Consider the following 115,343-nt stretch of genomic DNA (forward strand, 5'->3'; position numbering starts at 1 on the left):
TTTGCAATGGTATAAAGTTAATTTTATGCGTTTAAACAAACAAGGTTCTTTAAAACCTTATCAACTGGATATGACTAAAGTTATAAAATATTTTAGCAAATTATTAAATTTTTAATTTTAATTTATAGAGTTTAACTTATGTTAGTTAAACTCTATTTTTTTTAGAAAATAAATTTTTTTTAATAAAAATTTGATTTTTAAAATTACTTTTTAAAACTTAAAATTAAGTTGGCGATTTAATATTTTTTTAAACTAAGACAATATTTAATATTTTTTGAAGAATTCATAAATTATTCAATTTTTTTTGTTTTTTTTTATTGTAAAATTAATATGTAGAAGTAATTTTGTAGAAATTATTCTCACAATTTTAAAAATATATTTAAAACATATTGAATTAGATAGGAAAACAAAATGATAGAAAAACAAATGAATAGAAAAATTCATATTCAAAGTTTTATATCTTTAATTTTTGTTTTTATGTTTTTATTTTTAAATGTTTTTTATTTAATAAAAATTGAAGCTGTTAATACGCCATTAAGTAATGATTTATCCCAAAAAAATTTAGGTGAAATTATATCTCAAGGCTCAACAGTTACTCAAGAAGAAATTATAAGTAAAATTAAAGAAAAAAATCAATCTTTAGTAAGTAAAGATTTAAAAGTCTCTGAGATAACTACGACTAAAGCTAAAGTTAAATCTGATGATTTTACAGGCGAAGTAGATGTTATTTTTACTGTTAAACAAAAGGAATCACCAAAAGTTGAATTATCTACTGTTGTAAGAACAAAAAATTTAGGTGAAATTATATCTCAAGGCTCAACAGTTACTCAAGAAGAAATTATAAGTAAAATTAAAGAAAAAAATCAATCTTTAGTAAGTAAAGATTTAAAAGTCTCTGAGATAACTACGACTAAAGCTAAAGTTAAATCTGATGATTTTACAGGCGAAGTAGATGTTATTTTTACTGTTAAACAAAAGGAATCACCAAAAGTTGAATTATCTACTGTTGTAAGAATAAAAAATTTAGGCGAAATTATATCTCAAGGGTCAACGGTTACTAATGATGAAATTATAAAACAAGTTAAAGACAAAAATACTGATTTAAAAGAAAAAGATGTTCAAGTAGCATCAATAACAGAAAATAAAAAAGCTAAAGTTAAATCTAATGATTATAAAAGCGAAGTAGATGTTATTTTTACTGTTAAACAAAAGGAATCACCAAAAGTTGAATTATCTACTGTTGTAAAAACAACAAATTTAGATACAATTGAAACTAAAGATACAAAAGTTACTAATGATGAAATTATAAAACAAGTTAAAGACAAAAATATTGATTTAAAAGAAAAAGATGTTCAAGTAGTATCAATAACAGAAAATAAAACAGCTAAAATAAAATCTACTGATTTTACAGGCGAAGTAGAAGTTGAGTTTGCTGTTAAGAAGAAAAGTTTTTTTAGCTTATTTATGATAGCCATTATTTTAAGTATAGGTGTAGCAGCTTTTGCTTTATTAGGTTATTATTTTTATGAAAAAAACAATAAAAAAATAGATTAAAATTTATTTTGAGTATATTTTAGATCGAATAATTAATTTTTTAATTATTCGATTTTTTTATATAAATAATTTTGAGTTTTTTATTGATTTATTTGTTAAATTGAAATATAATATTAATTGTGTTTTTGAGAATTAAATAAAATTGTCGAAATTTAATTTTTTAATTATTCGATTTTTTTATATAAATAATTTTGAGTTTTTTATTGATTTATTTTTTAAATTGAAATATAATATTAATTGTGTTTTTAAGAATTAAATAAAATTATCGAAATTTAATTTTTTATATTCAAATTAAAGTTTTGGGTTAAGAATTTTTAATATATTAATCATTTTTTGTATATGTAAAGTTCGAAAATAATTTATTTTTAGTTATAATAAAAAAAATTTAATTAAAAATATTTTTTTACAATAAAATAAAATATTTTTTGTATAATAATAAAGTTAAATTAATTTTATAAAAAAAATAAATTCTATAATTTATTCTTAATAAATATTTAATTGTTATTAAATTTATAAGTTAAAGATATATAAGAAAGTCATATATTTTTAATTATAAATTTTTGATTTTTTTAAAAAAAGTAAAACATTTTTAATTATAATTTAGTATAATTATAAATGTTGTTAAAAATTTATTTTAATTTATTTATTTGTTATACATTGTATTAAAATTGTTTGAGTTTTTTTGAGATAAAAAAATTATTTTTTGGATTTATTTTATAAATCGGAGGGGTAGCGAAGTGGCTAAACGCATCAGTCTGTAAAACTGCTCCGTAAGGTACGATGGTTCGAATCCATCCCCCTTCACCATTTGAATATTTTTTTATCTTATTTATTTAAAAACTTTTGTTTTTGAAAACTGAAGATGATATTTTAATATTAATTTTTAATTAATAAAACAAGATTTTTGTTATTAAAATATCAAAAATTTTATAAACCAAGAGTTTGATCCTGGCTCAGGATGAACGCTGGCGGCGCGCCTAATACATGCAAGTCGAACGGAGACCCCTCAAAAGGTCTTAGTGGCGAACGGGTGAGTAACACGTAAGTAACCTACCTTTAAGACGAGGATAACAATCGGAAACGGTTGCTAAGACTGGATAGGAAATAAAAAGGCATCTTTTTGTTTTTAAAAGACCTTCTTCGGAGGGTATGCTTAAAGAGGGGCTTGCGCCACATTAGTTAGTTGGTGAGGTAAAGGCTTACCAAGATTATGATGTGTAGCTGGACTGAGAGGTTGAACAGCCACATTGGGACTGAGACACGGCCCAAACTCCTACGGGAGGCAGCAGTAGGGAATTTTCGGCAATGGAGGAAACTCTGACCGAGCGACGCCGCGTGAACGATGAAGTATTTCGGTATGTAAAGTTCTTTTATTGAAGAAGAAAAAATAGTGGAAAAACTATCTTGACGTTATTCAATGAATAAGCCCCGGCTAACTATGTGCCAGCAGCCGCGGTAAGACATAGGGGGCGAGCGTTATCCGGAATTATTGGGCGTAAAGGGTGCGTAGGCGGTTAGATAAGTCTATAATTTAATTTCAGTGCTTAACGCTGTCTTGTTATAGAAACTGTCTTGACTAGAGTGAGATAGAGGCAAGCGGAATTCCATGTGTAGCGGTAAAATGTGTAAATATATGGAGGAACACCAGAAGCGTAGGCGGCTTGCTGGGTCTTTACTGACGCTGAGGCACGAAAGCGTGGGGAGCAAACAGGATTAGATACCCTGGTAGTCCACGCTGTAAACGATGAGTACTAAGTGTCGGGGCAACTCGGTACTGAAGTTAACACATTAAGTACTCCGCCTGAGTAGTACGTACGCAAGTATGAAACTTAAAGGAATTGACGGGACTCCGCACAAGCGGTGGATCATGTTGTTTAATTCGAAGATACACGAAAAACCTTACCAGGTCTTGACATACTCTGCGAAGCTATAGAAATATAGTGGAGGTTATCAGGGATACAGGTGGTGCATGGTTGTCGTCAGTTCGTGTCGTGAGATGTTAGGTTAAGTCCTAAAACGAACGCAACCCCTGTCGTTAGTTACCAGCACGTAATGGTGGGGACTTTAGCGAGACTGCCAATTAAACATTGGAGGAAGGTGGGGATAACGTCAAATCATCATGCCCCTTATGATCTGGGCTACAAACGTGATACAATGGCTGTTACAAAGAGTAGCTGAAACGCGAGTTTTTAGCCAATCTCAAAAAGACAGTCTTAGTCCGGATTGAAGTCTGCAACTCGACTTCATGAAGCTGGAATCGCTAGTAATCGCGAATCAGCATGTCGCGGTGAATACGTTCTCGGGGTTTGTACACACCGCCCGTCAAACCACGAAAGTTAGCAATACCCGAAAGCAGTGGCTTAACTTCGCAAGAAGAGGGAGCTGTCTAAGGTAGGGTTGATGATTGGGGTTAAGTCGTAACAAGGTATCCTTACCGGAAGGTGAGGATGGATCACCTCCTTTCTAAGGACATACATATAAAAATCATCATCTTCAGTTTTGAAAGACTTAGGTTAAAATATAAGTTTTTCTTTTTACAAAAAAAAGTGTTTCTCTTATATAAAAGACCAAAGGGCCTATAGCTCAGTTGGTTAGAGCACACGCCTGATAAGCGTGAGGTCGGTGGTTCGAGTCCACTTAGGCCCACCAATTTTATATCAGGAAATTATTTACTTCGAAGAAAGTTCTTTGAAAAGTAGATAAACATGATTTGCTTAATTCAATTAAAGTTGAAGAAAGTAAGGGCGTACAGTGAATGCCTTGGCACTAAGAGCCGATGAAGGACGCAATTAACGGCGATACATCATGGGGAGTTGTAAATAAATGAAGATCCATGAATTTCCGAATGGGGCAACCTACTACAGTAAAATTGTAGTTTTTTGATTGTAAAATCAAAAAGGGAACGCAGTGAACTGAAATATCTAAGTAACTGCAGGAAAAGAAAGTAATAACGATTCCGCTAGTAGTGACGAACGAACGCGGAAGAGCCTTGGATACTATTAACTAGTTACAAAATAAAAAGCAACTTGAAGTTTCTGGAAAGAAACACCAAAGAAGGTGACAGTCCTGTAAGGGAAAACTTTTTATCTAGAGTATCCTACAAGTACGGCGAGACACGAGAAATCTTGTTGGAAGACAGGAGGACCATCTCCTAAGGCTAAATACTTCTTAGTGACCGATAGTGAACTAGTACCGTGAGGGAAAGGTGAAAAGAACCCCGAGAGGGGAGTGAAATAGATCCTGAAACTGTATGCCTACAATTAGTCAGAGCTCGTTAATGAGTGATGGCTTGCCTTTTGCAGAATGAACCGGCGAGTTATGATATAGAGCAAGGTTAAGTTTTAAGGAACGGAGCCGTAGCGAAAGCGAGTTTTAAAAGGGCGTTTAGTTGTATGTCATAGACCCGAAACTGAAGTGAGCTAGCCATGAGCAGGTTGAAGTTTAGTTAATCCTAAATGGAGGACCGAACCAGGACACGTTGAAAAGTGTTTGGATGACTTGTGGCTAGGGGTGAAATTCCAATCGAACTCAGAGATAGCTGGTTCTCCCCAAAATAGCTTTAGGGCTAGCGTTGATTAACAGTTTTTATGAAGGTAGAGCACTAAATAAGTGATGGCTTCACCTCGAAGTACTGATCTTAATTAAACTCCGAATTTCATAAAAACAATCAGCAGTCAGACTGTGGGTGATAAGGTCCATAGTCAAAAGGGAAAGAGCCCAGACCGTCAGCTAAGGTCCCAAAATTAATGTTAAGTGGAAAAGGAAGTGAAGACGTTAAAACAGCTAGGAAGTTGGCTTAGAAGCAGCCATCTTTTAAAGAGTGCGTAATAGCTCACTAGTCTAATGACTTCGCACCGAAAATTTATCGGGGCTCAAACATTATACCGAAGCTACGGATATTAACGTAATGTTAAATATGGTAGGGGAAGCGTTCTGATATCAGTGAAGCCATAGCGGAAGCAGTGGTGGAGAGATCAGAAGTGAGAATGCCGGTGTAAGTAACGAAAAGATAGGCGAGAATCCTATCCGTCGAAAACCCAAGGTTTCCAGGGGAAGGTTCGTCCGCCCTGGGTTAGTCAGGTCCTAAGGCGAGGTAGAAATACGTAGTCGATGGCAAGCAGGCGAATATTCCTGCACTAAAAAAACAACTGATGGAGGGACAAAGAAGGCTAGGCATGCCCTTTATATGGATTAGGGTTGAAGGATCAAGTTTGAGAGAACAGGTAAATCCGTTTTCTTATTCCAAAAAATGAGATTCGAAGGTAAGATGACCGATGTCATACTTTCAAGAAAAGCTTCTAGGGTTAATTGTTTTTTTACCTGTACCGCAAACCGACACAGGTGGGTAGGTAGAGTATACTAAGACGCGCGAGAAAACTCTTGTTAAGGAACTCGGCAAAATTGCTCCGTAACTTCGGGATAAGGAGAGCTTTTGTGTAAAAAGCAAAAGCCACAGAAAAGAAGCCCAAGCGACTGTTTATCAAAAACATAGGTCTCTGCTAAACCGTGAGGTGATGTATAGGGGCTGATGCCTGCCCGGTGCTGGAAGATTAAAAGGAGATGTCAGGGTTAAACCGAAGCATTGAATTGAAGTCCCAGTGAACGGCGGCCGTAACTATAACGGTCCTAAGGTAGCGAAATTCCTTGTCGGGTAAATTCCGACCCGCACGAAAGGCATAACGATTTGGGCGCTGTCTCAACAAGAGTCTCGGTGAAATCAAATTATCGGTGAAAATGCCGATTACCCGCGACAGGACGAAAAGACCCCATGGAGCTTTACTGTAGCTTAATATTGAGTTTGAGAAATTAATGTACAGAATAGGTGGGAGACGGAGAACTTTAGACGCCAGTTTAAAGGGAGTCACCTTTGGGATACCACCCTTTAATTTTTTATGTTCTAACCTGCGTAAGTGTATTACGAGGGACAGTGTTTGGTGGGCAGTTTGACTGGGGCGGTCGCCTCCTAAAGAGTAACGGAGGCGTTCATAAGGTTCCTTCAGAATGGTCAGAAATCATTTAGAGAGCGTAAAGGCATAAGGGAGCTTGACTGCGAGACCTACAAGTCGAGCAGAGACGAAAGTCGGACTTAGTGATCTTACGATACCGCATGGAAGGGTCGTAACTCAACGGATAAAAGCTACCCTGGGGATAACAGGCTTATCGCTTCCGAGCGTTCACAGCGACGAAGCGGTTTGGCACCTCGATGTCGGCTCATCGCATCCTGGAGCTGGAGAAGGTTCCAAGGGTTGGGCTGTTCGCCCATTAAAGCGGAACGCGAGCTGGGTTCAGAACGTCGTGAGACAGTTCGGTCTCTATCCGTCGTGGGCGTTGGAAATTTGAAAAGAGCTGTCCCTAGTATGAGAAGACCGGGATGGATATACCGCTGGTGTTTCAGTTGGTTCGCCAGAGCCATAGCTGAGTAGCTATGTATAGAAAGGATAAACACTGAAAGCATCTAAGTGTGAAGCCTCCTTTGAGATGAGATTTCCCTATGAGATCCCTGAAAGACTATCAGGTAGATAGGCTAGAGGTGTAAGAAGAGTGATCTTTTAAGCTGACTAGTACTAATAGATCCATTGACTTTGATTTTATGAAGAATTAAAAAGGTTATGTTTATCTAGTTTTGAAAGATCCTTGGTAATTAATGAAAGGGGAAACACCTGTTCCCATTCCGAATACAGCAGTTAAGTCCTTTCAACCTGAAGATAGTTTTTGATTACAAAAGCGAAAATAAGATTCGCCAAGGTTTACTTTAAGAGGATTAGCTCAGTTGGGAGAGCGTCTGCCTTACAAGCAGAAAGTCGGGGGTTCAAGTCCCTCATCCTCTACCATTTTATTTATAAAAGGCCAAAATAGCTCAATAGGTAGAGCAACTGACTTGTAATCAGTAGGTTACGGGTTCGATTCCTGTTTTTGGCACCACTAATGTCCCGTTAGCTCAGTTGGTAGAGCACTTGACTTTTAATCAAGGTGTCAAAGGTTCGAGTCCTTTACGGGACACCATTTTGTTATTATTTTAATAATAAAAAAAATATGTTTAAAAGCCTGGATGGTGGAATTGGTAGACACGTGGGACTTAAAATCCCATGGTTAAAAGCCGTGCCGGTTCAAGTCCGGCTCTAGGTACCATTTTATATAGGGGTTTTAGCTCAGTTGGTAGAGCACCTGTCTTGCACACAGGATGTCAGCGGTTCGAATCCGCTAAACTCCACCATTTAAAATAGTAATAAAATGTTATAATATAAATAAAATAATAAATACAAAAAATAAAATTAAATCAATAAATTATGGCGGTGTAGCTCAGCCGGTTAGAGCGTTCGGTTCATACCCGTGAGGTCGAGGGTTCGAATCCCTCTGTCGCCACCAAATGGACCTGTAGCTCAGCTGGTCTAGAGCTACCGGCTCATAACCGGTTGGTCGTAGGTTCGAATCCTACCAGGTCCACCATTATTTTAAAAAAATTTCGGAGAAATACCCAAGTGGTTTAAGGGGCCAGTCTTGAAAACTGGAAGATCTGAAAGGATGCGGGGGTTCGAATCCCTCTTTCTCCGCCAAAATTTGTTAAAATTATTTTTATTTTTTTTGTATTAATTTATTATGATCGCGGGATAGAGCAGTTTGGTAGCTCGTCGGGCTCATAATCCGAAGGTCGAAGGTTCAAATCCTTCTCCCGCAACCAATTAAAATTAAAAAAAGGTTTGATGGTGTAGTGGTTAACATGCTTGCCTGTCACGCAGGAGATCGCGGGTTCGAATCCCGTTCAGACCGCCATTTATAAGGCTCTGTAGCTCAGTCGGTAGAGCAGTGGCTTGAAGAGCCTCGTGTCGGCAGTTCGATTCTGCCCGGAGCCACCATTTAGATATAAATTTTTAATTACGCAAAGTTAATTTTTTTTAAAAAAAATTTTTAATATTTTATTATTTTAATTTTTTAATTAATTTATTATTATTTTATTTTTAAAAAATAATATTTATTTAGAAAGAAATAAGCAATTGAAAAGAATTAAATTTTTTTTAAAAAAAATTAATTTTATTTTTTTATTTATATTTTTGTTTTTATTAAGAGTTAGTTTAATCAATCTTAAAGCTATTAATAATGATGAAGAATCGAAAAAATATTATAACGAATTTGTAGAATCCACAAAAATCAGTGATGTCGTTGAGATTCAAGACAAAAAATACAATTTATCTACTAAACCAAAACTTAAAGTAGATAGTTTATTTTTTAAAGTAATAGAGCAAAATAAAAAAATATCTTTTGATTCTTTAAGACAATCAAATATATCTTTTGATGTTGAAAATGAAAAAATAGAAATTAATGATTTATTACAAAATAAATATAAAAAAGATTTACAGAAAAAACATGTTATTTTAGGATGGAAATATGATTTAGGGTCTTTTTTGTCTAAAAAAATAAGATTATTTTATGGAATTGATAATGTTCGTACTGTTTCGTGTTCTTCATTTCAAGAATGTTTAAATTTTAAACAGTTTATTTTTGGTTTATTGTATCATAATATTCCTAAAATAGATTTTTTATTTAATTTTTTAGATATTTCAGGTTTTAAAGAAGAATTTATTGATAATAAATATGATAAAATAGGTTTAGAAACTGTTTGTTTTTATTCTTTATTAACGAAAGATCCTTCGTTAGGATATTTTTATTTTAAAGATAAAGATATAAAAGATATTCATTCTGTTGATATTTCTTTTTGTAATTGCAAAATTTCCGGTTATTCTTTGATAGATTTGATTTTTGAAATAATTAATCTAAAAAATGAAGATTTGATTATTTTTAAACAACATTTGAATTCTTATATTGAACATTTAAGTAAAATGGATGAAGAAACAATATCAAAAAAAGAGATTGATGTTTTGCATGAAGAATTTTTAGAAAATATAATTGATATTGATGATATGGATATATTAGATAAAAAATTTCTTTTACATTTAATAAAAAAAATAAGTTCTATTTTTGTTCCTAAAATTTTTTCTCTTCATTGTTCTGTAGATCATAAAAATACAAAACCTTTAAAAGAAATGAATTTTGAATTATCTTTATTAAAAGAACATCAAACGATAGGTTTTTTGTTGAAGATAGAACAAAATGAAAATAATATATTTTATCTTTGTTTTTATGAAATTTTTAAAGACGAAAAGCAAAATGAAGAAAATTTACGATTGATAGATAAAATTTTCGTTTTAGATTCAAATACTAAAGAAAATTTATTTTTTAATCATTTAACTATTAATATTAAACAAAATAAAAAAATTTTTTTAAAAAAAATTAATTTGTTTGGATTCGATTCTGTTCATTTATTTTCCTAAAAATATATAATGTGTTATTTTACATAAAATATATATAATATACAAAGAGTTGTTTTTATTTTAAAAAATAAAAAATAAAGGTATAATTTAATATATGAATTTTTTACAAAATGTTAGTTCCGATAGAGTTACCGAAAATGATTTTCTTGTTTTGATTGAAATTTCTAAAGGTAGTAAAAAAAAATATGAGATAGATAAAGAAACAGGTTTTTTAAAATTAGATCGTATTTTAAATACTTCTTTTGTTTATCCTGCTAATTATGGTTTTATTCCTTTAACTCATTGTGAAGATAATGATCCTTTAGATGTTTTTGTTTTATCACAAGAAACATTGGAGTCTATGGTTATTGTTCAATGTAGGCCTATTGGAGTTATTAAAATGATTGATAATGGCGAATTAGATAATAAAATAATCGCTGTTCCTATTCATGATCGTTCTATGGAAGTATATCAAAATATTAAAGATGTTCCGGTTCCTCTTTTGTCAGAAATAAAACATTTTTTATCTCATTATAAAGATTTAGAAAAGAAAACAGTTGTTATAGAAGATATAGAAGATAAATTTAAAGCATTTACTGTTATCACAAATGCTTTAGATAAATATAGAAAATTAAAAAAATAATTTAAATTTTTTTGTTAATTTGTTTACGAATATTAAAAAGATTCGAAATCATTTATGTATTTTTAATAAATGATTTCGGAAAATAAAAAAACAAAGTGATCGAAAATAATGATAAAAATAATTTTGAATAATAAAAAAGCTTTTTATGATTATTTTTTAGACAAAAAATATATTGCCGGAATTCAATTATTAGGCAACGAAGTAAAATCTATAAGATTAAAGAAAGTTAATTTACAAAATGCTTATATAAAAATTGAAAATAACGAAATTTTTGTTTTCAATATGTTTGTGGAAAAATATGAATTTTGTAATAAATTCGATTACGACGATAAAAGAAAAAAAAAAACTTTTGCTGAACAAAAGAGAAATTTTGCAAATCAAAAACAAAACACAAGCTAAAGGATTAAGCATCATTCCTACTAAAATTATTTCTGATAGAAATTTATTAAAATTAGAGATTTATTTAGCTCGTGGAAAGAAAAAATATGACAAGAGATTAATCTTGAAAAAGAAAGACGATGATTCAAAAATTAAAAAAACTTTATCTTATATATAATAATGTATAATTTTTTTATATGTATTTTATTAAATGTTATGCTTTCGATTTAATAAGAAAATATTATTTTTTAGACTTTAACCATTCATTTATCTTTTCTGTTATTTTGTTTATGCAATCGAACCATTTCTTAAAAATTTGATATTTTAAAGTGTCTTTGTTAGCTAAATAAAATTTTTCTTTCAATATTTCTTCTGATGCGAAATTGTATAAAATAGCTCCCAAAAAAGCTCCTAAAATAACGCCTATCAAAAAAATTAATAATTTATTTATGAACATATTTTTTTATTATATAAACCTCTTAGATATTTTTATTTTATTTATTTAAAAAAATTATTGATATAAAGATATCTAAAAAATATTTTTTTGTCAATAATTTTTATATTTTTAAATCATAATAATTTTAACATATTTATTGTTTGACAAAAATATTTTAATGAAATTTAAACCAAAAAAATAATATTTTAGGATAATTTAAAATCCTAATAATTAATATAAATTAATTATTTTTTTATATATTATATGTTTCGAGATAAATATGGATAGGTTTATAAAACATATTTTTATATAAAAAAATATTATAATAATTATGTATTATTTTATTAATGATGACATTTTTTGTTGTGGTGATTTATATTCTATATTAAATAAAAAAAAGGAGTTTTAAAATGCCATATATTGATAAAATTTTAGCTCGTGAAGTTTTAGATTCTAGAGGGAATCCTACATTAGAAGTTGAAGTATATACTTTAGCAGGTTTTTTTGGAAGAGCTATCGTTCCTTCAGGAGCTTCTACTGGGGCATATGAAGCAGTAGAATTAAGAGATAATGATTCTAAAAGATTTTTAGGCAAAGGCGTTTTGAAAGCAGTTGACAATGTTTCAAAGATTATCGAACCAAAATTAAAGAATGTTTCTGTTTTGGAACAAAATTTGATTGATAAAATGTTAATTGAACTCGATGGAACGCCTAATAAATCTAATTTAGGAGCTAATGCGATTTTAGGAGTTTCTTTAGCTTGCGCTAAAGCGGCAGCTAATTATTTAAATTTAGAATTTTATGAATATGTAGGTGGCGTTCAACCTAAACAATTACCTGTGCCTATGATGAATGTTATTAATGGTGGCGCACATGCATCTAATAATGTGGATTTTCAAGAATTTCTTATTTTGCCCACTAATTTTTCAACTTTTAAAGATGCTTTACGTTGTGGCGCTGAAATTTTCCATCATTTACACAAAATTTTGAAACAAAAAAATTTACCGACTACTGTAGGCGATGAAGGCGGATATGCTCCTGATTTGAATTCTAACGAAGAAGCTTTACAATTTATTATTGAAGCTATTAAAAATGCTGGTTATAAACCGGGAGAAGATGTTTTTTTAGGAATGGACGTTGCTGCTTCAGAATTTTATGATAAAGAACAAAAAAAATATGTTTTAGCTTCTGAGAATAACAAAACTTTCAGTAGCGAAGAATTAATTTCTTATTATGAAAAAATAGTAAATAAATATCCTATAATTTCTATTGAAGATGGATTAGATGAAAACGATTGGGACGGATGGAAAATTTTAACAAAAAGATTAGGTGACAAAATTCAATTGTTAGGAGACGATTTGTTTGTTACTAATGTTGAAAGATTATCTAAAGGTATCGAAAATAAAATAGGAAATGCTATTTTAATTAAATTAAATCAAATAGGTACTTTAACAGAAACTTTAGAAGCAATTGAGATGGCTAAAAAAGCTTCTTATACAGCTGTTATTTCGCATCGTAGTGGAGAGAGCGAAGATACTACTATAGCTGATTTAGCTGTCGCTACTAACGCAGGACAGATCAAAACAGGTTCTATTTCTAGAACTGATCGAATTGCTAAATATAATCAATTATTAAGAATCGAAGAAAAATTAAAAAATAGCCCTTATTTAGGATTAAAAAGTTTTTATAACTTAAAAAAATAATACTAAAAAGTAAATAAAATTAATGGGAGATTTTTTTGAATAAATTTGTAAGTTTAATTATTTTAGATGGTTTAGGGTTATCTTCTAAAAAAGAAAATAATGCTTTTTATTTAGCTAAAACTCCTTATTTAGATCATCTTTTCGCTAATTTTCCTAATACTACTTTAAAAGCTTCTGGTCAAGAAGTAGGATTACCCGAAGGTCAAATGGGTAATAGTGAAGTGGGCCATTTAAATTTAGGAGCTGGTAGAGTTATTGATCAATATTTGAATAAAATAAATAAATCTATTCGTAATAAATCTTTTTTTACTAACGAAGCGTTTTTAAAAGCGATAAAGCATGCTAAAACAAACAATAGCAAAATACATTTATTAGGATTAGTTTCTGATGGTGGAGTTCATTCACATTTAAGTCATTTTGAATCTTTATTAGATTTGATGATAGAGCATAAAATAGAAGATAGAACTTATTTGCATGTTTTTACAGACGGAAGAGACACTGATCCTTATTCAGGTTCGCAATATATTGAAAAAATTTTGAATTATGGTTGTCAAGTGGCTTCTGTAAGCGGTAGATATTTCGCTTTAGATCGTGATAATAATTGGGAACGTATTAATTTAGTTTATAATATGTTAGTCTCTGGAGAAGGTCCATTGATAAATTCTCCTTTAGAAGGTATCAAAAATTTTTATAAAAAAGAAATTACTGATGAGTTTATTCCGCCTTTTATTGTAGATAAAAAAGGTTTAATTGATGATAATGATAGTATTATTTTTGTAAATTTCCGTTCTGATCGCGTTATGCGTTTGGCGGTCGCTTTATCAAATCCTTTAATGACTTCGCATTTTAAGTCTGAAGGCAAAAGATGTTTTGAAGGAAAAAAACTACTTAAAAATCTTTGTGTAGTTTCTATGACTTATTATTCTCAACATGTCTCGGGAATAATCGCTTTTAAATCGGAAAGTTTAAAAAATGTTTATGGAGAAGTTATTTCTAATAATAAACTTCGTCAATTAAGAATTGCTGAAACCGAAAAATATCCTCATGTTACTTTCTTTTTTGACGGTGGTAAAGAACAAAAGTTTGAAAACGTTGATAATATTTTAGTCCCTTCTCCTAAAGTTCCAACTTATGATTTGAAACCAGAGATGAGCGCTTTCGAAGTTGCTGAAAAAGCCGAAAAAGCTATTTTATCTCGAAAATACCAAACTATGATTTTAAATTTTGCTAATCCAGACATGGTGGGGCATACTGGATCGCTTGAAGCAACCATTAAAGCAGTAGAAGCTGTTGATAAATGTTTAGAAAAGGTAGTTAAAGTTATTTTGGAAATTGGCGGAATTGCTTGTATTGTTGCCGATCATGGAAACGCAGAACAAATGAAAGATGAAAGAAATGAACCTCATACTGCTCATACAACTAATTTAGTTCCTTTTATTTTAGTTAATAGTAAATTTAATTTGAAATCAGGTTCTTTGTGCGATGTATCCCCTACTTTATTAGAATTGCTCGAAATCTCTCAACCAATAGAAATGACAGGAAAAAGTTTAATTTTATATTAATAAAATTTTTTCTTTATTAATTTATATTTTTAAAAATAATATATTAGTATATCAAAATAAGAGAATTAATACTTTTGATTTAAGAAAAAAATATAAAAAAATACAGAAAAAATTATTATTAAAATATTAATAACAAAATTTAATAAAAAAGGAATTATTATAAATGACACATAAAGAAGAAATAAATAAAATAGCAGTTTTAACTTCTGGCGGAGATTCTCCAGGAATGAATAGTGCTATTAGAGCTATTGTTTTAGCAGGAACTAAAAAAAATTGCACTATTTATGGCATTAAAGATGGTTATTTTGGTTTATATAATAATGAGATTGAAATTTTAACTCCTGATAATTTATCACGTATTATTAATGTTTCAGGAACTTTTTTAGGAACTTCACGTTTTCTTTCATTTAAAGATGATTTAAGTGTACGTCAAAAATGTGTACAAAATTTAAAAAAAATAGGGATTGATAAATTAATTATTATTGGCGGAGACGGTTCTTATAATGGGGCTACGAAATTAGAAGAATTAGGGATCAAATGTATAGGTCTTCCGGCTACTATCGATAATGATATTACTGATACAGATTTTACAATTGGTTTTAGTACTGCTGTTAATAATGTTATGGATGCTATTGAAAAATTACGAGATACTTCTTTATCACATAATAGATGTACTATTCTTCAGGTTATGGGAAGAAATAAAGGCGATTTAGCTTTATATGGCGGGATCGCCGCTGGTGTAGATTTGATTGTCACAAAAGAAAATTTTATACCTAAAAAAACGATTTTAGATAAAATCAAAAGTTTAAAAGAACAAAAAAGAAGACACGCTATTATTGTTATTACCGAAAATATTTTAAATGTTTTTGATTTAGCTAAAGACATCGAAAGTTATAGTGGTTTTGAGACGAGAGCTCAAGTTTTAGGTCATATACAAAGAGGCGGTACTCCTACTGTAGAAGATTGTGTTTTAGCTACAAGAATGGGTGTTTTTGCTGTTGAATTGTTGAATAAAAATATTCATAATTGTGCAATAGGTATAAAAAAACAAGAAATAATTCATACTAGTTTTGACAATGTGTTGAATAATAAAAGCACACCTGATAAACTTTTTAATATTATTGAATATTTATAATTAGTTTATAATGTTTTTAATTTTATAACAAAAAGAATGATACAAAATTAAATTATTTTATATTTCAAAAGATTTATAAAAAAATAATTTATAAATTATTAAAAAAATTATATTTTAAGGAAAATATGCAATGCAAAAAACACTTAATAAATTAGATATTTCGAATATCGCAAATAAGAAAATTTTATTAAGAGCAGATTTAAATGTTCCTTTAGAAAAAGGAGTCATTACTGATGATAGTAGAATTAAAGCCATTTTGCCCACCGTAGAATATCTTAAAAAAAATCAAGGTAAAATAGTTATCCTTTCTCATTTAGGAAGAGTCAAAACACAGGAAGATTTACACAAATTAAGTTTAAGAGTAGTAGCCGACAGATTATCTTTTTATTTAAATCAAAAAGTTGTTTTTGTCCCTAGAACAAAAGGAGAGTTATTAGAAAGAGAAATTAATAATTTAGAATGTGGTTCTGTTTTATTAATGGAAAATACTCGTTTTGAAGATCTTGATAGCAAAAAAGAAAGTAAAAATGATGCTCAATTAGGTAAATATTGGGCTTCATTAGGTGATGTTTTTGTTAATGATGCTTTTGGAACTTGCCATCGTTCTCATGCTTCTAATGTTGGTATTTCTACTTATATTTCAGAGAAATGTTTTGGTTTTTTAGTTGAAAAAGAAATTAATTTTTTACATAAAATTGTTAATAAACCTCAAAGACCTTTAGTTGCTGTTTTAGGCGGCTCTAAAGTTTCTGATAAAATCAAAATTATTGAAAATCTTTTGAAAAAAGTAGATTTTCTTTTGATTGGCGGCGGAATGTCTTTCACTTGTTTGAAGTCTCAAAATTTGGAAATCGGAAAAAGTTTGTTAGAAGAAAATGAAATTCCTTTAGTTAAAAGATTATTAGCTTCAAAAGAAGGCAAAAAAATTATTTTGCCACAAGATTTTGTGTGTGGTTATAAATTTGATCCAGACACTCAAACTCTTATTTCTGATTTTAACAAAATCCCTTGTAATATGATGGGGTTAGATATCGGACCTAAAACTATTTCTTTGTTTCAACATTATATTATGTCTGCGAAAACAGTTGTATGGAATGGTCCTGTAGGAGTTTTTGAATTTGAAAAATTTTCACAAGGAACAAGATCGATAGCACAAATGATTAGCAAAATTAAAGATCAAGCTACTACAATTATTGGTGGCGGAGATAGCGCAGCTGCAATATCTAAATTTAAATTAGATAATAATTTTAGTCATATTTCTACTGGCGGAGGAGCTTTTTTGGAATATTTAGAAGAAAAAGAAATGCCAGGTTTAAAATGTATTGAGAAAGTTTGTTAATAATAAGAAGGTAAAAAAATTATGAAAAAAAGAATAGCGATTAATGGCTTAGGACGTATTGGAAAATTATCTTTTCGTTCTTTATTTGGAAATAGTAATATTGATATTGTAGCAATTAATGATTTGTCAACGCCAGAAACTTTAGCTTATTTATTAAAATATGATAGCGCACAAGGTAGTTATAAACAAGATGCTATTACTTTTGATGAAAATTCATTAATAGTAGAAGGTAAAAAAATTCATATTTTCCAAGAAAGAAATCCACAAGATTTGCCTTGGGGAAAATTAGGAATAGATATTGTTTTAGAATGTACCGGTTTTTTCACAAGCGAAGAAAAAGCTAAATTACATTTAAAAGCAGGAGCTAAAAAAGTTTTAATTAGTGCACCAGCTACTGGCAATGTTAAAACGATTGTTTTTAATGTTAATGATGATATTTTAACAAAAGAAGATGATATTATCAGTGGAGCTTCTTGTACAACTAATTGTTTAGCCCCAATTGTAAAAGTTTTAAATGATAATTTTGGTATTGATCAATCTTTTATGACTACTATTCACAGTTATACTAATGATCAATCTCTTATTGATCAAACACATTCGAAAGGCATTTGGACTAGAAGAGGAAGAGCTGCTTCTGTTAATATAGTTCCAAGTTCCACTGGAGCTGCAAAAGCGATTTCATTAGTTATTCCTGAATTAAAAGGTAAAATAGATGGAACAGCGATTAGAGTGCCGAGTGTAACAGGCTCTTTAGTGGATTTAACAGTTGAATTGAAAAAAGAAGTTACTGTAGAAATGATTAATGATGTTTTTAAAAAAAATGCCAATGAAACTTTAGCTTTTATTGAAGATCCGATTGTTTCATCTGATATTATCGGAACAAGTTTTGGTTCTTTATTTGATTCTAATACAGTTCAAATTTTAAAAGAAAGACCACGTTTTGTAAAATTAATTTCTTGGTATGATAATGAAATGAGTTATGTAAGTCAATTAACTCGTTTACTTTTGAAAATGGTTGAACTTGTTTAAATTAAATAGTATTGAAAATTTTGAAATTTTTTATTTTTTAAAAATAAATTTATAATTTTTGCTTGGTTCCCAAGAAAGGAAAAAAAATGTTAACTTCAGATAGAAACATTATTCAAAAGGCACATGAAAATAAATATGCAATAATACAGGTTAATATTAATAATTTAGAATGGATTAAAGCCGCTTTAGAAACTGTTGAAGAATTAAAATCTCCTGTTATTTTAGGAGTTTCAGAAGGAGCTGCTAAATATATGGGTGGTTTCGAAACAGTGGTCGCTTTAGTAAAAAATTTAGATTTTTTTTATAATATTTCTGTTCCTGTTATTTTACATTTAGATCACGGATCTTATGAAGGCGCACAAAAAGCTTTAGAAGCAGGTTTCACTTCAGTTATGTTTGACGGAAGCCATTATCCTTTTGAAGAGAATTTAAAGAAAACTAAAGAAATTGTTTCGCTTTGTCATAAAAAAGGTATTTTAGTTGAAGCTGAAGTAGGTGGTATCGGTGGAGAAGAAGACGGTATTATAGGCCAAGGTGAAATCGCTGATCCTTATGAATGTCAAAAAATCGCTGAATTAGGTGTTGATATGTTGGCCGCCGGAATCGGTAATGTGCATGGAAAATATCCTATGGATTGGAAAGGATTAGATTTTGGAGTTTTTGAACAAATTCGAAAATTAACTAATAATAAAACTCCTTTAGTGCTTCATGGAGGCACTGGTGTTCCTGAAGAAATGATTCGAAAAGCAATTTCTTTAGGAGTAGTTAAAATAAACGTTAATACTGAATTTCAATTGTCTTTTGCAGAAGCCACTAGAAAATATATCGAAGACAAAAAAGATTTAGTAAATAAAGGTTTTGACCCAAGACAATTATTAAAGCCAGGTTATTTAGCTATAAAAGCAGAACTTAGAAAGAAATTAGAACTTTTCGGAAGCATTAATAAAGCTTAATTTTATCCAAAATATAAAGGAGTTTACAGGGATTTTAATGAATTCTAATAAAAGAATGTTTTTTTTTGATATTGACAACACTATTTTAAGTTCTCGATCACAAACTATTTTGCCACAAACTTTAAAAACTATTAAAACTTTATCCGGACAATCTAATACTTTGTTAGGAATAGCTACAGGACGTAATATTAAAAGATTAAATGTTTTAAGCGAAATACAACATTGTTTTAAACATTTAGTTTTATTTAATGGTGGTTTGACACAAATTAATGATAAAGTCATTGATGATCGACCTTTTGATAAAAAAGAGGTTCAAAATTTAATTGATAAAGCTCATGCAGTAGGTATGAAAATCGGAATGACAGGACTTTACCAAGAAATTGTACCTAGTGAACAAGATTTAATTTCGCCTACTTTAGGTTACAAATATTGTACTAATAAAAATTCTGTTGTAGAACCTACATTTCATTTAAACAATAATGTTTATCAAATTTGGCTTTTTGAACCTAATAATGAAAAACTTGAAAAATTTATCAAAGATTTAGGACAATTTGAAATTTATTATTGGAGAACTCATTGTGGGGTAGATTTAGTCCGTAAAGGAGTTAATAAAATACATGGAATTAGAAAAATTAAAGCTTTATATCCGGAATATAAATTGATTTGTATGGGAGATGGCGAGAATGATGTTGATATGATTAAATATTCTGATATTGGCATTGGTATTGGATTATCGCATTCTCATAATGAAGGAGTTAAGAAACATGCTAAATTAATAGCTCCTGATATTGAAGAAGATAAACTTTATGATTTTTTTATAAAAAATAATTTATTTTAATTTAAATTAAAGATAATTATTTATATAAGTCAAATTTTTTATTTAAAAAATAAATAATTTGACTTATTTTTTTACTTAAATCAAAATAAAGTTTTTAACTATTATTATATTTTTATATAATATAAATATATTAGATATTTTGTATTATATAAAAATATAATAATTTAAAGATATTGGTTAGTAATATTTTATATTTTTTAACAAAGATTATTTTATGTTTGATTATGATATTTAAATAAATATATTTTTTATACAAACAAATAATTTTTACAAAATATTTTTATTAAAAATTTAGTTAGAATTTAATTTTTATATTTTAATTTATTGATTTATATTTAGCTTTAATTAAAAAATAAAGTAAAGGTAGCATCATAAATTATGATAAAAAATAAAAATTATAAACTAATCAATTTAAAATATTTTTTTTATTTTATTATTTTCATATTTTTTGTTTGTATCCAAAGTGTAGCTTACGCCGAAAAGACTTATAATTTTGATTTATTATCAAGAAATGATTTTTCAAGCCCTAAAATAAACGATTTAAAACAATTTTTGATAAATCAAATAAATCAAAAAAGAATTTTAGTAGATGATAAAGATAAAACACTTTTTTTAAAAAATATGTCATTAGCTAAGATTATTGATAAAAGTAGTAATTTTCCTTCTGATGCTTCTTTTTTTATGCCAGGTAATAAATATTATTTTGTATTAGGAATTCCGCCATTAGTTAGATCAAATGATAATTTATTGCAAAAGTATAAGTTTTCTTTTATTTATGAAAATAGATTTTCAAAAATATTAAAAATAACTAATTTAGGAACTTTTAATGATTTTAATATCCAAACAATTATAAATCAAATCAAAAATTTAAATCCTATTTTAAATAAAAACGAACTTCGATTTGATGGAATTCCAAATTTACAAGAAGCTATAATTACTTCTAAAGATTTCGAAGGAAAAGTTTTAGTTACTTATAATATTAAAAAAAATACACCCCAACATTCTAAGTTGAAAGATTTTTTGAAAAAAACAGAATTAGGTATTTTAGATGAAATTAGTATTCAAACAATTATAAATAAAATCAAAAATTTAAATCCTATGTTAAATAAAAATAATCTTCAAGTTGAAAAAATACTAAGTAATAGAGAGGCCATTATTTTTTCTCAAGAATTTGAAGGCAAAGTGTCTGTAACTTATAATATTAAAAAAAATACGCCCCAAAATTCTAAGTTGAAAGATTTTTTAACAAAAACAGAACTAGGAAATTTAGATGAAATTAGTATTCAAACAATTATAAATAAAATTAAAAATTTAAATCCTATGTTAAATCAAAATAATCTTCAAGTTGAAAAAATACTAAGTAATAGAGAAGCTATTATCTTTTCGCAAGAATTCGAAGGGAAAGTGTCTGTTACTTATAATTTGAAACAAAATACACCCAAAATTACTAAATTGAAAGATTTTTTAACAAAAACAGAACTAGGAACTTTAGATGAAATTAGTATTCAAACAATTATAAATAAAATTAAAAATTTAAATCCTATGTTAAATAAAAATAATCTTCAAGTTGAAACAATACTAAGTAATAGAGAAGCTATTATCTTTTCGCAAGAATTCGAAGGGAAAGTGTCTGTTACTTATAATTTGAAACAAAATACACCCCAAATTCCTAAATTGAAAGATTTTTTAACAAAAACAGAACTAGGAACTTTAGATGAAATTAGTATTCAAACAATTATAAATAAAATTAAAAATTTAAATCCTATGTTAAATAAAAATAATCTTCAAGTTGAAACAATACTAAGTAATAGAGAAGCTATTATCTTTTCGCAAGAATTCGAAGGGAAAGTGTCTGTTACTTATAATTTGAAACAAAATACACCCCAAATTCCTAAATTGAAAGATTTTTTAACAAAAACAGAACTAGGGACTTTGGATGATTTCGCAAATCAAACAATTATAGATAAAATTCAAAAATTAAATCCTAATTTAAATTCAAAAAAATTGCGATTTGATGGAATTCCAAATTTACAAGAAGCTATAATTACTTCTAAAGATTTCGAAGGAAAAGTTTTAGTTACTTATAATATTAAAAAAAATACACCCCAACATTCTAAGTTGAAAGATTTTTTGAAAAAAACAGAATTAGGTATTTTAGATGAAATTAGTATTCAAACAATTATAAATAAAATCAAAAATTTAAATCCTATGTTAAATAAAAATAATCTTCAAGTTGAAAAAATACTAAGTAATAGAGAGGCCATTATTTTTTCTCAAGAATTTGAAGGCAAAGTGTCTGTAACTTATAATATTAAAAAAAATACGCCCCAAAATTCTAAGTTGAAAGATTTTTTAACAAAAACAGAACTAGGAACTTTAGATGAAATTAGTATTCAAACAATTATAAATAAAATTAAAAATTTAAATCCTATGTTAAATCAAAATAATCTTCAAGTTGAAAAAATACTAAGTAATAGAGAAGCTATTATCTTTTCGCAAGAATTCGAAGGGAAAGTGTCTGTTACTTATAATTTGAAACAAAATACACCCAAAATTACTAAATTGAAAGATTTTTTAACAAAAACAGAACTAGGAACTTTAGATGAAATTAGTATTCAAACAATTATAAATAAAATTAAAAATTTAAATCCTAATTTAAATTCAAAAAATTTGCGATTTGATGGAATTCCGAATTTAGAAGAAGCTATAATCACTTCTAAAGATTTTGAAGGCAAAGTGTCTGTAACTTATAATATTAAAAAAAATACACCCAAAACTCTTCATTTGATTGATTTTTTGAAAAAAACAGAACTAGGAACTTTTAATGATTTTAATATCCAAACAATTATAAATCAAATCAAAAATTTAAATCCTATTTTAAATAAAAACGAACTTCGATTTGATGGAATTCCAAATTTACAAGAAGCTATAATTACTTCTAAAGATTTCGAAGGAAAAGTTTTAGTTACTTATAATATTAAAAAAAATACACCCCAACATTCTAAGTTGAAAGATTTTTTGAAAAAAACAGAATTAGGTATTTTAGATGAAATTAGTATTCAAACAATTATAAATAAAATCAAAAATTTAAATCCTATGTTAAATAAAAATAATCTTCAAGTTGAAAAAATACTAAGTAATAGAGAGGCCATTATTTTTTCTCAAGAATTTGAAGGCAAAGTGTCTGTTACTTATCATTTGAAACAAAATACACCCAAAATTCCTAAATTGAAAGATTTTTTAACAAAAACAGAGCTAGGAACTTTGGATGAAATTAGTATTCAAACAATTATAAATAAAATTAAAAATTTAAATCCTATTTTAAATAAAAACGAACTTCGATTTGATGAAATTCCTAATTTACAAGAAGCTATAATTACTTCTAAAGATTTCGAAGGAAAAGTTTTAGTTACTTATAATATTAAAACAACGCCTTCACAAATTATGCAACAAACTTTTCGATTAAGAGATGTTTTGAAAACAACAAAACTAGGAATTTTGGATGAAATTAATAATCAAATAATTATAGCGAAAATTAAAAATTTAAATCCTATTTTAGATCAAAACAATCTTCAAGTGGATGGGATATTAAATCCTGAAGGCACTATTATAGTTTCTAAAGATTTCGAAGGAAAAGTTTCAGTTACTTTTGATATATTAGAACAACAAAATAAGAATAATTTGGCAAATTATATAATATTTATTATTATTTTTTTATTTGTATTTATTTTATTATTTTTAATTTATCTTTTATAAAAAATCAAAAATTTATTCTTAATTTTATTGATATGATAATTTTTAATTATTTTTTAATATTTTTTTGAAGCACTATATTAATTCCTAGTTAGTTTTCTTTTTTTATTTTTTTTAAAATATTTTTTTAAAAGAATAAAAATCTATTTTAGACAGTTTTTGAAGCTGTTTTGAAAAAAAATTATTTTTTGTGATTTTTATGTTGACAAATTGAAAAAAATAATTTAAACTATTAATAATCATTTTTTTGAGAATCGCTTTTAGTGGTAATTTTGAAAAAAACTTTTATAACAGTCTCTTCCCATGCATAATAAAAAAAGACTTTTTTAAAGTATTTTTTTATTATATGGATAATATTTTTAAATTTTTAATTAAATTTAATGTAGTAATTTTTTGAAATTTTTATTATTGACGATTTTTATTAGGTTTTTTTCTATAATTTATTATTAAAAATCATCATAATATAATGAACATATTTAAAAATAGTTTTTATTAATATTAATTAAGTATTATTATTTATTAAAAAAATATTTAGAATAAAAATAAATAACGTAAAAACGCTAATTTTTATATAAATTAGCGTTTTTTATGTTATAATGTTCTATAAATGTTTTATATTGTTTTCAATTATGTTTTTTAATAAAAAAACATTTTATGATATAAAAAAATATTTAAATTTTTTTTAATCTAAAATTAAAATAGGAGATTTCGAATTTATAAATGACTAAAATTAAGAAATATAACGCTGACAGTATTCAAGTTTTAGAAGGATTAGAAGCTGTTAGGATAAGACCTGGTATGTATATCGGTTCTACTTCTGAAAAAGGTTTATACCATTTAGTTTGGGAGATTATAGATAATTCTATAGATGAATCATTAGCAGGTTTTGCTGACGAAATTAATTTAGAAATTTTAGATAATAATATTATTCGTATTTCCGATAACGGAAGAGGTATACCAGTCGATATCCATCCAAAAACTAATAAACCAGCTGTAGAAACTATTTTGACTACTTTGCATGCTGGCGGAAAATTCGATAATTCTTCTTATCAAATTTCTGGAGGATTACATGGAGTTGGAGCTTCTGTTGTAAATGCTCTTTCTTCTTGGTTTATTGTCGAAATTCATTTGAATAATGAAATATATTATCAAAAATATGAAAAAGGCACTCCAATCATTCCTTTAACTAAAAAAGGGTTCACAAATCAAAAAGGAACAATAATTACATTTACTCCTGATCCGACAATTTTTGAAATTATGGAAAATTTTAATTATAAATTAGATGTTTTAAAAGATAGAATGCAACAGATAGCTTTTTTGAACAAAAATATTAAATTAAACATTATTGATAGTAGAGTTCAACCAGTTCAAAAATTTAATTTTTATTATAAAGAAGGTGTTAAGGAATATATTTTATACTTAAATCAGAATAAAAACACTTTAACTCAAATTTTTTATAAAGAATATTTTTCTAACAACATATTTTATGAAATTACTTTCCAATATACAAATAAATATAACCAAAATATTTATTCTTTTGTTAATAATATTCCTACAAAGGAAGGCGGGACACACGAAGAAGGTTTTAAAATAGCTTTAAATAGGATATTAAATAAATATGCTAAAGATAAAAAAATATTAAAAAAAGAAACCAATTTAATTAGCGAAGATACTTTAGAAGGTATTACAGCTGTTATTTCTTTAAAACATCCTAATCCATTATTTGAAGGTCAAACTAAAAATAAATTAGGCAGTCATGAAGTTAGGCAATTTATTTCTAAATCTTTTGGTGAATTTTTGGAAAGTCATTTATTAGAAAATCCTCAAGAAGCTAAGCAAATAATAGATAAATGTTTATTATCTATGAAAGCTAGAATAGCTGCTAAAAAAGCACGTGAAATTACTAGAAAAAAAATGTCTTTAGACTTATTAAATTTTAATTCTAAATTAACTGATTGCTATACAAAAGATCCTATTTTATCTGAATTATATATTGTAGAGGGAGATTCGGCGGGAGGTTCTGCTAAACAAGGAAGAGATTCTCAATTTCAAGCTATTTTACCATTAAGAGGTAAAATTATTAATGTAGAAAAATCTCATGCAGAAAAAGTTTTAAGTAATAATGAAATTGTCTCTTTAATACAAGCAATAGGAACAGGTATTGATAAAGAATTTAATTTAAGTAAAGCGCGTTATCATCGTATTATTATAATGACAGATGCTGATGTCGACGGAGCTCATATTAGAACTTTAATTCTTACTTTCTTTTTTAGAAATTTAAAACCTTTAATTGAAAATGGTTATATTTATTTTGCGCAACCGCCTCTATACAAAGTAGAAAAAAATAAACAAATTAAATATTTTTATAATGAAAAAGATTATAAAGAATATAAAAACATCATTGAAATTCAAAATAAAAAAATTTCTTCACAAAGATACAAAGGTTTAGGGGAAATGAATCCAGAACAACTTTGGGACACTACTATGGATCCGAAACACAGAACTTTATTGAAAGTATGTTTGAAAGACGCTGTAGAAGCTGATAAAATTTTTGATAAATTAATGGGGAAACTTGTTTCTCAAAGAAAAAAATTTATTGAACAAAACGCTTACAAAGCAAATATAGATATTTAATTTATTAATATTAAAAAGGCGATTAAATTATGTCAAATAAAATTAAAAAAAATGATTCTTTAAATAATTCGAATTCTGATATTTCAGAAATAAATAATATAGGATCTGTTAAAGAAGTAAATATTAGTCGCGAAATGGAAAAATCTTTTTTAGATTATGCCATGAGTGTTATTGTTTCGAGAGCTTTACCAGAAATTCAAGATGGTTTGAAACCCGTTCAAAGAAGAATTATATATAGTATGAAAGAATTAGGTGTTTCCGCGCAATCTAGTTACAAAAAAGCTGCTAGAATTGTCGGTGATGTTATGGGTAAATATCACCCTCATGGTGATAGTAGTATTTATGAAGCAATGGTAAGAATGGCACAAAATTTTAATTATCGTTATCCTTTAATTGATGGTCATGGTAACTTTGGTTCTATTGATGGAGATTCTGCTGCGGCAATGCGTTATACAGAAGTACGTATGTCTAAAATAGCAATGGAATTAATTAAAGAAATAGATCAAAATACTATTGATTTTGTAGATAATTATGATGGAAGTGAAAAAGAACCAGTAATTCTTCCGACAAGTTTCCCTAATCTTTTAGTAAATGGAGCAACGGGTATAGCTGTAGGAATGGCTACTAATATTCCTTCTCATAATTTAGGCGAAGTCATTGATGCTTTGACCGCTTATATAAATAATAAAGAGATTTCTATTTCTGAATTAGCAAAATATATTAAAGGTCCTGATTTTCCTACTGGTGGAGAAATTTTAGAAGTTGATAAATTGCAAGAAACTTATGAAAAAGGAAGAGGAAAAATTATTATTCGTGCTAAAACGGATATTGTGACTTCTGAAAAAAATAAAAGTTCGATAATTATTACGGAAATTCCTTATCAAATTAAAAAAAGTAATTTAATCAAAAATATTGTTTCTTTACATAAAAACAAAATTTTAGATGGAATTACAGATTTGAGAGATGAGTCTTCTAATCGCCAAGGTATTAAAATTGTTATTGATTTAAGAAAAGATATTAATCCTAAAATATTTTTAAATAATTTGTATAAACGTTCTCAAGTACAAGTATCTTTTCATTTTAATATGATTGTTTTAATTAATAAAAAACCTCAACTTGTTAATTTGAAACAAATTTTAGAAGCTTTTTTTTCTTTTAGAATAAATATAATTAATCGCCAAAAACAATTTGAATTAAAAAATGCTTTAGCTAAAAAACATTTAATTCAATCAGCGGTAATTGTTTTAAATGATATTGATGACGCAATCGAATTAATAAAAAATTCTAGTAATGTAAAAGAAGCACGTGAAAAATTAATGCTAAAATATAATTTTGATGAAATTCAAAGTAAATATATTTTAGAGATGAGTTTACAAAAAATAACAAATTTAGAAATAGAAAAAATAAAAATAGAAGAACAAAATTTAATTAAACAAATTTCAGAATGCGAAATTATTATTAATTCTCAAACTAAAAAAGAACAAATTCTTAAAAAAGAATTGTCACAATTAAAAAAAGTTTTCCAAGACGAAAGAAAAACTTTAATAAGAAAAGATATAGAAATTAATATATCTGAAGAAACTTTAATTCAAGAAAAAGCTATTCTTATTACTATTACTAATAAAGGTTACATCAAACGTTTAGATTTAGATACTTATAAAAAACAAAATAAAGGCGGAATTGGCGTTAGCGGAATTGTTATGAATGAAAATGATTTCGCGAAACATATAGTTATTACTTCTACTCATGATTATCAATTATTTTTTACAAACAAAGGAAAAGTTTACCGCATGAAGGGTTATGAAATACCTGATTATTCGCGCCAAGCCAAAGGCATACCACTTATAAATTTAGTTCCTTTAAGCGAAGGAGAATTCTTGACTTCTGTTACAAGTATTAACCTTAATTCGAAACAAGAACATAATTATTTGGTTTTAATAACTAAAAAAGGTTTAATAAAAAGAAATAATATCGCAGATTATCAAAATATTCAAAGTAAAGGGAAAATAGCTTTCACTTTAAAAAATGATGATGAAGTTTTGACAGTTTTAAAAAGTTCAGGCGAACAAGATATTATTATGGCGAGTTCTGATGGTAAAGCTATTCGTTTTAACGAAAAAACTATTAAAAAAACTAGTAGAATGGGCAGCGGAGTTATTGGAATGAAATTAAATTCTGATGAAACTTTGATAGGAGCTACCATCGTTGAATCAGATAAACAAGATATTTTAGTTGTGACTGAATTAGGATATGGTAAGAAAAATAAAATTAATGAATATAAAAATCAAAAAAGAGGTGGAAAAGGAATAAAAACTTTAAAAATTACTTCTAAAAATGGTAAAATTATTGCATTAAAAGCTGTCTTGAATGGTGAAGAATTAATTTTAATTTCTGATCGTGGTAAAATAATTCGATTAGTTAACAATAACAAAATTCCAACCCCTAAATCCAAAGTAACTCAAGGAAATAAATTAGTTAAATTAAAAGATACTGATAAATTATTTAATTTTGTTGTTATCAATAATAAAGATACAGAAAAAATAGATATTTTGTAAATTAGTATTTTTTAATTTGTAAATAAAAAAATCATCTAAATAAATTTTTTAGAAAAATTAGTTGATTTTTTATTTTTTTATATTAAAATAATTTATTAAGGTTTGGATAAATATGTATTTTTCGAAAACAAAAAATTATTACAACATCATAACTTTTTCAAAAACTCAAACTAAGAATTTAGGGTTTTATTTGTGCCAAACAATTATTCAAAATTCTTTAAATAAAGAAAAAAAAAGATGTATTATTATCATTGAAGGAATAATAGGTTCCGGGAAAACAATTTTTACTAAAGGAATAGCGAAAAAATTAGGTATTAAAACTGAAGTTAAGAGCCCTACTTTTCTTTTATTAAAAACTCATCAAAATAAAAAACAAAAATTGCATCATTTAGATTTATACCGTCTTTTAGATGATAAATATGATGGCGAAAAGCAAATGAAATGTTTTGCAATAGAAATAGAAGAATTATTGGAAAATACAGATGAAGGCGATATTGTAGTAATCGAGGCAAACCAAAATATAATTTCTTTTTTTAATTATTGGGATTTTAGAATTCAAATTAAAGTTTTGAATAGTAAAAAAAGAGATATTTTAATAGAAAAAAATATTGATACATTGTAATATTGAATATCGAATATAAGAAAGTGATATTTTTCATATATGGTTTCTGATAAAATGAAAAAATATATTATTTTAGATGTTTCTACTAATGTTCAAATAGTTATTTTGAGTACTTCTACAAACATTATTAGTATAGAAACTAATTTATTAAAACAAAATTTTGTTTCTGACATAATTCCTTTGATCTCTAGAATATTAGAAAAAAATAATTTAAATTTAAAAGATTTATATGGTATTATTGTTGGAGTCGGTCCAGGTTCTTATATAGGGAGCAGATTAGCAGTTTTGACATCAAAAATTTTATCTTTAGAACTTAATATATCTTTATATGAAATAAGTAGTTTGTTGCTACTATCTAGCGGATATACACAAAAAATCAAAACTCCTAAGATTTATGCGAAACGAAATTTTTTTTATAGTTTAAGTTTAAAAAATGAAGAAATTATTTTAGCCGAAAATATCTATGAAAAAGATTTTTTAGATAGTTTCGAAAATCATTTTTTATTAGATAAAGATAATTTTAAAATATCTCCTTTAAAAATTTTGTTTTATATGAAAAAAGTAGAAAAACCTTCTTATTTAGTTCCTAATTATTATATTCAATCTTGAAATATAATTTGAATTTCGTTTTTAAAAAAAGAAAGAAGTTAGGTAATTGGCTATAATATGATTATTTTATCAATCGAAACTAGTTGTGATGAAACAAGTATTGCAGTTGTAAAAGATGGGAAAGATATTTTATCTAATGTGATTTTTTCTCAAATAAAATATCATCAAAAATTTGGTGGTGTAGTTCCAGAATTAGCTTCTCGTAAACATGTAGAAATTATTACTTTGGTTTTAGAAGAAGCTTTAAGAAAAGCTCAAATAAATCCTCGAGAAGTTGATTTGGTAGCTGTAACTCAAGGTCCCGGTTTAATCGGTTCTTTATTTGCTGGTGTTAATGCCGCAAACACTTTTGCTTATATTTATGACAAACCTTTAATAGGTGTTAATCATTTGATAGGTCATATTTATGCTGCCCAAATAGAGAATGAAATAAAATTCCCTTCCTTAGTTCTTTTGATTTCAGGAGGACATACGGAATTATTTTATTTTAAGAATCACTTTCAAATTAAACAAATAGGTACCACTTTAGATGACGCAGTAGGTGAAATTTATGATAAAATCGCTAGAACTTTAAATTTAGGTTATCCTGGCGGCCCTATAATTGAAAAATTAGCATCAAAAGGAGAAGATTTATTTTCATTTTCGCGCCCTTATTTAAAAAATAAAAATTTAAATTTTAGCTTTTCAGGTTTAAAAAGCCAAATTATAAATTTTATTAATAAAAGAAAAGATATTGATTTGGATATTAATAGCGTTTGCGCTTCTTTTCAATCTAGTGTCGCAGATGTTTTAATAACAAAAACTAAAAGAGCTTTAAATTTATATCCTTCTAAAGATTTAATAATTGTAGGAGGAGTGGCTTCTAATCAATTTTTAAAAAATCAATTTAAAAATTATTTTCCAGAATTAAGATTGATTATACCTTCTCCTACATATTGTACTGATCAAGCAGCTATGATCGGAGTTGCTGCTTATTATCAAAATATATTTGGCTCCTCTAAAGGGCAGAAGAAATATAATTTAACAGGGAATCCTGATTTATCTATAGGATAATCACAAAATATAAAATATATTTTATTTAAAAATTTACTGATAAAATAAGTGAGGTTATTTAATAAATGTTTCAAGAATCTAATTTTATCAAGAGTATTATCGCAAAAGATTTGAAAAATAAAAAATATACAAAAATAATTACTCGTTTTCCGCCAGAACCGAATGGGTTTCTCCATTTAGGACATGCGCGTTCTATTATTATTAATTTCGAATTAGCAAAATTTTTTAACGGGGAAACTTATTTAAGATATGATGATACAAATCCTATTGTTGAAAAACAAGAATATGTGGATTTTATTCTCAAAGATGTTAAATGGTTAGGTTATACACCAGATAAAATTTTATTTGCTTCTGATTATTTTGAAGAAATGTATGAAAGAGCAGTTACATTAATTAAAAAAAATTTAGCATTTGTAGATGATTTGAGTTCGGAAGAATTAAAAAAATATAGAGGAGATTTATTTACGCCAGGAATAAATTCTCCTTATCGTAATCGTAGTATAGAAGAAAATTTAGAATTATTTGAACAAATGAAAAATGGTGTTTTTAAAGAAGAAACCAAAGTTTTAAGAGCTAAAATTAATATGGCAAGTCCTAATATGAATTTAAGAGATCCTGTTTTATATAAAATTCTTGATGCTTATACTTTGAAAAACAAACATTATTTTATTTTTCCTTCATATGATTACGCACATCCTTTAGAAGACGCGATCGAAGGCGTTTCGCATTCTTTATGTTCTTTTGAATTTGAAGATCATCGACCTTTATATGATTGGGTCATAAAAGAAACCGAAATGGAACATGTTCCGACTCAAATAGAATTCGGTCGTCTTAATATTACACAAACCATTTTAAGCAAAAGAAGTTTAAAATTTTTAGTTAATTCCGGTTTAGTTCAAGGATGGGATGATCCTAGAATGCCAACTTTAAGAGGTATGAGAAATAAAGGATATACTCCAGGATCTATTAAAAAATTTATTCTTGAAATTGGTTTGTCTAAAAATAATACCCATGTCAACCAAGATATGTTACATTCGTTTTTAAGAGAAGATTTACAACAAAAAGCTAAAAAAATAATGGTTGTAGATGAACCTTTGAAAGTGACTATTATTAATTATCCTGAAGATAAAATAGAATCTTCTGATGTTCCTTATCATAATCATAAAGATCTTGATTTAGGAACGCGAAAAGTTTTTTTTTCTAAACATATTTATATTGAAAAATCAGATTTCCAAATGGAAAAATTAGATCCTAAATCTAAAAAATTATTTTTAAATGAGGAAGTTAGATTATTTTATTTTTATTTTATTAAAGCGGTGGATGTTGTAAAAAATCAAAAAGGCGAAATTATCGAAATTTTAGCTACTTATGATCCGAAAACAAAAAGTGGAACTTCTTTCAATGAAAGAAAACCTAACGGAACTATTCATTTTGTAGAAATAAATACAGCTAAAAAAGTTTTTTTAAATTTTTATCAACCTCTTTTTGAAAATAATAATCCTCAAGATTTAAAAGCAGAATTTAATCATTCTTCTTGGATACGAAAAACAGCTTTCGCTGAAGGTAGTTTAGATATAAATGCAAATTATAACAAATTCCAATTTATTAGGAAAGGTTATTTTTGTTTAACCAATACCGAAGAAAAAGTAATTAATTTTAACGAAATTATTTCTTTAAAAAAAATTAAATAAAAATAAAAAAATAAAATATGAAAAAAATAAAAGTTTTAATTAAAAATTCATATGAATTAGAATTACAAGAAAATGCTCAAAAAGGCGATATTATTAATTTAAAAGAATGTTTAGAATTAGATTTGAATTTATTACAACAACGTATACATAACGAAGAAATGCAAGAAAAAATAACAAAAATTCAACAAGAATATGAACAAAAAATAAAAACATATGATAACGAAAAAGAGATTTTATTGATTAAAAAAACAATGGAATTAGAAAATATAAAAAACAATGAAATTAATCAGTTAAAGAACGAAATTACTAAATTAACCTTAACAAGATCTAATTTTAATATTAAGTTAATAGGCGAAAATTTAGAAAAATGGTGTGATAATGAAATGCAAAATCAAATATTAATTACTGATGATATTTCTTGGTATAAAGATAACGAAATTATCAACGGAACTAAAGGTGATTTTATTTATAAATTACATTTTGACCAAAATAAAAAAGAAAATGAAATTTTAACTTCGGCTCTTTTAGAAATGAAATCAGAAACGAAATTATTAGAAAAAACTAAAAAACAAAAAAATGAACAATTTTTTAAAAAATTAGATAAAGACCGTAATAATAAAAATTTAGAATTTGCGTTATTAGTAAGCGAATTAGAATATGATAAAGAAAATGATAGTCCTGTTAAAAAAGTAAATGAATATAAAAACATGTTTATCGTTAGACCTTCTTATTTACTTATTTTTTTGAATATCATTACCGCTTTAGGAAGAAAAAATAAAGAATTAATTTTGGCTCTGTCAGAAAAAAAACAAAAATTTTGTGATGAAGAAGAAATAAATAAAAGTTTTCGGCAAATGAAAGAGCATATTTTAAATAATTCTTTAACTAAAATACAAAACAATTTATTAAAAATGTTAGAAGAAAACGAAAAAATTAAACAAATGTCAGAATCTTTAAATAGTTCTTATTTTAAAATTCAAAAACAAATACAAACTATTTCTCAAGATCATTTAAAAACAATTTTTAATCAAATTCAAAATTTTAAAATAAGTAAAATTATTAAACAAATTAATCGTTTAAAAAATAAATAATTTTCATCAAAAACATGAAAAAATTATTTTTAATTTAAATAAAATACTTATTTTCTTATTTACGAAACAACTACATATTCTAACGTGATCAGTTAATTTTATTTTGATTAGCAATTGTTCAATAATTGTTCAATTAGAAAAAAATATTATTTAAAAAAATGTTTAAATTATACAAAAAACATTTATAATATTTTTGGTGGTTTGTAATAAAATCACTTTCATAGTTAAAATAATAGTTAAAATAATAGTTAAAATAAAAAAATAAATTAGTAAATGAGGATTATATAATAATTAATAAAAATTATAATTTTATAAAATTTGGTTCCAAATTGTTTATTGTTACATTTTTATTTACGTTTTTGATTTTTTATGCTTCTGTTTTTGCTTTTACTAAAACATATTCAAATTCTCCAATTATGAATTCGAATGATATTGTTCCGACTAATAATGTTATTTCTGAAAATGACAAATTAAATGAAGAAGAAAATGATTCATCTGAAGAAGAAATCAAAGAAGAGAAATCGTTATTAAATGACGAAAAAACAGACGAAAATAAAAAAAATAAGAAAACCGTATTAAAAAGCATGTTAAAAACATTCAAAGGAAATAAAAATAATCAAAAATAAATATAAATTATAAAATAATATTAAATTAAAATATATAATTTATTTTAATTGTTCTGATTTTATCTTTTTATGAAAAAAAATAATAAAATAAAATTTAATTTTTTAAAAAAAAGAATTTCTAAAAGAGATTCTTTTTTTTAAAAAATTAATAATTTTGATAAATTTTTAATTTTAAATGTTATAAACAAATATTGTAATTGATTATATTATCAAAAATATTTTTTAGTTGTTGTTGAAATACTTTTTTTAATTTAAAAAAAGATTTTAAATATTGATTAATAATTGTAAATAAACTATAATATTAATATAATAAAATATTGATTTTAAATAAGTATGTGAATTTGTAAAATTATTTTTTATTCTAAATATTTATTAAAATTTTTTAAAAAGTTTTGATTTTTTTAATTATTTTTTTAATATAATGAAAAAATATTATTTTAATTATATTTTATATTAATTTATGTTAAAATTGTTTATGTAATAATTACAAATCATATTTTTATTATTTATTTATTTCGATAGCATTTTAAAATAACAAAAAAATGTTTTTTATATTTTTGTATTTATAAATAAAGATTAGGCCCGTTGGAGAAACGGTTAACTCACATGCCTTTCACGCATGCATTCACGGGTTCGAATCCCGTACGGGTCACCAATAATAATATTCCAAAAAAACACCCATAGCTTAACTGGATAGAGCATCTGACTACGGATCAGAAGATTAGGGGTTCGAATCCTCTTGGGTGTGCCATCTGTTTGTTTAATTTTTTTATATAATTATTAAGCGGGAAGTAGCTTAGCTTGGTATAGCGCCTGGTTTGGGACCAGGAGGTCGCGGGTTCAAATCCTGTCTTCCCGACCATTATATAAATAAGCGAATGTCGTATAATGGTTATTACCTTAGCCTTCCAAGCTAAAGATGTGGGTTCGATTCCCATCATTCGCTCCATAAAAATTTACATATATAAAAATAAATATAAGTATATTCAAAATTTTATTTTAATAAAAAAAAATATAATTAAAATAAATAAAATATTATATTTTTATTTTAATTATATTTTTTTTTATGAATTAGATTATAAATTCTATTGACATTTTAATGTTATTGTTATATAATTATATTATAAATTTTTAAGATGATTTTTTTTAAACTGATGTTAATGTTGTTTTATTTTTTTGTATAAAAAAATAAGTTTAATTGAAAGTTATTAAGTAAATTATAGATAAAAAATTGTCTAGGTAGGGAAGCGTTATATATTTATGGCTGATACTATAAATCAAAATGAAGAGTTAAAATTTAATAATAAAACTTTTTCTGTTAATAAAAAACAAGTAGTTAAAAAATGGTATTTAGTTGATGTTCAAGGAAAAGTTTTAGGAAGATGCGCCACTAAGATCGCTAGTATTTTAAAAGGTAAAGCTAAAACTCATTATACTCCAAATGTTGATAATGGCGACTATGTTGCTGTTATTAATGCGTCGAAAATTCATTTAACAGGGAAAAAATGGCAAAAAAAAGTTTATTATAGACATTCAGGTTATCCAGGTGGGTTATTTAAAATAACTGCTGGAGAAATGATGAAAAAATTTCCTACTCGTGTTGTGGAAAAAGCTATTTTCGGAATGTTGCCGCATACTAAATTAGGAAATCAAATGCGCAAGAAGTTGTTTGTTTATCCTAATGAATCACATAGACATGAATCACAAAAACCAAAAATTTTAGAGGTATAATTTGTAATGAATAAAAATCAATATTTTGGCTTAGGCAGACGTAAAAGTTCAGTTGCAAGAGTAATTTTAGTTTCAGGTTCCGGGAATATTAAAATAAATAAAAGAGATTTTGTCGATTATATTCCTTCTAAAGAAATTCGTATTGAAACTATTAAGCCTTTAAAATTAACTAAAACTTTAGAAAAATATGATATTGTTGCTAATGTTTATGGCGGCGGAATAACATCTCAAGCGGGAGCGATTCTTCTAGGGATAGCTAGATCTTTAGTTGAAGCGGAACCTAGTTCAAGAATTATTTTAAAAAAATTTGGATTATTAACAAGAGATTCTCGTTGTGTAGAACGTAAAAAATATGGTTTAAAAAAAGCTCGTCGTGCTCCTCAATTTTCAAAACGTTAATTTTTTATTTATATTTTTCAAAAAATTTTTAAGAGTCTTTTTTTACTATAAAAAAGACTCTTTTGTTTTATTTAAATATATAATTGTTATTTCTCAAATGTTAAATTTTTTCAGGTTAAGGATTCTATAAATATGAAAGAAATAAGATTACGTTACGCACCGAGTCCTACTGGTTTTTTACATATCGGAAATGCTCGAACAGCTTTGTTTAATTATTTATTTGCCCGTCGTTATAAAGGTAAATTTATTATTAGGATCGAAGACACTGATTTAAAACGTAATATAAAAGAAAGTGAATTATCTCAATTAGAGCAATTACGATGGTTAGGTTTATTTTGGGATGAAGGGCCAGATTTAAAAGGACCATTTGGTCCTTATAAACAATCAGAAAGAATATCTATTTATCAAAAATATACTCAGATTTTATTAGATAAAAAGTTAGCTTACAAAGAATATCAAGGAGATAATGATAAATGTGTAGTTCGTTTTAAAGTTCCTTTGAATACTTTATATGAGTTTAATGATATGATAAGAGGCAAATTATCTTTCGAAAGTGATCAAATAGAAGATTGGATTATAATTAAGGAAAACGGATTCCCTACTTATAATTATGCCGTTGTTATAGATGATTATTTAATGAAAATATCTCATGTTTTAAGAGGAGAAGAACATATCACCAATACTCCTAAGCAAATAATGATTTATAAAGCTTTTGGGTGGGATATTCCTATTTTTGGTCATATGTCTTTGATTTTAAATAAAAATAAAAAAAAATTAAGTAAAAGAGATGTTGATATAGTTCAATTTATTAAAAAGTACATTGATTTAGGGTTTTTACCTAAAGCTTTATTTAATTTTTTATTTTTTTTAGGTTTCGCTCCGAAAACTAATAAAACTATTCTTTCGATTGAAGAAATGATTTCTCTTTTTGATAAAACAAGATTCGTTAAAGCGCCAGCTGTTTTCGATGATCAAAAATTATCTTTTATTAATAATCAATATTTAAAACAAATGTCTGTAACGGAGATAGTTGGAAAAAGTAAATTTTTTTTAGAAGAGAAAAAAATTTTTCTAGAAGATAAATATTTACAGAACATAATTATTTTATTCAGAGATAGAATGAATTATATTCAAGAAATTGTTAATTTATATTTAGAATTTTTTGAACAAAATCAACAAATAGATAACAAAATTATACATATAATAAAAGAAATAGAAGATTTTTCTGTAATTAAAATTTTAAAAGATTTATTTTTAAAATTGGAAATTTTTCAATCATCTTTTATAGAGCAACTTATTCAAAAATTTAGCGAATTAACTAATTTAAAAGGAAAAAAACTTTTTTTAACTTTAAGAATAGCTTGTACTGGAAAGTTACACGGTCCTCACTTGTTAACGTATTTAGAATTATTAGGTAAAAAAAATATTTTAAATAATATTCAAAAATTATTAAATTTAAATTATTAAATTTAAATAATATTCAAAAATTATTAAATTTAAATTATTAAATATAAATAGAATAAAAAGGATTTTATTTTGAAAATTTATAATTCTTTAACTAATCAAAAAGAAAAATTTTATACATTAGAACAGAAAAAAATAAATATTTATGTTTGCGGTCCTACAGTATATGAACATTTGCATATAGGCAATATAAGGTCTTTGATTTTTTTTGATCTTGTGAAAAAATATTTTTCTATTTTAGGTTGGCAAGTTCGTTTAATAGTAAATATTACGGATATCGATGATAAAATTATTCAAAAAGCAATAGACAATGAAATGTCTGAAATTCAGATATCTCAAAAATATACAAAATATTTTTTAAATTTATTATCGAAATTAGAAATTACAACAATAGATAAACATCCTTTAGTAACTGATTATATTCCAGAAATAATATCATATATAGAGAAATTAACTCAAAAAGGATATACGTATATCATAAATGAAGGAGTTTATTTTAAATCGAATTTAATTCCTCATTATAGTTTATTAAGTGATCAAAATTTAACAAAATTAAAACAAAATTCTAGGAATATAACATTAGATGTTCAAAAAAAAAATAAAGAAGATTTTATTTTATGGAAAAAAACTAAAGTCGGAATTAAATATGATAGTCCTTGGTTTCCTGGACGACCAGGATGGCACACAGAATGCGTTGTAATGATTAATAGTATCTTTAAAAATACTATAGATATTCATGGCGGAGGAATTGATTTAAAATTTCCACATCATGCTAATGAACAATCTCAATTTTGGGCTATAGAGCAAAAAAAATTAGCTAATTTTTTTATGCATATAGGATATGTTGAATATAATAAAAATAAAATGAGTAAATCTTTAGGAAATGTTATTTTAGCGAAAGATTTATTAAATAAATTCGGTCCAAATATTATTAAAATGTTTTTTTTATCTTATCATTATTCACAACCTATTCATTATAATGATAATTCAATAGAAGAAATTAAAATAAAATATGATAAAATATTTTATACTTTAAATAAGAATAATTTTCAATTAATTTTAAATAAAATTTTTATTAAAGGCGTTGATTCGTTTTATATTGATAAATTTCATTCTTTGATGTCAAATGATTTTGATACTCCTAATGTTTTAACTTTAATTGAGGAATTATTAAAAAAAATAAATAAAACCGATGAATTAGAATATTTAGCTAGATTACAAAATACATTGATTTATTTATTGAAAAGTTTAAATATCAATGTTGTTTTAAAAAATGTTACTGAAGAACAAATTAAAATTTATTATTTATGGTTTGAAAAACATAAAAAAAAGGATTTTTCTGAATCTGATGTTTTAAGAAATATTTTAAAAAAAGATATGCTAATTTAAAAAAATATATTTTTGAAATTTTTCTTATTATATGATAAATATAGTTAAAGATGGTATATATAATATGATTAATCGAAAGAAAGATAATCAAATGAAAAGAAATGATTTGTTATTTGATATTAAAGGACTCAGTTCAGAAGAAGTAGAACAAAAAATAAAAGATAAACAAAATAATGTATTAACAAAAAATATTAATAAAAGTATTTTAGGAATTATTTTGAGTAATGTCTTTACTTTGTTTAATTTTTTATTGTTTCTAATTACTTGTCTTATTATTCATATAAAACATTTTGAAAACTTATTTTTTTTGTTTATCAATATATTAAATGTTTCTATTAATATTTTTCAAGAAGTTAAGGCGAAAAAAACCTTAGATAAAATTTCTATATTACAATTTAACCATACTAAGGTGATTAGAAATGGTTTTTTAACCGAAACGTTAATCGAAAATGTTGTTATTGATGATGTTCTTTTTTTGGAATTAGGTTCTCAAATTGTTGCTGATTCTAAAATAATAAAAGGGGTGTTAGAAGTCGATGAATCTCTTTTGACAGGAGAATCACGTTCTATTTTTAAAAAAGAAGGAGATGTTTTATATTCTGGAAGTTATGTTTTAAGCGGAAATGCTTACTCCAAAGTTTTTTGTGTAGGACACGAAATGTATATTTCTAAATTAACACAAGAAGCGAAAAAATATAAAAAAATTAAAACACCTTTGATTCAAAATTTATCTTTATTAATTTGGTTTATTTTTTGTTTATTGATTCCAACATCTTTGATTTTATATTTTTTTCCTGCAAAAATTGATATTAAACAAGATTCTTTTGTTTTAGGATTATGTGGTTTTGTTTTAGGTACTCTTCCTGCCGGATTGTTTCTTTTAACTAGTACTACTTTATTTGTAAGTTTTATTAAATTAGCTAAAAAAAAAGCTTATATGAAAGAACTTTTTGGGATAGAAATGTTAGCTATAATAGATGTCCTTTGTTTAGACAAAACAGGAACTATTACAGATGGCACTATGAAAGTAAAAAATATTTTAAAATACAAAGATTATAATTTATTTCCCGAAGATTTGTTTTTTGATATTATTAATGTTTTCCCTCAAAATAATCCGACTCAAAAAGCTTTATATCAAGAATTTTGTTCTTTGTCAAGAAAAAATCAAAAAAAAGACATTTATAAAATTTCAAAAACTCAACCTTTTTCTAGTATTAATAAATATAGCGCGGTAGAGATAGATAAAATAGGGACTTTTGTGTTAGGAGCTCCTGAATTTATTTTAAAAAAACAATTTAGTGAAATTAAAAATGATTTCCAAAAAGAAACTAAATTAGGATATCGAGTTTTGCTTTTGGCTCAAACTGATACTTCATTAGATAATATTAATGATAATACTAATTATAAAATTATATCTTTGATTTCTTTAGAAGATCAAATTAAAGAAGATGCTTTTGATATTATTAATTATTTTATTCAAAATGGTATTAGTGTCAAAATTATTTCAGGAGATAATTCCGAGACAATATCTTATATCGCTAAGAGACTGAATATTATTAAATCCTCAAAACAATCAATTAATTTAATGAATTTAGAATCAAATGAATTAGATGATGCTTCTTTGAAATATAATGTATTCGGAAGATCTACTCCGAAACAAAAACAAATAATTATTCAAAATTTAAAAAAACAAAATCATAAAGTAGCGATGATAGGCGACGGTGTTAATGATATTTTAGCCTTTAAAGAAGCGGATGTATCGATTGCTATGGCTTCAGGGAATGAAGCTTCCAAAAATACTGCTAATTTAATTTTGCTTGATTCTCAATTTCATTCTTTACCTCAAGTAGTTACTGAAGGAAGAAGAGTTATTAATAATTTACAAAAAATTTCTATTTTGTTTTTAACTAAAACAATTGTATCTTTTTTGTTAGCGTTTGTCGTTATATTGTGTAACTTTTATTATTGGTCTACTAACTCTACAACAATAATTCCATTTCCTTTAAAACCATTACAATTTAATTTAGTTGATACTTTTTTTATTGGCATTCCGTCTTTCTTTTTAGCTTTAGAAATGAATAATAAAAAAGTAAATAAATCTTTTTTTAGGATTATTTTTCACAAAGCTTTTCCTTATTCTTTATTAATAGCTTTGTTTTATTTTTCGTTAATATGTTTCACTTCCTTGAAACTAGATCAAATTTCGTTTTTATTAAGTATATTTATTGCTTGCGTCTTTTTTAATTTGTTAATATATAATTGCATCCCTTTTAATAAATGGAAAAAAATATTAATTTTTATAGTTTTTTCTGGTTTTATTTTGAGCTTTTTATTTCTTAAATTTCGTTTACAATGTTTATAATTAATTTTATTTTTTTATCTAAAGAAAGATTTATGAAAAATGATAGTTTACGGAAAAAATGTAATTAAAGAAGTTATTAAAAATAAAAGGTTAATTCATGAATTATATGTAAATTATAAAATTAAAGATAAATCTTTTTTAGATTTTTTAAATCAAAATAATATTGAATATAAATTTGTAGATAAACATCAATTAAATGAAAAAGCAAATAGTTTCGAACATCAAGGTGTTGTAGCAAAAGTTGCAAATTATGAATATCAGAATTTATTTTCTTTTTTAGATTCTGACTCTTTTAAGTCTAATCAATTTAAAAGATTTTTGATTTTAGATGAAATTCACGATCCACATAATTTTGGTGCTATTTTAAGAACTATTGAAACGTTACAATTTGATGGCGTTATTATATCTCAAAAAAATCAGGTTCTTTTGAGTGGCGCTGTAGCTAAAGCATCTAGTGGAGCTTTAGAATATGTTAATATTTTTTTAGTAGATAATTTATTTAAAACTATTATTTATTTGCAAAGTAAAGATATTGTTGTTATCGGTACTGATTCAAAAACTGATTTAAATTTAAATAAAGTAAATACAAATTGTTCTCTTGCTATTGTTTTAGGAAACGAAGGGAAAGGAATACGACCTTTATTAAAACAAAAATGTAATTTTTTAATGAAGATACCTATGAAAGGACGCATTAATTCTCTTAATGTAAGTATAGCTGCCGCTTTGATAATGTATGCATTACAAAATAAAAATTAATTTGGTAATTTTATAAATAATTTATATGTTAAAATAGTTAAAGTGATTATATTTATTTTATTATCATTTTTTTAAGGAAGATTGATTAATTTAGAGGTAATGAAAAAAAATATTTTAATTTGTAATTGTTGTTTAAGTCGTAATTATCATGTTACTGTAGCTAATCGTAGTAATCGTTTGATTTTAAAAAAATATTGTCCCCAATGCAAAAAACATGTTTTGCATGAAGAATCAAAGTAATTGATTAAGAAAAGGAAATTTTTATTATGGTATCAAAAAAAAATAAAACAGAAGAATTAATTGTTAATCCTTTATACGATATTCTTAAAAAAGAATATGGTTTTAAGAATGTTTTTTTTCTCATTTGTTCTGTTATTTCTATGGGTTTGTTAAAAACTTTATTTAAAATAAACGAGTGTGGCGAAAAAATATTTTACTCTTTTTTCACTTTATCTTTTTTTGTGTTTTTAATTAGTATTTATCCTTTTATTAAAAAAAGTATAAAAGATATTAATTTGATTGTTTGGCCTTTGTTTCATGAAATTATATTTAAAATAATAAATGTTGTTTGTTTTAGTTTGGTTTTGATAGGTATGTTTCGGTTTTTTAATTGGTTATATTCATGTATTGATCCCGTCGAAACATTAAAATCTCTAAAATAATAGAATAGATGTTTAAAAATGAAAAAAAAAGAACAAATAAATGATAAAGAAGATATTTTAGAAACTGAAACAAAATCAAAAAATGAAGAAGCTAAATGGTATATTGTCCAAACTTATTCAGGTTATGAGAATTCTGTGAGAGAAGATTTATTAAAACTGGCTAATAGTGGATTGCCCATTTCTAAATTTATTTTTGAGGTTATTTGCCCTAAAGAAAAATATTTTAAAATAAAATCTGACGGAACTAAACAAGAAAAAGAAAGAAAGATGTTTTCTGGTTATGTTTTTGTTAAAATGATTATAACTGAACACACATGGTTTGTAGTTCGTAATCTACCACAAGTAACTAATTTTTTAGGTTCTATAAAGGGTAATAATGCTAAACCGGTCCCTTTGAATGATTCCGAAATAAAACCTATTTTAATTAAGATAGGGCTTATAAAAAAACCGAGTTATGAACATTTAATTAATAAAAAAGTAGAAATTACTGGTGGTTCTTTTGTGGGGAAAATAGGTACAGTATCTTTTATAGATAGTAGCAAAAATATAATGGTAGTAGAAGTTGATTTGTTCGGGAGAAACACTCCTATCGAAATTTCTCTTTCTTCTTTCAAAGAAATTACGTAATAATATAATTATGTGAAGTTATACTATTGTTTTTTGTTATAAATTATGTTATAATTTTGGGAACTTGTTTTTCTTTATAAAATTTTTATATATAGCTTTATTTTTATAAAATTTATAAATTTTATAAATTAACGATTTTAATAAACTAATATTAATAAATGAGGTTTTATTACTATAATGGCAAAAACAGTTGTTAAAACTATTAAGTTACAAATTAATGCGGGGAAAGCTAATCCTGCTCCGCCAGTAGGTCCAGTTTTAGGACAGGCGCAAGTCAATATACCTTTATTTTGTTCTAAGTTTAACGAAGTTACTAAGGATAAGATAGGTTTTAAAATTCCTGTTGTTATTTATGTTTATGATGACAGAACTTTTGATTTCATTACTAAAACTCCGCCTGCTAGTGATCTTTTAAAAAAAGCTGCTAATATTGAAAAAGGATCATCTAATTCTAAAAAAAATAAAGTAGCTACTTTAACGAATAAACAAATAGAAGAAATTGCTAAAAACAAATCTTCTAACTTAAATTCTTATGATTTAGAACAGTCTTGCAAAATAATAAAAGGTACTGCGTCTAGTATGGGTATTGATATAGTTGAGTGATTTTTAATATTTTTTAGAAAGAATTTATGTTTTATAATAAAGTGTTTTGATTATGAAAAGAAGTAAAAAATATTTAAATATTAGTAAGTTGATAGATTGTAGTAAATTATATTCTATCGATGAGGCTATAAAATTAATAAAAAAAACTAAAGTTACTAAATTCGATTCTACTGTAGAATGCAATTTATCTTTACAGTTGGATTCTAAAAAAGCAGATCAAAATTTACGTGGAGCTTTGGTTTTACCTCACGGAAGTGGTAAAAAACTAAAAATCGCTGTATTAGCAAAAGGCGCTAAAGTTAAAGAAGCTGAAGAAGCAGGCGCTGATTATGTTGGTGATCAAGATTTAGTTGAACGTATTTCTAAAAATTGGTTAGGCTTCGATGTTTTGATAGCTACACCAGATATGATGCCTTCGATTTCTAAATTAGGAATTATTTTAGGACCTCGTCGTTTAATGCCTAATTTAAAATTAGGAACTGTAACAGATAATGTTTTTAAAATAGTTCAAGAAATTAAAAAAGGTAGAATAGAATATAGATTAGATAAAAATGGCAATTTACATACCATTTTAGGAAAAATTTCTTTTAAAGAAGAAGATTTATTAGATAATTTTAAATTTTTATATGAACATTTAATATCTATTAAACCTAAGACAGCGAAAAGTAATTTTATCAAATCAATAACTATTTCCACAACAATGGCGCCGGGTATTAAAGTTGATTTCGCTTCTGTTTAAAAATATAAATTTAAAAATATAAAGAATTTATTTTTAAATTTAGTATTTTTAAAAATTAAGAATAAAAAATAATAAGGATTATTATTGTTATGACAAATCTGGCTATTATTGAACAAAAAAGAACTGATGTAGATTTATTAATTCAAAATATTAAAAAATCGGACATAATTATTTTGTTTGAGTATCAAGGAATAAAAGTAAGTGATTTAACTGAATTACGTGTTGAATTACAAAAACAGAATAGTATGATTAGAGTATATTCTAATAATATATTAAAAAGAGCTTTTAAATCAGCTGATTATAATGAATTATCGGATTTATCTAAATATTCTAAAGCTTTATTGTTGAGTTCGGGTGATTCTATGGAACCCATCAAAATTTTATTCAATTTTGTTCAAAAAAATAAATTTTTAAAAATTGTTAAAGGTATTATTGATAATAAAATATATTCTTGTAATGTTATTAATGATATAGCAGTTTTACCTTCTAAAGAGCATGTATTAGCTATGTTATCATCAGGAATGATGTTCGCTTTAAGAGAATTAACAATTAGTTTAAATATGTTATTAAATAAATAATTTGTTTAATTTTTTAAAATTTAAATATGATAAAGGAGTTTGGCGCAATGGCTAAATTAACTAAAGAAGTTTTTATAGAAGCTTTAAAAAGCATGACTTTATTAGAAATTAAAGAATTAGTAGATGGTATAAAAGAAGAGTTCGGAGTTGATCCTTCTAATTTAGTATCTTCTAATTCAAATGTTTCGGATTCCCAAGGAGAAAAAGTAGAAAAAACTAAAGCTACAGTTATTCTTAAAACTTTCGGAGATGCTGGCAAGAAAATTGCGATTATTAAAGAAATTCGTGAAATAACTGGTTTAGGAATACTTGACGCTAAAAAATTAGCGGAAACACCTAATGCTGTTATTAAAAAAGATCTTGAAAAAGCAGAAGCTGAAGAAATAAAGAATAAATTAGAAAAATTAGGCGCTACGGTTGAATTGGAATAATTTTTTTAAACTGAGCTATTTTTTTAATTGAAAACCTAAGATATAATTTTTCTTAGGTTTTTATTTTCTTATATTTGATTTATTTTTTAGATTTTTGTTTTTAAAAAAAAGAATAGTTTATTATATGGGTTGGAGCTTAAAAAAATGAAGAGATATTGTAATATCAAATACGGTACTAAAGCAGAACGTCGTAATTATTCTAAAATGAATTATGATTTTGAATTACCTAATTTAATAAAAACACAAATGGATTCTTTTGATTTATTTTTAAAAAAAGGAATTCAAGAGGCTTTAAATGATATTTCTCCTATACAAAGTTATAACGGTAATTTAAAATTGTATTTTGATGATTTTTATTTAAATGAACCTAAATTAGACATTAAAGAAGCTAAAAAAAGAGATTTTAGTTATTTTTCTGAATTATTTGTTAATGTGAGATTAGAAAACGTTTCTACTGGAGAAATTAAAAAAAGTCGAGTTTTAATGACAGAATTACCTTTAATGACTCCTTCGGGAACTTTTATAATTAACGGAACAGAAAGAGTAATTATATCTCAAATTATACGTTCATCAGGTACCTATTTTACTGAAAAATTTGATTCTAAATTAAATAAAGTTCGTTATGAAGCCCAAATTATTCCTACAAGGGGGGCTTGGATTGAATACGAACAAAGCAATAAAGACATTCTTTATGCTAAATTAGATCATTCAAAAAAAATTCCTTTAATTAAATTTATTAATGTTTTAGGTTTTAATAGCAAAGAAGAAATAATATCTGTTTTTGGGGAAAACCCTCTTTTAGAATTAAGTTTTAATAAAAATGATGAGTTAAACACAAATGATGCTATTATAGAATTATATTCTAAATTAAATCAAGGCGAAAAAGTTTCTGTTAAATCTGCTCGTGAATTTATTAGCAAAAGATTATTTGATCGTAAAAAATATGATTTATCTTTTGTAGGTAGATATAAACTTAATAAAAAATTAGATGTTTTGAATAGAATTGAAAAAACTTTTTTAGCATATGATTTGAAAGATATTGATACTGGAGAAGTTTTGCTTCCTAAAGGGACTTTATTAACAAAAGATATTATTGAGGAATTAAAAACTAAAAGACATCATTTTAGAAAACAATTAATTAATTCTAAGATGAATTTAGAAAATGAAGTCGATGAAGAAGAAAATATTTTTACTTATAAAAAAGACGATTCTAAGGACGACATTTATATAAAAGACAATATTTTTCATATTTTGACAGGAGAGATTTTAGTTGAAGAAGATACTTTATTAAATGATGAAGTAAAAGAAATTTTACAACAAAATAGAGATAATTTAGAAGAATCTGTTATAGATTTTTTTCTAGAAAATAATAATTTTTATGAAAATGAAAAAGAAACTCAAAGCAAAAATATTTTAAATGAAGTTTTAGTTATTTATTTTTTAGATGATAACGATAATAAACGTTTTATTAAAGTAATAGGTAATAATCAAGATGAAAAAGGAAAAAATATTTTTTTATCTGATATTATCGCTAGTATTAGTTATTATTTGAATTTATATCAAAATATAGGTAAAAAAGACGATATTGACTACTTAGGTAATAGAAGATTAAGATTAGTAGGAGAATTATTACAAAATCAATTTCGTATTGGTTTGTCTAGATCTGAAAAAAATATTAAGGATAGGATGTCAACTAGTAAATTCGAAACAACAACAACTAGCGGATTAGTTAATTTTTCTTCTTTAGCGATAGTTATTAAAAGGTTTTTCGGAAGTTCACGTTTATCTCATTTCATGGACCAAATTAATCCTTTAGCTGAATTAACTCAAAAAAGAAAAATTTCTGCTTTAGAAACCGGTGGCATTGATCGTGATCGCGCAGGTGTCGAAGTAAGAGATGTGCATAATTCTTATTATGGAAGATTATGTCCTATAGAAACACCAGAGGGCCCTTCTATTGGCTTGATTTCTTCTTTATCTACTTATGCTCAAGTAGATCAATATGGTTTTATTAAAACTCCTTTTTTTAAAGTGATTCATACCGATGGTTCACATAGAGTATCTAAAGATTTTAAATATTTAACTTCTATTCAGGAAGAAGAACAAATTATTGCTTCAGCAGATACTATTTTAAATGAAGACAATACTTTTCAAAAAAATAAAATTATCGCTAGAAAAAATGGAGAAACAGGTCTTTATGATGTTTCAAAAGTTAATTATATAGATGTTTCGCCTAAACAAATAGTTTCTGTAGCAACTTCTACTATTCCTTTTTTAGAACATAATGATGCTTCTAGAGCTTTAATGGGAACAAATATGCAACGCCAAGCTTTACCTTTATTGATTACAGATTCTCCTATTGTAGGTACAGGAATCGAGCATAGAGTAGTAAAAGATTCTGGTTGTTTGGTTTTATCTGAAAAAGACGGGTTTGTTTCTTATGTTGATTCTCAAAAAATTATCATTAAGTCTGATGATGAAACAGAAAAAGTTTATAAATTAACTTCTTTTGCTAAATCAAATCAAAATACTTTGATTTTGCATAAACCTATTGTTAAAAAAAATGAATTTGTTAATAAAGGTGATATTATAGCTGATGGTCCGGCCACTGATAAAGGTGAATTAGCTTTAGGAAAAAATATAACCGTAGCTTTTATGACTTGGGATGGTTATAATTATGAAGATGCTATTATTATGTCAGAAGATTTAGTTCGTAATGACGTTTATACTTCTGTTCATATTACTAAATACGAAATTTATGCAAGAGAATTAAAAAAAGGCGCGGGTAAAGAAGAGATTACTCGTGAAGTTCCTAATGTAAGTGCTGAAGCTATTAAAAATTTAGATCACAGAGGAATTATTATTCCAGGGTCAGAAGTTAAAGAAGGCGATATTTTAGTGGGGAAAATAATTCCGCAAGGAACTTTTGAACCTTTACCTCATGAAAAATTAATTCACACTATTATAGGAGAAAAAGCACGTGATTATAAAGATGCTTCTTTGAGAGTTCCTTTTGGAAAAGCAGGAGTTGTTCAAAGTGTCGAATATTTATCTGTTTCTGATGGCGATGTTTTATCCACACCAGGTGTAAATCAAAGTGTTAGAGTTTATATTGCTCAAAAAAGAAAAATTAAAGAAGGCGATAAAATAGCAGGGCGACACGGTAATAAAGGTGTAATTTCTCGTATTTTACCCAAAGAAGATTTGCCTTATATGGCTGATGGTACAACTATTGATATTATGTTGAATCCTTTAGGTGTTCCTAGTAGGATGAATATCGGACAAATTTTAGAAATGCATTTAGGTTTAGCTGCTAAAAAATTAGGTATTAAAGTAGCTACTCCAGTTTTTGATGGCGCCGATAATGAAGATTTGAAAGATATTATGAAAGAAGCTAATTTATCTTTAGATGGCAAAATGACTTTATATGATGGTAGAACTGGCGAACCCTATGATAACCCTATTTCTGTAGGTACATTATATATGATTAAATTATCACATATGGTAGATGATAAGTTACATGCTAGAAATGTAGGTCCTTATACTTTAATAACAAATCAAGCTACTCGTGGTCAAGGAAGTAGCGGTCCAGGCGGACAAAGAATTGGGGAAATGGAAGTATGGAGTTTATATGGTTACGGTGCAGCTTATACTTTAAGAGAGTTTTTAACTGTCAAAAGTGATGATATAATAGGACGTAATAAAACTTATAATGCTATAGTTAATGGGTTGCCTTTACCTAAACCTTCTATTCCTGAAAGTTTTAGAGTATTTTCTAAAGAATTACAATCTTTAGGTTTACATGTGGAACTTATCGAAGCTAATACTCATGAGAATAAAGTTAATCATTCTTTAGTTAATCAAAACAAGGAGTAAAATCTATCAACTAATTATGGAAATAAATGATAAAATTGAAAATTGTAATGTTTCTGAATCAACCGTAGAATCATTAAAATTAATCGGAATTAATTTTTTGGAAGATTTTAATTCTTATACTTTATCAGATTTACAATCTTTATTAAATGAAGATTGTTTTTTTGACATTATTCCTGTTTTAAAAAAAAATTTTTTACCTGAAAATTTAGAAAATTTAAATTTAATAAATGATATTATTGTGATTTTATATAATAATAAAATTAAGACATGTCGTGATCTTTTGACAGCTGATCTTAATTTTATATATCGTTTATTTGAAAAAGAAAACCCTTCTTATTTCGAAGATATTAAAAAATTGTTTTCTTTATATAAATATAATTTTGAAACAAAAATTAATGTTGAAAATAAAAAATCTGATGAACCAGTTTCTTTTAAAAAAAAATATGGAAGTCGTGAATATGATTATTTTAAAATCCGTTTAGCTTCTCCTGATGAAATTAGAAAATGGTCTTATGGTGAAATCGTTAATTATGAAACTATTAATTATCGTACTGCTAAACCGGAACTGGGAGGACTTTTTTGTCCAAAAATTTTCGGCCCTTATAAAGATTTTCAATGCGCTTGTTTAAAAAAAAAATTATCAAAAACTTTTAACATTTGTCCTAAATGTGGTGTCGAAATAACAGAACAAAAAGTACGTCGTGAAAGAATGGGACATATAGAGTTAGCTGCTTGTGTTGTACACACCTGGTATTTAAATAGTTCTCCGAGTAGATTAGCTATTATTTTAGGAATGAAAGCTAAAGAATTATTAGAGATAGTTTACTATGTTTCTTATATTGTTATGTCTCCTGGGAATACAAATTTAGAAAAAGGACAGCTTATATCAGAAGTTCAATACGGCCATTATTTAGAAAACGGCAGCAACTTTGTCGCTTTAACAGGAGCAACAGCTGTTAAAGAAATGTTGAAGGAACTAGATTTAAACGCTAAAATAGAAGAATTAAAGATTCTTTTAAAACATATTTCGAAACAAAAAAGAGATAATATTATTAAGAGATTAGAGATTCTTATATCTTTACAACAATCCGATAATAAACCTGAATGGATGGTTTTAGATGTTTTACCAATTCTTCCTGCCGATTTAAGACCTATTGTTCCTTTAGATGCAGGACGTTTTGCGACTACTGATATAAATGATTTATATAGAAGGATTTTAAATCGTAATAATCGTTTAAAAAAACAAATTAAACAAAGAGCTCCTAGATTAATTATTAAAAATGAAAAAAGAATGTTACAAGAAGCTGTAGATGTTTTATTTGATAATGTTAAAGTTAATAAAAAAAATAATTCTAATATGGAAAAAAATAAAACATTAAAATCTTTATCAGAAATGTTAAGGGGGAAACAAGGACGTTTTCGCCAAAATCTTTTAGGAAAAAGGGTTGATTATTCAGGAAGATCAGTTATTATTGTTGGTCCAGAATTAAAAATTCATCAATGTGGACTGCCAAGAACAATGGCTGTTATTTTATTCAAACCTTTTATTCTGAATAAATTGCAAGAAGTTAAAGGAATTGATAGAAGAAGTGCAACAGCTTTATACGAAAAAATGAATGAATATGTTTTTGAAGTTTTAGAAGAAGTTGTTAAAGAACATCCTGTTTTATTAAATAGAGCGCCTACTTTGCATCGTTTAGGGATTCAAGCTTTCGAACCGAAATTAATTGATGGTAAAGCTATTAAATTGCATCCTTTAGTAACACCAGCTTTTAATGCTGATTTTGATGGCGATCAAATGGCTGTTTATTTGCCTCTTTCTTTAGAAGCACAAGCGGAAGCTCGCTTGTTGATGTTAGTTTCTAATAATATTTTAGATCCTAAAAATGGTAATCCAGTTTTATCTCCTTCACAAGATATGGTTTTAGGTAATTATTATTTAACCATTGAAGAAAAAAAGATCGTGTTATAAATGGTTTTGAATCAGAAAAAAGAACAAAAGAACACAAACATAAACATCGTAACGAAGGCAAAATTTTCTTTGATTTAAAAGAAGCAGAATTAGCGTTTTATAATAAAGAAATTCATTTGCATACAAAAATTTTAGTTCAAACAAAAAATATTAATTCTTATTTTACTTCTGAGCAAAAAGAAAAATATTTAATAACTACTTTAGGAAAATTAATTTTTAATAGTATTTTACCTTCTGATTTTAATTATATTCAAGAACCAACTCTTTTTAATTTGGAAGTTAAAACTCCAGAATGTTATTTTATTTCCAAAGGTATAAATCCTAAAAATATTTTAGCTGAATCATTATATATCGAACCTTTCAAAAAAAGATTTGTATCTCTGATTATAGATTGTGTTTTCAAAAAAAGCAATATTACCGAAACATCTAAAATGTTAGATAATATTAAAGATTTAGGATTTAAATATTCTACTATTTCCGGAATTACCATTTCTCATAATGATATTAATGTTTATTCTCAAAAAGAAAAATTATTAGATGTAACTGAAAATAAAATAACAGAAATAGAAAAATTTTATGATAATGGTTTTTTAACAATTTCAGAAAAGAAAAATTTAGTTATTCAAGAATGGAAAGTCGTCCGTGATAAAATACAAGAAGGATTAATGAAAGAATTTGATAAAGACAATAATTTATTCATGATAAGCGATAGTGGTGCTCGTGGAAATACTTCAAATTTTTCTCAATTATCGGGAATGAGAGGATTAATGAATAGTCCTAAAGGAGAAATTTTAGAAATTCCTGTTAAAACTTCTTTTAAAGAAGGATTGACAGTTTCTGAATTTTTCATTTCTACACATGGCGCTCGTAAAGTTTCTACCGATACCGCTTTAAAAACAGCAGAATCAGGATATTTAACACGTAGATTAGTGGACGTAGCTCAAGATAATATCATCACTATAGAAGATTGTGGTAGCGATAAAGGTTTATTTATTAAATCGATCAAAAGAAATGATAAAGAAATTATTTCTTTAGGACAACGTATTTTTAGTCGTTTTGCTGCTGAAGATATTTTAGATGTTAAAACAGGCCGTACTATAATTAAAAAGAATGAAATGATTGATAAAGAAATTGTCGCTAAAATTAACTCTTTAGGTATAGAACAAGTTAAAATTAGAAGTGTTTTAACATGTAATGCAGAATATGGTATTTGTGCTAAATGTTACGGTTTAAATTTAGCTAATAATAAAAATGTTGAAATAGGAGAAGCTGTTGGAGTAATAGCAGCTCAGTCTATTGGCGAACCTGGTACGCAATTAACAATGAGAACTTTTCATACAGGCGGAGTTTTAGCGGTTTCTGATATCACTCAAGGTTTACCAAGGATTCAAGAATTATTTGAAGTCAGAAAACCTAAAGGAAAAGCTGTTATCAATGAATATGATGGCGTTGTAAAAGACATTAAAAATATAAATTCTTATTCACCGCAAATTATTATTATGCCTGATTACGATAAAGACATAACATATGTTTATGATGTTTTTTCTAATTCAGAAATTTTAATCCAAAAAGACATGCGTGTTTATGCTGGTCAAAAGTTAACAACAGGATCTATTGATTTAAAAGAATTATTAAGAATTACTAGCGTAGAAGAAACGCAAAAATATATTTTAGAAGAAGTTCAAAAAGTATATCAATCTCAAAGTGTTACCATTAGTGATAAACATATAGAAATTATTATATATCAAATGTTTAAACAAATTTTAGTTATTTATGAAGGAGATACTGATTTTTTACCAGGAACCGAAGTTTCTATTAAACAATTTAAAAAAGTTAACTTACAAATGTTGAGACAAAATAAATCTTTAGCTGTAGGTCGACCTGTTTTATTAGGAATTACAAGATCTTCTTTAAAAAGCGGTTCTTTCCTTTCAGCCGCTTCTTTTCAAGAAACAACTAAGATTTTAATTGACGCCGCTATTAAAGGTCAATCAGATTATTTATATGGTTTAAAAGAAAATGTTATTGTAGGAGGATTAATTCCTGCAGGCACAGGAATTTTAGATCATCATAATTTTAATTATCCTTGTGAAAAGATAAAAAATGATACGGAGTTATAATTATATTGTTTTTTGTTTTAAAAAAAGTTATAATTATAATATGACAAATTTCGTTTATAATTATTAAAAACTTAATATTAATAAAAATATATTATTTTGAAAAGGAGATTTTATATTAAGATGCCTACTATTGCTCAGTTAATTAAAAAAAGAAGGATTGATAAAACTTATAAAAGTAAATCACCATCTTTAAGATATAGTTTTAATAGTTTAAAGAAAAAAATTAAAAAATATAATTCTCCTCAAAAATCAGGCGTTTGTATTAAAGTTTCGACTATGACACCAAAAAAACCTAATTCTGCTTCAAGAAAATTTGCTAGACTTAGATTAAGTAATGGCACTGAGGTCAATGCTTATATTCCAGGAATAGATCATTCTTTGCAAGAACATAGTGTTGTTTTAGTTCGCGGCGGAAGAGTTAAAGATTTACCTGGAGTACGTTATCATATAGTTAGAGGAGCTTTAGATGCCACTGGCGTCGCTAATAGAAAACAAGGGCGTTCTAAATATGGTTCTAAAAGAGTTGTTAATAAAAAGTAAAAAAAATATAATTAATAAAAATTTTAAAAAGGTAAGGTTTTTTTAAATGTCACGTAAAAAACGTATTTATAGAAAAAATTTATCACCGGATCCTGTTTATAATTCTAAGTTAGTAACTAAAATTATAAATACTATTATGAAAGACGGTAAAAAAGAAGTCGCTAAATCTATTTTATACGGCGCTTTTGATAGAGTCAAAGAAATAACTAAAAGAGATCCGATAGATGTTTTTAATGAAGCTTTGGGTAATATTATGCCTATTTTAGAAGTGCGTACACGTACTATAGGAAGTCAAAATTATCAAGTTCCTTCAGAAGTTCGTCCTGAAAGACGTCAATCTTTAGGTTTAAGATGGTTGATTCAATATTCTCAAAAAAGAAATGAAAAAACTATGAAAGAGAAATTAGCAAAAGAAATTATTGATGCTTCTTCAAAAACAGGAATAACAGTTAAAAAACGAGAAGATACTCATCGTATGGCCGAAGCTAATAAAGCTTTTGCGCATCATCGTTGGTAAGATATACGACAATATTAAGGAGTAATTTTTATGGGACGCCAATTCAAAATTGATAAAATACGTAATATAGGCATTATGGCGCATATTGATGCCGGAAAAACAACTACAACAGAAAGAATTTTATTTCATACTGGTAAAATACATAAAATAGGCGAAACTCATGAAGGCGCTTCACAAATGGATTGGATGGAACAAGAGCAAGAAAGAGGAATTACAATTACTTCCGCAGCTACAACTATTTTTTGGAAAGATAATAAAATTCAAATTATTGATACTCCTGGCCATGTAGATTTTACAGTTGAAGTTTCACGTTCTTTAAGAGTTTTAGATGGAGCAGTAGTTGTTATAGATGCTCAAGCAGGAGTCGAACCACAAACAGAAACTGTTTGGCGACAAGCAACAGAATACAAAGTCCCTAGAATTGTTTTTGTCAATAAGATGGACAAGGTAGGAGCAGATTTTGAATACGCTATTGGTACTTTAAAACAAAGATTAGGTGTCAAAGTAGCCGCTATTCAATGGCCTATCGGAAAAGAAAGTAATTTTATTGGTATTATTGATTTATTGGAAATGACTGCTTTTAAATATAATAATAATTCTTTTTCAGAAGATGGCGAATTTATAGATATACCTCAAGATTTATTAGAAATAGCTACTCAAAAAAGACAAGAATTAATAGAATTATTATCTGAATTTGATGATGATTTAATGGAACTTTTTTTTCAAAATAAAGAAATTAGCGCCGATGTTTTAAAGAAAGTTATTAGAAAAGCTACTTTAACTGTTAATTTTTTTCCTGTTTTATGTGGTTCTGCTTTTAAAAATAAAGGAGTTTTGAAAATCTTAGATGCTATGATTGATTATCTTCCTTCTCCTATCGATGTCCCAGCCATAATAGGTTTAGATGTTAATGATAATGAAGTAATTCGTAAAGCTTCTGATGACGAACCCTTTACTGCTTTAGCTTTTAAAATTATGACTGATCCATTTGTAGGACGTTTGACTTTTTTAAGAATTTATTCTGGTGTTTTAAAAACTGGAATTTATGTTAAAAATGCATCAAAAAATTTTAAAGAGCGTATAGGACGTTTATTACAAATGCATGCCAACAAAAGAGAAGAAATTCAGGAAGCTACGGCTGGAGATATCGTAGCTGTTATAGGTTTAAAAAATACTACTACTGGAAATACTTTAACTTCAGAAAATGATTTTGTTATTTTAGAATCTATGAATTTTCCTGAACCAGTTATAGAAATTGCTTTAGAACCTAAAACTAAAAATGATCAAGATAAAATTTCTATTGCTTTAAGTAAATTAGCGGAAGAAGATCCTACTTTTAAGGTTTATATTAACCATGAAACAGGGCAAACTATTATTGCTGGAATGGGCGAGTTACATCTTGATATTATTATGGATCGTTTAAAACGAGAATTCAAAATACAAGCTAATGTAGCTAAACCACAAGTAGCTTATAGAGAAACTTTAACTCAAGTTACAGAGACAGAAGGAAAATTTATACGTCAATCTGGAGGACGAGGTCAATACGGTCATGTTTGTATTCGTTTTGAGCCTAACGAAGGTAAGGGATTTGAATTTGTAAATAAAATTGTTGGTGGTTCTGTTCCTCGTGAATATATTCCTGCTGTAAAAAAAGGGTTAGAAGAATCTTTAAGTAATGGTATTATTGCTGGATTTCCTTTTATAGATGTAAAAGCGATTTTATTTGATGGTTCTTATCATGATGTCGATTCATCAGAAATTGCTTTTAAAATTGCAGCTTCTATCGCTTTAAAAGAAACAAAAAAAAATGGTGGTTTAGTTCTTTTAGAACCTATTATGGATGTAGAAGTGATAACTCCTGATAATTATGTAGGGAATGTTATTGGCGATTTAACATCTAGAAGAGGAAAATTAGAAAATCAAGAAAATCGCGGAAATGCAGTTGTTATTAGAGCTTTCGTCCCTTTATCTGAAATGTTTGGATATGTGACTAATTTACGTTCTAATACACAAGGCAGAGCGAGTTTTGTTATGCAGTTCGCTAGATATGCTAAAACGCCAAATAATATTACTGAAAATATTATTAAAGAGCGTAATTAATATATAATATTTATGTAAAAGATAAAAAAATAAAAAAAAAGGAGGCCTTTTAAAATGGCTGAAATATTTTCAAGAGACAAGGTGCATGTAAACGTAGGAACTATTGGTCATGTAGATCATGGTAAAACTACTTTAACTTCTGCAATAACTAATTATTTATCAGGTCAAGGATTAGCGCAAAAACACAATTACGAACAAATAGATAAATCACCTGAAGAAAAAGAACGTGGTATTACAATTAACGCTTCGCACATAGAATATCAAACGGATAAAAGACATTATGCTCACATAGATTGTCCTGGGCATGCAGATTATATTAAGAACATGATCACAGGAGCTGCGCAAATGGATGCAGGTATTTTAGTAGTTTCTGCTGTAGATGGAGTAATGCCTCAAACAAAAGAGCATATTTTACTTGCTAAACAAGTAGGAGTTCCTAAATTAGTAGTTTTTTTAAACAAATGTGATTTAGTAGAAGATAAAGATATTTTTGAATTAATAGAATTAGAAATTAGAGATGTTTTAAGTTCTAATGGTTTTGATGGTGATAACATACCTATTATTCAAGGTTCTGCTTTACGTGTTGAAGGTATAAAAGAATTACTTGACACTTTGGACACATATGTTGAGGACCCAATACGTGATTTAGACAAATCTTTCTTAATGCCTATCGAAGGCGTTATTAACGTAAAAGGAAGAGGAACTGTTGCTACAGGACGTGTTGAAAGAGGACAAATAAAACTTTCTGAAGAAGTTGAAATTGTAGGTATTAAAGAAACTAAAAAATCTACAGTAACTGGTTTGCAAATGTTTCATAAAAATTTAGATAAAGAAGGCGCTTTTGCCGGCGATAATATTGGTATTTTGTTACGTGGTGTCAATTACAAAGATATTCAACGTGGTCAAGTTATATCAAAACCAGGTTCTGTAAAACCTTATTCTAAATTTGTAGCTAAAATTTATATTCTTACAGCTAAAGAAGGCGGAAGAAGTACTTTCTTCGGAGATAATTATCGTCCACAATTTTATGTAAGAACTGCTAGTGTGACTGGTGTAATTGAATTAAAAGACGGTCTTAAAATAGTAAATCCAGGTGATTTAGTAGAACTTATTGTTACTTTAATTCATCCAGTAGCTATTGAGGAAGGAACAAGTTTTTCTGTACGTGAAGGTGGAAGAACTATCGGAGCTGGAACTGTTATTAAAATCATAGAATAATTATATAAATTGTATATATTTAAATTTATAATTAATTTATTTAATTTTGATAGAAAACTCATTGTATTTTATTACAGTGAGTTTTTTTATTATCTGTATAAAAAAATGCCGAAATTAATCAAAAATAGAAACAAAATTTTATTTATTTTTATCAAAGTAGAGAAGACTTTTATTTTTATATTTTTATAAAATTTATAAATATGAAAAAAATAAAGATTATAAATTGTCACGCTCAATATAAACGTAATAATGCAAATTACCACCAAAAATCAAACTTAAAAACTAAAATTTGAGTTTGATTTTTTTTATTGTCAAAATTCGGATACAAAGGATAAGAAAAACAAAAAATAAATGATAAATGTAAACTCTAAAAATTTATATCGAAGGAATGTTTTAAATTATTAAAAACATTTTTAGTTTTCGAAATTCGATTACATAAACAAATCAATAATAATTTTAATTCGGAAAAGAATACATTTTATCTCAGTTATAATTCTATTTATGAATGTTACGAATTTTTAGAAGAAATGAACTAATATAAAAAAGATTTACCTTTTTAAATTGAATTTATAGACAAATTAGAAAGTAAATATAATTATAGGTTGGCAGCTCTATTTGATAATTTAAAAAAACTAGTATTTCTTTAATACTAATTTTATTTTTATATTTATTAATTAAAGTAATTAAATAATTTTTTGTAAAATTAAATTGGTTAATAATTTATTTTTGTAATTCATTTAAATTGATATTTTGAAATCTTTTTTTGTGAATTGCCATCAACTATTATATATTAATTTATCGTTTTTTATGCTAAAATTAAAAGCTTTTTCTATTTCATTTTTACCTTTTATTTTTATAATAAATTTATTTTATATTAAAGATTGTATTTTAACTATTTGTTCGAAAATAAAAGCTGGAACAACCTTCTTTTATTGATTGTCTAATAATTTATTTCATGTTTTTTAAAATTTTAATTTTACCTTTATAAGGTAAATTATTTAAATAATTTAAATTTTTATTAATCTATTTAAATTCGTAAGGAATAGTCATCAGTGAATAGTTCAACTTCATGATAACTAGTCATTTCTAAATTTTCTAAATTTTCGTTTTTTGTGCCCTCATAATCATAAAAAAACTTTATTAATCAATCGATTTGTTTTTGAATAAAAGTTAATAAATTTTATGTTTTTACCATTAATTTTGTAAAAAATATTTTTAATTATTTTTCTAGTAAGCGAATTATAATTAATAGTATAATTTTTTGTTTGGCTATCTAATTTAAAAGCAATTAGTTTAATGAAATTTTCAGTAAATTTTCCATAGGTAACAAAATATTGTGTTGTTAAAACACGGTTAAATCGGAATGTCTTTTGTGTTATATACGTTCCAGTATATTTATCATAATCAAAAATAAATTTAATTTTTGCTCTATCGTTCCAAAATTGAAATTGTTGATGTAATTTTTTTATTTCGTTCTAAATAATAATTGATATAATCTATTGTTTTATTTGTTCTTTTAAATATTTTTTTAAAATCATTTGTAATTAATGTGTTAATAATTTTTTTTCTCCTTTATTTTTTTAATTTATTTATTTTACAAATTGTATTAATTAAAACTTGTTAAATTAAATTCATTTCTTTATTTTATTTATTTTTTGTAAATATGTGATTTCGTCTTTATTTATTGTTTTTATTTTTTTTATTATGTTAAATCGCTTTCAAAATTTTAACCTCTTTTTTTCTTGTTTGGATTTTTTCCTATATAAAAAGAAAAAGCCAAACTATTTATTTTTCAATAAATAATTTGGCTTTCCGAATTAGTAATTTTAAAAAAGTATTAAATTATCAAGCAGTAAAAAGTAGTAAAAAGCATTGAAAATAAGAAAAATGAAAAAAATATGAAAATTCAAGAAAATAAAAATAAATTAATTATTGTCGTAATGGTTTTAATTATTCTTTTATCAATCGTTTTGTACTTTTTTTATAATTATCGAATTCCATCTAATTTAAAAATAGATGAAACAAAAAAAATAACTAAAAAAATAATTTTCAAATTAAAAGAAACATCATTAAAAGAAAATAAAATTAAAGAATTAAAAACAAAAAGGACTGCTTTTTTACAAAATTATTTATTAATGAATTCTGAACTTGATCAGATGTTTGACGAATTACGGAAATTACATTCAAAACATTATGTATATGGAACTCTTGATTTAGCAGGTCTTTGTGAAAAAACTGAATGCGCAAATCAAAATAAAAAAATGAATGAATTAAGAGATAAATTTCATTACGCCAGAGAACAAATAGAAGCTATCGACAAACAAATCAAAGAACTAGAAAACCAAATATAATAAAATTTTAATTATTAAAGAATCAAATTAGTTTTTGATTCTTTTTTATTATAAATAATTTAAGTTAATTAAAATAAACTTAATTTTAAATTAACTTTATTTTAATTAACTTAAAAATAAAATAGAAATCAAAGAATAAAAAAATATGAAAATTAAAAATAAAAAATTTTATATTTTATTAATTTTATTTATAATTATTATTATTTTTATAATTTTTTTAGTGTTAAATTTTTAAATTACTTCAAAGCGATCAAGAAATTCACTAATATTACTTAAGAACTATTTAACGACTTAAACAATGATGTCAGCCAATTATGGAAAAATATGAGACTTTTAAAAGTACTAAAAGAAAATTAAAAATATATTTTTGTCAACTTAATTCCTTCTTTCTTTTGTGTTAAAAAGTTAAAAATAAGTTTCATCAAAAACTTAAAACTTACATTTTTTTAATTTAATTAATTTATTATATTATATAATGGTCAGAAAGGCAGGATTTAAACCCATGACCTCTTGGTTCCAAACTACAAACACCATACTAAAATTTAGCTACTTTCTAATTATGATAAAATAGTTTAAAAAAACAAAAATTAAATAATAAAAATATTTAATCCTTCATATATATTCTCGAAATGATAATTTTACAATGTAAAGTTATATTAAAAAAAGAAAAGTTCATAAAAATATTTAAGAATTTAAATTGAATTTTTAATTTCTTTTTTGATTAATTAATAAATTTTAAATTTATATTATTTTGTGTAATTTATTTCAAAAAAGAATGGAATATTAATTCCGCTTTTCTTTTTAAATAAAAAATAATTTTAATTTTTATATAAAAAAATTTTAAATCAAAAAATATCTAAAATTATAAAATAAGATAATTATATCTTTATAAAGATATATATTAACAAAAATAAAAATAAAATAATTAAACCTAAAATAATTAAATATTTATCTTTAGGATCGGGATAAGAATAAATTTCGTTCCAAGCATCGCTAATTTGTTTTTTATATGTTTCATCGTATTTATATATCTTATCTTTATCATTTATTTCTAATTCTAAACGATGATCGTTTTTTGTTATTCCAACATAAGGAGAATCGTAATTAATAAAATCATTATTTTTTTGTATATTTTCAGTTTTTAATAAAAAATTAATAAAATCGTAAGCCCCTTCTTTTTTACTTTCTTTAGGCAAAACTAATCCATCAAACCAAATATTAGTTCCTTCATTAGTAAATGGATAATATTCTAAATTGTTATTTTGTTTCATTAAATATCTTGCGTCGCCTGAATAAGCTACAGCAATATCATAATATTCATTGTTTTCTATTTTCATTCTATCTAATAATTGATCAGTGATAAAAGATAGGTTAATATTTTTTCTTTTTAAGTCTATTAACCATTTTTTAGCTTTTTCGATATCTTGTTTTGAATTTTTATTAATATCTTTATCATCTTCGTTTATAGCTTTTAATCCTATAAACATTCCTTCAAAAGCATTATTGTATAAAGCGATTTTATATTCAGGATTTATTATGAAATCTTTCCATTTTTTAGGTAATTCTGATTTTTTATTTTCTTTTTCAGGAAATTTATTTTTTTTATATAAAAGTCCCAAATTTCCATAAAAATATGGAATAGTAAATGTGAATATTTGTTCATCTATTTTTTTTTTAAAAGTGTTAGAGAAATTGTTATCAAATTCTGGTAATTTTAAAAATTTATTATCAATTTTTTCTAAATGATTATCTTTTAATTGTTCGATAGCGTATTCGCTTAAAATAGCGATATCATATTTATTACCAGCTTTAATTTTGTTAACTGCTAATTCATTAGATGAAAAAAAACTTTGTTTTATAATAAATTTATCTGATTGTTCATTATATTCTTTTATAATACTAGGTTCAATATATTCTCCCCAATTGAATAATAAAATAACCTTTTTATTATTTAGATTTTTATTTTTCATTTTTAAATAATAAAATAAACATAAAAATAAAATAGAAACAACAATGATAATAGAAAATATTTTTTTTTTCATTTATGATTATGATCTTTTCCTAATTTTTATTAATTCAATTGTTATTTTACATAAAACAACTAAAATTAAAATAGAAGATAAAGCGTTAATAGTAGGATTAATCGTTCCTTTTAAACTATAAATATAAGCAGATATATTTTGATAATCGGAACCACCGGCAAAATAAGAAATAATAAAATCATCAAAAGATAATGCAAATGCAATACCAGCGCTAGTCAACATAACATCTTTTAATTGAGGCAAAATTATTTTAATAAGAGTCTGAAAAGATGTCGCTCCTAAATCATAAGCGGCTTCAATTAAATCTAATTCTAAAACGCAACATTTACTATATACGGAAATTAAAACATAAGGGACGCTAAAGGAAATATGAGCCAATAACATTCTCCAAAAACTACTTTTTAAACCAATAAAACTAAATAAAACAAATAAAGCTAAGGCATTAATAATTTCAGGTATAATAATGGAAAATTGATTCATATTTAATATAAATTGGCGCCATTTTTTTTTATAATTCATTAAAGAAATAGCCGCTAAAGTTCCTAAAATAGTAGAAATTATAGTGGATAAAATAGCAATTTGAAAAGTGATAAATATAGAAGATTTAATAGTTGAATCTTCTAAAATTTTATGATACCATTTAAAACCGAATTTATTAAAATGAACCAAGGAAGAAATTCTTCCTTCGTTTTCATTAAAAGAAAAAATAATTAAAGAAATTATAGGTAAATAAATAAAAAGAAGAATCAAAAATAAATATATCAAATATAATTTTTTTTTATTTATTTTAAACATTAGATTTATTTTTTTTTTCAAATTGATTCTTCTTATAAAAAGTTAAAATATAAAGCATTAAAAACGTCAAATTCATAGCAATAGCGCAAGCGCTTTTAAGATCGCCAATCAAAAAAGTTTTATTTTCAATTAATTCGCTAATAACAGTAATAGTTGTTGGGCCTAAATATTTAGGAACAACAAGATTAGTTGAAATTTGTAAAGAAACTAAAATAACTCCTGTAGTTAATCCTGGAAGAGATAAAGGAAAAATGATTTTTTTAAAAATTTGTTTTTCATTTGCTCCTAAATCTTTAGCTGAATTAATTAAATTATGATCTATTTTAGAAATACTAAGAAAAATAGGTAAAAACATATAAGGCAGGAATAAATAAACAAATCCAATTAACATTGCTGAATTAGTTTCTAATAAATTTATACCGAAAATTTTTCTTATTAAAAAAAAAATTTGCATCAAAGATTGGGTTTTTAAAATCATATTAATCCATATTGTACCATTAATTAATAAAATTAAGATGGATTGGATTGGTGTACTACATTTAGAAACTATATAAGCGAGAGGATAAGTTATTAGAAGGATAAAAAAAGTCGATATAATCGCTATTAATATAGATCGAAATAAAACATAAATAAAAACTTTTGTAGTATAAAAATCTTTATAATATTTCCAAGTAAAAGAAATGTTAAAAAGACTATTTTTATTACTTTCTTGAATAGAATCTAAAAAAATAATAAAAATAGGAATTAAAATAAATAAAATAAGAATTATAAAATAAGGTAAAGATAAAAATTTATAAAATTTATTTTCTTTTTTATTTTGTATGCGAGAAAGCATTTTAATTATAATACCTCCATAATATGTAAGTCTTCAGGATTAAAAAAAATACTTATTTGAGTATTGACTTCTACAAAATCAGTTGTATGTACAATGTAATTACGATATTTAGTTTTTATATTTACTTCCCAATGAACTCCTTTGAACGAAATATAATTAACAATTCCGTCAAATAATCCTTTTTCTGGTTCAAAAATATCAATATCTTCAGGACGGATAACAATATCTACTTTTTGATTTTTTATAAAACCGGAATCTACACATTTTAAATTTTTATCATCAAAAAAAACTAAAAAATCTTCTTTCATAATTCCTGAAATTAAATTAGATTCACCTATAAATTTGGCTATAAATTTGTTAGCAGGTTCGTTATAAATATCTTGTGGCGTCCCTATTTGTTGAATTACTCCTTGGTTAATAATAACTATTTTATCGCTCATAGTTAAAGCTTCTTCTTGGTTATGAGTAACAAAAATAAAAGTAATTCCTGAATTTCTTTGTATTTCTTTTAATTCATATTGCATTTCTTGTCTTAATTTTAAATCTAATGCTGCTAAAGGTTCATCTAATAATAAAACTTTAGGTTTATTAATTAAAGCTCGGGCTATAGCCACTCTTTGTTGTTGGCCTCCTGATAATTGATTAATATCTCTATTTTCTAATCCTATTAAACCTACTAATTTTAAATAATGTAAAACTTTTTCTTTTATAAATAATTCTTTTTGTTTTGGTGATAAAAGTTTGTTTTTTAATTTAGAAAATTCTTTATAAAAATTTGTTTCTATAATTGTTTTTTTTATTTTAAGATCTTTTTTGAATTTTTCGAATGAAGGATTTTGTTTTTTCCAAAAGAACTCGAAAAAAGAAAAAAAGATTTTTTATTTTGTTTAGAAATATTAGAATTTGTTTGTTCGGTTTTAATTTTATATTCTTGTTTTATTTTTTCTATTTGTTCTTTTTTTTGTATTTTTAAATTTTTTATTTTTTGTTCATATTTTTCATTTAAATTTTTAATTCTTAATCCGAAAGCGATATTTTCGAAAACATTCAAATGCGGAAATAAAGCGTATTTTTGAAAAACTGTATTAATTAATCTTTTATGAGGAGCAACATTTATAATACTTTCGTTATTAAATAAAATATCTCCGTTGCTCATATCTTCGAAACCGCCAATAATTTTTAAAATAGTAGTTTTTCCACAACCCGAAGGCCCTAATAAAGTTACAAATTCGTTTTCTTTAATTTCTAAATTAATATCATTTAAAATAATTTGATTATTGATTACTTTTGTGATATTTTTTAATTCTATTAAGTTTGTCATTTCGTCCTTTCTTACAAACAAACTAAATATTTTAAATAATTTATTTGTTATCGCTAGATAAAATAGCTAAAAAGGCTTTTTGAGGCAACGTTACTTTTCCTAATGATTTCATTTTTTTCTTACCTTTTTTTTGTTTAGCTAATAATTTTTTTTTCGAGTAACATCTCCACCGTAACATTTATCAATAACATTCTTACGCATAGATTTAATATTTTCTCTTGTTATTATTTTTTTTCCTATAGCGGCTTGAATAACTATTTCAAACATTTGTTTAGGAATTAAATCTTTTAATTTTTGACAAATTTTTTTGGATCTTTGATATGCAAAACTTTCGTGACTAATAAAAGATAAAGAATCAACTATTTCTGAATTTAATAAAATATCTACTTTTTTTAATTTACTAGGATAATATTCATCTAATTGATAATCGAAAGAGGCATAACCTTGAGTAGAAGATTTTAGTTTATCAAAATAATTATAAATAGCCTCTGAAAGAGGTAATAAATATTTCAACATTACTCTATCACGATCTAAGTATTGAATATCTTGTAATTGCCCTCTTTTATTTTGAGAAATTTCCATTACTGTTCCGATATACATTTTAGGACAAGTTAAAAAAGCTTTGATATAAGGTTCTTCGATGCGTTCGATAGATTGATTATAAGGCCATTTAGCTAAATTATCGACAATAATTTTTTTATTATTGACTTGATAAATATGCAAAACTACAGAGGGCGCTGTAATAATAACTTCGATTCCAAATTCTCTAACAATTCTTTCTTTAGTAATTTCCATATGTAAAAGTCCTAAAAAACCAATTCTAAAACCGACACCTAACATCTTTGAACTTTCTTTTTCGTAACTTAAAGAAGAATCGTTTAATCTTAATTTTTGTAAAGCTTCTGTTAAATGTCCGAATTTCTTTAAATCAGCAGGAAATAGGCCACAAAAAACAACTGGATTAATACGACGATAACCAGGTAAAGCAGGCACTTGTTGATTATGACTTAAAGTAATTGTATCTCCTACACGAACATCGTCAATATTTTTTATAAAAGCAGTTAAATAACCAACATCTCCGGCTGCTAAAAAATCTTTTTTGATTGGTTGTGGTCGGAACACACCTACTTCCATTACTTCATAATTAGTTTGGCTTGAAATAAAACGGATTTTATCTCCTTTTTTAATAATCCCATTAACAACACGAATAGAAGGGATAACTCCTTTATAAGAGTTAAAAATAGAATCAAAAATTAAAGCTTGTAATGGTTTTCGAGCATCTCCTTGAGGGTGTGGAATATATTTTACAATATTATTTAAAATTTCTGGAACACCCGCACCCGTTTTACCACTCGCGACAACCATTTTGTCAACATCTAAATTTAATTTATCTTTAATTTCTTTTTTTGTTTTTTCGATATCCGCCGCTGGTAAATCGACTTTATTTAAAACAGGAATAATCGTTAAATTATTTTCTAAAGCTAAATAAACATTGGTCAAAGTTTGAGCTTGTATCCCTTGTGTAGCGTCGATTACCAAAAGGACTCCTTCACAAGCGGCTAAAGAGCGTGATACTTCATAATTAAAATCAATATGCCCAGGTGTATCAATTAAATTCATAATATATTCTTCGTTATTTTCGTTTTTATAATGAATTTCTGCTGTATTTAATTTGATAGTAATCCCTTTTTCTCTTTCTAGATCCATAGAATCTAAAATTTGAGATTTCATATTTCTTTTTTGAATCGTATTCGTAATTTCTAAAATTCTATCAGCCAAAGTAGATTTACCATGATCTATATGCGCAATGATAGAAAAATTCCGAATTTTTTTCTTTTTTTGATTTATTTGTTCTAAATTCATACTCAAACCTATTAATGATAATTTTTTTAGAAAATATAATTATAAATAAAAAATTAATTTTTATTTTTTTTCTTTTCACTTATTTCTTTTATAAAAGATAAATAATTATGATAACGAATAGAAGAAATTAAACCTTCTTGATAAGCTTCTTTAATTTTACATTTTTTTTCATTAATATGTAAACAACTATAATTAAAAAAACATTGATCCGCAAAAATTAAAAAATCATCATAAAAATTTTTAACTTCTTCGATTTTAAAATCTAATAAATCTAATTTTGAAAATCCTGGGGTATCAGCGATATAACCTTCATGAAAAAAAAACAACTTAGAGTTTTTAGTAGTATGTTTTCCTCTATTTAAATATTCGGAAATTTCTTGAGTTTTAAGATTTAGAGAAGTTAAAGCGTTGATTAAGGTAGATTTTCCTACACCTGTTTGACCTGCTAAAATAGTTATTTCATTAGTGAAAAGATTATATAAAGGATCTAAACCAAATCTATTTTTGCTATCTATATAATAAATAGGAAAAAATTTTTTATAATAAGATATTTTATCTCGGAATAAAATTAATTCCGGTTCAGAAATTAAATCTATTTTAGTAAAAATTAAAATAATTTTTAATTTAAATTTTTTTAAAATTAATAAAAATTTATCTAATAATTTAAAATGAAATTTAGGCTTTACTAAAGAAAAAACTAAAAAAACTTGAGTGATATTGCTTATATTAGGTCTATTTAAAGAATTCGAACGTGGCAAAATACTATCAATAAAAAATTGATTATCTTTCGTTTCGTATAAAACTAAATCACCAATTTTTATTTTAGAATATTCTAAATCATTATTTGTTTCTTTTTTAAAATTATAATATTTTATTTTTCCTCTTACTTGAGCATTAATTTGTTGTTTTGTTTCTAAATCTATAAGTAAATATTCTTTTATTAAAAATTCAATTACGATACCTTTACGCAAATAAATACAACTCCATATTAATATATTTATTAATTATCTTAATTTAATTTCATAAATTTTTTGCATTTTATCTTCTATTTTTTTCATAATTTCGTTAACAACTCCTTTAGATAAACTTTTATTTTTATCATTAAAAGTTAAACGAAAAGATAAAGAATATTCGTCTGTATTTAATTTTGGATCTTCATAAAGATCTAATAATTCACATTTAATTAAAATATCTGATATTTCTTGTTTTAAGGTTTTAAAAATTTCTTCAAAAGAATATCTTTTAGAAATAAAAAACTTAAATCTCTAATAATAGAAGGTAATTTACTTATTTCATTGAAAACAATATTTTTGGAATTTTCTAAAAAATCATTTTCTAAAACAATTTCTAAAAGAAAACTTTCTTTTAAATTATATAATTTTTGTATAGAAGGATGTATTTCTCCGATAAAACCAATTTTTTTATTTTGATATAAAATATTAGCTTGTTTACCAGGGTGGAAACTTGAATATAAATTAGTTTGCTGCAAATCAAATTTAATTCCTAATAATAAACTTATTTTATCTAAAATTCCTTTTAAAACAAAAAAAGAACTTACTATACTAGGTTTAATCCAACCTAAAGAATTGAAATTACCGCTTAAACCTATTGATAAATGTAATTTTTCTTCTTGATTATTATAAACTTTTGCTATTTCAAAAAAAAGGTTATCATAATTATTATGTTTCTGATTATAACTTAAAACTTCGATCATACTACCGCTCAAATGTTGTCTTAAAATAATATTTTCATGAGAAATAGGTTTTGCAACTTGTATATAATCTTGTTGATCAGAAAATAATTTTAAAATTTTTAAATTTACTAAACTATAAGTAATTATTTCATACAAACCTAAATTTATCAATAAATCTTTTAATTTATATAATGTTTCTTGTTTCTTATTTCTTAAAGAAATTTTATTTTTTTTTAATGATAATGATTTTAATTTATTAATTCCATATATTCTGATTATATCAGAACACACATCCTCAGGAATCACAACATCATGCCTTCTAAAAGGAGGTTTTAATTTAAAAATATCATTTTTAATTATTTCTACTTCATAATCTAATTTTTTTAAACAAATTTCTATCTCTTCAGAAGAAAAAACAGAACCTATTTTTTCTTCGATAAATTTTAAAGATAATAAAATTTCTGGTTTTTTATTATTTTTGATTTTTTGGGATATAATATTCGAAATTTGACATTCTTCGTTTAATGATTTTAAAAGAAAATTAAATCTATTTAAAGCTTCTTTTACTAAAGATGAATTGATTCCTCTTGTCCAACGTATTTTTTTTTCATTTTCTAAATTTATTTTTTTAGAATTTTTCAAAATATAAGAAGGGGCTAAATAAGATGTAGTTATAATAATTTCGTTAGTATCTTTATTAATATTATTTGAATAAGAATTGACAATTCCTAGAATAGATAAAATATTTTGACCTCTAGCTACAACTACATCTTCTTTACTTAAAAAAAATTTTTTTTCTAAATCAATTTGAATAAATTCCGTTTCCGAAGCATTTCTTATTTCTATTTTTTTTTCTTTGAAATTAGAAACGTCAAAAACTTCTAAAGGAACGCCGTACTCTAATAAAACTAAATTTGTAATATCTACGATATTATTAACAGGAATTATATTATGAGTGAATAAAAGACTTCTCAACCACAAAGGAGATTTTTTAACTTTTATATTTTTAATATAAAGCAAATTATATTCCCAACAATTTTTATTTATAATTTGTATTTGAAAAGGATTTTCTTCTTTTTTTATTTTTTTTGTTAAAGAAATAGGATAATCGAATCTATTAATATTTTTTAAACTTTTTAAATCTTCAGCGAAACCTATATAAGATAAAAGATCTCCTCTATCTGAAGTAATGTTTAATTTTAACAAAAATCCTTTTAGGTTTAAATATTCTAAGGCATTTTCACCAACAGGAGCATCATTTTCTAAAATTAAAATTCCTTTTTTTTCTTCTTCACTTAAAATATTAGGATCTAATCCTAATTCTTGCGCAGAACAAATCATTCCGCGGGATTTATGTCCGAAAATATCTTTTTCTTTGATGCGAAGTTTGATTGATTTTAAATAAGCATCAATTAAAGCAACTACTACTTTTGTACCTTTTACAAGATTTGAAGCTCCGCAAATAATTGTTAAATGATTATCTTTAACATCTACAGTTACTAAATGAAGTTTTTCCGAATTAGAAACTTTTTGGAATTCAATAATTTTTCCTATAATCAAAAAATCATTAGGTTCTAATATTTCGCATTTATCTATTTCAGTAATATAATTATTAATTAAAAATTGCAATTCTTCTAAACTATAATCATCGAAAGAAAGATATTTTTTTAAAATTTTTTCATGAATTATCATTATTTTTTTTATATCCTTTAAAATTAAATAGTTTAATTTATTTTATGACAAAGTTTAAACAAATTGATTTAAAAAACGAATATCGTTATTGTAAAAATGTCTAATATTTTTTATATTTTTTTTTAACATTGTGATTCTTTCGATTCCCATACCAAAGGCCAAACCAGTATATTTTTTATTATCAAAACCTACATTATCTAATACTTGGGGATGAATTAATCCAGCTCCTAATATTTCTAAGTAAACTGTCTTTTTGTTTGCTCCTTCTATTACTAAATCTACTTCAAAACTTGGTTTAGTAAAAGGAAAATAAGAAGGTCGAATTCTTATTTTTTGTTCTTCTCCGAAAATATGTTTAATAAAAGATGTAATAATTTCTACTAAATCTATTAAACTAACTTTTGAACCGACATAAAAACCATCTAATTGAGTAAATTGATGACTATGAGTATCATCGTCCTTATCTCTTCTATATACTTTTCCAGAAGCAATAATTTTTAAAGATTTATTGCGTGCTTTTAACATAGTTTTGATTTGAATAGGGGAAGTATGAGTTCTTAACAAATTTTCTGGATTATTTTTTAAATAAAAAGAATCTTGCATATCTCTTGAAGGATGATTTTTATTCATATTTAACATTTCGAAATTGTATAAATCAGTTTCTATTTCTGTTCCTTCATGAATAGAGTATCCTAAACTTAAGAAAAAATTTTCTATTTCTTTAATCATTTGATTTAAAGGATGCATACACCCTTGTGGAAAATGAAAAGAAGGTAAAGTGACATCTATTTTTTCTTTTGTTAACTTGTCATTTAAAATTTGATTTTCTAAAAAACATTTTTTTTCTTTAAATAAATTAATGTTTTTTTGTTTAGAAATAAAAATAACTTTTTTTAATTCTTTTTGAATTTCTGGTTTGTAATTATTAATTTTTTTTAAAATATCTAAAAAGAAACCTTTTTTTCCTAGATATTTTGTTTCTAATTCTAATAATTTTTTTATTTCGTTAATGTTTTGCAATTCTTTAATTATTTTATTTTCTGTTTCAGTCAATATTTTTTTTAATTCGAAAATGTCTTGATACATAAAATTTATTTCTCCTTTTTATTTATTAATAAAAAAAACTCTAGGAATTGTTTTGTAAAGAAAAAAATATTTTTTTGATAAAAATATAAATTTAAATATATAAATATACTATATATAATAATAACAAAATAAAAAAAATATTTTTCGTTTTTTCATTAAAATTTATTTAGAAAATATTTTTCTTTATTAATATTTAAATTTTCTTATAAAAATAATTTCATATTTATTTTATAATGTCTGAAATGTAATATTTTTTATTATATTTACCTCTGGTTTGTAAATCCAATTTGAAAAGGTATAGTGTCGTCTTTTGATTGTTTCATTTCTTTTAAGAGATATACAGTAATCATAAAGAGAATGATAACTAAATATAAAAGGTATTTTGATAAAGATTAAACATTGTTGTTATTTTCTTAGATTTCTCCATTCAAAAAAACATTTTAAATTAAAAATAGGAGTCAAATTTATGCTTGGGGTAAATAGATGATAAATAATCATAAAATTTCTGAATTAAACTAAATTATTTTTACAATTTAATAAATTATTTCAAACAAAAAAAGATTAACTTTCGTTTAAAAAGTTAATCTTTTTTTGTTTTATCTATTTTTTTATCTATCTAATAAGTAATATTTGTTTTTTTTTTTTTTTCTATATAATAAAATTAATTTAATTTTAATTTTTTTAAAAAAAATTAAAAGAAGGAAAAAGGAATTAAGTAATGGTATGGCAACTATTTTATAATAAAAACAAAAAAATAATTATTTTAGCATTCATAATATTATTAATATTAATAAGTGCAGGTATTTTATTTGGGCTTATTCTAAAAACCAATTCAGAAAAAAAAGATAATTCGAGTGAAACTTTAGAAAATATAAATCCTGTTATAATTGATAATTCATATACAAAAGCAATCCCTCACAATCAAGAAATAAGCGATTTAAAATATTTTACTACTCTCTCACCATTACAAAAAGAAATGCTTTGGTTAATGAAAGAAAATTTTATTACATTAACGACTGATTGGGATAAATCTATACAAGAAAAAAAAGCAAAATATAAAAATGATTTTCGTCAAGTTTTTCAAGACAACCAATTAAAACCTGTTTTAAAACCTTCGTATTCATTAGGGTTATTAGGAGAATTACCGAAAGACGAAAATGGGAAAATGCATGAAATCCGAGGATATGATAATTTTTATAAATTAAATGATAAATTATCTAAAAAATGGCATTTCACATTAAAACATAATTTAAAATTTGCCGATGGTAAAGATATTAATAATCAAGTAGTAATTTATTGTTTAAAAAAACAACAAGAAATAATGCGCTTATTATTAAGAGATGAAGATTGCAATAATTTAAAAGAAAATATAAAATTATTCCTTGATACAATTTTTATTCAGGATAACAATCCACTTGTGTTTACTTTATCTTATGAAAACCCAAAAACATTAAAATCTGTTATTACTTTATTAAACAATTGTATTTTATTTCCGAAATACAACTTTGAATCTGCTCAAGACAAGAACAACGTCGAACAAAATAATTATGGTACTAAAGATTATCCTTTTGTATCATATGGCCCTTACCAATTAAAAACAGAACAGGGTTATAATTCAGGACAAAATTAGATATTTATAAAAAATAATTATTTTCATAATAAAGAACAATTTCCTTTGGATAACGTTGTATTCAAAAAATTATCTGATGATCAAGAACAATATAATAAAGAAAAAGATAATTTGTTTAATGAAGGTAAAATAAACGAAATCAGGGTAAACATATCAGATATAAACAATAATATTCTAAAAAAAGAGAATTTATTAACTATGTATACTTCTGATCAATACTTTATTTTTTTCCAAAAAACTAATCCGGAAGAAGAAGAAAATGAGAATATAAAAAAACAAAAAGAGAAAAGTAATTTTTTCTTAAATGATCCAAGATTACGTAAAGCTTTATTTTTAAGTTTAAATCGTGATTTATTAGGTAAAAATGATTATTTCGGTTTGATACCAAGTTTTTCATTTGTTTCCGATGTAACTTTATTTACAGATTACGATTTTTTTAATCAACAAGATTTTCATCAACAAAATTTAGATAATTTAATAGAGATCGAACCAAATAAGAAACTCACAATGGATAATAATACAAAATTTTATCAACCAGAAAAAGCAAAAGAATTACTAAATGCAGTTAATCAAGATTTTGAACAAAAATTTTCTCAAAACGATCAACCTTTGATTATTAAAATCTTCACAGGTTATAATGATTCAGAAATAAAAGAAAAAAAATTAACCCAATTCATGATAAATAGTTGGAAAAATGTTTTTAACAAAGATAATATAAATTTCTTAGAAATCAATGATGGAGAATTTAATATATCTATCGATTTCGGTCCCTTCCAATTTATTAAAAACCCTAATAATATATTTACTTATATATTAGACGAGATTAAACTTCCAGACGGAAACAGTCGTGATTTTATTTTAACCAAACAAAAAAACAGAAATCATAATAATGATATTATTATTCAAATAGACCCAAATTATAATAATGATATTATTTTGATTGAACAAAAATTAAATATAAATGAATTAAAAGAAATATTAGACAAATTACAAAAAAAAATAGATCAACCTGATAATAATCAAAGATCTGTTGATTTATTAATATATTCAAATATTTTAAAACAATTAGAACAAAAAACTTTTGAAGAACTATTGTATTTACCTCTGGTTAAAGGAACAAAATATAAAATATATAGAAATTTAGAAAATGATTTTGTAAATTCATTTCTTTTGTGGAGATTAAATGATGATTGTTAACATATTTAAAAAAATAATTTTAAAAATTAAACAAAAAATATTTTTGTTAATGTTATATTTCTTATTAGGTTCCTTATTATTCATTATTTTATATAATTATTATAAAAATTATTATAATTTGCCGAAAGTAGAAAATGATTTTCACATATTAAATTATGATATCCATAAAAATAAAATAAAAAATATATTTTATCAACTTAAATATGATTTATTAAAAGGTGATTATTTATATATTAAAGTAACTCATAAAGATACAGCAGAATCTTATTATTGCAAAACTAACGCTGTATTTTATGATGCATTTTCCGTTTTAATAAGTAAAAAAATTCAAGAAAATCAATTAGCATTAAAAGATATAAATTCACCTCTTGATTCTGATATTTCGAAAACAATTTTATGTATATTTCAGTTTATTGGCGGATTATCTAACATTGTTTTTATGTTTTATATTTTTAATGCTATTAAAAATAGTTCAGGCCAACTCAACTCTAACCCTCTTATATCTTCGAAACAAAAATCTAGATTTACATTCAAAGATGTTGCTGGCAATGAAGAAGAAAAAGAAGAAATGAAAGAATTAATTGATTTCTTAAAAAAACCTAAAAAGTATGCTGCTGTAGGAGCTAAAATACCTAAAGGTATTTTATTAGAAGGCCCTCCTGGAACAGGTAAAACTTTATTAGCGAAAGCTTTAGCTGGAGAAGCAGGAGTTCCTTTTTATGCGGTTTCAGGTTCTGAATTTGTTGAAAAATATGTCGGTGTCGGTGCTTCTCGTGTCAGAGAATTATTTAAAGAAGCTAAGTATAACGCTCCTTGCATTCTTTTTATTGATGAAATAGATGTTTTAGGTGGTAAAAGAGGTGGTTTTTCAGGAGGATCTCAAGAAACAGATCAAACTCTTAACCAATTATTAACTGAAATGGATGGTTTTACTTCAACACAAGGAATCATTATCATCGGAGCTACTAATAGAGCGGATATGTTAGATTCAGCTTTATTAAGACCAGGAAGATTCGATCGCAAATTTATAGTTGGTCTACCTGATGTTAAAGCTAGAGAAGCTATTTTAAAAGTTCATGTTCGTAATAAAAATATTTCTCCTGATATTAATTTTAATCAATTAGCGAAACAAACTCCAGGTATGAGTGGAGCTCAATTAGAAGCTGTTTTAAATGAAGCTTCTATTTTAACAGTCAGAAATCAAAAAGAAATGATTACAATGGAAGAACTAGAAGAAGCGATTGATAGAGTACTTATGGGTCCAGCTAAAAAATCCATTAAATATACTGAAGAAGAAAGAAAAATGGTCGCTTACCATGAAGCTGGACACGCAGTCATTGGTTTAAAATTAGAACATGCTCAAAAAGTTCAAAAAATAACTATCATTCCAAGAGGTTCAGCAGGCGGTTATAACTTAATGTTACCTGAAAAAGAAACCTTCTTTTCTTCTAAAAAAAGAATGTTAGCAAATATCGTTTCTTATTTAGGAGGTAGAGTAGCTGAAGAATTAGTTTTTGATGATGTTTCCAATGGAGCTTATGATGACTTTAAACAAGCAACTAAAATAGCTCGTTTAATGGTTACTAAATATGGAATGAGTGATTTAGGAATTACTCAAGATTCAGAATTCTCTGATAAAAAAACGATTGATACAGAAATTAAAAAAATAATAGATCAATGTTATAAAGAATGTCAAAAAGTGATTAAAGAAAATAAATCTTTATTAGATAAAATAGTTGATTTATTATTAGAAAAAGAAACTATTAATAAAGAAGAGATAGAAAAATTAACAATTGTTTAAATATTTAATTAATAATAAAAAAAAAGAAACTTTTTAAAAGTTTCTTTTTTTTTATTATTAATTAGAAAAAATATATAATTTTTTACAAATAATTTTTTAAAAAATTAAATAATTATTATATAATTTAAAAATAAAATTTGAAAGAAAAATGTCTACCTTTGTTCCTTAATTGATTATATATCACGATATTTAGGCCTCTTTATTGTATTTATTTATGTTTGATTTTATATTTTTCATCTTTTTTAGCTCCTTTAATTTTTAATTTATTTATTTAAATAAAAAACCTTCGAAAGAGTCTTTGATGGATTCATTTTGTATTATTTTATTTTCATGGTTGTACTTGCTAAAAGTTTTTAAAGCACCGTCAATTTTGTATAAAATATATTCTTCTAGATGACCAGAATACTTGTGAAAACGAGAAATTGATTTTGCTCTATAAGAATCTTCATGAAATGATTTCCAATATTCTTTGTCATTCGTTTCTTTTTGTTGTTTTTGTTCATATTCTTGTCGATCTTTTTCTTGTTGTTTAGAAAAATCTTGTCGGTATTTTGTTTGTTGTTTAAAAAGAATATAGATTTCCCTATAAAAAAATTATTGGTATTAGAATTGGTGTTAAAATTGTAATTGTATCTCTAAATTATTGAATAATTATTTTTAATTAATTTTTTTTATTTAAACGAATTATTTCACATTCCGGATGAATGCCATTAATAAAAGTAAATATATAAATATTTTTTGCCCCATTAACATATTTTGATAAAAATTCTTCGAATTTTTCGAGAGAATCTATTTGTTGATTTGTAGGGAGTAATCTAATTCCGCCATCAAAATAAACAGCTCCCATTTTGTGTAATTTAGTTAAAGTAACTGATGGTAACTGTTTAACTAAACGAGAATCAGGAGTAGAGTTATAACAACCTAATTTAATTTCTTTTGGTTTTTCAGTGATGTCTGGTTCTTTGTTTAATAACCAATCATTAATAAAATCTTTTTTGCCTAAATCATTCAATATATGCGTAAACGGAACCGATTTTTTTGTTTTAATAATGGAATCATTTGCTGGAGTTTTTTTATTAATATCCCAAAAAACAAAAGCTTCTTCAATAGCGAATTCGTATTTTAAGAGATCATCGAGAGTATATTTATTATCATAGTTTTGATATGTTGTTCCCAAAGGATTATTATCTCTTTTTTTTAAATAAACACCTAATAAATCGTTTGGTGGGTCTTTAAAAATACTACTTAAACAAAACTGCCCAGCATCAGAAGTACTTGGATTATAACTTGGATTTTGGTTTGGTCTTGGATAAATGTTCTTATCAGGATAACCCAAATATTTCATTATTTTAGAAATATCATCTTTTGAATTAAGATAAATATCGGTTCTTTTCATCTTAGGTTGATCAGCTAACTCTTTTTGAATTCGACCATCTAATAATTTAATAGGTGTTTCAATTTCATAACGAAAATAAGAAACAGCAAAAACAGAATATAAAAGATAAGCAAAAATAAAACATAAAAGAATAGTAAATAAAAAGATAATAATAATTTTAAATATAGGTTTAGTTAATTTGAACATATTTTATTAACACCTCCTACTCCTTTATGTTTTTGCTATTTCATTGTTGTTATTTAAGTTGGTTTGTTGTAATATCTGCTTTTCCTTCTGGGAAAGAATTACCATTTGTATCAACTAATTCGTATGTAATCTTTAAATCTAATTTAGGGTCGTTTTGTGAATTTGGGATAATTTGATTTTGTTCGAGTGCTATTTGTATTTCCATTTCTGTTTTATTTGCTTCCCATTTAACTTTATCTTTATTATATTCAGTATTATTAATTTTTATTGAAAGATTGAAATATTTTTCAGGTTCTGTAAAAGTATTATGAGTAACACAAGAATTAGTTATTTTTAAATATACATCTTTGTTATCAAAAGCGCTAATGTTTTTTAATTCAGCTTTGTGTGTAACTTCCATTTTATGAACATATTTGTTTGTGTTAAAATTAGGAATAAGAGTTGGTAAAAGAATTTTGGCAATGTCAGTTCTTTTTGTTTCTTTAACTTCAAAAACAGCAATTCCATCTTTTCCCGGTAATTTCGTTGGTATTGACATTTCTTTCTTGAAATAACCAGTTGCAGCCAAAATAAAAACAATAGAACAACATAAAATGGTAAAAAGTGATAAAATAGTAAAAATTTTATTTTTAATTTGAATTTTCATAATTATTTTCCTTCTTAGGATATTTTTTTGAAATGTATATTTTCTTTTTCTTTATGATCTTTATAAACAAAAGTAATAAATTAAAAAAAGAATTAAATAATATTGTTTTCTTTTAATTGAAATTAATTTTATTTTTTTAAATTTTTTTTAATAAATTATGTAATTTGTTTATCTTTAACAATGTTTACATCTTTAGAATTGTCATTAACAAAAGCTTTTGTCATAACAACCATTAGTTCTCAAGCTTTAAATTTTAATTTTTCAGATACTTCATTATAAAGAGGATTTTAAAAAAACTACATTTAGTTTGTGTTTTTGAAAATCTTTGATTGTATATTTAAAATAATTTCCTTATATTAACAGTTGTATGTCGCCACATATCATTGATAAATCTTTTGTTTTAAATTTTTTCATCTATACCACGGATTTAAAAAAATATCCGTATTTTGAATATTAATTAATAAACAGTTGTTGTTTTTGGATGCCATATTGACAAAATATATTGAACAACATGAATCATATTTATCTTAAAATTCACTAATTTTATCTTTGATTTTTTTATCTTTAACTTTAAAAAAATAAAAAAACAAAGGAGCGAAAATAAGAATAAAAATATGTAAATGTGCATCTGCATCCTTAAAAATATAAAATTTTAAAGCTTTCCAAAAATTGAAAGATTCTTCTTTTTTTGTCAAATTATGATACATTTCCATAAAAATATATATTCTAAAAAGAAAATAAAAAATTAAAATAGAATAATATGAAAAAATAATTATTTTTTGTGTTTTGGAAAATATTTTTTTATTTTCTTGAGATAATTTATCAAAATTAATCAATTTTTTACTTTCCTCCTTACTAACTATTAATTAATATCATTTACAAATTATAAACAAAAAAAAAAAAAAAACAATTTTAACATTCAGTTGTTTTATAAAGTATCCGATTAATTTTTATAATAAAAAAATAATCTTTTTTTATAAAAAAATATCTTTACTTATAATAATTAAAATTATTATAAGTAAAGATGAAAAAATATTTGAAATCATTATGTTTATAGATAATTATCTTATTTTATAATTTTAGATATTTTTTTTATTTAAAATTTTTTTATATAAAAAAATTTTTTTTATTTAAAAAAAGAATAGAATAAATTTTTAAATAAATTATAAAAAATAATATAAATTTAAAAATTATTGATTTAGTAAAAAAAATTTTACTGTTATGTTTTGGATAAAATTTTATAGTCATAAATTCAAACATGTTTAAGATTATTACAGTTGGTTAGGCGAAAGTGTTCTTAAAGTTTAGATACTTTTTATTTTTTTTAAAATACTTTATACAAGAAAAAAATTATTTTAGTTTTTTAATAATAAAAAAAAGACTCACTAATAGGTCAGTCTTAAAGATTGTTTAAAAAAATAAAAGTTTTTAAGGTTTTCAAATATCTTAATATTGCGGATTTTGTGGCGGATAAGGGGGATATTGTTGTTTGCGAAAAAAAATTTTTTCATCTTTTTTACCTCCAAAAGAAATTAAACCAGAAAGTAAAATTACAACTATATAACTTAGATATATTTTTTTGGAGTGTTTTTGTTCCCAATCATCATCTACTTCTTCTGGATCTAGTAGATTTATTCGGACTTCTTTTTCGCCATATAAAATTACTTTTTTCGCTAATTTCCATTTGTCTGTTTTTGAATATCCAAATTCTGGATTATTGCTTAATTTGATAAAATGAATTATTCTACCATTTAACGGCCATAAAAACAATATCCAAAAAATAAAAGATATAATTCTTGTGAAACTAAATTTTATAGAAAAATTTCTCATTTTATCAAAACACCTTTTTTTATTAATTAATATTATTTATAATTATAAACAAAAAAAATTTTTTTGTTTAATAAAAAAATTTCTCATAAAAATTTAATCAAGAAATATTTTCATTTATTCTCAAACGATACGCAGTTTTAATATCTTTGATGTTGATGCGATCTCTAGGCGGTGTTTCTTTTGTTCTTTCTAAAATAAAAGTATTAACTGACTCATCTAATATACTAGTTAAAATACGATTGGCTTTTTGGTAATCTGGTAATTTTTCTAATGCTTGATTAACATCGTTTAATAAATATTCTTTTGCTTCTTCGCTGTATGGATTGTTTCTTTTTTTAATCATGGATTCTAAGAATTGTTTACGTTCATCTAAGTTTCCTGGTTTTACTTCAATTTTGTAAGTAAAACGAGATTTAATAGCTTCGTCGATTTTTTCAATATGGTTGGTGGCTCCGATGATAAAAATAGGTTTTTTCGGGTCGTTGTCAATACTTGACATTTGGACTTTAAATTCATTAATGATATTAACAGTTTCGGAAGTATTTCTAGATTGATCATTGACTAAACTTTTAAAAACTTCTTCGCATTCGTCAATGAAAATGATTGCTCCTCCGGATTTTTGAGCTTCTTGTCTCGCGGTAATAAATAAATCACGAACTAACTGTGGCGCTTCACCAACTATTCCTTTTGAAAATTGAGATGCGGTTGTGTTAAAGAATGGTAAATTCGCTTCTTTGGCTAATGCTTGTGCGAAAGTAGTTTTACCAGTTCCGGGAACTCCGTATAATAAAATACCAGTGGGAATTTTAAATTCACCGACATTTGAAATTTCTTTGACGTTCTTCAACAAAGTTAAAAAACGATCTGCGGCAGCTCGTTCGTCTTTAAATCCAATTAATTTATCAAATGATGGCATTTTAGTTAAGTCCGTTTTTAGAAAATCTTCCTTATTAACATTTTTACTAGTATCTTGTGCAAAAATGATTTTGTATGCTTGTTTTAAATCTTCGGAATTAATTTCTTGTCTTTTATTACCATCAGTTCCTCTGTTTTGAGCGAAGATATTAGCCGTAGTTTTTAAAAGGTTTTCTAAAGTACGATTGGCTTTTAAAAATTCTTTCTTCTTAGGTAAGGTTTCTAAAGATTCGTTGATTTCTTCGAATAAATATTTTTTCGCTTCTTCGCTGTATGGGTTTTTTCTTTTGTCAATCATAAATTCTAAGAATTGTTCACGTTCTGTTTTATTACCTGGTTTTACTTCAATGTTGTAAGGGAAACGAGATTTAATAGCTTCGTCGATTTTTTCAATATGGTTGGTGGCTCCGATGATAAAAATAGGTTTTTCAAGATTATTATTAATAGATGTCATTTCGGTTTTAAATTGGTTAACCACGTTGGCCACTTCCGATTCAGCCCTTAAGTCTCCTAAATTAGTAAAGATGGTTTCACATTCATCTAAGAAAATGATGGCGCCTTTATTTTGTGCAGCTATTTTTCTTGCTGATTCAAATAAATCTCTAACCATTTGAGGTGCCATACCTTTATATGCTTGAGAGAATGAGGAACTACTTACTTCAAAGAAAGGTAAATCAGTTTCTTTGGCTAAGGCACGAGCTAAGGTGGTTTTTCCTGTTCCAGGACAACCATACATTAAAATACCAAGTGGCGCTTCCACTTCACCAATTCCTTTGTAGTTATCTTTATTTTTAAAATAATCTATAAATCCTTCTGTTGCTTTTAATTCATCTTTAAAACCAATTAGTTGCTTAAAAGATAAAAATTTTTGAGAATCAGATGGTTTAAATAATAATTCTTTTTCTTTTGTTGATTTTGATTCTTTGGAATCAGGTCCTGATTTGTTATTTTTTATTTCTTCTTTGAATGCATTTTCTAATTTATTTTGAATTTGTTGCATTTGTTGCATTTGTTGCATTTGTTCTAATTGTGTTTGTTTATCGATTTGATATCTTAATCTTTCGTCATTTAGTTGTATTTTTCGGTTTAATTCTTCATTTTGTTTATCAATTATTTTCAGCAACTCTTGTTTATCAAGTGATTCTTGATCAATAGGTTTCGGATTTGAATAAAAATGATGCAAACAAACACCAGCGCCCATAGATAATATAATGCATATAAAAACGATAATAACAAACATCGATTTTTGTTTTAATATCACTGAATCATCATATAATTTTCCCATAGTTGTTTTAACTCTTTCTTTTGTATTTATTTGTTTTGTTATTTCTTTGTATTTAATATAGACTATAAAAAAATTTTATTATTGAATAAAATGGATTATACGTAATTTCAATGTATAAATATTTCTATTGTGATTATAAAACAAAAAAAAAAAAAACAATTTTAACATTCAGTTTTTTTTATAAGGTATCCAATTAATTTTTATAATAATAAAATAATCTTTTTTTATAAAAAAAATATCTTTGCTTATAATAATTTTTTATTATTATAAGCAAAGATAATGTTTAAAATAAATTAGATATTTAATATTAATTTTGTTTTAATACTTTATTAAATAAGATAATTTATCGTTTTTTTGTTGTCTTTTACTTAATATAAATTAATATAATAAAATTTTTATTATTCAGTAAATATCATAAAAATATAATTATCTTATTTTATTATTTTAGATATTTTTTTATTTAAAATTAATTGATTTAGTATAAAAAAATTCAATTTTATACTGTTTCGTTTTTGATAAAATTTTATAGTCATAAATTCAACCGTGTTTAAGATTATTACAGTTGATTAGTTTTTTTAAGAAGCATTTGAAAACTTTAAACACTTTTGTTTTTTTTAATAATAAAAAAAGACTAACTAATAGTTAGTCTTTAATTTACAATCGACTAAAAAACAAGAAATTATATTCCTGAACATGAGCCATTTACTGAAAAAAATTAAAGAAACTCATTATACTGAAAAACCAATTAAATCAACTGTTTTCAAATACGACATAAAAACAATACACTTCATTAATGAAATACGATCAATCTAATGAAAAATTAATTAAAAAAACTGTATTCCAAGATAACCGAAAAACAAAAATTATTAGTTAAAAAGTATATATAAGTTGTTTTTATTTTTTTATGTTAAAATTATTATATAAAATAATAATAAAATAAAATTTATTATTTTAAAAGTTAAAAAGAATTCTTTTTAACTTAAATAAATTTAAGGGAAGGCGCAGGCAACCATAAATGCCAATAAATTTAAATAAAAAAACAATAAATTTAAAAAATTTATTATTTTTATCTATTTTATTTATTTTATCTATTTTAATGATTTTAAATGTTTCATTTATTAAAGCAAATCCACAATTATCTACTGTTTTAAGCGGAGATAAATTAAAATTAGGTGAAATTGCAAATAATACAAAAGAAGAAATTAAAAAAGCAGTTAAAGTAAAAGATACTTCATTAAACGATAAAACAATAAAAGTTGAAGTCATAGAAGCAACTAAAGCTAAAGTTACAGTTGATGGTTACGATGGAGACGTAGAAGTTACTTTTACTGTTAAAGCAGTAGAAAAAGCTAAATTAAGTACTGTTTTAACGACTAAAGAATTAGGTGAAATTAAAAATACAAAAGAAGCTGTTAAAGAAGCAGTTGAAGAAAAAAATACAGGATTAAAAGGCAAAAATCTTACAGTAACATTAACAGAAGGCAAAAACGAAGCTAAAATTACATCTACTGATTTCGATGGTGAAGAAACAGTTACTTTTACTCCAAAACCATTTTATAAAACAACATGGTTCTGGGTAACATTCTCAATTTTAACAATTGCATCAATAGGCGGAGTTTTTGTTTACAAAAACAATAAAGCATCTAAATAAAAAAGACTTTTAATTCTTTTTTTTAAATTTTTAATTTTGTAAAACATATTAAAATGACAAATGATAAAATTTATTATTAAAAAAATTTAAACCAAATTGTTTATAAAAAATAAACAGTTTGGTTTTTTTATTTAAAAAAATAAAATTAAATAAAAAAATACTATCAAAAAATAAATTTTAAATCTTAATTATAAATTAATTAATATAATAAAAATAAAAAAATTTTTATTATATTAATTAATTTATCAAAACAAAAATATTACAAATGATAAAATATTTATATATTTGTATTGAAATTTTCTTATTTTTAGCTTCTATTTACTATAGTTATAATAAAATACCTAGTTTTATTTTAATTTTTTTTAAAAAAAAGAAAAGAAAGATAAATGAAATTTAATTTATCTTAAAATAATACATTTCAAAAATATCTTTTCAAGATAAAAATAAATCTTTGGATTGAATTTAAATAATATGTTGTTATAAAAAAACTTTAAATAATTTTTATCTTAATATTTCATTTCTTTCTCAAAATGTTTTTAGAAAGAAATGAAATTATTTTAGTTTTTTAATAATAAAAAAAAGACTAACTAATAGTTAGTCTTAAAGATTTTTTAAAAAGTAAAAAGTGTTTAAAGTTTTGAAATATCTTAATATTGTGGTGGATAAAGGGGATATTGTTGTTTTTAAAAAACAATTTTTTTCATTTTTGTTGAGTGTTTTTGATTTCATTATAATTTGAGAGTTAATTGTTGGTTTAAATTATTCTTTTGGTTCATCTGGTTTTGTTTAATTTCTTGTAAATTTGTCTATTGTTTTAATGTTTCCGTTCTCGTCATAGTTTGTTTGAGACGTTGGACCATTTTCATCAAAAAATTTAGTTGACTTAACTTTATTATTCGAGACATCATCATAATGTTCCGTGTGTTTAAATATATACCCATTGTCATTGTATTCGGATATTGCTTGAATATTACCATTTGGATAGTGATTTGTTTGTTTTATTTTGTTTTCGTTTTCGTTATATTTAACACTATTCTTAATAATCCCTGTGTTGTCATTTACATACATACCATGTTGTTTTTCTTTTTTTATTATTATTAAATTCATCTGTATGAGTTAGTGTTCCATAGTTGAAAAATTGAATTTGTTGAATAGTTTCATCTGAATTATAGGTTGTTTTTGTCTTTAATCTAGGTATTAAAGGTCTGTGTACTAAATCGTTATATATACTAAGACCACAATAATATTCTTTGATTAACTCAGCTTGTTTGTTTATTACACTATCATCCGGTGGGTTTGGGTTTTTATTATTTTCAAATTCGTACATCAAACTAATTTTGTTGTTAGAGTATTTTGTTTTTTTAATTAACAAATTTTCGTTTTCGTCTCCGTTATATTCTTTAATTTCTTTAATTTTGCCATCGAAAATTCATGTTCTTTGATTTTTTTCCCTTCTTCATTAAATTCATGTATAGATGCGATTTCCCTGTTATCATAGTAATTCTTGTTTTTAATTCTTTTCCTTTCTTCATTAAATTCATCAATAGATTTAATTTCGCCATTTGGAAAGTATTCTGTTGTTTTGATTAAATAATTATTTTCATTGTACTCTTCAATCGATTTAACAGTCTTGTCATCTGGACCATAAGTTGTTTTTTTAGTTATTATTGGTTTTTCATTTATAAGTTTATCTTTTCTCCATTCAATATATTGATCTACACATTGTTGACGATAAGCTAAGACTTCTTCTTCTGTTTTACTAATACCTAACTTTCCGTTTAAAGCTTCATCTAAATCAGAAGGTAGTATAACTTCATGATCTGGGTTCGCATGATAATTTAATACATAACGATCGTATGCGCTTGTTAACATGTCAACCCATTGACGATTAGCTAAGAAAATTTTTTTCTGATTAAAAGCTTTTGTGACTAAATTTTCTAAATGATTAACAGCGTGATAACTTAATCTATATTTGTTTTGTATTGCGAACCATTGTAAAAAACCAGGAATTTCTTGTTTTTCAAAGCTATCAATTTTAATTTTCTGGCCGAAACGACTTACTAAAGCAGGATCTACTTTATTTAAAAAATTAGTAGCGCCAAATAATATAATTTTTTTCTTTGAACTGTTAATACCTTCTACACGTGATAATATATTTCCTATAATTGTGTTTTGTTCGGTAGCAACAGTAGAAGTTTCATTGTTACGAGCGGGCAACCCGTCAATTTCATCAATAAAAATAATGGTTTTGTCATGTCTTTCAGCTTCTCGCCAAACCGCTTCTACTGCTTCAGACCCTTCACCAATATATCTTTTAGAAAATTTAGAAGGTTCAAAAGCAATATAATGAGCGCCTGTTTCTCCACTTAGAGCTGTTAAAAGATGAGTTTTCCCTGTTCCAGGTGGCCCATGTAATAAAATCCCTTTTGGGGTCTTTGCGCTTTGACCTAAAATATATTTTTTTTCATCACCTTTTAAATGATTAATAATAGTTTCAAATTGCCTTTTTTCATTTTGCATACCATAGACATCTTTAAATGTTTTTTTCTTATCTGTTATTGGCTTATTATCAACAATTTCATTTAACCTTTGAATAAAAAAATGTTCTTGTTTTAATAAAAATAATTTATACGCCAATAATTTTTTTTCTTCTTCATTGTTTGTTGTTGGGTTTAACAATTTTGTAACGTGGTTTTGTTCCTGTTTATTGAATTTTACAGCCTCATTTAAAGCTTTTTTTTCTTTTTCAAGTTGTTCTGAAATATTCTGTTTTTCCAAATATTTCTTTTTTTGTTCTGGTGTTAATCTTACTACATCCGTTTTATTTATGTTTTCTTTCAGTTTCGTTATTGTTTCTTGTAACGGTTCAATTTGTTCTTGCGTTTTTTGTTCTATTTGTTCGTTTGAATTTTTATTTTCTTCTTCTATTTTATTTCTTTCATCAGGCGACATTGTTTTATTTTGTAGTTCTTTTTGATTTTCTGCATGAGCTTTTTGTAAATCAGTTAGTTCCTTTATATACTTTATTAAAAGATCATTTTGATTATTAAATTCTTCTTTTTTATTTTTTTCATCAGGCGATATTGTTTTGTTTTGTAGTTCTTTTTGATTGTTTGCTAGGTCTGTTTGTAAATCAGTTAGTTTATTTATATACTCTGTTAGATAATCTTTTGAAAAATCATTTTGGTTACTAACCTTTTCTGTTTTGTTTGTTGTTGTTGTTTGTTCTTTTGTTTCTAATTTTTTTAGCCTTTGTTCTATCAAAGATAAAACTTCTTGATTTCCTGTATTATTAACAACAGGTTTTTTGATTAAACCATAATAAAGACAAAGTCCTGTAATTAAACCCAATAACAAAGCTACCCAAATAAAATAAATTTTTTTAACGAGAGACATAACGACCTCTTTTCTTTTTTTTATTATTCATTAATATTTGTATTGTTTTCATTTTCGTTTACATTTTGTTGTTGTGTTTCGTTTGTATCATCAGGTTTTTTTAATTGTTTGCATTATGTGTCATAACTGTATTATCTTTTTGTGGCGGATCCTGAAGAATTTTTGAAAGTAATGCAAAAGCAGGAGCAAAAATTAGCGCAAAAGATGCCACCTACACCACAACAAAAACCTAATATAATTAACCCTATAATAAACGCAATTATACTTAAACATTCTTCTCACTTTTTGGCAATTTTACATGTATTGGCGAAAACATCATAAAAGCAATTTAATATAGACTATAAAAAAAATTTTATTATTGAATAAAATGGATTATACGTAATTTCAATGTATATATATTTCTATTGTGATTATAAAACAAAAAAAAAAAAAAATTTTAACATTCAGTTTTTTTATAAGGTATCCAATTAATTTTTATAATGATAGAATAATTTTTTTTATAAAAAAATATCTTTGCTTATAATAAGTAAAAATTATTATAAGCAAAGATAATGTTTAAAATAAATTAGATATTTAATATTGATTTTGTTTTAATACTTTATTAAATAAGATAATTTATCGTTTTTTTGTTCGAATTTAATTAATATAAAATAATATAATAAAAATTTTTATTATTTTTATTATTCAGTAAATATCATGAAAATATAATTATCTTATTTTATTATTTTAGATATTTTTTTTATTTAAAATTAATTGATTTAGTATAAAAAAATTTAATTTTATACTGTTTTGTTTTTGATAAAAATTTATAGTCATAAATTCAACCATGTTTAAGATTATGACAGTTGGTGAGGTGGAAGTGTTCTAAAAGTTTAGACACTTTTTGTTTGTTTTAATAAAAAAAAAGATTAACTAATAGTTAGTCTTAAAGATTTTTTAAAAAATAAAAAGTGTTTAAAGTTTTGAAATATCTTAATATTGGGGATTTTGTGGTGGATAAGGATTTTGTGGTGGATAAGGGGGATATTGAAAAGCATTTTTATCTGTTTTACCCCCGAAACAAATTAAACCAGAAAGCAGAATTACAACTATATAACTTAGACATATTTTTTTTGAGTGTTTCACTTCCCATTTAGAACTTGCTTTTAACGCTAATGACGCTAATTTCGTGTCTTCTAATATTCCAATATCGTTATTTGATAATGCGTAATCTTGGAATTCTTTAACATTATTTAATCTTATATAATGAATTATTAAGACATCTAGTATCCACAAAAACAGTGTTAAAAAAATAAAAGATATAATTCTTTTAAAACTAAATTTTATATCAAAATTTCTCATTTTATAAAAACATTCTTTTTTGTATTTATTACTACTAATTATTAATTAATATCATTTAAAAATTATAAACAAAAAAAAAAAAAAACAATTTTAATATTCAGTTTTTTTTATAAGATATCAAATTAATTTTTATAATGATTAGAATAATCTTTTTATAAATAATTATCTTTACTTATATTTTCGTAAATACCTAAGAACAGATTTTCTTTTAATAATAATTTTTGTTTTCATATTAAACCTATCATCATATTTGTTTTCCATTTTGTCTGTAAATTCAATTTCAAAAGATAAATTTTTTTATATTTGTTATATGTTAAACATATAACAAAAAGAATAATATTCCAAATTAAAAAATAAATTATTGGATTCGTTTTTTATTATTCATATTCTTAAGTCCTTGTAAAATTTGCTTTTATTATGTTAAATGATGAATTATTATCTATTTTTATATATAAAAAATGAAGTATTTTTTGAATTATATAATTTTTAAGATAAATTATCAATTTTCTTGATTCTAGCAAATACACAAATAATTAAAAAGATTTTTTTATTGAATAACTCTTTAAAAATAGAAATCATTAATCTATTATCCTAAAATCCTAATCATTCGGTTATTTATTTTTGGGAGTAAATAAAAATTTAATAAATTTTTTTAAACCAGAAACAATTTTAAAAAAATCATCTACAATACAGAAAATCAAAGGCAAATAACCTATTAACATGATAAAAAGAAAAATATAGGTCGTGTTAGAAAAGAAAACTTTATATCTATTTAATAAAAAAAAATTATTTTTTCTCCTCATATTCGCCAGATAAAATCAATATTCCAGGAATTAAAAAATAAATCAAACAAATGCAACCGACAATTTTTCTAGTGGAATTGCTAGCTTTTCCTTTGAATATTTTAGTCAAACAAATTATCAATGGGATGGTAAGTATCATGAAAGGGATGGTAAGTATCATGAAAATCATTAATATAGAAGGTATAATTGCCAATACACAACCCACCTTAATCATTGCATCCACGTTTTTTTTGTTCCAAAGGTGGTAGATATTGTGGATTTTGTCCATATGGTGGATTATTTGGTTTTTGTCCATATGGTGGATATTGCGGATTTTGTTGATTTTGTGGTGGATATTGTGGATTTTGTCCATATGGTGGATTATTTGGTTGTTGTCCATATGGTGGATTATTTGGTTTTTGTCCATATGGTGGATTATATTTTTTATCTTTCATTTTATTATTATTTTTTTTATTTTTCATAATATTATTCTATCCTCTATATAATTTTTTAATTTTTTTAATTTATAAAGTTTACCATTAAACATGAATAAATTATACGCTTTTTGAGTTTTTTGTCTATTACGTATGATACCCCATCCAAACCATGCGAGCAAATTTTCAAGCATACTACTTTTCATGATAGCTCTATAATAAACGATCACAAGTAGAATTATTAAATTAAATCAAAAATACAATAGCTAACGTTGAATTAAATGCTGACGAACTTATTTAAAAAGTACCACTTTTTAAATAAGTTGGTTTTTTTGCATTTGTTTTTTTACTTTTTTTTAATTTTCTATTTTGTAATCTCGCGACTAATAACTCTTTTTTTAAATCTTTTGTCATTGTTATTTCGTTAATTTTTTTTATTTATTAATTAAAAATTTAAAAAAATTTTTAAATTAAGTTTTAATATTAATAAAAATACTTTTAATTATTAACTTTAATTTTGATCCCTTTTTTTTCTTTATTTATTATTACTAATTATTAATTAATATCATTTACAAATTATAAACAAAAAAAAAAAAAAACAATTTTAACATTCAGTTCTTTTATAAAGTATCCAATTAATTTTTATAATAATAAAATAATCTTTTTTTTATAAAAAAATATCTTTAATTATAATAATTAAAAATTATTATAATTAAAGATAAAAAATTAAAAGGCTTATGAATAAGTCAAATATTATTTTTTTTAGAAAGTGTATCATACCAAAATAAAAAATTTATCAAATTTGGATAAATTATTTAAGATCATTTAATTAAATTCAGAAAAGAAATAACTTTACTTATAATAATTTTTTATTACTATAAATAAAGATAAAAAATTAAAAGGCTTATGAATAAGTCAAATATTATTTTTTTTAGAAAGTGTATCATACCAAAATAAAAAATTTATCAAATTTTGATAAATTATTTAAGATCATTTAATTAAATTCAGAAAAAAATATCTTTAATTATAATAATTTTTTATTACTATAATTAAAGATAAAAAGAAATAAAACAAAGAAAGTAGAAATTAAACAATGAAAAGAGCGGCCATAAAAACTGAACAGTCATCATTAATTTTCATTATGATAATTTTTTTTATTATCAATAAAAAAAATCAAAATAAGGTCTAAAAGCGGTTTAATATCAAATATGTTTGTATATATAGGATATTTATTAAATATTAGTTCGCTTTTGTTTGATATCAATCAAAAACATAAAATTTTTACTGTTTTTAAGTTTAAATATTAAAAAAATATTTTTTTTAATTATAAAAAATAAAATGGTTTACATAATATACATTATAGGAAGCAATTGATTAACAAAAAAGACCTAAAAATAGTATTTTTTATTTTAATTTTTTTTATAAAATAAAAATTTTATTTTTTTCGATATTTACCGAATAATAAAAATATAAAAATTTTTATTATATCGATTTATATTAGGTAAAATTTAACAAAAAAATGACATTTATGTAATAGTAAAGTGTTAAAAAGAAATTAATATTAAAATGATTTCAAATATTATTTTTTTATCTTTACTTATAATAATTTTTTATTATTATAAGTAAAGATAATTATTATAAAAAATTTATTAAATCAATTTATATTAATTAAAAGCGAACCAAAAAAATGATATTTGAATGATATTCTATATATACAAACGTAATTGATAACGCGTATTGAACCGCTTTTAGACCTTATTTTAATTTTTTTACTGATAATAAAACAATTATCATAATGAAAATTAATGATGACTATTTCATTTAGAAATCCATTTAGCTTTTATAGTCATATACCTTCCATTAATCAATATCTTCTTTTTTTACCTTATTTATTTTTATCTTTATTTATAGTAATAAAAAATTATTATAAGTAAAGTTATTTCTTTTCTGGAGTCTAATTAAATGATCTTAAATAAGTTATCCAAATGTGATAAAGGTATGATACACTTTCTAAAAAAATAATATTTGACTTATTCATAAGTCTTTTTAATTTTTCATCTTTAATCATAATAATTAAAAATTATTATAATTAAAGTTATTTATTTATAAAAAAGATTATTTTATCATTATAAAAATTGATTCGAACCCATTTTTTTCGACTATTAAAAATTAAATAAACGGATTTATTTATTTTTTTAATTAATACATAATTTGTTTTTAATTAAGTTTATTTAAATTTTAATAGTCTATTTTTTAGTGGGTAACCATATCAGAAACATTTGTCTTTTTAATCTATTTTCAATAAATTTTCCGATAAATAACAAAAATATAATAAAGATTAAAATTAATATTTATTTGTCTTCATATTATAAATATGCTAAAATGTTATATAATAATTGGTTATTGTTATGTTTAAGATCAAAAAGTTTGAGATGAGTGTCAAAAAAAAATCATAATTTAAGATAAATTTTTTTAATTTAAATATTAAAAAAATAATTTTATCACATATTTTTTTTAAGAAAAAAATATCATTAAATGATTTAGCAAAGAGAATTTAAAAAAATGAGAAAATCTTAATAGAAAAAGAGAAAAATATATAAAGTGAAAAATATTATAAAATTGTTGGTTAAAACAGAAGTTCCGAATATAAAAGAAAATATTAAAACAAATATTATTAAACATTTAAAAATACATCAAGAAGATTGTTATTATTATTTTAAAAAAATGATTAAAGCTGATAACAAAATTTTTTATGCAGAAATCAAAATGTCAAATCGAGATATTAAAATATTTTTTTCAATCAATAAGGACAGACAAAAAAGTATTATCGGGTTTAAATTTTGTATAGAACTCGACAACTTAAAGTTAAAATTTTTAAATGATGAATATCAATTTGAAGAAGAAATATATGTAAATATTTATAAAGATAACAATAATAAAACCTGTAAAAAAGATCAAGAACAAGAGATTAATTATAATAGAAATATTATTATTACTTTTATAAAATCAGTAAGATCAATATTAGACAATCAAACAGAAAATACTTCAATAAGCGCTTTATCAACAATGCTTTCTTGGCCAGAACTTTGTTATAATATTCAAAACATAGATGCAAAGAATAAAAGTGAAGAACATTATAAAGAATTTTTGAAAGATATAGAAAAAAAATATCTAAATAAAGACATTAAAAATATTAAAAAAGAAGAAGATAGTTTTTTTTCAAAAAACTTGTTATATCAATTAAGATGTGATTTATATCACGGCAATCAAAATATTTCTCATTATAATTTACTTTATAATGTTCAAAATGACAATGATTCGAAAGAAAATATAAAATTACCTTTCGAAATAAGTAATGAATTAAAGGAAATAACACAAAAAGTTACAAACAAACGATCTTATTTTAATTATTATAAACGGATTAAATATTGTTTAGAACAAATTCATAATTTTGAATTAAAAGATAATGAAAAAGATAAAGATATAGTTGAATTAAAAAATAATATAGAACAATTGACATTATTACAATGTAAAGAAAAAAAGTTTCTTGATGCACAACAAACATTACTAGATAATCAAAAAAACTTAAATGAATTTTTAAACAATAACGACAAGCAAAACAAATCAACATATTTTCTCTATTTGGTAAAAGCTTTTATCGACATTTCAAAAGAGCAATTAAACTATATTAAAGAAAATATTTCAAAATGCACAGAATGTCAAGAATATTTTAAAAAATATCTTCAAACATATTATGAAACCTTTAAAAATGACGCCTTAAAGGATTTAAAAAATAAAGGTTTTGGTTTTATATGTAGATATAATTATATAATAGAAAAATTTCTTTTTTTAGTAATACAACATCCTTCTCAGAAGTGCCAATTTCAGAAAAAGATAAATGAAAATATAAATACAACAAATAAACAAAAAAATAAACAAACAATTGTAGAAAATATTTGTAAAGATATAAAAGAACAAATCAATAATAAATTTTTTATTTCTTGGAAGAATGATATGATTATATATAAACTTATGAAAGAAATTTTTCAAAAAAAATATAAAGAAGTAGAAAAAGAGCAAAAAGAAAAAATTAAAAAGTGTGAGAAAATTTTTGTTGAAGATATAGATAATTATAAGAACATATGTTCTGAAATACGGAATATAATATCAAATAGCAAAAAAACGTATCAAAAACAAATGCCTTATTATAATATTCTTCTAAATATAGATTTTGATATTAAAAATTCAAAAAAAATTGAAGAAATTAAAAAAATTAAAAATGAAATTCTCAAAATATATAGAAATCATGAATGTAAATATGAAAATTGTTTATATATGGATGAAAAAAATACGAAAAAGAAGAGGGAAGATATCAATATTAATTTTCTTGTAGAATCTTATTTTGATGAAAAATGTTCTGAAAAACATAAAAAATTAATAAAGAAAGTCTTAAACAAATCCAAAACTATGACCACTAATTTAATCTTAAAAAAAATAGAAACAATAGAAAATAATAATGATGTATCACAAATCGATTCTAAATTATTGGAGATAGAATTATTGAAAAAATTAAGTGATTTGGAAAAAGGTGCAGAAAAAAATCTTAAGTCGAACAAATCTAAAAAAATATATTCTTTTTTACAATTATTTACTAACAAAAATGATAAGGGAGAAATGGTGTTAAACTTACCAATAATAAATATTAATATAAGAAATTTATTTTATTTTTTTTATAATTTTTTATTCCCGAAAACGAGTAAAAACGAATCGCCTTGGTTTGAAAAAAATCATGAAAATATTTTATTATATGATTTACAAATTAAAAAAGATTAATCAAAATGATTTATTTTTAAAAACTCCTATTTTTTTATATATCACCATTTTTCAAGAGATAATAAAAATTTTTGTTCATTTTGGATTTTTTCGTAAATATCTAAAAATATTTTTTGATTTAAGAATAATTTTTTTGTTTTCATATTAAACCTATAATCATATTTATTTTCCATTTTGTCTGTAAATTCAATTTCAAAAAAGGTAAATTTTCTATTGTTGTTATCTTGTTTATGTAATCTAATTTTGAAAATTATAAATGTTTTTAAGATTTTAAAACATTCTTTTAATATATAAATTTTTGTGTTGTAATTTATCAATTTATTTTTTGTTTTTTCGCTCCTTTGTTTCCGAGTTTTGACAATAAAAAAAATCAAACTCAATTTTTAGTTTGATTTTAGGTATTAATTTTGATTATTACGTTTTTTCGAGTTAAAGAAAAAAAATAAAAAACTCTTCATTTTTTTCTTATCCTATATGTTTTTTTACAAAAAATATAGGATTTTTCTTTATATGAAATATTTTCTTTTAGTTATTTTTTTCAATTTAAATTAATAAATTATTTAAATAATATTGTTTTTGAAGTTGATAGTTTTGTAATAAATTCTTTTCTAAATTTTGTTTTTCATCTAATAAAGATAAGAAAGCAGTTATTTTTTGTTGTTGTTGTAAACTAGGATATTTTATTATTAAATTTTTTATTTTTTCAACTGGAATTTGTACTTGTCCTGTAGTACCGACAGCCATATCATGTAATTTCTTAAATCCTATATATTCAGAATTCATAAAATATAATAAATAACGAGAATTTATAATTGTTTTATTAGCGCGAATAATACAACCACATGAATTAATAATCGTTGAATATTTGAAAATGGAATGTCGGAAAAACCCAATACGACCAGCAGTACCCTTACCTTGTTTATTTAAAATAAGATCTTCTTCTTGTAATAATTTATCGTAAGATATTTTGATATCTTCAGTTGAATAATATCTTATTTTAAGATTAAATTCGTCTAATCCTCTTATTTGGCCAGATTTAAGACATTCAAATTTTATTTGATTAATTTTTTTAAAATTATTCGTATCACAAGAATAAAATTTATTTTTTGGATTTGTACCAAAAATAATAAACGCAATTTCTTTTAAATAAGATTGTTCTTCCCATTCTTTTTCAAACTCTGGAAATCTTAATTGTCTTTCCATTAATTGATTTAAATAATATTTTTGGCGTAATTCTATATCCTTAATAATTTCACTTTGTATTTTAATTCTTTCATCTAATAAAATTAAGAAAGAAGCTATTTTGTTTTGTTCTGAAAGAGAAGGGATATAAAATTTTAATTTTAAAAATTTTTGCATATCCGTGACAACTCTGCCACTCGAAGTTCCTTTTTTAATTATTAATTTAAATATTTCATTATTTTTTCGTGAACGAATAGCAAAAAATAAAAATAAAACAGAAATAAAAGAATAATTAATTAAATAAACTTTATAAGAAGGGGAAACTAATACTTTTCCTAAATCAAGGTTAATACAAATGGTGCCTCTATCCAAATTTTGTGGGCAAACAACTAAATTATTAGAACCTACAATTTTATAACCAATATCATTTTTACTAGCTATTTTTTTCAAAAAACGTTCTTCTTGTAATATTAAACCTTTTTTAGCGGATACACTGGCTATTTTATATTGATTTAAAACAGTACTTTTTTCTTTTCTTTCTTTAAGAAATTTATTTAATGATTGTTCTTCCCATTCTTTTTCAAACTCTCGAAATCTCAAAGGGGGACACTTAAGGAATTGTTTATCAGGCATATTTTATTTTTCTCTTAATTCTTTTAAATAATTATTTATTTCTTTTTCTATTGCTTTTTTTTGATTTTCTAAGGTAATAATATTTTTCTCTATTTCGACGATATCAATATTTTCTTCTTTTGTTTCGGAGGTAATATAATGATTAATAGACAAATCATAATTATTCTGTTTGATTTCTTCTATAGAAGCGACATAAGAAAGGCTATTTATTTTTTTTCGATCTAAATAAAGTTTTAAAATATTTTGAATATTATTTTCGCTTAAAGTATTTTGTTTTCCAGGACTATATTCTTGTGAAGCATCAATAAATAAGACATTATTGTCTTTTTTACATTTTCTAATAATTAAAATACAAGTTGCGATACTCGTACCATAAAAAATTTTTTCTGGTAAACCAATAACAGCGTCTATATATCCTTTTTCTAAAATATGTTTCCTAATTAAACCTTCTGCATTCTCTCTAAATAAAATTCCATGTGGTAAAACGACCGCGCAAACCCCTTCGTCTTTTAAACAATAAATCATATGTTGAACAAAAGCCCAATCCGCTTTATTTTTAGGCGCTAATCCTCCGTAACCTGAAAAACGTTCGTCTGTTTGAAAAAGAACACTTTGATTAACAGAGTCTTGACGCCACGTTTGGCTATAAGGAGGATTAGCGACAATAATTGAAAAACCGCCTTCTTTTTCTACAATTTCACGATGAGGATGTTCTTCAGATTGAAAAAAATTAGTCAAAGTATTTCCAAGATATAATTTGATTTCAAAATAATCAATAGCATGCATTAACATATTCATTCGAGCTAAATTATAAGTAGTATCGTTTAGCTCTTGACCACAAATGATAATAGAATTTTTGGCATTTTTAACAATATTATTTTTACTTTTGATTTTTCGAACCACTTGTAACAACAAAGATCCGCTCCCGCAAGTAGGATCATAAATTTTTAAATTACTTGTTGAAGGATTGAGAACTTGATTTGAAGTTACCATTTCAGCCATTAAAGCAGACACAGCTATTGGAGTAAAAAATTCTCCCGCTTTTTTACCTGCTGAAGCCGCAAATTCTCCAATTAAATATTCATAAATATCTCCTAAATAATCACTACAAAAACTTTCATAAGGACACAAATTATCAATTTTTCTCATTAAATTACTTAATAAATCATTTTTATCTGAAGTTGTTTTACCAATTTTATTATTATCTAAATCAATAATAGAGAATAAATTATTAAAAACATCACGATAATTAGTATTTTTAGAAGTTTCTTCAATAGAAGCAAAAGCATTCATTAATAGTTTATAATTAAAATCTTCTTTTTTATTTTGAATGAGGTAGATGAAATGAGACCACAACTCTTCTGGTTTAAGATAAAAACTTAATTTTTCTTTTAATAATTTTTGACAGTCCGAATCTTGATATTCTTTTTCATAATCTTCTATTTCTTCTTCTTTTAAATATTTTTCTAATTTTTCTGATAAAAAACGAAAACATAAAAGTCCTAAAATATAGTCTTTAAATTCAAAAGCGTCCATGTTACCGCGTAAATTACAAGCCATTTTCCATAAAGAAGTTTTTAAATTAATTAATTTATTTGTTTCATTCATAAACGGTTAATTTTCCTTTCAGAGTAATATTTTTTAATAAAATGTTTTATAAAATCATAAATTAAATCTTTTAATTTCATTTTTAATTTATATTTTGGGATATTTAGCAATTGAAGATTATTTTTTCGATAAGCATCTATCGTTTTATTACCTAAAATTTTATGAATATAACGCCTAATAGAACTCTCGTCTGCGCCAAATTGTTGGTATTCGATAATGTCTTTTAATTCTTCTAATGGTAAACCTAATTCATTCGCTTTTTCTTTTAATTCCGATTCTTGAGTTTTTTCGATAAAGTTATAATAATGTTTAATTAATTTATTATTTGATTCTTGTTTTATAGATTGAAAATAATCAAAAAAAGAATCAGAACTAAAATATTTTTGTAATAATTTTTTCTGATTAGACGTGAAATTGCATAATGATATCTGTTCTTCTATTTTAAAGAGAATTTGGGATTTATCGTTAACATCTTTTTTATACGACGATTCGGAAAGTTTAAGTGTATCACGAAGTTTAAATACATTATTAAATAAATTATATAAATTATCTAAATTATCTAAATAATCTAAATCTATAATAAATTCTCTTTCTTTCTCTTCTTCTTCTAATTGGTCTCTTTTTTGTTGATAAAGTTTTAATTCTTCCTCTGACAAAGAAAATTCATTTATATTAAAACTTGGTTTAGGACGCATTATTTCAAGTTGATTATCGATAACATTAACAAGCTTGATAAATATATCTTTGTTTTCATTTTTTAAATCATAAACATCTTCCGGCTTAGGAGTTATTTGACGTAAATCTTCAATAAATTTTCGAAATTTTTCTTTTTTTTCTTCAAAGGTTGTTGATGAGGATGTATTTATTTTTTGATGTTTTCCGTCTTTGATTTTTCTATATTTACTTTGATAATTAAAAAAATCTTCTTCGTTGATATGAAAATTATTATTCTTGACATCTTTATTAAATTCTGGTTGATATGTTTTTAAATTTTTTCTTTTTTTCTTTAAATCATTAAATTTTTTTAAATATTCATTTTCTTTTTTTGAATAACCGATAATTTCTTGATTTACCGTTTGAGGATCAGGAGCGAATTGGCGAAAATCTTCACTTGTTCGATTATATTCTTCTTTTGCTTCAGTATAACTTTTCTTAACGATAATGTTATCTTTATCATTATGGCCATTGGAAGCGAATATTTTTAAAGAATCATCAACATCTTCTTTAGTAGTTTGAAAACAATAAATATTACCATATGGTTTAAATCTATCATTGTCTTTACGAATAGTACGAGAAAAAGCTTGAAATAATTCATGTTTTTGTAAAGGACGATCTACATATAAAGCGTTTAATAAAGGAGAATCAAATCCTGTTAAAAACATACGTACTACAATTAAGATATTAATTTTGTTTTCTTTCATATCTTTTAAAATAATTTGATGATAATTTTTGATATCAGAACTAGGATCGTATTCTTTAATGATTTTGTCTAATTGTTTTTCTGAAATAGATTGTTCTTGATTTGAATTTTCTTTTAAATCAATATTATTGCTAAAAATGGCTGCTATTTTGAAGGAATGAAGATTCGGATCTTCTTTTAATTTTTTTTGAAAAAGTTCATAATATTTTAATAAATGTTTTATATCTTGAGCTATTAATATAGCGTTATATTTGCGGTTTTGTGAAATGTCATTATGATTATCTAAAATATATTGAACTTTAGAATCTAGGTCTTTGTATTTTTTTGGTAAATAACGGATACAAAAAGGTAAAATACATTTACAATTGGTTGTTTCTTTTAAAGCGTTATACATAGTATAACTATGTTTATAATCACCACCAAAAAGTTCTTCTGTACTTTTTTCATTTTTGAGGATATGATCTTTAAATAAAGGAGTTCCTGTAAAGCCAAAAAAACGAGCTTCAGGAAAAGTATTTTTCAAAGTATTATGCATGGAACCAGATTGGGTGCGATGACATTCGTCGATAATAAAAAAAATGTTTTTTTGACGCCATTTTTCTAAAAGTTTTCTATTTTGAGACATTTGAGTTAATTTATACATTTTATGAATCAAAGTAGCAACAATTTTATTAGAAGGTTCTTGAAAATATTGAATTAAAGCTTTTGTAGTTTCAATTTTTTGTATTGACTTTTCGTTAAAACTATAAAATTCTTGGAAAGTTTGGAAATCTAATTCTTTTCGATCAGTTAAAAAAAGACTTGTGCATTTGTTGTTGATTGTAGAATATCACATAAAGCGAAAGAAGTAAAAGTTTTTCCAGAACCGGTAGTATGCCAAATATAACCATTATTTCCTGTGTCTTCGGCTAATTTTAATAACGTTTCTGTAGCATGTATTTGGTGAGGACGCATGATTAATAAACTTTTTTTGTCTTCATGTGAAAAAATATAACGAGCGATAATTTGAGCTAAACGACAAGGTTTTAAAAAATCATCAATAAAAACAATAAGATTATTCATATATTGATAATCAAAATTAGTCCATTGAAAACGATATCTATTTAATAAATTAGATTTTTCTTGAGGTTGATTGGCGAAATATTCAGTTTCATTTCCGTCAGAAATAATTAAAATTTCAATATAACGAAACAAACTTTGAAAATTCGAAGAATAATCTTTAATTTGATTAAAAGCTTCTTTTAGACCTTGCCATTGTTTTTTTAATTCTATTAAGACTAAAGGTAAACCATTAATAAATAAAACTAAATCATAACGAGCGTTGTTTTGATTATTTTGAAGGTCTTCCATGACTACTTGGCGTGCTACTTGAAAAAGATTTTTACACCAATCTTTTTTATTAAATAATTCTAATAAAAAACCTTTTTTAGAATCACGCATTTTGACATTATGTTTTTCTCGAAGCGGCTCAAAAGTGTCTAAAACATTTTTTATTTTGTTATCATTAAAAAGAATATATTCTAAATCATCAAACCAATTTTTATGTAATTGATTGATATTAGTAAAATTTGAATCGATTTGATTATCTAAATTATATTTTAAAAATTGGTTTTGAAAATTCTTTGTTAAATCTTCTCGATTTTTAATTATAACTTCTTCATAACCTAAAGATATCAATTTTTGAAAAGCTTTATCTTCTAATTTTTTTTCGTATAACATTGAGATATCCTCTTTTTTAAATTTTTTTATTATTAAATTATTTTTAAGTTTATTATTATTTTTTTAATTTATAGTAATTGTTTTCAAATAAAATATTCCATTATTATTCAAATAAATTTCTTCCCGTAAATTGATAAAAAAAATACTTATAAAAATCATAATATATAATGATAATTTGTTTACCACATTTACATTTAAAATCTTTTGAATCAATTTATTTATAATATACAATTATAAAACAAAAAAAAAAAAAAACAATTTTAACGTTTATTCGGAAATTTTTGAAATATTATTGAAATAAAGATAACTAAATAATATTCTTATTTTATCTCGATTTTTATTTTTTGAAAATACATGTATATTTGACAAAATAAGATATATTTTATAATTATGGCAATGACCCAAAATAAAAGTCTTTTTTTATTTCAGTCAAAAAAAGAAAAAACATCTTATAATATGAAACATGATCCAAAAGTCTAAAATTAATATTGTGAAAAAAATAATCAAAATTCTTTTTTTAATTTAGATAATTCAAATAAAATAAGATCTTAAGAAAATGAAATGCTTATTCAATTTAAATTATTTTTTTCTTAATATAATTAAGATATTTAAAATAAAAAGTATCTTTTCCATTATTGAAATCATTTTATTTTTTATGATATTTTTTTGATTATTAATTGAGGATTTCGAGTTTACAAAAAAAAGTTAAACTCATATTATAAAATATTTATAAACAAAGCTTCATTAGGGCAACTTTAACATAAAAAAAATATTTTTTTAATTAATGATAAAATAATATTTATATTAAAAAAAATAAATTTAGATTATTATTGTAACTTTATTCGTCAATACAATTGAAAATAAAATGATTCCAAGAATGATGAAAATTATAAAAATATTTTTTTACAAACAAATGCTCTTATTTATTCTTTGATTTTTGGAGAAAGTTAAAAAAATAAATTCTGGTTTGAGAATAACAATATCCGTCCTTAATAAGACGTATAAACTGTTAATTAAAAAACCCGAATATTTTTATTTAATATAAAAAAACAAGCTAATTTTCAAAAAGAGAAAGGTTTAACGAGAAATAAAGTTGGTTAAAGAAAGAAGAAAAGATATGCAAGTTAATTAAAAAAATAGTTTGTAATCGAATTATGATGGGTTTCTCTTTTTTGATGTACAAACTTAATTTCTTTTATAAATAAAAAAAATTAAAATTAAGTTGTTTTTTTGTAGAAAAAATGTGTTTTTTTATTGACATTACCAACCATAATCATCGTCAAATGAAATATAAGTCTAAAAAAATAATAACTAAATTATAACAAAAGGAGTTAAAAAAATGAATTCTTATCCCTTGTCTTTCCAAGAAGTTGTTCCACTTTTTTTAAAAGAAAAAGCTTTATATATTAAAAAATCTTCCGTTTCAATTTATTATTTCAATATTAAAAAACATTTTATCCCTGTTTTTGGTAATTCTTATCATCTTACAGAACAAGAAGTGCAAAATTTTATTTTATTAAAACATCAGAAGGGTTTAAAAAATAAAACATTGAAAGGATCTCATTGTTCTTTTAAAAATGATTTTAAAATTTGCACAAAAAAATTATCATTGGCCATTAATAGAATTTCAATTACATTTTCCTCTTTCTTCTTATAAAACGCGTATTAAAGTTTTACCACGTAAAGACCAAAGAAAATTAATGACTTATTTAAAAAAAAAATTTTACTTTTCAAAATTTAGGACTTTTAATTGTTTTATCTTCAGGAATAAGAATTGGGGAAATTTGTGCTTTAAAATGGAAAGATATTGATTTTAAACGAAAACTTTTTTGTATTTCAAAAACACTTCAAAGATCAATGATTGTTAACCCGCAAAAAGCAAAAACAGAATTAATTTTAAATGAAGCAAAAACCCCTCAATCTCATCGTGAAATCCCTTTATCATCTTTTTTGTTTCATTTATTAACACCTTTAAAAAAAAATTTATGTTCTACTTTTTTTATTCTTTCAAATAATAAAAAGCCAATTGAACCACGTGTATTTCGTAAATATTACGAAAGACTTTTAAAAAAATTAAAAATTCCATTTATTAATTTCCATGGTTTAAGACATAGTTTCGCAACTCGTTTAGTAGAAACTAAAATTGATTATAAAACAATTAGTTCTTTATTAGGGCATCGCGATATCAAAACTACCTTAAATTTATATGTTCATCCGAATTATGAAACTAAAAAAAAATCTTTAGAAAAAATGTTACAAACTTTAATTTAATACATTTTTTTATCTCATATACATTATTTTTATTAACTTAAACTAAATATTAATATGAACGTAGTTATTTTAAAATATTTATAACTTGGAAAAGAATTAAGAGAAAAATAAAATATTCCTGATAAACAATTCCTTAAGTGTCCCCATTTGAGATTTCCAGAGTTTGAAAAAGAATGGGAAGAACAATCTTATTTAAAAGAAGTTACATTAAAAGAGTTAGTTGAAATAAAAACAGGTGAACAGTTAAATCGTACTAAATTTCAAACTCATGGGAAATATTATGTCATGAATGGCGGTAATAAACCATCTGGTTATTATTCTCAATTTAATACTCCCATGAATACAATTACCATTAGTCAAGGAGGTAATTGTGGTTATGTTCACTATCATCAAGTTCCTTTTTGGTGTGGCGCTCATGCTTTTAAATTAATTAAATGTCTTCAAAAGATAAATTATAGTTATTTATTTCATTATTTAAAAAAAAATGAATTTTGTTTAAAAAAATTAGGTTATGGAACAGGATTAAAAAATATTTCTAAAAAATCTTTAGAAAGTTTTTCTATTCTGTATCCATTATCCCTTCAAGAACAAAACAAAATAGCTTCTTTTCTTTCTTTATTAGATGAAAGAATTAAAATACAAAGTGAAATTATTAAGGATATAGAATTACACCAAAAATATTATTTAAATCAATTAATAGAAAGACAATTAAGATTTCCAGAGTTTGAAAAAAAAGAATATCATTGTTATAAATTAAAAGAGTTAGTTGAAATAAAAAGAGGAAAACGTCTTCTTAAAAAACAATTATCAACACAATTGAATGAAATAAATCAATATCCAGTTATTAGTGGTGGTCAAAAACCCTTGGGATTTTATCATCAATATAATGCTGGTAAAAATACTATTACTATTATTTGTTTCGGTAGTATTGGTTATGTTTTTTATCATAATAGACCTTTTTGGTGTAGTGATAGTTCTTTTTTAATTAATATAAAAAATGAATTAAAATCCAAAAATAATACATTATTTCTTTTTTATTATTTAAAAAAATTAGAAAATCAAATTAAAAATTATAAAATAGGAACAGCAAATCCAGGTTTACAAACAAATTTTAGTGAAAAAATATTATTATATTTGCCTTCTCTCTCAGAACAAAACAAAATAGCTTCTTTTCTTTCTTTATTAGATGAAAAACAAAATTTAGAAAAGGATTTATTACAAAACTATCGATTTCGAAAAAAATATTATTTAAATCATTTATTAATTTAAATTAAAAAAATAACTAAAAGAAAACATTTCATATAAAGAAAAATCCTATATGTTTTTTTAAAAAAACATATAGGATAAGAAAAAAATAAAGAGTTTTTTATTTTTTTTCTTTAACTCGAAAAAACGAAATAATTAAAATAAAAACTAAAAATAAAACTCAAAAAACTAAAATTTGAGTTTTATTTTTTTATTGTCCAAACTTAGAAACAAAGGAGACCTAAAATTAAAAATAAATTAACAAACGCAAACATAAAAAACTTTATTTTAGAATACTGGCGAAAATTTTTAAATATACTTTTAGTTTTTAAAATTAGATTATATAAACATTAACAATAATTTTAATATTGATAAAATATATTTTGTATTTATTAAATGTTTGTTTTATAAAAAAACACTAAATTCAAAAGTTAAGGTTTTTTTATTTAAATATAAATATTAAATTATTTTTTTGTTTTAAAAATAAATTTTATAGATTGGGCAAAAATTTAATTAAATTTAAATTTATATTTTTCAAAAAAACTTTTTATTTTTTATATTCTATCAAAAAAATAAAAAATTTAAATTATATTCGAATGAATAATAAAATTTTCAAAAAATTACTAAATAAATTTAATTAAATATTTTAAACAATTGTTAATTTATCTATTTCTTCTTTATTAATAGTTTCTTTTTCTAATAATAAATTAGTTATTTTATCTAATAAAGATTTATTTTCTTTAATAATTTTTCGGCATTCTTGATAACATTCGTCTACTATTTTTTTAATTTCTATATCAATCGTTTTTTTATCAGAAAAATCAGAATCTTGAGAAACACCTAAATCACTCATTCCATATTTAGTCACCATCAAACTAGATATTTTAGTAGCTTGTTTAAAATCCTCACAAGCTCCATTAGAAACATCGTCAAAAACTAATTCTTCAGCTACTCTACCGCCTAAATAAGAAACGATATTTGCTAACATTCTTTTTTTAGAAGAAAAGAAGGTTTCTTTTTCAGGTAACATTAAGTTATAACCGCCTGCTGAACCTCTTGGAATGATAGTTATTTTTTGAACTTTTTGAGCATGTTCTAATTTTAAACCAATGACTGCGTGTCCCGCTTCATGGTAAGCGACCATTTTTCTTTCTTCTTCAGTATATTTAATGGATTTTTTAGCTGGACCCATAAGTACTCTATCAATCGCTTCTTCTAGTTCTTCCATTGTAATCATTTCTTTTTGATTTCTGACTGTTAAAATAGAAGCTTCATTTAAAACAGCTTCTAATTGAGCTCCACTCATATAAGGGGTTTGTTTCGCTAATTGATGAAAATTAATCTCTGGAGCAACTTTTTTATTACGAGCATGTAATTTTAAAATAGATTCTCGCGATTTTACATCAGGTAAACCTACTTTAAAGATTCGATCGAATCTTCCTGGTCTTAACAAAGCCGCATCTAACATATCAGCTCTATTAGTAGCTCCAATAATAATGATTCCTTGATATTGCGAGAACCCATCCATTTCAGTTAATAATTGGTTGAGGGTTTGATTTGTTTCTTGAGGCCCTCCTGAAAAACCACTTCTTTTGCCGCCTAAAACATCTATTTCATCAATAAAGAGCACACAAGGAGCGTTATTCTTAGCTTCTTTAAATAATTTTCTGACACGAGAAGCGCCAACGCCGACAAACATTTCAACAAATTCAGAACCAGATACTGCATAAAAAGGAACTCCCACTTCTCCAGCTAAAGCTTTCGCTAATAAGGTTTTTCCTGTTCCAGGAGGACCTTCTAATAAAATACCTTTAGGTATTTTAGCTCCTACAGCAACATATTTTTGAGGTCTTTTTAAGAAATCAATTAATTCTTTCATTTCCTCTTTTTCTTCTTCATTACCAGCAACATCTTTAAATGTGAATCTAGATTTTTGTTTCGAAGATATAAGAGGGTTAGAATTAAGTTTGTTTGATGTTTTTTTGATATTGTTAATAATATAGAAAATAAAAACACTAGAAGAAAAAATAGGAATAATATCAAATAAAAATCTTAAAAAATTGAAATTATAAAAATAAACAGGTTCGAATTTAATTGAAGGCCTTTCTATTAAAAGACTTATCATCCCTGAATAAAAAGTAAAATCCATTTTAGTCCAAAAAATTTCTTTATTTCTTGTATAAGCTCTTATTTTGATTCTATTTTGATTTAATAATTTATTTCCAGGTTCTTCATGAGTAATCTTTTCAATATTAGAATTTTTAATCATTTGAATAATTTGATTATTTTCGACTTTAGTTCCTTTAGTAAAAAAATCATCAATTAATTCCTTTGCAATAAAGATACTTAAAAGAATCAAAAATAAATAAATCATTAATTTTGTTTTATTTATATTCATAATAATTTTTTGTCTTTTCTTAGAAAAATATTAAAATTTTTAAAATTAATTATGCGTTTTAAGTTCTTGTAATAAGAATTTTTTGTGGTTTAATCAACAAAGGAATGTTGATTAATTCTTGATAGCATTTTTTTTCTAATTCATTAAAAATATTTAATAATTCTTTTTTATAATTGTATTTTTGTTTTAAATTTAAAATTTTGTGTTCTAATTGTTCTATCGTTAATTCATTATTTACACTTTTATCTATTTTTTGCATTGTTTTAATAATTTTTTCGCTACATTTGTCTTTTTTATTTAAAGAAGTGAAAAAAGGTAAATTTGCTATATTATATTTTAAATCATCAACTACAATAATGTTATTATTTTTTGGTAATGATTGTTGCATTGGACTTATTTGTGAATCTTTCAATTCTATTGATATTTTGTCTCCGAAAGCATTTTTTAATTGTTCTTGTAATAATTGAGCTATTTGTTTATAATCATTAACATTTGATTGATTTGGCGAAATAATATTTAATTCAATCTTATTTAAATTTGCAGAATTAAGCGCTTGTTGAAAAAATTTTTCGCTTTTTCAAGATTATATGTATAACTTTCAACATTATTTTCAACATTTTTCGGAATATTATTCATTATAACATCAGGATGACCAGGTAAAAATAATTTATCTGGTAAAAAAGAAATTGCTTTTTTTTCATAAACAATTGTTTTATCATCATTACATTTGCTTAAATCATAAAATAATTTATCTCTATCGATTGCAAAAAATAAAGCTTTTCTAAAATTTATATTTTTGGAAATATTTTTTTGCGGATCGTTTTCTCCATAATTTAAATAAAGAGCTGTCATACGAAGAAAATCACTAGTATTTTTCAATTCATTTATGTAGTGAATTTGATAATCTTTATTTTGATATTTTTTTAATTTTCCTATTGTATTTGGGGTATCTAACGATAATTCTGTTATTTTTTCTGTATCAAATAATTGTTCTAAATTTTTTTGATTTTCACATATATAAATTTGCAATTTATTATTACTATCATTAATTTTAGAAAATGTATATAGTTGATTATCGACAAAATCATCTATTTTATAAGGTCCGTATGAAATAAAATAATTTTCTTTTGTACCATAAGAAGAAATGCTTAAATTATCACTCAAAGAATTTTTATATTCAGTAATTGGAACTAAAATAAGATTTTCATTTAATAAATTTATAATGTTTTTTAATGTTTTATTTTTTTGAAAAGAAATTTTAAATTTATTTTCATTATGGCAAGTTTTATCTTCAATCGTTAAATCTTGAAATTTACTATTTTTTTTTAATTGTTCTAAACTAAATAATATATGTTTTATAGTAATTAATTCATTATTTATGAATTTCATATTTTTATTTAAAGTAAAAGTGAATTCTGGACTCTCAAAAGAGTCTAAATTTTTTTCATTAATATTATATGTTTGTGCATCTTTTCCTATTACTTCAAGTTTGCACAATCCTTCAGTAATTTTTTGATTATTTTCATAATCAAAGTTAAAGTAGGGTGTTGTAAGATATTTAAAAATTTCTTTTTTTAATGCTTTACTAGAATTTATGTCGAAAGGGTTTAAATTTATATATTGATGTTGTATTGAATTATCTTTAACAACACCTTTTTTAATTATTTTACCATTATTTTCTTTTTCTGAATTATTTTGTATTGTGTCCGGGGCTGATTTTTGGGGACAATATCTTCTATTAATTATTTTTAGTCCTACAAAAACCAATATAACTATAGTAATTACAACGAAAACAATGATTAATATTTTTTTATTTTTGTTATAAAATTCTTTAAAATTCATTAATTAATTTTTTATCCTTTCTTTTTTTATTTGCTATTAATTAATACTAGTTATGCTTATTAAAGTTTAATTAATATTAAATATAATTATAAACAAAAAAAAAAAAAAAACAATTTCAATGTTCAATTTTTTTATAAGGTATCGAATTAATTTTTATAATGATAAAATAATCTTTTTTTATAAAAAATATCTTTACCTATAATAATTAAAATTATTAGAATTGAAAGCTATTTATTTATATTTTTGTTTTGTAGCAGAAAGATATATTAATAATAATCCAAAATAACATGATTTAATTTCTATTACACTTTCTCTAAAATTACTTATTTTTAAAACCTTTTTTCGCTAAAAACAAAAAAGATTATTTTGTTTTAATTATTCTTTTTAGTATTAAAAATGCATTTATTTACAAATTTAAACTCATTTTTTATTTATATCTAATGAAAAAATATTTTTCATTAATGTTTGAATTTCTATTTTTTTGTTGATAATTTCTGAATGATAATTTTTAATTTTCTTTTTGTTATTTTGAAAAGTACTTAAGCTAATTTTTTCTTTTTTGGTTTTCATAAAAATTATTGTTAAAATTAAAACTCCTATAACGCTTATGAAAATTGTATTTATTAATTGTTGTTCTATCATAATTTTTTGATCTTTCTTTTTGTTTTTAAAATGATTTATTTTTTAAAACTCCTATTTTTTTATATATCACCATTTTTTAAGAGATGATAAAAATTTTTGTTCCTTTTGGATTTTTTTGTAAATATCTAAAAATATTTTTTGATTTAAGAATAATTTTTTTGTTTTCATATTAAACCTATAATCATATTTATCCATTTTGTCTGTAAATTCAATTTCAAAAGGTAAATTTTCTTTTGATTTTTTTATTTTTTCTAAAAGTTCCCAACATTCATAAACGGAATTATAACTTAAATAAAATGTATTCTTTTCAAAATTAAAATTATTATTATCTTGTTTATGTAATCTCATTTTAAAAATGGAACATGTTTTTAAGATTTTAAAATATTCTTTTAATATATAAATTTTTGTGTTGTCATTTATCAATTTATTTTTTGTTTTTCTACTCCTTTGTTTCTGAGTTTGGACAATAAAAAAAATCAAACTCAATTTTAGTTTTTAAGTTTGATTTTATGGTGTTATTTTGATTATTTTGTTTATTTTGGGCTTATTGGTTTATAAAACAAAATTTATGTTAAAAAATATAAATCATAATATCCAAATATTTTTTTAAAAAATACAATATTAAAACTTATAAATTTAATTTTAACTGAATTTGTTTTTAATATTTAAAAAATAAAAATTCTATTTAAAGTTTACATTTAAATCTAATTTTTTAGGTTTTTCGGGTGGTTTTGTAATATTATAATAATGATTAGTCAAAAATTGTTTAGAAAGTTCAATTTTCGAGTCATCCATCATATATGTTATTAGATTAGATGATTGATATTGTAAACGACATTCATTACCTTCTTCATCATAAACGATGATTTGTCTTTTGGTATTATGTTTTTTGAACTAATTTTTATTTTTTTTTCCGATTTTACTTTGTATGTATGAAATTGATGGACCAGGTTTACCCTTTTGAATGAGACATTGATCCATCCATTCAATCATTTTATCGCTATATTGTCTACACAAATTTTCTTTATATTCAATATTTGTACAAATAATATGATAAATTTTCTCTTCGGTTTCGAAGATGTTTGTTAATGAAGATGTTTGTTAATTCAAATTTAGTCAAATATAATTCAATTTTATGAGATTTAATGTCTAATTTCTTTGAAATTTTATTTTCTTCATATTTCCCATCATTATTTAATTGATTTTTTCTTTTATATTCGTTAATAACTTCACGAAGGTCAAGATTATCAGTTGATAAATTAATTATTTTGGTGTCTTTTTTTGGAAAGCCTTCTATTTTTATTTCGATTGGTTTTTCGTTACTCAATTTTTGATTTTTTGGTTCGCATTTGAAGATTGTTTCATCTTCTTTTTTTTCTTCATTATTTTCTTTTGTTTTATCTTCGTTATCTTTTTCAGATTTGAATTCTAAATCAGAAGGAGATGACGGTTCTATATTTTCTTTAGTATTATTTGTATATTTATAAAACCAAATTATAGCGGCTATTGCAAAAAAGGGATGATAAATAGTACTATTTTTTTGAAACAATTATTACTCATAAATTATATTTTCTTTTTAATAATAATAAATAAAAATTTAATATTTGAACTAAATATTTTTTTATTATATAATTTTATAATTTTTTTCTTATTTTATATAGTAATTTTAAATGAAAAAAAAAAAAAAATTATATATACTTTTTAATTTAATTTTAGGCGATAATTTTCATTATTTCGTTTGTTTTGGGCTCTCCCAGACAATAAAAAAATCAAACTCAATTTTTAGTTTTTGAGTTTGATTTTATGGGGTTATTTTGATTATTTCGTTTATATTGGGGCTGAAGCCAAATAGATGATTTACAAACTTAATTAGCAACAAAAAAACCGAACATATTCAAAAAGTTGAACTTTTATTAAAATTTTCATGGTTTTGTATTTATATGTTTTTAATGCAAGAGACGTTTTGAATTTTTTATGGTTAATAATTTTTAACTTTGCCGTTATTATAGATAAAATAGATATGTTTGAAAAATTAAACAATCCAAATTAAAAAAAGAGAAACAATAATAATTCATATAGATATTAAAAAAATAACTCCTAAAAAAGAATTAGAAATATAAAAGTAAATAACGAAATTACAATAACACTAAATAAGTTAACATGATTTCAAATACCTAAAAATTAAAGATTTTTATTTTAACTTAATTCATGCTTATCATAAAAACCAAACTTAATTTTAATAATTAAGTTTGGTTTTTTTATTGACAGCACATAAAAATTGTTTTTTTTTTTTTTTGGTATACATATATTGTAGTAATTTTTGTTTTTTTAATTACTAATTACCATTAGTATAATAAAAAAATATTGATACTAAAGAAAGGAAATTTAAATTATGGATGAAAATACCGTTATCAAATCTAGTCCTAAACAAAATTCATTAGTGAAAAAACAACTGAATAATCAAAATCATGCTTTTTTTTCACCTATATTAAAATTATTATTATTAAATTTTTTTATTAGTCCATTATTGTTTTTATTAGTGACTTTTTTATGTCATGAAACTATCAATATTTTCTTATCTGCAGACATTATTAAAAATAATGTGATGGCTTCTCCTTTTTACGATCTCTTATTTAAACAAATTTCTTATGTTAGTGACTTTTCGTTATCTAATAACTATATCTTATTTTATAGATGGCTATTTGTAGGATATATGATTTTTGTTGTTTTCTATAATATCGAAGTTTGTGGTCATATCTCTAAATTATCAAAAGAATCTCAAAATTAATTTTTTAATATTACAATCAAAAAATAAAGAAAACTATGTTTAAAAAAATAAAAGAACGTATAAGAGATTAAAAAAATGGAAATACAAAATGTATATTTTGACAGTGACACGAAAATGGAAACAGTCAAAGAATATTTGAAAGATGAATATCAAAAAACAATAAACATTTATTTTATGGGGTATAATTCAGAAAATATTTTTACAGATGGTAAGCACATGACTAAACACCGTTTTCTTCAAATAGATAAAAAGAGTGATAACAATTATACACTCATGGGAGTTTATTTTGAAGGAATAAAAGACCCTATAAGACCGATAAACGAAAATGAAAATCTCACATTAGAAAAACTTAAAAACACAGCGAGTCATTTGGCGAATCCGCCAGAAAAAATGATTATATTTTGGAGAACAAAAAACACTTATAAACAAGTACGTAAAGCCATTTATACTCATGGAGTATTCGCGATATTTCTTGTTTGTTTTTTTAGCACGCTAATAAAATATATATTTAAATTTTGGTTCGGTTCCTTAAATTAAAAAAACGCTTAGGTTATATAAAAAAATAAAAGGCAAATAAGATATCATGGAAACATCAAAAACAATAAAAATAATAACTTATTGTATTACAAGTTTAAGTTTGGTATTAGTTAGCTTTTATTTTATTTATGCACGGCATAATTCAAAAAAAATAAATAATTTAATAACGAATTTAAATATTCAAAATACAAATTTAAATATTCAAAATGAATATTTAAAAAAAATTCTTAAAACAATAAATAAAATTAATAAAAAAATAAAAATTTTTTATTAATTAAAAAAACAAAAATAAAAAGGAAGAATGATATATCATCGAATTATCAATAAAAAAAATTAGAATATGGGCGTGTATCGCTACTAATATTATTATCGGGGTAATTATTTTTAGTATTTGTTATACATGTAATATGAACACTAAAGCTAAAGATTTAGAAAAAGCTGTCAATTCATTAAATGAAAATGTAAAAAAAGGCGGACCAAAACAAATTATTGAAAAAATAAATTTATCAAATGAAAGTGTAAAAAAACCAAGTGACAAAAAAGAAAATCAAGATGAAACAGCAACAAAATCAGATGAAGATTTAAGCGCAAAAATAACAAAATTAATTAAAACAGTAGAAGGCCAAGGCACAACATTAACTAATTTAAATACAACAGTAAACAACCAAGCATCAACATTAAATACATTAAATGCAACAGCAAACGAACAAGGTTCACAAATCAGTTCATTAACTACAAATATAAATAAACAAAACACAACATTTAATGGCGTTATAGAAAAAATAAATGAAAATATAGAAACAGAAAATCAAAATATAAACAACCAAATCAAAAAATTAAATGAAATAGAATCAACAGTGCAAGGTCAAACAACAAAATTAAATACAATAGATGCAATAAATAAAACAGTAAGTAATCAAATAACAAAATTAAATGAAATAGATTTAACAGTAAAAGGGCAAACAACCAAATTAAATGAAATAGATGGAACAGTTAAAGGGCAAGATACAAAAATCGGTTCATTTGGATTTCATTATAAAAAGTATAAAAGACAATATGGAAATAGAAGCATGGAAATAGAAGCATGGAAATAGAAGCATGGAAATAGAAGCATGGAAATAGAAGCATGGAAATAGAAGCAGAAAACACACGAATCCAAAATGATGTACAACAAGAAACAAACAAACGTATAGATTCAGTAGTTGACACGCAAAAAACACAAGAAGAAACACAAACAAACCAAGGCGGACAAATAACTGAAATAAAAGATACATTACAAGACCACAATACTCATTTAGTCAAACTTGAAGAACGAACAGTCTCAATAGGAGGAACACAAGATGATATAAAAAAAACACAAAAACAACAAGGTGAAAAATCACAAGAACAAGATGCAAAAATAGAAAAACAAGGTGAAAAAATAACTGAACAAGGTAAAGAACAAGAAAAAACAAACAAAAAAG

The 115,343-nt window shown here is 24.2% G+C and carries 81 protein-coding genes, 18 tRNA genes, 3 rRNA genes and 5 pseudogenes (2 of these 107 running past the window's edge); 74 read left to right on the top strand and 33 right to left on the bottom strand.

Translation table 11 applies throughout. From position 1 onward, the window contains the following. The 22 genes from JNO41_RS00800 to JNO41_RS00905 all read left to right on the top strand — a co-directional run. Window positions 1-115: the 3' end of a hypothetical protein gene (locus JNO41_RS00800; protein WP_121464022.1), read on the top strand. The gene continues 416 nt to the left of window position 1, outside the view; only the last 115 of its 531 coding nucleotides appear in the window; its start codon lies beyond the left edge, outside the window; it ends in the stop codon at window positions 113-115. A gap of 296 nt (window positions 116-411) precedes the next feature. Next, window positions 412-1,554, top strand: a complete 1,143-nt coding sequence (locus JNO41_RS00805; RefSeq protein ID WP_121464023.1) for a hypothetical protein — start codon at window positions 412-414, stop codon at window positions 1,552-1,554. A gap of 723 nt (window positions 1,555-2,277) precedes the next feature. Further along, window positions 2,278-2,361: transfer RNA gene (locus JNO41_RS00810), tRNA-Tyr, on the top strand. 123 nt (window positions 2,362-2,484) lie between these two features. Further along, window positions 2,485-4,017, top strand: a 16S ribosomal RNA gene (locus JNO41_RS00815). 109 nt (window positions 4,018-4,126) lie between these two features. Continuing rightward, window positions 4,127-4,203: transfer RNA gene (locus JNO41_RS00820), tRNA-Ile, on the top strand. Between the two features lie 79 nt (window positions 4,204-4,282). Next, a 23S ribosomal RNA gene (locus JNO41_RS00825) occupies window positions 4,283-7,143 on the top strand. A gap of 43 nt (window positions 7,144-7,186) precedes the next feature. Beyond that, window positions 7,187-7,301, top strand: a 5S ribosomal RNA gene (gene rrf / locus JNO41_RS00830). Together the 16S, 23S and 5S rRNA genes with 13 tRNA genes alongside form the textbook arrangement of a ribosomal RNA operon. A gap of 8 nt (window positions 7,302-7,309) precedes the next feature. After that, window positions 7,310-7,385 (top strand) — tRNA-Val (locus tag JNO41_RS00835). Between the two features lie 15 nt (window positions 7,386-7,400). Continuing rightward, window positions 7,401-7,476: transfer RNA gene (locus tag JNO41_RS00840), tRNA-Thr, on the top strand. Between the two features lie 5 nt (window positions 7,477-7,481). Then, window positions 7,482-7,557: transfer RNA gene (locus JNO41_RS00845), tRNA-Lys, on the top strand. 40 nt (window positions 7,558-7,597) lie between these two features. Beyond that, a tRNA-Leu gene (locus JNO41_RS00850) sits at window positions 7,598-7,683 on the top strand. Window positions 7,684-7,692: 9 nt separating this feature from the next. Beyond that, window positions 7,693-7,768, top strand: a tRNA-Ala gene (locus JNO41_RS00855). Between the two features lie 75 nt (window positions 7,769-7,843). Beyond that, window positions 7,844-7,920: transfer RNA gene (locus tag JNO41_RS00860), tRNA-Met, on the top strand. Window positions 7,921-7,923: 3 nt separating this feature from the next. Beyond that, window positions 7,924-8,001: transfer RNA gene (locus JNO41_RS00865), tRNA-Ile, on the top strand. Between the two features lie 18 nt (window positions 8,002-8,019). Beyond that, window positions 8,020-8,108: transfer RNA gene (locus JNO41_RS00870), tRNA-Ser, on the top strand. A 48-nt stretch (window positions 8,109-8,156) separates the two neighbouring features. After that, window positions 8,157-8,233, top strand: a tRNA-Met gene (locus JNO41_RS00875). A gap of 16 nt (window positions 8,234-8,249) precedes the next feature. Next, window positions 8,250-8,325, top strand: a tRNA-Asp gene (locus JNO41_RS00880). A gap of 7 nt (window positions 8,326-8,332) precedes the next feature. Then, window positions 8,333-8,408: transfer RNA gene (locus tag JNO41_RS00885), tRNA-Phe, on the top strand. A gap of 138 nt (window positions 8,409-8,546) precedes the next feature. Then, window positions 8,547-9,881 carry a hypothetical protein gene (locus JNO41_RS00890; protein ID WP_121464024.1) on the top strand — a complete coding sequence of 445 codons (1,335 nt, stop codon included), beginning with the start codon at window positions 8,547-8,549 and terminating at the stop codon, window positions 9,879-9,881. 94 nt (window positions 9,882-9,975) lie between these two features. Further along, on the top strand, window positions 9,976-10,503 hold the full coding sequence (locus tag JNO41_RS00895) for an inorganic diphosphatase (RefSeq protein ID WP_121464025.1): 528 nt from the start codon (window positions 9,976-9,978) through the stop codon (window positions 10,501-10,503). Between the two features lie 108 nt (window positions 10,504-10,611). Further along, window positions 10,612-10,902, top strand: a complete 291-nt coding sequence (locus tag JNO41_RS00900) for an SsrA-binding protein (protein ID WP_432729580.1) — start codon at window positions 10,612-10,614, stop codon at window positions 10,900-10,902. Beyond that, a complete protein-coding gene (locus JNO41_RS00905) occupies window positions 10,874-11,059 on the top strand; it encodes an SsrA-binding protein (RefSeq protein WP_432729582.1) in 186 nt (61 codons plus the stop codon). Before JNO41_RS00900 ends, JNO41_RS00905 begins: the two co-directional genes overlap by 29 nt. Window positions 11,060-11,122: 63 nt before the next feature. Here JNO41_RS00905 and JNO41_RS00910 read toward each other — a convergent pair whose 3' ends face one another. Further along, complete coding sequence (locus JNO41_RS00910; RefSeq protein WP_121464027.1) at window positions 11,123-11,338, bottom strand: hypothetical protein; 216 nt, start codon at window positions 11,336-11,338, stop codon at window positions 11,123-11,125. A 389-nt stretch (window positions 11,339-11,727) separates the two neighbouring features. On the opposite strand from JNO41_RS00910, the gene eno reads away from it, so the two are divergent. The 39 genes and pseudogenes from eno (at window position 11,728) to tuf (ending at window position 58,594) form a co-directional block, all read left to right on the top strand. Then, window positions 11,728-13,020 carry a phosphopyruvate hydratase gene (gene eno / locus JNO41_RS00915; RefSeq protein ID WP_121464028.1) on the top strand — a complete coding sequence of 431 codons (1,293 nt, stop codon included), beginning with the start codon at window positions 11,728-11,730 and terminating at the stop codon, window positions 13,018-13,020. 35 nt (window positions 13,021-13,055) lie between these two features. Next, entirely contained in the window at window positions 13,056-14,582 is a 1,527-nt protein-coding gene (gene gpmI, locus JNO41_RS00920) for a 2,3-bisphosphoglycerate-independent phosphoglycerate mutase (RefSeq protein WP_121464029.1), read from the top strand. Window positions 14,583-14,745: 163 nt separating this feature from the next. Beyond that, window positions 14,746-15,717, top strand: a complete 972-nt coding sequence (locus JNO41_RS00925; protein WP_121464030.1) for an ATP-dependent 6-phosphofructokinase — start codon at window positions 14,746-14,748, stop codon at window positions 15,715-15,717. A 130-nt stretch (window positions 15,718-15,847) separates the two neighbouring features. Further along, complete coding sequence (locus JNO41_RS00930) at window positions 15,848-17,056, top strand: phosphoglycerate kinase (RefSeq protein ID WP_121464031.1); 1,209 nt, start codon at window positions 15,848-15,850, stop codon at window positions 17,054-17,056. Between the two features lie 21 nt (window positions 17,057-17,077). After that, window positions 17,078-18,085 (top strand): type I glyceraldehyde-3-phosphate dehydrogenase, encoded by a 1,008-nt coding sequence (gene gap / locus JNO41_RS00935; RefSeq protein ID WP_121464032.1) that lies wholly within the window; start codon window positions 17,078-17,080, stop codon window positions 18,083-18,085. Window positions 18,086-18,171: 86 nt separating this feature from the next. Beyond that, window positions 18,172-19,038, top strand: a complete 867-nt coding sequence (fba, locus tag JNO41_RS00940; protein WP_121464033.1) for a class II fructose-1,6-bisphosphate aldolase — start codon at window positions 18,172-18,174, stop codon at window positions 19,036-19,038. A gap of 37 nt (window positions 19,039-19,075) precedes the next feature. Then, window positions 19,076-19,876, top strand: coding sequence for an HAD-IIB family hydrolase (locus tag JNO41_RS00945; RefSeq protein WP_121464034.1), 801 nt, complete (start codon window positions 19,076-19,078; stop codon window positions 19,874-19,876). A gap of 378 nt (window positions 19,877-20,254) precedes the next feature. Next, a complete protein-coding gene (locus JNO41_RS00950) occupies window positions 20,255-23,632 on the top strand; it encodes a hypothetical protein (RefSeq protein WP_432729588.1) in 3,378 nt (1,125 codons plus the stop codon). Between the two features lie 717 nt (window positions 23,633-24,349). Continuing rightward, window positions 24,350-26,263, top strand: a complete 1,914-nt coding sequence (gene gyrB / locus JNO41_RS00955; protein ID WP_201736607.1) for a DNA topoisomerase (ATP-hydrolyzing) subunit B — start codon at window positions 24,350-24,352, stop codon at window positions 26,261-26,263. 29 nt (window positions 26,264-26,292) lie between these two features. After that, window positions 26,293-28,818, top strand: coding sequence for a DNA gyrase subunit A (gene gyrA, locus JNO41_RS00960; protein ID WP_121464036.1), 2,526 nt, complete (start codon window positions 26,293-26,295; stop codon window positions 28,816-28,818). A gap of 112 nt (window positions 28,819-28,930) precedes the next feature. Then, window positions 28,931-29,440, top strand: a complete 510-nt coding sequence (gene tsaE, locus JNO41_RS00965; protein ID WP_121464037.1) for a tRNA (adenosine(37)-N6)-threonylcarbamoyltransferase complex ATPase subunit type 1 TsaE — start codon at window positions 28,931-28,933, stop codon at window positions 29,438-29,440. 54 nt (window positions 29,441-29,494) lie between these two features. Beyond that, window positions 29,495-30,049: a tRNA (adenosine(37)-N6)-threonylcarbamoyltransferase complex dimerization subunit type 1 TsaB gene (gene tsaB / locus JNO41_RS00970; RefSeq protein ID WP_236628355.1), complete on the top strand. Its 555-nt coding sequence runs from the start codon at window positions 29,495-29,497 to the stop codon at window positions 30,047-30,049. A 57-nt stretch (window positions 30,050-30,106) separates the two neighbouring features. Continuing rightward, entirely contained in the window at window positions 30,107-31,102 is a 996-nt protein-coding gene (gene tsaD / locus JNO41_RS00975; RefSeq protein WP_121464039.1) for a tRNA (adenosine(37)-N6)-threonylcarbamoyltransferase complex transferase subunit TsaD, read from the top strand. 65 nt (window positions 31,103-31,167) lie between these two features. Next, complete coding sequence (gene glnS, locus JNO41_RS00980; RefSeq protein ID WP_121464040.1) at window positions 31,168-32,793, top strand: glutamine--tRNA ligase; 1,626 nt, start codon at window positions 31,168-31,170, stop codon at window positions 32,791-32,793. Between the two features lie 17 nt (window positions 32,794-32,810). Further along, a complete protein-coding gene (locus JNO41_RS00985) occupies window positions 32,811-33,884 on the top strand; it encodes a DUF2130 domain-containing protein (protein WP_121464041.1) in 1,074 nt (357 codons plus the stop codon). A gap of 416 nt (window positions 33,885-34,300) precedes the next feature. After that, a complete protein-coding gene (locus tag JNO41_RS00990; RefSeq protein ID WP_161554983.1) occupies window positions 34,301-34,510 on the top strand; it encodes a hypothetical protein in 210 nt (69 codons plus the stop codon). 579 nt (window positions 34,511-35,089) lie between these two features. Next, window positions 35,090-35,165: transfer RNA gene (locus tag JNO41_RS00995), tRNA-Glu, on the top strand. A 19-nt stretch (window positions 35,166-35,184) separates the two neighbouring features. Then, window positions 35,185-35,261, top strand: a tRNA-Arg gene (locus tag JNO41_RS01000). A gap of 34 nt (window positions 35,262-35,295) precedes the next feature. Beyond that, window positions 35,296-35,372 (top strand) — tRNA-Pro (locus JNO41_RS01005). A gap of 12 nt (window positions 35,373-35,384) precedes the next feature. After that, window positions 35,385-35,459 (top strand) — tRNA-Gly (locus JNO41_RS01010). 311 nt (window positions 35,460-35,770) lie between these two features. Continuing rightward, window positions 35,771-36,241, top strand: a complete 471-nt coding sequence (rplM, locus tag JNO41_RS01015) for a 50S ribosomal protein L13 (RefSeq protein WP_121464043.1) — start codon at window positions 35,771-35,773, stop codon at window positions 36,239-36,241. A gap of 6 nt (window positions 36,242-36,247) precedes the next feature. After that, complete coding sequence (rpsI, locus tag JNO41_RS01020; protein WP_121464044.1) at window positions 36,248-36,640, top strand: 30S ribosomal protein S9; 393 nt, start codon at window positions 36,248-36,250, stop codon at window positions 36,638-36,640. A 132-nt stretch (window positions 36,641-36,772) separates the two neighbouring features. Beyond that, on the top strand, window positions 36,773-38,107 hold the full coding sequence (gene gltX / locus JNO41_RS01025) for a glutamate--tRNA ligase (RefSeq protein WP_121464045.1): 1,335 nt from the start codon (window positions 36,773-36,775) through the stop codon (window positions 38,105-38,107). A gap of 69 nt (window positions 38,108-38,176) precedes the next feature. Continuing rightward, complete coding sequence (gene cysS, locus JNO41_RS01030; protein WP_238055117.1) at window positions 38,177-39,493, top strand: cysteine--tRNA ligase; 1,317 nt, start codon at window positions 38,177-38,179, stop codon at window positions 39,491-39,493. A 64-nt stretch (window positions 39,494-39,557) separates the two neighbouring features. Further along, the gene (locus tag JNO41_RS01035; RefSeq protein ID WP_161554984.1) at window positions 39,558-41,855 is read left to right on the top strand and encodes an HAD-IC family P-type ATPase; all 2,298 of its coding nucleotides are present in this window, start codon (window positions 39,558-39,560) and stop codon (window positions 41,853-41,855) included. Window positions 41,856-41,894: 39 nt separating this feature from the next. Continuing rightward, window positions 41,895-42,611 (top strand): 23S rRNA (guanosine(2251)-2'-O)-methyltransferase RlmB, encoded by a 717-nt coding sequence (gene rlmB, locus JNO41_RS01040; protein ID WP_121464048.1) that lies wholly within the window; start codon window positions 41,895-41,897, stop codon window positions 42,609-42,611. A gap of 81 nt (window positions 42,612-42,692) precedes the next feature. Next, a complete protein-coding gene (gene rpmG / locus JNO41_RS01045; RefSeq protein ID WP_432729597.1) occupies window positions 42,693-42,851 on the top strand; it encodes a 50S ribosomal protein L33 in 159 nt (52 codons plus the stop codon). Between the two features lie 26 nt (window positions 42,852-42,877). Next, complete coding sequence (locus tag JNO41_RS01050) at window positions 42,878-43,273, top strand: hypothetical protein (protein WP_121464050.1); 396 nt, start codon at window positions 42,878-42,880, stop codon at window positions 43,271-43,273. Window positions 43,274-43,291: 18 nt separating this feature from the next. Beyond that, the gene (gene nusG / locus JNO41_RS01055; protein ID WP_121464051.1) at window positions 43,292-43,900 is read left to right on the top strand and encodes a transcription termination/antitermination protein NusG; all 609 of its coding nucleotides are present in this window, start codon (window positions 43,292-43,294) and stop codon (window positions 43,898-43,900) included. Window positions 43,901-44,077: 177 nt separating this feature from the next. Then, on the top strand, window positions 44,078-44,503 hold the full coding sequence (gene rplK, locus JNO41_RS01060; RefSeq protein ID WP_121464052.1) for a 50S ribosomal protein L11: 426 nt from the start codon (window positions 44,078-44,080) through the stop codon (window positions 44,501-44,503). A 52-nt stretch (window positions 44,504-44,555) separates the two neighbouring features. Then, complete coding sequence (gene rplA, locus JNO41_RS01065) at window positions 44,556-45,242, top strand: 50S ribosomal protein L1 (protein ID WP_121464053.1); 687 nt, start codon at window positions 44,556-44,558, stop codon at window positions 45,240-45,242. Window positions 45,243-45,331: 89 nt separating this feature from the next. Further along, window positions 45,332-45,820 (top strand): 50S ribosomal protein L10, encoded by a 489-nt coding sequence (gene rplJ, locus JNO41_RS01070; protein WP_121464054.1) that lies wholly within the window; start codon window positions 45,332-45,334, stop codon window positions 45,818-45,820. A 47-nt stretch (window positions 45,821-45,867) separates the two neighbouring features. Next, window positions 45,868-46,251 (top strand): 50S ribosomal protein L7/L12, encoded by a 384-nt coding sequence (rplL, locus tag JNO41_RS01075; protein WP_121464055.1) that lies wholly within the window; start codon window positions 45,868-45,870, stop codon window positions 46,249-46,251. A gap of 144 nt (window positions 46,252-46,395) precedes the next feature. Beyond that, the gene (locus JNO41_RS01080) at window positions 46,396-50,127 is read left to right on the top strand and encodes a DNA-directed RNA polymerase subunit beta (protein ID WP_121464056.1); all 3,732 of its coding nucleotides are present in this window, start codon (window positions 46,396-46,398) and stop codon (window positions 50,125-50,127) included. Window positions 50,128-50,143: 16 nt separating this feature from the next. Next, window positions 50,144-54,219 (top strand): annotated as a pseudogene (gene rpoC / locus JNO41_RS01085) (DNA-directed RNA polymerase subunit beta'). A gap of 120 nt (window positions 54,220-54,339) precedes the next feature. Then, window positions 54,340-54,759 (top strand): 30S ribosomal protein S12, encoded by a 420-nt coding sequence (gene rpsL, locus JNO41_RS01090; RefSeq protein WP_121464058.1) that lies wholly within the window; start codon window positions 54,340-54,342, stop codon window positions 54,757-54,759. Window positions 54,760-54,805: 46 nt separating this feature from the next. Continuing rightward, window positions 54,806-55,276, top strand: coding sequence for a 30S ribosomal protein S7 (rpsG, locus tag JNO41_RS01095; protein ID WP_121464059.1), 471 nt, complete (start codon window positions 54,806-54,808; stop codon window positions 55,274-55,276). A 30-nt stretch (window positions 55,277-55,306) separates the two neighbouring features. Then, on the top strand, window positions 55,307-57,376 hold the full coding sequence (gene fusA, locus JNO41_RS01100; protein WP_121464060.1) for an elongation factor G: 2,070 nt from the start codon (window positions 55,307-55,309) through the stop codon (window positions 57,374-57,376). 54 nt (window positions 57,377-57,430) lie between these two features. Then, a complete protein-coding gene (gene tuf, locus JNO41_RS01105) occupies window positions 57,431-58,594 on the top strand; it encodes an elongation factor Tu (protein ID WP_121464061.1) in 1,164 nt (387 codons plus the stop codon). 1,124 nt (window positions 58,595-59,718) lie between these two features. Here the strand turns inward: tuf and JNO41_RS01110 are convergent. After that, window positions 59,719-60,063, bottom strand: coding sequence for a DUF2963 domain-containing protein (locus JNO41_RS01110; RefSeq protein ID WP_420885402.1), 345 nt, complete (start codon window positions 60,061-60,063; stop codon window positions 59,719-59,721). A gap of 429 nt (window positions 60,064-60,492) precedes the next feature. Here JNO41_RS01110 and JNO41_RS01115 point away from each other — a divergent pair, with 429 nt between their 5' ends. Then, entirely contained in the window at window positions 60,493-60,945 is a 453-nt protein-coding gene (locus JNO41_RS01115; protein WP_121464062.1) for a hypothetical protein, read from the top strand. 476 nt (window positions 60,946-61,421) lie between these two features. Here JNO41_RS01115 and JNO41_RS01120 read toward each other — a convergent pair. From JNO41_RS01120 to pheS, 10 genes and pseudogenes are all read right to left on the bottom strand, one after another. Next, a tRNA-Pro gene (locus tag JNO41_RS01120) sits at window positions 61,422-61,501 on the bottom strand. A 322-nt stretch (window positions 61,502-61,823) separates the two neighbouring features. Continuing rightward, entirely contained in the window at window positions 61,824-62,987 is a 1,164-nt protein-coding gene (locus JNO41_RS01125; RefSeq protein ID WP_121464063.1) for an extracellular solute-binding protein, read from the bottom strand. Window positions 62,988-62,993: 6 nt separating this feature from the next. Continuing rightward, a complete protein-coding gene (locus tag JNO41_RS01130) occupies window positions 62,994-63,782 on the bottom strand; it encodes an ABC transporter permease (protein WP_121464258.1) in 789 nt (262 codons plus the stop codon). Continuing rightward, window positions 63,775-64,617, bottom strand: coding sequence for an ABC transporter permease (locus JNO41_RS01135; protein WP_121464064.1), 843 nt, complete (start codon window positions 64,615-64,617; stop codon window positions 63,775-63,777). The genes JNO41_RS01130 and JNO41_RS01135 overlap by 8 nt, the downstream gene beginning before the upstream one ends. Before the next feature lie 5 nt (window positions 64,618-64,622). Beyond that, window positions 64,623-65,938: pseudogene (locus tag JNO41_RS01140) on the bottom strand (ABC transporter ATP-binding protein). A gap of 40 nt (window positions 65,939-65,978) precedes the next feature. Beyond that, window positions 65,979-67,801 (bottom strand): annotated as a pseudogene (gene lepA / locus JNO41_RS01145) (translation elongation factor 4). Window positions 67,802-67,854: 53 nt separating this feature from the next. Further along, window positions 67,855-68,772: a ribosome small subunit-dependent GTPase A gene (gene rsgA / locus JNO41_RS01150; RefSeq protein ID WP_121464067.1), complete on the bottom strand. Its 918-nt coding sequence runs from the start codon at window positions 68,770-68,772 to the stop codon at window positions 67,855-67,857. A gap of 33 nt (window positions 68,773-68,805) precedes the next feature. Next, window positions 68,806-69,051 (bottom strand): hypothetical protein, encoded by a 246-nt coding sequence (locus tag JNO41_RS01155; RefSeq protein ID WP_432729663.1) that lies wholly within the window; start codon window positions 69,049-69,051, stop codon window positions 68,806-68,808. Beyond that, complete coding sequence (gene pheT / locus JNO41_RS01160; protein WP_432729603.1) at window positions 69,009-71,186, bottom strand: phenylalanine--tRNA ligase subunit beta; 2,178 nt, start codon at window positions 71,184-71,186, stop codon at window positions 69,009-69,011. The genes JNO41_RS01155 and pheT overlap by 43 nt, the downstream gene beginning before the upstream one ends. 54 nt (window positions 71,187-71,240) lie before the next feature. After that, a complete protein-coding gene (pheS, locus tag JNO41_RS01165) occupies window positions 71,241-72,272 on the bottom strand; it encodes a phenylalanine--tRNA ligase subunit alpha (RefSeq protein ID WP_121464069.1) in 1,032 nt (343 codons plus the stop codon). A 718-nt stretch (window positions 72,273-72,990) separates the two neighbouring features. On the opposite strand from pheS, the gene JNO41_RS01170 reads away from it, so the two are divergent. Genes JNO41_RS01170 through ftsH (JNO41_RS01180) form a run of 3 tightly spaced genes read left to right on the top strand, consistent with a single transcriptional unit; the run spans window position 72,991 to window position 76,900 of the window. Next, window positions 72,991-73,902, top strand: coding sequence for a hypothetical protein (locus tag JNO41_RS01170; protein WP_121464070.1), 912 nt, complete (start codon window positions 72,991-72,993; stop codon window positions 73,900-73,902). A 45-nt stretch (window positions 73,903-73,947) separates the two neighbouring features. Next, window positions 73,948-75,099, top strand: coding sequence for a hypothetical protein (locus JNO41_RS01175; RefSeq protein ID WP_161554985.1), 1,152 nt, complete (start codon window positions 73,948-73,950; stop codon window positions 75,097-75,099). Beyond that, window positions 75,086-76,900, top strand: coding sequence for an ATP-dependent zinc metalloprotease FtsH (gene ftsH / locus JNO41_RS01180; RefSeq protein ID WP_420885399.1), 1,815 nt, complete (start codon window positions 75,086-75,088; stop codon window positions 76,898-76,900). The genes JNO41_RS01175 and ftsH (JNO41_RS01180) overlap by 14 nt, the downstream gene beginning before the upstream one ends. A 661-nt stretch (window positions 76,901-77,561) precedes the next feature. Here ftsH (JNO41_RS01180) and JNO41_RS01185 read toward each other — a convergent pair. The 6 genes and pseudogenes from JNO41_RS01185 to JNO41_RS01210 all read right to left on the bottom strand — a co-directional run. After that, window positions 77,562-78,482, bottom strand: coding sequence for a hypothetical protein (locus JNO41_RS01185; protein WP_121464072.1), 921 nt, complete (start codon window positions 78,480-78,482; stop codon window positions 77,562-77,564). A gap of 49 nt (window positions 78,483-78,531) precedes the next feature. Beyond that, a complete protein-coding gene (locus JNO41_RS01190) occupies window positions 78,532-79,128 on the bottom strand; it encodes a hypothetical protein (protein WP_121464073.1) in 597 nt (198 codons plus the stop codon). A 527-nt stretch (window positions 79,129-79,655) separates the two neighbouring features. Continuing rightward, the gene (locus JNO41_RS01195) at window positions 79,656-79,964 is read right to left on the bottom strand and encodes a hypothetical protein (RefSeq protein WP_121464074.1); all 309 of its coding nucleotides are present in this window, start codon (window positions 79,962-79,964) and stop codon (window positions 79,656-79,658) included. A gap of 610 nt (window positions 79,965-80,574) precedes the next feature. Continuing rightward, on the bottom strand, window positions 80,575-80,958 hold the full coding sequence (locus JNO41_RS01200) for a hypothetical protein (protein WP_121464075.1): 384 nt from the start codon (window positions 80,956-80,958) through the stop codon (window positions 80,575-80,577). Between the two features lie 97 nt (window positions 80,959-81,055). Next, window positions 81,056-81,874, bottom strand: coding sequence for an AAA family ATPase (locus JNO41_RS01205; RefSeq protein ID WP_420885403.1), 819 nt, complete (start codon window positions 81,872-81,874; stop codon window positions 81,056-81,058). 45 nt (window positions 81,875-81,919) lie between these two features. Then, window positions 81,920-82,891 (bottom strand): annotated as a pseudogene (locus tag JNO41_RS01210) (AAA family ATPase); the annotation flags it as partial. Window positions 82,892-84,173: 1,282 nt separating this feature from the next. Here JNO41_RS01210 and JNO41_RS01215 point away from each other — a divergent pair. Continuing rightward, window positions 84,174-84,809, top strand: coding sequence for a hypothetical protein (locus JNO41_RS01215; RefSeq protein WP_121464077.1), 636 nt, complete (start codon window positions 84,174-84,176; stop codon window positions 84,807-84,809). 786 nt (window positions 84,810-85,595) lie between these two features. Here JNO41_RS01215 and JNO41_RS01220 read toward each other — a convergent pair. The 5 genes from JNO41_RS01220 to JNO41_RS01240 form a co-directional block, all read right to left on the bottom strand. Further along, a complete protein-coding gene (locus JNO41_RS01220) occupies window positions 85,596-85,916 on the bottom strand; it encodes a DUF2963 domain-containing protein (RefSeq protein ID WP_238055103.1) in 321 nt (106 codons plus the stop codon). Continuing rightward, window positions 85,864-86,136 carry a hypothetical protein gene (locus JNO41_RS01225; protein ID WP_152031104.1) on the bottom strand — a complete coding sequence of 91 codons (273 nt, stop codon included), beginning with the start codon at window positions 86,134-86,136 and terminating at the stop codon, window positions 85,864-85,866. Before JNO41_RS01225 ends, JNO41_RS01220 begins: the two co-directional genes overlap by 53 nt. 38 nt (window positions 86,137-86,174) lie before the next feature. Continuing rightward, the gene (locus JNO41_RS01230; protein WP_121464080.1) at window positions 86,175-88,205 is read right to left on the bottom strand and encodes an AAA family ATPase; all 2,031 of its coding nucleotides are present in this window, start codon (window positions 88,203-88,205) and stop codon (window positions 86,175-86,177) included. A 972-nt stretch (window positions 88,206-89,177) separates the two neighbouring features. Beyond that, window positions 89,178-89,546, bottom strand: coding sequence for a hypothetical protein (locus JNO41_RS01235; protein WP_121464081.1), 369 nt, complete (start codon window positions 89,544-89,546; stop codon window positions 89,178-89,180). Window positions 89,547-90,555: 1,009 nt separating this feature from the next. Continuing rightward, window positions 90,556-90,810 carry a hypothetical protein gene (locus JNO41_RS01240; protein WP_432729609.1) on the bottom strand — a complete coding sequence of 85 codons (255 nt, stop codon included), beginning with the start codon at window positions 90,808-90,810 and terminating at the stop codon, window positions 90,556-90,558. A 2,553-nt stretch (window positions 90,811-93,363) separates the two neighbouring features. On the opposite strand from JNO41_RS01240, the gene JNO41_RS01245 reads away from it, so the two are divergent. Then, the gene (locus JNO41_RS01245; RefSeq protein ID WP_121464085.1) at window positions 93,364-95,595 is read left to right on the top strand and encodes a hypothetical protein; all 2,232 of its coding nucleotides are present in this window, start codon (window positions 93,364-93,366) and stop codon (window positions 95,593-95,595) included. Window positions 95,596-96,138: 543 nt separating this feature from the next. On the opposite strand, the gene JNO41_RS01250 is transcribed toward JNO41_RS01245, so the two are convergent. The 4 genes and pseudogenes from JNO41_RS01250 to JNO41_RS01265 form a co-directional block, all read right to left on the bottom strand. Continuing rightward, window positions 96,139-97,410, bottom strand: coding sequence for a restriction endonuclease subunit S (locus tag JNO41_RS01250; RefSeq protein ID WP_121464087.1), 1,272 nt, complete (start codon window positions 97,408-97,410; stop codon window positions 96,139-96,141). Window positions 97,411-97,413: 3 nt separating this feature from the next. Continuing rightward, complete coding sequence (locus JNO41_RS01255; protein WP_121464088.1) at window positions 97,414-99,018, bottom strand: type I restriction-modification system subunit M; 1,605 nt, start codon at window positions 99,016-99,018, stop codon at window positions 97,414-97,416. Further along, entirely contained in the window at window positions 99,015-100,217 is a 1,203-nt protein-coding gene (locus JNO41_RS01260) for a type I restriction endonuclease subunit R, EcoR124 family (RefSeq protein ID WP_420885404.1), read from the bottom strand. The genes JNO41_RS01255 and JNO41_RS01260 overlap by 4 nt, the downstream gene beginning before the upstream one ends. Window positions 100,218-100,219: 2 nt before the next feature. Beyond that, window positions 100,220-102,157: pseudogene (locus JNO41_RS01265) on the bottom strand (type I restriction endonuclease). A gap of 1,339 nt (window positions 102,158-103,496) precedes the next feature. Here JNO41_RS01265 and JNO41_RS01270 point away from each other — a divergent pair. The 3 genes from JNO41_RS01270 (at window position 103,497) to JNO41_RS01280 (ending at window position 105,697) form a co-directional block, all read left to right on the top strand. Beyond that, window positions 103,497-103,814, top strand: coding sequence for a hypothetical protein (locus JNO41_RS01270; RefSeq protein WP_121464091.1), 318 nt, complete (start codon window positions 103,497-103,499; stop codon window positions 103,812-103,814). A 125-nt stretch (window positions 103,815-103,939) separates the two neighbouring features. Next, entirely contained in the window at window positions 103,940-104,428 is a 489-nt protein-coding gene (locus JNO41_RS01275; protein ID WP_236628368.1) for a site-specific integrase, read from the top strand. 147 nt (window positions 104,429-104,575) lie between these two features. Then, window positions 104,576-105,697 (top strand): restriction endonuclease subunit S, encoded by a 1,122-nt coding sequence (locus JNO41_RS01280; RefSeq protein WP_121464093.1) that lies wholly within the window; start codon window positions 104,576-104,578, stop codon window positions 105,695-105,697. A 622-nt stretch (window positions 105,698-106,319) separates the two neighbouring features. Here JNO41_RS01280 and ftsH (JNO41_RS01285) read toward each other — a convergent pair. The 6 genes from ftsH (JNO41_RS01285) to JNO41_RS01310 form a co-directional block, all read right to left on the bottom strand. Beyond that, the gene (gene ftsH, locus JNO41_RS01285; RefSeq protein WP_121464094.1) at window positions 106,320-108,071 is read right to left on the bottom strand and encodes an ATP-dependent zinc metalloprotease FtsH; all 1,752 of its coding nucleotides are present in this window, start codon (window positions 108,069-108,071) and stop codon (window positions 106,320-106,322) included. A gap of 58 nt (window positions 108,072-108,129) precedes the next feature. Next, window positions 108,130-108,459, bottom strand: a complete 330-nt coding sequence (locus JNO41_RS01290; protein ID WP_432729613.1) for a hypothetical protein — start codon at window positions 108,457-108,459, stop codon at window positions 108,130-108,132. A gap of 143 nt (window positions 108,460-108,602) precedes the next feature. Next, a complete protein-coding gene (locus JNO41_RS01295) occupies window positions 108,603-109,913 on the bottom strand; it encodes an ABC transporter substrate-binding protein (RefSeq protein WP_432729615.1) in 1,311 nt (436 codons plus the stop codon). A 420-nt stretch (window positions 109,914-110,333) separates the two neighbouring features. Beyond that, window positions 110,334-110,555 carry a hypothetical protein gene (locus JNO41_RS01300; RefSeq protein ID WP_121464096.1) on the bottom strand — a complete coding sequence of 74 codons (222 nt, stop codon included), beginning with the start codon at window positions 110,553-110,555 and terminating at the stop codon, window positions 110,334-110,336. A gap of 66 nt (window positions 110,556-110,621) precedes the next feature. Continuing rightward, window positions 110,622-110,903: a hypothetical protein gene (locus JNO41_RS01305; protein ID WP_152031106.1), complete on the bottom strand. Its 282-nt coding sequence runs from the start codon at window positions 110,901-110,903 to the stop codon at window positions 110,622-110,624. 682 nt (window positions 110,904-111,585) lie between these two features. Then, complete coding sequence (locus JNO41_RS01310) at window positions 111,586-112,104, bottom strand: hypothetical protein (RefSeq protein ID WP_432729617.1); 519 nt, start codon at window positions 112,102-112,104, stop codon at window positions 111,586-111,588. An 843-nt stretch (window positions 112,105-112,947) separates the two neighbouring features. Between JNO41_RS01310 and JNO41_RS01315 the strand changes: the two genes are divergently transcribed. From JNO41_RS01315 to JNO41_RS01330, 4 genes are all read left to right on the top strand, one after another. Beyond that, window positions 112,948-113,343, top strand: coding sequence for a hypothetical protein (locus JNO41_RS01315; RefSeq protein WP_121464100.1), 396 nt, complete (start codon window positions 112,948-112,950; stop codon window positions 113,341-113,343). Between the two features lie 75 nt (window positions 113,344-113,418). Beyond that, complete coding sequence (locus JNO41_RS01320; protein WP_121464101.1) at window positions 113,419-113,880, top strand: hypothetical protein; 462 nt, start codon at window positions 113,419-113,421, stop codon at window positions 113,878-113,880. 407 nt (window positions 113,881-114,287) lie between these two features. Continuing rightward, window positions 114,288-114,974: a hypothetical protein gene (locus JNO41_RS01325; protein WP_121464103.1), complete on the top strand. Its 687-nt coding sequence runs from the start codon at window positions 114,288-114,290 to the stop codon at window positions 114,972-114,974. A 32-nt stretch (window positions 114,975-115,006) separates the two neighbouring features. Next, on the top strand, window positions 115,007-115,343 hold the 5' portion of the coding sequence (locus JNO41_RS01330) for a hypothetical protein (RefSeq protein ID WP_121464104.1). Its footprint extends 110 nt past the window's final position; only the first 337 of its 447 coding nucleotides appear in the window; the start codon lies at window positions 115,007-115,009; its stop codon lies off the right edge, out of view.

It is taken from the genome of 'Prunus avium' virescence phytoplasma, from assembly GCF_050916135.1.
Classification (GTDB): domain Bacteria; phylum Bacillota_I; class Bacilli_A; order Acholeplasmatales; family Acholeplasmataceae; genus Phytoplasma; species Phytoplasma ziziphi.

Excerpts from the sequence above, each read along its gene's own strand:
- JNO41_RS00805 (WP_121464023.1), top strand. The coding sequence starts at position 412 with ATGATAGAAAAACAAATGAATAGAAAAATTCATATTCAAAGTTTTATA.
- ftsH (WP_420885399.1), top strand. The coding sequence starts at position 75,086 with ATGATGATTGTTAACATATTTAAAAAAATAATTTTAAAAATTAAACAA.
- rpsI (WP_121464044.1), top strand. The coding sequence starts at position 36,248 with ATGAATAAAAATCAATATTTTGGCTTAGGCAGACGTAAAAGTTCAGTT.
- gyrB (WP_201736607.1), top strand. The coding sequence starts at position 24,350 with ATGACTAAAATTAAGAAATATAACGCTGACAGTATTCAAGTTTTAGAA.
- JNO41_RS00925 (WP_121464030.1), top strand. The coding sequence starts at position 14,746 with ATGACACATAAAGAAGAAATAAATAAAATAGCAGTTTTAACTTCTGGC.
- JNO41_RS01215 (WP_121464077.1), top strand. The coding sequence starts at position 84,174 with ATGCCAATAAATTTAAATAAAAAAACAATAAATTTAAAAAATTTATTA.
- JNO41_RS01135 (WP_121464064.1), bottom strand. The coding sequence starts at position 64,617 with ATGCTTTCTCGCATACAAAATAAAAAAGAAAATAAATTTTATAAATTT.
- JNO41_RS01300 (WP_121464096.1), bottom strand. The coding sequence starts at position 110,555 with ATGATAGAACAACAATTAATAAATACAATTTTCATAAGCGTTATAGGA.
- gltX (WP_121464045.1), top strand. The coding sequence starts at position 36,773 with ATGAAAGAAATAAGATTACGTTACGCACCGAGTCCTACTGGTTTTTTA.
- JNO41_RS01235 (WP_121464081.1), bottom strand. The coding sequence starts at position 89,546 with ATGAGAAATTTTGATATAAAATTTAGTTTTAAAAGAATTATATCTTTT.
- JNO41_RS01320 (WP_121464101.1), top strand. The coding sequence starts at position 113,419 with ATGGAAATACAAAATGTATATTTTGACAGTGACACGAAAATGGAAACA.
- JNO41_RS00930 (WP_121464031.1), top strand. The coding sequence starts at position 15,848 with ATGCAAAAAACACTTAATAAATTAGATATTTCGAATATCGCAAATAAG.
- pheS (WP_121464069.1), bottom strand. The coding sequence starts at position 72,272 with ATGTATCAAGACATTTTCGAATTAAAAAAAATATTGACTGAAACAGAA.
- JNO41_RS01325 (WP_121464103.1), top strand. The coding sequence starts at position 114,288 with ATGAACACTAAAGCTAAAGATTTAGAAAAAGCTGTCAATTCATTAAAT.
- rpsL (WP_121464058.1), top strand. The coding sequence starts at position 54,340 with ATGCCTACTATTGCTCAGTTAATTAAAAAAAGAAGGATTGATAAAACT.
- JNO41_RS00895 (WP_121464025.1), top strand. The coding sequence starts at position 9,976 with ATGAATTTTTTACAAAATGTTAGTTCCGATAGAGTTACCGAAAATGAT.
- rplJ (WP_121464054.1), top strand. The coding sequence starts at position 45,332 with ATGACAAATCTGGCTATTATTGAACAAAAAAGAACTGATGTAGATTTA.
- JNO41_RS00985 (WP_121464041.1), top strand. The coding sequence starts at position 32,811 with ATGAAAAAAATAAAAGTTTTAATTAAAAATTCATATGAATTAGAATTA.
- JNO41_RS01115 (WP_121464062.1), top strand. The coding sequence starts at position 60,493 with ATGAAAATTCAAGAAAATAAAAATAAATTAATTATTGTCGTAATGGTT.
- tsaE (WP_121464037.1), top strand. The coding sequence starts at position 28,931 with ATGTATTTTTCGAAAACAAAAAATTATTACAACATCATAACTTTTTCA.
- JNO41_RS01050 (WP_121464050.1), top strand. The coding sequence starts at position 42,878 with ATGGTATCAAAAAAAAATAAAACAGAAGAATTAATTGTTAATCCTTTA.
- rplK (WP_121464052.1), top strand. The coding sequence starts at position 44,078 with ATGGCAAAAACAGTTGTTAAAACTATTAAGTTACAAATTAATGCGGGG.
- fusA (WP_121464060.1), top strand. The coding sequence starts at position 55,307 with ATGGGACGCCAATTCAAAATTGATAAAATACGTAATATAGGCATTATG.
- JNO41_RS01080 (WP_121464056.1), top strand. The coding sequence starts at position 46,396 with ATGAAGAGATATTGTAATATCAAATACGGTACTAAAGCAGAACGTCGT.
- fba (WP_121464033.1), top strand. The coding sequence starts at position 18,172 with ATGTTAACTTCAGATAGAAACATTATTCAAAAGGCACATGAAAATAAA.
- gap (WP_121464032.1), top strand. The coding sequence starts at position 17,078 with ATGAAAAAAAGAATAGCGATTAATGGCTTAGGACGTATTGGAAAATTA.
- tsaD (WP_121464039.1), top strand. The coding sequence starts at position 30,107 with ATGATTATTTTATCAATCGAAACTAGTTGTGATGAAACAAGTATTGCA.
- JNO41_RS01035 (WP_161554984.1), top strand. The coding sequence starts at position 39,558 with ATGATTAATCGAAAGAAAGATAATCAAATGAAAAGAAATGATTTGTTA.
- JNO41_RS01250 (WP_121464087.1), bottom strand. The coding sequence starts at position 97,410 with ATGCCTGATAAACAATTCCTTAAGTGTCCCCCTTTGAGATTTCGAGAG.
- JNO41_RS01205 (WP_420885403.1), bottom strand. The coding sequence starts at position 81,874 with ATGCCATCATTTGATAAATTAATTGGATTTAAAGACGAACGAGCTGCC.
- JNO41_RS01255 (WP_121464088.1), bottom strand. The coding sequence starts at position 99,018 with ATGAATGAAACAAATAAATTAATTAATTTAAAAACTTCTTTATGGAAA.
- glnS (WP_121464040.1), top strand. The coding sequence starts at position 31,168 with ATGTTTCAAGAATCTAATTTTATCAAGAGTATTATCGCAAAAGATTTG.
- rlmB (WP_121464048.1), top strand. The coding sequence starts at position 41,895 with ATGATAGTTTACGGAAAAAATGTAATTAAAGAAGTTATTAAAAATAAA.
- JNO41_RS01170 (WP_121464070.1), top strand. The coding sequence starts at position 72,991 with ATGGTATGGCAACTATTTTATAATAAAAACAAAAAAATAATTATTTTA.
- JNO41_RS01315 (WP_121464100.1), top strand. The coding sequence starts at position 112,948 with ATGGATGAAAATACCGTTATCAAATCTAGTCCTAAACAAAATTCATTA.
- gyrA (WP_121464036.1), top strand. The coding sequence starts at position 26,293 with ATGTCAAATAAAATTAAAAAAAATGATTCTTTAAATAATTCGAATTCT.
- JNO41_RS01220 (WP_238055103.1), bottom strand. The coding sequence starts at position 85,916 with ATGAATTTAATAATAATAAAAAAAGAAAAACAACATGGTATGTATGTA.
- JNO41_RS00910 (WP_121464027.1), bottom strand. The coding sequence starts at position 11,338 with ATGTTCATAAATAAATTATTAATTTTTTTGATAGGCGTTATTTTAGGA.
- JNO41_RS01305 (WP_152031106.1), bottom strand. The coding sequence starts at position 110,903 with ATGAGATTACATAAACAAGATAATAATAATTTTAATTTTGAAAAGAAT.
- JNO41_RS01185 (WP_121464072.1), bottom strand. The coding sequence starts at position 78,482 with ATGTTCAAATTAACTAAACCTATATTTAAAATTATTATTATCTTTTTA.
- JNO41_RS01225 (WP_152031104.1), bottom strand. The coding sequence starts at position 86,136 with ATGTACGAATTTGAAAATAATAAAAACCCAAACCCACCGGATGATAGT.
- rplM (WP_121464043.1), top strand. The coding sequence starts at position 35,771 with ATGGCTGATACTATAAATCAAAATGAAGAGTTAAAATTTAATAATAAA.
- JNO41_RS00950 (WP_432729588.1), top strand. The coding sequence starts at position 20,255 with ATGATAAAAAATAAAAATTATAAACTAATCAATTTAAAATATTTTTTT.
- JNO41_RS01130 (WP_121464258.1), bottom strand. The coding sequence starts at position 63,782 with ATGTTTAAAATAAATAAAAAAAAATTATATTTGATATATTTATTTTTG.
- rplA (WP_121464053.1), top strand. The coding sequence starts at position 44,556 with ATGAAAAGAAGTAAAAAATATTTAAATATTAGTAAGTTGATAGATTGT.
- JNO41_RS01125 (WP_121464063.1), bottom strand. The coding sequence starts at position 62,987 with ATGAAAAAAAAAATATTTTCTATTATCATTGTTGTTTCTATTTTATTT.
- JNO41_RS01200 (WP_121464075.1), bottom strand. The coding sequence starts at position 80,958 with ATGAGAAATTTTTCTATAAAATTTAGTTTCACAAGAATTATATCTTTT.
- rpsG (WP_121464059.1), top strand. The coding sequence starts at position 54,806 with ATGTCACGTAAAAAACGTATTTATAGAAAAAATTTATCACCGGATCCT.
- JNO41_RS00990 (WP_161554983.1), top strand. The coding sequence starts at position 34,301 with ATGAATTCGAATGATATTGTTCCGACTAATAATGTTATTTCTGAAAAT.
- tuf (WP_121464061.1), top strand. The coding sequence starts at position 57,431 with ATGGCTGAAATATTTTCAAGAGACAAGGTGCATGTAAACGTAGGAACT.
- eno (WP_121464028.1), top strand. The coding sequence starts at position 11,728 with ATGCCATATATTGATAAAATTTTAGCTCGTGAAGTTTTAGATTCTAGA.
- rplL (WP_121464055.1), top strand. The coding sequence starts at position 45,868 with ATGGCTAAATTAACTAAAGAAGTTTTTATAGAAGCTTTAAAAAGCATG.
- ftsH (WP_121464094.1), bottom strand. The coding sequence starts at position 108,071 with ATGAATATAAATAAAACAAAATTAATGATTTATTTATTTTTGATTCTT.
- JNO41_RS01270 (WP_121464091.1), top strand. The coding sequence starts at position 103,497 with ATGAATTCTTATCCCTTGTCTTTCCAAGAAGTTGTTCCACTTTTTTTA.
- tsaB (WP_236628355.1), top strand. The coding sequence starts at position 29,495 with ATGAAAAAATATATTATTTTAGATGTTTCTACTAATGTTCAAATAGTT.
- JNO41_RS01240 (WP_432729609.1), bottom strand. The coding sequence starts at position 90,810 with ATGAAAAATAAAAAAAATAATAATAAAATGAAAGATAAAAAATATAAT.
- JNO41_RS01230 (WP_121464080.1), bottom strand. The coding sequence starts at position 88,205 with ATGTCTCTCGTTAAAAAAATTTATTTTATTTGGGTAGCTTTGTTATTG.
- JNO41_RS01290 (WP_432729613.1), bottom strand. The coding sequence starts at position 108,459 with ATGCAACAATCATTACCAAAAAATAATAACATTATTGTAGTTGATGAT.
- nusG (WP_121464051.1), top strand. The coding sequence starts at position 43,292 with ATGAAAAAAAAAGAACAAATAAATGATAAAGAAGATATTTTAGAAACT.
- pheT (WP_432729603.1), bottom strand. The coding sequence starts at position 71,186 with ATGATAATTCATGAAAAAATTTTAAAAAAATATCTTTCTTTCGATGAT.
- JNO41_RS01295 (WP_432729615.1), bottom strand. The coding sequence starts at position 109,913 with ATGAATTTTAAAGAATTTTATAACAAAAATAAAAAAATATTAATCATT.
- JNO41_RS00945 (WP_121464034.1), top strand. The coding sequence starts at position 19,076 with ATGAATTCTAATAAAAGAATGTTTTTTTTTGATATTGACAACACTATT.
- JNO41_RS00900 (WP_432729580.1), top strand. The coding sequence starts at position 10,612 with ATGATAAAAATAATTTTGAATAATAAAAAAGCTTTTTATGATTATTTT.
- JNO41_RS01190 (WP_121464073.1), bottom strand. The coding sequence starts at position 79,128 with ATGAAAATTCAAATTAAAAATAAAATTTTTACTATTTTATCACTTTTT.